General features: G+C 63.7%; 92 protein-coding genes and 1 tRNA gene (2 of these 93 running past the window's edge). 55 read left to right on the top strand and 38 right to left on the bottom strand.

Annotation, left to right across the window (positions count from 1 at the left end):
* The 3 genes from B6V75_RS02585 to B6V75_RS02575 form a co-directional block, all read right to left on the bottom strand.
* Positions 1-1319, bottom strand: partial view of a class I adenylate-forming enzyme family protein gene (locus tag B6V75_RS02585; RefSeq protein ID WP_088718626.1) — the 5' portion only. The gene continues 202 nt to the left of window position 1, outside the view; only the first 1319 of its 1521 coding nucleotides appear in the window; the start codon lies at positions 1317-1319; its stop codon lies beyond the left edge, outside the window.
* Positions 1320-1579: 260 nt separating this feature from the next.
* Positions 1580-1909 (bottom strand): hypothetical protein, encoded by a 330-nt coding sequence (locus B6V75_RS02580; RefSeq protein WP_075774785.1) that lies wholly within the window; start codon positions 1907-1909, stop codon positions 1580-1582.
* Positions 1910-2157: 248 nt separating this feature from the next.
* A complete protein-coding gene (locus B6V75_RS02575) occupies positions 2158-3984 on the bottom strand; it encodes an extracellular solute-binding protein (RefSeq protein ID WP_088718625.1) in 1827 nt (608 codons plus the stop codon).
* A gap of 317 nt (positions 3985-4301) precedes the next feature.
* Here B6V75_RS02575 and B6V75_RS02570 point away from each other — a divergent pair, with 317 nt between their 5' ends.
* Complete coding sequence (locus tag B6V75_RS02570) at positions 4302-5075, top strand: 3-hydroxybutyrate dehydrogenase (protein ID WP_088719373.1); 774 nt, start codon at positions 4302-4304, stop codon at positions 5073-5075.
* 36 nt (positions 5076-5111) lie between these two features.
* On the opposite strand, the gene B6V75_RS02565 is transcribed toward B6V75_RS02570, so the two are convergent.
* On the bottom strand, positions 5112-5774 hold the full coding sequence (locus B6V75_RS02565; RefSeq protein ID WP_088718624.1) for a response regulator transcription factor: 663 nt from the start codon (positions 5772-5774) through the stop codon (positions 5112-5114).
* A 198-nt stretch (positions 5775-5972) separates the two neighbouring features.
* Positions 5973-7457 carry an ATP-binding protein gene (locus tag B6V75_RS02560; RefSeq protein WP_168174424.1) on the bottom strand — a complete coding sequence of 495 codons (1485 nt, stop codon included), beginning with the start codon at positions 7455-7457 and terminating at the stop codon, positions 5973-5975.
* Between the two features lie 251 nt (positions 7458-7708).
* Here B6V75_RS02560 and B6V75_RS02555 point away from each other — a divergent pair, with 251 nt between their 5' ends.
* The 4 genes from B6V75_RS02555 to B6V75_RS02540 all read left to right on the top strand — a co-directional run bounded on the left by B6V75_RS02555 (position 7709) and on the right by B6V75_RS02540 (position 19633).
* On the top strand, positions 7709-14560 hold the full coding sequence (locus B6V75_RS02555; protein WP_088718622.1) for a peroxidase family protein: 6852 nt from the start codon (positions 7709-7711) through the stop codon (positions 14558-14560).
* A gap of 72 nt (positions 14561-14632) precedes the next feature.
* Positions 14633-16405: a type I secretion system permease/ATPase gene (locus tag B6V75_RS02550; protein ID WP_075774791.1), complete on the top strand. Its 1773-nt coding sequence runs from the start codon at positions 14633-14635 to the stop codon at positions 16403-16405.
* 3 nt (positions 16406-16408) lie between these two features.
* Positions 16409-18304, top strand: coding sequence for a cadherin-like domain-containing protein (locus B6V75_RS02545; RefSeq protein WP_088718621.1), 1896 nt, complete (start codon positions 16409-16411; stop codon positions 18302-18304).
* Between the two features lie 36 nt (positions 18305-18340).
* Positions 18341-19633, top strand: coding sequence for an HlyD family type I secretion periplasmic adaptor subunit (locus B6V75_RS02540; protein WP_088718620.1), 1293 nt, complete (start codon positions 18341-18343; stop codon positions 19631-19633).
* Positions 19634-19694: 61 nt separating this feature from the next.
* Here the strand turns inward: B6V75_RS02540 and B6V75_RS02535 are convergent, their stop codons facing one another.
* Positions 19695-22178, bottom strand: coding sequence for a penicillin acylase family protein (locus B6V75_RS02535; RefSeq protein WP_088718619.1), 2484 nt, complete (start codon positions 22176-22178; stop codon positions 19695-19697).
* Between the two features lie 48 nt (positions 22179-22226).
* Between B6V75_RS02535 and B6V75_RS02530 the strand changes: the two genes are divergently transcribed.
* Complete coding sequence (locus B6V75_RS02530) at positions 22227-23201, top strand: NAD(P)-dependent oxidoreductase (RefSeq protein ID WP_341865708.1); 975 nt, start codon at positions 22227-22229, stop codon at positions 23199-23201.
* A gap of 74 nt (positions 23202-23275) precedes the next feature.
* On the top strand, positions 23276-23632 hold the full coding sequence (locus tag B6V75_RS02525; RefSeq protein WP_088718618.1) for a YigZ family protein: 357 nt from the start codon (positions 23276-23278) through the stop codon (positions 23630-23632).
* Between the two features lie 9 nt (positions 23633-23641).
* Here B6V75_RS02525 and B6V75_RS02520 read toward each other — a convergent pair whose 3' ends face one another.
* From B6V75_RS02520 to B6V75_RS02510, 3 genes are all read right to left on the bottom strand, one after another.
* On the bottom strand, positions 23642-25678 hold the full coding sequence (locus B6V75_RS02520) for a bifunctional DedA family/phosphatase PAP2 family protein (RefSeq protein ID WP_088718617.1): 2037 nt from the start codon (positions 25676-25678) through the stop codon (positions 23642-23644).
* A 1-nt stretch (position 25679) separates the two neighbouring features.
* The gene (gene mprF, locus B6V75_RS02515; protein WP_088718616.1) at positions 25680-28286 is read right to left on the bottom strand and encodes a bifunctional lysylphosphatidylglycerol flippase/synthetase MprF; all 2607 of its coding nucleotides are present in this window, start codon (positions 28284-28286) and stop codon (positions 25680-25682) included.
* A 244-nt stretch (positions 28287-28530) separates the two neighbouring features.
* Positions 28531-30117, bottom strand: a complete 1587-nt coding sequence (locus B6V75_RS02510; RefSeq protein WP_088718615.1) for an alpha-amylase family glycosyl hydrolase — start codon at positions 30115-30117, stop codon at positions 28531-28533.
* 166 nt (positions 30118-30283) lie between these two features.
* Between B6V75_RS02510 and B6V75_RS02505 the strand changes: the two genes are divergently transcribed.
* The 6 genes from B6V75_RS02505 to B6V75_RS02480 are packed head-to-tail and all read left to right on the top strand — an operon-like array spanning position 30284 to position 41253.
* Positions 30284-32680 (top strand): glycogen/starch/alpha-glucan phosphorylase, encoded by a 2397-nt coding sequence (locus tag B6V75_RS02505; RefSeq protein ID WP_206198463.1) that lies wholly within the window; start codon positions 30284-30286, stop codon positions 32678-32680.
* A gap of 13 nt (positions 32681-32693) precedes the next feature.
* A complete protein-coding gene (glgB, locus tag B6V75_RS02500; RefSeq protein WP_088718613.1) occupies positions 32694-34838 on the top strand; it encodes a 1,4-alpha-glucan branching protein GlgB in 2145 nt (714 codons plus the stop codon).
* Between the two features lie 26 nt (positions 34839-34864).
* Positions 34865-36136: a glucose-1-phosphate adenylyltransferase gene (glgC, locus tag B6V75_RS02495; RefSeq protein WP_088718612.1), complete on the top strand. Its 1272-nt coding sequence runs from the start codon at positions 34865-34867 to the stop codon at positions 36134-36136.
* A 58-nt stretch (positions 36137-36194) separates the two neighbouring features.
* Positions 36195-37616: a glycogen synthase GlgA gene (glgA, locus tag B6V75_RS02490; RefSeq protein WP_088718611.1), complete on the top strand. Its 1422-nt coding sequence runs from the start codon at positions 36195-36197 to the stop codon at positions 37614-37616.
* Positions 37613-39631, top strand: a complete 2019-nt coding sequence (gene glgX / locus B6V75_RS02485; protein WP_088718610.1) for a glycogen debranching protein GlgX — start codon at positions 37613-37615, stop codon at positions 39629-39631. The genes glgA and glgX overlap by 4 nt, the downstream gene beginning before the upstream one ends.
* Entirely contained in the window at positions 39628-41253 is a 1626-nt protein-coding gene (locus B6V75_RS02480; RefSeq protein WP_088718609.1) for an alpha-D-glucose phosphate-specific phosphoglucomutase, read from the top strand. Before glgX ends, B6V75_RS02480 begins: the two co-directional genes overlap by 4 nt.
* A gap of 123 nt (positions 41254-41376) precedes the next feature.
* Here the strand turns inward: B6V75_RS02480 and B6V75_RS02475 are convergent, their stop codons facing one another.
* Both B6V75_RS02475 and B6V75_RS02470 read right to left on the bottom strand, forming a co-directional pair.
* On the bottom strand, positions 41377-42348 hold the full coding sequence (locus tag B6V75_RS02475) for a quinone oxidoreductase (protein ID WP_088718608.1): 972 nt from the start codon (positions 42346-42348) through the stop codon (positions 41377-41379).
* A 47-nt stretch (positions 42349-42395) separates the two neighbouring features.
* The gene (locus tag B6V75_RS02470; RefSeq protein ID WP_088718607.1) at positions 42396-43325 is read right to left on the bottom strand and encodes a LysR substrate-binding domain-containing protein; all 930 of its coding nucleotides are present in this window, start codon (positions 43323-43325) and stop codon (positions 42396-42398) included.
* A gap of 107 nt (positions 43326-43432) precedes the next feature.
* On the opposite strand from B6V75_RS02470, the gene B6V75_RS02465 reads away from it, so the two are divergent.
* The 19 genes from B6V75_RS02465 to B6V75_RS02375 all read left to right on the top strand — a co-directional run bounded on the left by B6V75_RS02465 (position 43433) and on the right by B6V75_RS02375 (position 63337).
* Positions 43433-44428: a class 1 fructose-bisphosphatase gene (locus B6V75_RS02465; RefSeq protein WP_088718606.1), complete on the top strand. Its 996-nt coding sequence runs from the start codon at positions 43433-43435 to the stop codon at positions 44426-44428.
* A gap of 3 nt (positions 44429-44431) precedes the next feature.
* Positions 44432-45304, top strand: a complete 873-nt coding sequence (locus B6V75_RS02460) for a phosphoribulokinase (protein WP_088718605.1) — start codon at positions 44432-44434, stop codon at positions 45302-45304.
* A gap of 17 nt (positions 45305-45321) precedes the next feature.
* The gene (gene tkt / locus B6V75_RS02455; RefSeq protein WP_088719372.1) at positions 45322-47295 is read left to right on the top strand and encodes a transketolase; all 1974 of its coding nucleotides are present in this window, start codon (positions 45322-45324) and stop codon (positions 47293-47295) included.
* A 13-nt stretch (positions 47296-47308) separates the two neighbouring features.
* Positions 47309-48310, top strand: coding sequence for a type I glyceraldehyde-3-phosphate dehydrogenase (gene gap / locus B6V75_RS02450; protein WP_088718604.1), 1002 nt, complete (start codon positions 47309-47311; stop codon positions 48308-48310).
* A gap of 58 nt (positions 48311-48368) precedes the next feature.
* Positions 48369-49448, top strand: coding sequence for a class II fructose-bisphosphate aldolase (gene fba, locus B6V75_RS02445; protein WP_088718603.1), 1080 nt, complete (start codon positions 48369-48371; stop codon positions 49446-49448).
* A gap of 71 nt (positions 49449-49519) precedes the next feature.
* Positions 49520-50953, top strand: coding sequence for a form I ribulose bisphosphate carboxylase large subunit (locus tag B6V75_RS02440; protein WP_075774813.1), 1434 nt, complete (start codon positions 49520-49522; stop codon positions 50951-50953).
* A 41-nt stretch (positions 50954-50994) separates the two neighbouring features.
* The gene (locus tag B6V75_RS02435) at positions 50995-51360 is read left to right on the top strand and encodes a ribulose bisphosphate carboxylase small subunit (RefSeq protein ID WP_075774814.1); all 366 of its coding nucleotides are present in this window, start codon (positions 50995-50997) and stop codon (positions 51358-51360) included.
* A gap of 83 nt (positions 51361-51443) precedes the next feature.
* Positions 51444-52280: a CbbQ/NirQ/NorQ/GpvN family protein gene (locus tag B6V75_RS02430; RefSeq protein ID WP_088718602.1), complete on the top strand. Its 837-nt coding sequence runs from the start codon at positions 51444-51446 to the stop codon at positions 52278-52280.
* Between the two features lie 12 nt (positions 52281-52292).
* Positions 52293-54620, top strand: coding sequence for a VWA domain-containing protein (locus tag B6V75_RS02425; RefSeq protein ID WP_088718601.1), 2328 nt, complete (start codon positions 52293-52295; stop codon positions 54618-54620).
* An 18-nt stretch (positions 54621-54638) separates the two neighbouring features.
* The gene (gene rpe / locus B6V75_RS02420; RefSeq protein WP_088718600.1) at positions 54639-55340 is read left to right on the top strand and encodes a ribulose-phosphate 3-epimerase; all 702 of its coding nucleotides are present in this window, start codon (positions 54639-54641) and stop codon (positions 55338-55340) included.
* Between the two features lie 112 nt (positions 55341-55452).
* Positions 55453-56361 carry an MBL fold metallo-hydrolase gene (locus tag B6V75_RS02415; protein WP_088718599.1) on the top strand — a complete coding sequence of 303 codons (909 nt, stop codon included), beginning with the start codon at positions 55453-55455 and terminating at the stop codon, positions 56359-56361.
* Between the two features lie 83 nt (positions 56362-56444).
* Positions 56445-57320: an MBL fold metallo-hydrolase gene (locus tag B6V75_RS02410; RefSeq protein WP_077701221.1), complete on the top strand. Its 876-nt coding sequence runs from the start codon at positions 56445-56447 to the stop codon at positions 57318-57320.
* Positions 57321-57328: 8 nt separating this feature from the next.
* Positions 57329-57883: a thioredoxin family protein gene (locus tag B6V75_RS02405; RefSeq protein ID WP_088718598.1), complete on the top strand. Its 555-nt coding sequence runs from the start codon at positions 57329-57331 to the stop codon at positions 57881-57883.
* Positions 57880-58542: a phosphoglycolate phosphatase gene (locus tag B6V75_RS02400; protein WP_088718597.1), complete on the top strand. Its 663-nt coding sequence runs from the start codon at positions 57880-57882 to the stop codon at positions 58540-58542. Before B6V75_RS02405 ends, B6V75_RS02400 begins: the two co-directional genes overlap by 4 nt.
* Positions 58536-59237 carry an HAD family hydrolase gene (locus B6V75_RS02395; RefSeq protein WP_088718596.1) on the top strand — a complete coding sequence of 234 codons (702 nt, stop codon included), beginning with the start codon at positions 58536-58538 and terminating at the stop codon, positions 59235-59237. Before B6V75_RS02400 ends, B6V75_RS02395 begins: the two co-directional genes overlap by 7 nt.
* A 48-nt stretch (positions 59238-59285) precedes the next feature.
* Complete coding sequence (locus B6V75_RS02390) at positions 59286-60149, top strand: MBL fold metallo-hydrolase (protein ID WP_166504549.1); 864 nt, start codon at positions 59286-59288, stop codon at positions 60147-60149.
* A 68-nt stretch (positions 60150-60217) separates the two neighbouring features.
* Complete coding sequence (locus tag B6V75_RS02385) at positions 60218-60658, top strand: TIGR01244 family sulfur transferase (protein ID WP_088718594.1); 441 nt, start codon at positions 60218-60220, stop codon at positions 60656-60658.
* Positions 60659-60681: 23 nt separating this feature from the next.
* A complete protein-coding gene (sulP, locus tag B6V75_RS02380) occupies positions 60682-62433 on the top strand; it encodes a sulfate permease (protein WP_075774824.1) in 1752 nt (583 codons plus the stop codon).
* Between the two features lie 178 nt (positions 62434-62611).
* Positions 62612-63337: a LuxR family transcriptional regulator gene (locus tag B6V75_RS02375; RefSeq protein WP_240496891.1), complete on the top strand. Its 726-nt coding sequence runs from the start codon at positions 62612-62614 to the stop codon at positions 63335-63337.
* A gap of 85 nt (positions 63338-63422) precedes the next feature.
* Here the strand turns inward: B6V75_RS02375 and tsf are convergent, their stop codons facing one another.
* The 6 genes from tsf to trkA form a co-directional block, all read right to left on the bottom strand.
* The gene (tsf, locus tag B6V75_RS02370; protein WP_075774826.1) at positions 63423-64304 is read right to left on the bottom strand and encodes a translation elongation factor Ts; all 882 of its coding nucleotides are present in this window, start codon (positions 64302-64304) and stop codon (positions 63423-63425) included.
* Positions 64305-64378: 74 nt separating this feature from the next.
* A complete protein-coding gene (gene rpsB / locus B6V75_RS02365; protein ID WP_075774827.1) occupies positions 64379-65146 on the bottom strand; it encodes a 30S ribosomal protein S2 in 768 nt (255 codons plus the stop codon).
* Between the two features lie 273 nt (positions 65147-65419).
* Complete coding sequence (gene hflX / locus B6V75_RS02360) at positions 65420-66706, bottom strand: GTPase HflX (protein WP_240496890.1); 1287 nt, start codon at positions 66704-66706, stop codon at positions 65420-65422.
* A 33-nt stretch (positions 66707-66739) separates the two neighbouring features.
* Positions 66740-66973: an RNA chaperone Hfq gene (gene hfq, locus B6V75_RS02355; RefSeq protein WP_038060695.1), complete on the bottom strand. Its 234-nt coding sequence runs from the start codon at positions 66971-66973 to the stop codon at positions 66740-66742.
* 160 nt (positions 66974-67133) lie between these two features.
* Entirely contained in the window at positions 67134-68657 is a 1524-nt protein-coding gene (locus B6V75_RS02350) for a potassium transporter TrkG (RefSeq protein ID WP_088718592.1), read from the bottom strand.
* A 12-nt stretch (positions 68658-68669) separates the two neighbouring features.
* Positions 68670-70046 carry a Trk system potassium transporter TrkA gene (gene trkA, locus B6V75_RS02345; RefSeq protein ID WP_075774830.1) on the bottom strand — a complete coding sequence of 459 codons (1377 nt, stop codon included), beginning with the start codon at positions 70044-70046 and terminating at the stop codon, positions 68670-68672.
* A 438-nt stretch (positions 70047-70484) separates the two neighbouring features.
* Between trkA and B6V75_RS02340 the strand changes: the two genes are divergently transcribed.
* Positions 70485-72113 (top strand): alkaline phosphatase family protein, encoded by a 1629-nt coding sequence (locus B6V75_RS02340; protein ID WP_088718591.1) that lies wholly within the window; start codon positions 70485-70487, stop codon positions 72111-72113.
* A 4-nt stretch (positions 72114-72117) separates the two neighbouring features.
* Complete coding sequence (locus B6V75_RS02335; RefSeq protein ID WP_088718590.1) at positions 72118-73497, top strand: cytochrome c peroxidase; 1380 nt, start codon at positions 72118-72120, stop codon at positions 73495-73497.
* 141 nt (positions 73498-73638) lie between these two features.
* Here the strand turns inward: B6V75_RS02335 and B6V75_RS02330 are convergent, their stop codons facing one another.
* From B6V75_RS02330 to B6V75_RS02315, 4 genes are all read right to left on the bottom strand, one after another.
* Entirely contained in the window at positions 73639-74715 is a 1077-nt protein-coding gene (locus tag B6V75_RS02330; protein ID WP_088719370.1) for an ABC transporter ATP-binding protein, read from the bottom strand.
* A gap of 11 nt (positions 74716-74726) precedes the next feature.
* Positions 74727-75536, bottom strand: coding sequence for an ABC transporter permease (locus B6V75_RS02325; protein WP_075774834.1), 810 nt, complete (start codon positions 75534-75536; stop codon positions 74727-74729).
* A 7-nt stretch (positions 75537-75543) separates the two neighbouring features.
* Positions 75544-76440: an ABC transporter permease gene (locus tag B6V75_RS02320; RefSeq protein ID WP_075774835.1), complete on the bottom strand. Its 897-nt coding sequence runs from the start codon at positions 76438-76440 to the stop codon at positions 75544-75546.
* A 163-nt stretch (positions 76441-76603) separates the two neighbouring features.
* Positions 76604-78022, bottom strand: coding sequence for a PLP-dependent aminotransferase family protein (locus tag B6V75_RS02315; protein ID WP_088718589.1), 1419 nt, complete (start codon positions 78020-78022; stop codon positions 76604-76606).
* Between the two features lie 87 nt (positions 78023-78109).
* Between B6V75_RS02315 and B6V75_RS18405 the strand changes: the two genes are divergently transcribed.
* The gene (locus tag B6V75_RS18405) at positions 78110-78298 is read left to right on the top strand and encodes a DUF1127 domain-containing protein (protein ID WP_109171954.1); all 189 of its coding nucleotides are present in this window, start codon (positions 78110-78112) and stop codon (positions 78296-78298) included.
* An 85-nt stretch (positions 78299-78383) separates the two neighbouring features.
* Here B6V75_RS18405 and B6V75_RS02305 read toward each other — a convergent pair whose 3' ends face one another.
* From B6V75_RS02305 to B6V75_RS02290, 4 genes are all read right to left on the bottom strand, one after another.
* Complete coding sequence (locus B6V75_RS02305; protein WP_075774838.1) at positions 78384-79121, bottom strand: Hint domain-containing protein; 738 nt, start codon at positions 79119-79121, stop codon at positions 78384-78386.
* Between the two features lie 214 nt (positions 79122-79335).
* Positions 79336-81612: a Hint domain-containing protein gene (locus B6V75_RS02300; RefSeq protein ID WP_168174423.1), complete on the bottom strand. Its 2277-nt coding sequence runs from the start codon at positions 81610-81612 to the stop codon at positions 79336-79338.
* Between the two features lie 879 nt (positions 81613-82491).
* Positions 82492-82575, bottom strand: a tRNA-Leu gene (locus tag B6V75_RS02295).
* Between the two features lie 46 nt (positions 82576-82621).
* A complete protein-coding gene (locus B6V75_RS02290; RefSeq protein WP_088718588.1) occupies positions 82622-83485 on the bottom strand; it encodes a neutral zinc metallopeptidase in 864 nt (287 codons plus the stop codon).
* Between the two features lie 135 nt (positions 83486-83620).
* Between B6V75_RS02290 and B6V75_RS02285 the strand changes: the two genes are divergently transcribed.
* The 5 genes from B6V75_RS02285 (at position 83621) to B6V75_RS02265 (ending at position 87362) form a co-directional block, all read left to right on the top strand.
* A complete protein-coding gene (locus tag B6V75_RS02285) occupies positions 83621-84199 on the top strand; it encodes a YqaA family protein (RefSeq protein ID WP_088718587.1) in 579 nt (192 codons plus the stop codon).
* 8 nt (positions 84200-84207) lie between these two features.
* Positions 84208-84702 carry a disulfide bond formation protein B gene (locus tag B6V75_RS02280; protein ID WP_199224636.1) on the top strand — a complete coding sequence of 165 codons (495 nt, stop codon included), beginning with the start codon at positions 84208-84210 and terminating at the stop codon, positions 84700-84702.
* A 61-nt stretch (positions 84703-84763) separates the two neighbouring features.
* On the top strand, positions 84764-85666 hold the full coding sequence (locus B6V75_RS02275) for a PfkB family carbohydrate kinase (protein ID WP_088718586.1): 903 nt from the start codon (positions 84764-84766) through the stop codon (positions 85664-85666).
* Positions 85663-86583 carry a pseudouridine-5'-phosphate glycosidase gene (locus tag B6V75_RS02270; protein ID WP_088718585.1) on the top strand — a complete coding sequence of 307 codons (921 nt, stop codon included), beginning with the start codon at positions 85663-85665 and terminating at the stop codon, positions 86581-86583. Before B6V75_RS02275 ends, B6V75_RS02270 begins: the two co-directional genes overlap by 4 nt.
* A gap of 77 nt (positions 86584-86660) precedes the next feature.
* On the top strand, positions 86661-87362 hold the full coding sequence (locus B6V75_RS02265; RefSeq protein WP_075774844.1) for a DUF502 domain-containing protein: 702 nt from the start codon (positions 86661-86663) through the stop codon (positions 87360-87362).
* Here B6V75_RS02265 and B6V75_RS02260 read toward each other — a convergent pair.
* The 11 genes from B6V75_RS02260 to B6V75_RS02210 form a co-directional block, all read right to left on the bottom strand.
* Positions 87344-88381 carry a patatin-like phospholipase family protein gene (locus B6V75_RS02260; protein WP_088718584.1) on the bottom strand — a complete coding sequence of 346 codons (1038 nt, stop codon included), beginning with the start codon at positions 88379-88381 and terminating at the stop codon, positions 87344-87346. The genes B6V75_RS02265 and B6V75_RS02260 overlap by 19 nt on opposite strands.
* Before the next feature lie 86 nt (positions 88382-88467).
* On the bottom strand, positions 88468-89688 hold the full coding sequence (locus B6V75_RS02255) for a cysteine desulfurase (RefSeq protein ID WP_075774846.1): 1221 nt from the start codon (positions 89686-89688) through the stop codon (positions 88468-88470).
* A gap of 8 nt (positions 89689-89696) precedes the next feature.
* Positions 89697-90290, bottom strand: a complete 594-nt coding sequence (locus B6V75_RS02250; protein ID WP_075774847.1) for a YIP1 family protein — start codon at positions 90288-90290, stop codon at positions 89697-89699.
* Positions 90290-90781, bottom strand: coding sequence for a Yip1 family protein (locus B6V75_RS02245; protein ID WP_075774848.1), 492 nt, complete (start codon positions 90779-90781; stop codon positions 90290-90292). Before B6V75_RS02245 ends, B6V75_RS02250 begins: the two co-directional genes overlap by 1 nt.
* A 9-nt stretch (positions 90782-90790) precedes the next feature.
* Complete coding sequence (gene sufD / locus B6V75_RS02240; protein ID WP_088718583.1) at positions 90791-92068, bottom strand: Fe-S cluster assembly protein SufD; 1278 nt, start codon at positions 92066-92068, stop codon at positions 90791-90793.
* Positions 92068-92841 (bottom strand): Fe-S cluster assembly ATPase SufC, encoded by a 774-nt coding sequence (gene sufC, locus B6V75_RS02235; RefSeq protein ID WP_075774850.1) that lies wholly within the window; start codon positions 92839-92841, stop codon positions 92068-92070. Before sufC ends, sufD begins: the two co-directional genes overlap by 1 nt.
* Before the next feature lie 9 nt (positions 92842-92850).
* Positions 92851-93165: a heavy metal-binding domain-containing protein gene (locus tag B6V75_RS02230; RefSeq protein ID WP_075774851.1), complete on the bottom strand. Its 315-nt coding sequence runs from the start codon at positions 93163-93165 to the stop codon at positions 92851-92853.
* Between the two features lie 52 nt (positions 93166-93217).
* Positions 93218-93751 (bottom strand): hypothetical protein, encoded by a 534-nt coding sequence (locus B6V75_RS02225; RefSeq protein WP_075774852.1) that lies wholly within the window; start codon positions 93749-93751, stop codon positions 93218-93220.
* Positions 93752-93850: 99 nt separating this feature from the next.
* Positions 93851-95371, bottom strand: a complete 1521-nt coding sequence (sufB, locus tag B6V75_RS02220) for a Fe-S cluster assembly protein SufB (protein WP_075774853.1) — start codon at positions 95369-95371, stop codon at positions 93851-93853.
* Between the two features lie 18 nt (positions 95372-95389).
* Positions 95390-96433: a cysteine desulfurase family protein gene (locus B6V75_RS02215; RefSeq protein WP_088718582.1), complete on the bottom strand. Its 1044-nt coding sequence runs from the start codon at positions 96431-96433 to the stop codon at positions 95390-95392.
* A 144-nt stretch (positions 96434-96577) separates the two neighbouring features.
* Positions 96578-97036 carry an Rrf2 family transcriptional regulator gene (locus tag B6V75_RS02210; RefSeq protein ID WP_075774855.1) on the bottom strand — a complete coding sequence of 153 codons (459 nt, stop codon included), beginning with the start codon at positions 97034-97036 and terminating at the stop codon, positions 96578-96580.
* Between the two features lie 255 nt (positions 97037-97291).
* Between B6V75_RS02210 and B6V75_RS02205 the strand changes: the two genes are divergently transcribed.
* The 6 genes from B6V75_RS02205 to B6V75_RS02180 all read left to right on the top strand — a co-directional run bounded on the left by B6V75_RS02205 (position 97292) and on the right by B6V75_RS02180 (position 102908).
* Entirely contained in the window at positions 97292-97969 is a 678-nt protein-coding gene (locus B6V75_RS02205) for an alpha/beta hydrolase (protein ID WP_075774856.1), read from the top strand.
* Positions 97969-98232, top strand: a complete 264-nt coding sequence (locus B6V75_RS02200) for a hypothetical protein (RefSeq protein WP_075774857.1) — start codon at positions 97969-97971, stop codon at positions 98230-98232. The genes B6V75_RS02205 and B6V75_RS02200 overlap by 1 nt, the downstream gene beginning before the upstream one ends.
* Positions 98229-98666: a hypothetical protein gene (locus B6V75_RS02195; protein WP_088718581.1), complete on the top strand. Its 438-nt coding sequence runs from the start codon at positions 98229-98231 to the stop codon at positions 98664-98666. Before B6V75_RS02200 ends, B6V75_RS02195 begins: the two co-directional genes overlap by 4 nt.
* The gene (locus tag B6V75_RS02190; protein ID WP_075774859.1) at positions 98663-99253 is read left to right on the top strand and encodes an HD domain-containing protein; all 591 of its coding nucleotides are present in this window, start codon (positions 98663-98665) and stop codon (positions 99251-99253) included. The genes B6V75_RS02195 and B6V75_RS02190 overlap by 4 nt, the downstream gene beginning before the upstream one ends.
* A 135-nt stretch (positions 99254-99388) precedes the next feature.
* The gene (locus tag B6V75_RS02185) at positions 99389-101593 is read left to right on the top strand and encodes an NADP-dependent isocitrate dehydrogenase (RefSeq protein WP_088718580.1); all 2205 of its coding nucleotides are present in this window, start codon (positions 99389-99391) and stop codon (positions 101591-101593) included.
* A gap of 100 nt (positions 101594-101693) precedes the next feature.
* Positions 101694-102908 carry an NADP-dependent isocitrate dehydrogenase gene (locus tag B6V75_RS02180; protein ID WP_075774861.1) on the top strand — a complete coding sequence of 405 codons (1215 nt, stop codon included), beginning with the start codon at positions 101694-101696 and terminating at the stop codon, positions 102906-102908.
* Positions 102909-103218: 310 nt separating this feature from the next.
* On the opposite strand, the gene B6V75_RS02175 is transcribed toward B6V75_RS02180, so the two are convergent.
* Positions 103219-103440: a hypothetical protein gene (locus B6V75_RS02175; RefSeq protein ID WP_088718579.1), complete on the bottom strand. Its 222-nt coding sequence runs from the start codon at positions 103438-103440 to the stop codon at positions 103219-103221.
* 426 nt (positions 103441-103866) lie between these two features.
* On the opposite strand from B6V75_RS02175, the gene B6V75_RS02170 reads away from it, so the two are divergent.
* The 9 genes from B6V75_RS02170 (at position 103867) to gluQRS (ending at position 114963) form a co-directional block, all read left to right on the top strand.
* Entirely contained in the window at positions 103867-104484 is a 618-nt protein-coding gene (locus B6V75_RS02170) for a YitT family protein (protein ID WP_088718578.1), read from the top strand.
* 118 nt (positions 104485-104602) lie between these two features.
* Entirely contained in the window at positions 104603-105250 is a 648-nt protein-coding gene (locus B6V75_RS02165; protein WP_077701228.1) for a YitT family protein, read from the top strand.
* Positions 105251-105268: 18 nt separating this feature from the next.
* Positions 105269-105604: an SMR family transporter gene (locus B6V75_RS02160; RefSeq protein ID WP_075774864.1), complete on the top strand. Its 336-nt coding sequence runs from the start codon at positions 105269-105271 to the stop codon at positions 105602-105604.
* A 98-nt stretch (positions 105605-105702) separates the two neighbouring features.
* A complete protein-coding gene (gene typA / locus B6V75_RS02155; RefSeq protein WP_075774865.1) occupies positions 105703-107520 on the top strand; it encodes a translational GTPase TypA in 1818 nt (605 codons plus the stop codon).
* Positions 107521-107669: 149 nt separating this feature from the next.
* A complete protein-coding gene (gyrA, locus tag B6V75_RS02150) occupies positions 107670-110495 on the top strand; it encodes a DNA gyrase subunit A (RefSeq protein WP_088718577.1) in 2826 nt (941 codons plus the stop codon).
* 349 nt (positions 110496-110844) lie between these two features.
* The gene (locus B6V75_RS02145) at positions 110845-112455 is read left to right on the top strand and encodes a BCCT family transporter (protein WP_088718576.1); all 1611 of its coding nucleotides are present in this window, start codon (positions 110845-110847) and stop codon (positions 112453-112455) included.
* Positions 112456-112552: 97 nt separating this feature from the next.
* On the top strand, positions 112553-113902 hold the full coding sequence (gene trmFO, locus B6V75_RS02140) for a methylenetetrahydrofolate--tRNA-(uracil(54)-C(5))-methyltransferase (FADH(2)-oxidizing) TrmFO (protein WP_075774867.1): 1350 nt from the start codon (positions 112553-112555) through the stop codon (positions 113900-113902).
* Complete coding sequence (locus B6V75_RS02135; protein ID WP_075774868.1) at positions 113899-114093, top strand: hypothetical protein; 195 nt, start codon at positions 113899-113901, stop codon at positions 114091-114093. Before trmFO ends, B6V75_RS02135 begins: the two co-directional genes overlap by 4 nt.
* 21 nt (positions 114094-114114) lie before the next feature.
* Positions 114115-114963: a tRNA glutamyl-Q(34) synthetase GluQRS gene (gluQRS, locus tag B6V75_RS02130; RefSeq protein WP_088718575.1), complete on the top strand. Its 849-nt coding sequence runs from the start codon at positions 114115-114117 to the stop codon at positions 114961-114963.
* Positions 114964-114991: 28 nt separating this feature from the next.
* Here the strand turns inward: gluQRS and hisI are convergent, their stop codons facing one another.
* Positions 114992-115343, bottom strand: the 3' portion of a protein-coding gene (hisI, locus tag B6V75_RS02125; RefSeq protein WP_088718574.1) for a phosphoribosyl-AMP cyclohydrolase. It continues 11 nt past the right edge of the window; 352 of the gene's 363 nt are visible here — the last part of the coding sequence; its start codon lies beyond the right edge, outside the window — the gene reads right to left on this strand; its stop codon occupies positions 114992-114994.

Genomic DNA, 115343 nt, shown 5'->3' with positions numbered 1-115343 from the left:
ACCGCGATTTCGACCGCGGCCACGTCGCCCGCGCCGGGGCAGTCATGCATGACCTCTTCGACCTCGATCGGCGAGACCCGGAAGCCGCCCGCATTCATCATATCATAGCCGCGTCCGAGATAGGTGATCGCACCATCTTCGCCCATCGAGACCGTGTCGCCGGTGACGAACCACGGGCCGATCCGGCGCGCCGCAGTCTCTTCGGACGCATTCCAATAGCCCAGATAGAGCCCAGGATCGCTTTCATGGATCGCCAGCTGCCCCGGCTCGCCGCGCGGCACCGGTTGCCCGTCTTCGCCCAACACGGCGACATGACGGCCCGCCTGCGGATAGCCGCAGGTGCCGGGCGGCGCGGGATGGTCCGGACTGCCCGAGATGAAGGTCGAGCATTCGGACATGCCGAGCGCCTCATAGACCCTGGTGCCCGTCGCCGCGATCCAGGCCGCGCGCGTGGGCTCCGGCAGCGCCTCGCCCGCGCTCAGCCCATGGCGTAGCTTCGGCAGCGATAGCGCCTCATGATGTTTCAGGATTTGCCGGTAGACTCCGGGAGCGGCGGCGAAGATCGTCGCGTCGAAGCGCTTGAGCAGCAGGGGCAGGCTGCGCGGCTCTACCCTGTCCGCCGGGATCAGCGCGGTGGCCCCTAGTGTCCACGGGTCCATCAACCCGGTGTCGAGCGTATAGGTCCAGTTGAAGGCGCCTGCATGCATCAGACGGTCGTCGGGCCCCATGCCATACCAGCCGCGATACATCATCTGCCGCGCCCAGATCGCGCGATGCGCATGCATCACGGCGCGCGCCGAGCCGCCCGTGCCGGAGGTGAAGATCATATAGGCGAGGCGGTTCGGATCGCCCATTGCGTAGTCGCAGGGGGCGGCGTCCCCGGCCTTGCGCAGAATATCGGCGGGGATTGCGCGCGCCGGATGATCGGGCAGGGCTATCCCATCGCCCGCCACGACAGCCGCCGGATCGAGATCGCCCGCCAGTTTGGTAATCTCCGCCTCGGTCAGCTGCGCCGATGTCGGCACCGGCACCAGCCCGGCTGCGATGGCGCCAAGGAAAGCGATGGGAAATTCCGGACCGTTGCCCAGCCGCAGCATCACGCGATCTCCGGGTGTCAGCCCCGCGTCGAGCAACAGCGTTCCCGCACCGCGCACCGCCGCGGTCAGCCGCCCATAGGACCAGCGCTGCGCGCCCGAAGGCTTCACGATCTGCATCGCCAGCTTGTCCGGGGTCGCCGCGCCTGCCGCCAGAACATGCGCGGCCATGTTGAAGGCGCTCGGCGGGGCGGGGATCGGGTCTGTGCGGTAAACGGAATCCATGCCGCCTAGCTAGGACGCGGCGCGCGCCCGAGCAAGCCCGAACGCGCGCCCTTCACTCTGACTTCGCCTTGGCGAAATTATCTTGGCGTAGGACGAGCTGCCTTCCAGTGGAAGGACGCCCCGCCGAACGCCCGGAGCGCAGAGGAAGGGCCACGATGCAGCGGGGGCAGAGCCCCCTGCAACTTTAGCCATGTGCGACCGTGCGCGGGAGCAAAGCGCCCATGTGACGTGAAGTTTGCGCGCCTATGCGCGGGCTAAGCTTACTCGTCCTCTTCCTCGTCGTCGCCGAAGCGCGCGTCGTCGTCATATTCGTCTTCGCCTTCGGGGACGTATTTCGAGGAGGCCGCGATCGAGTGACCGTCATGAGTCGGGTCCATGATCACGTCGGAGGGCAATTCGCCTCGCATCCAGTCGCGAATTTCGTCGCGCGCGTCGGCGGGCTCCTGTTCGGTCAGCTCGGCGATATAGCGGATGAAGGCTTTCTGATCGCCGTCGATCTCGTCAAGCTCGGCCTCGTCGGCATCCGGCCACCGATCCACGATAGCCTCGTAAAATGCCGCCCAGTTTTCCTCGATATGGTGCCATTTCATCGCTTTTGATCCTTTTCTTCACGGCTCGTGTCGCGGGTGACCCTCATACTGAGAAAGGGACGCGCGCGGGGCTTTGCAAGGCACAAGGCCGAGATAGCTCGCGCGGTTCCATATCGCGTTGAATTCCGGGAGTTACCTGAACCAGCCCTGCACCGAACGGGCACCGCCCGAGATGTCGTCGCCGACACCGGCCACCGTGTTGCAGCCCGCCATTGCCGCAGCGATCGCTGCCAGAAGGATGAGTTTCTTCATTGTCCTGCCTCTTCGTACCACCAGACATCGGGCTCGAAGCCCGGCCATGCCCCGTATAGCGGGGTCTTCTCAGGGTAGTGAAGCTGCTTGATATGGGCGATCCGGTCAACCGGTGCGTACCAGATCGGAATGACATAGCGGCCCGCAGTCAACACCCGGTCGAGCGCACGGGTCGCGGCGACGAAATCCTCGTGGTTTTTCGCATCGAGCATGGCTTTCACCATCGCCTCGGCGGCTGGGGAATTCATGCCCATCCAGTTGCGCGAGCCGGGCTCGTTCACGCCTTTCGAGCCCCAGTAGAGGTTCTGCTCGTTGCCGGGCGACAGTGACAGAGCGCGCCAGTACCACGCCATGTCGAAATCATAGGAATTGGTGCGCTGTGTGTATTGCGCATCGTCGATCACGGTCACTTTCGGGAAGATACCCAGCTTCTTGAGCGCCTCGGTGTAGATATCGACGATGCTTTGCGTCTCGGCCGCGCCCTGTTGCAGCACGATCTCGAAGGTGAAGGGCTTGCCGTCCTTCTTGAGCACGCCATCGCTGTCGACCTGCCAGCCGGCCTCTTCCAGCAGCTTCGCGGCGGCGCGCATGTTCTTGCGGTTGCGCACGCCGCCGTCGGACGTAGGCAGGCTGTAGCCGTCGATCGTGCCGGGCGGGAGCTGATCGGCGAAGGGCTCCAGCAGGGCCTTCACCTTGCCCGCAGCGGCGCCGTGCTCCATCCCCAGCTCGGAATTCGAGAAGTAGGACGAGATCCGCGGCTCCGCGCCGCCATTGATGGTCTTGTTGATGAATTCGAAGTTGAACGCGTCGATCATCGCCTGGCGCATCCGCCAATCCGCGAAAACCGGGTTGCGGGTGTTCATCACAAGCCCCTTGATCCCCGAGGGACGCCCGTTCGGAATCTCGGATTTGATCACGTCGCCCGATTGCACCGCCGGGAAGTCGTAGTTCCGGCCCCAGTCGGCCGCGTTCCATTCGGTGTAGCTGTCGGTCTCGCCGCCCTTGAAGGCCTCGAAGACGACGCCGCCATCGCCGAAATAATCATAGCGGATCGTGTCGAAATTGTTCCGGCCCTTGTTGAAGCCCAGATCCTTCCCCCAGTAATCGGGGTTGCGTTTCAGCTCGATATATTTGCCCGGATCGACGCGGCCCACGACGTAGGGGCCGGAGCCGATCGGAGCCATATTCGTGGTGGAGGCGAAGTCGTGCCCCTCCCATTGCGACTTCTCGAGAACCGGGCGCATCCCCATGATCAGCGCCATTTCGCGGTCCTTCACCTCGGGTTTGAAGGTGATGCGGACCTTGCGATCGCCGGTCTTCTCGATCTTTTCGACCTTCGACCAGGCGTTCTGATAGCGCGGATGGCCTTCGGTCCCGAGCGTCTTGTAGGACCAGATGACATCCTCGACCGTCACCGGGTTGCCGTCCGAGAACTTGGCCTCCGGGCGCAGGGTGAATTCCACCCAAGTGCGGTCCGGGTCGGTCTCGACCGATTCGGCGAGAAGTCCGTAGAGCGTGAAAGGCTCGTCCATCGAGCGGCCCATCAGCGATTCGGCGACATAGCGGCTGATTCCTTCCGCCGGTCTCCCGTTCAGGATCCACGGGTTGAGCGAATCGAACATGCCGGCCACGCCAAATCTGATCTCGCCGCCCTTTGGGGCATCGGGATTGGCGTAGGGCAGATGGGTAAAGCCGGCGGGAAGTGCAGGCTCGCCGTACATTGCAATCGCAGGTTGTGGCTCCGCGGCGGCGATCCCTGTAAATACAGGGGCGAGCCCGAAAAGAGCCCCGCCGAGTAAATGGAAAAACACCGATCTCGTCATGTTAACAATCCCTGCCTTGCCTGCATTTATTGGCGCCAAGCTAGCGAGAGGTTTGAAACTGCGCAAACTTTTCCCTTGGAGAGCGGCGCAGGATTGCTTATAAGGGATGCACTGCTCGATAGGTTTCTTGCCTGTATGAAACCTGCCTCATGACTTGACGCCCGCCCTAGCGCGGGCGTCTTTTTTTACCTCTTTACCCAAGAAAACAAGGCCCTCACCGCGATCTCACGCGGTATTGCGCTTGCAGCATGGCGTTCGCACGCGCGGCGCGGCATGATCCCGGCGAATCCGTCACTTACGTCACCGAAGGAGAGAACATGTCGCTTCAGGGAAAAACCGCCGTCATTACCGGGTCGAATTCCGGGATCGGTCTCGGGGTCGCGCGCGAACTCGCGCGCGCGGGCGCCGATATTGTCATCAACTCCTTCACCGACCGCGACGAGGATCATAAGCTCGCCGCCGATATCGCATCGGAATTCGGTGTCACCGCGCGCTACATCAAGGCCGATCTCTCGAAAGGTGCCGAAGCGCGCGCCCTGATCGAGCAGGCGGGCAAATGCGATATTCTCGTGAACAATGCTGGCATCCAGCACGTCTCGCCGATCGAGGAATTCCCGGTCGAGAAGTGGGACGCGATCATTGCGATCATGCTGACCTCGGCCTTCCACACCACCGCCGTCGCGCTGCCGATGATGCGCAAGGCGGGTTGGGGCCGGGTCGTCAATATCGCCTCCGCGCACGGTCTGACCGCGTCGCCCTATAAATCGGCCTATGTCTCGGCCAAGCACGGCGTCGTGGGCCTGACCAAGGTCACCGCGCTCGAGACCGCGAAGGAAGACATCACCGTCAACGCGATCTGCCCGGGCTATGTGAAGACCCCGCTCGTCGAGGCGCAGATCCCCGTCACGGCGAAGGAATACAACATGACCGAGGAAGAGGTAATCGAGAAGGTCATCCTCGCGCGCCAGCCGTCGAAGGAATTCGCGACGGTCGAGCAGATCGGCGGCACCGCCGTGTTCCTGTGCTCGGACGCGGCGGCGCAGATCACCGGGACCACGATCTCGGTCGATGGCGGCTGGACCGCGCTGTAACCTGAAAGACTGGCGGAGCGGTTTCGCTCCGCCTCTTCAATAGGGGCGCGACGAGAGCGTACGCTCATGCGCCTGACGATGCGCGATCACGGCCTCCAGCCGGTTCTTCACCCCGTATTTCTGCATGATATTGGTCATGTAGAACTTCACCGTCTTCTCGCTGATCGCGAGGCGCTTGGCGATTTCGCGGTTGGTCTTGCCGCGCTCCAACTCGCGCAGCACCTGCATCTCGCGGTGGGTCAGGCTCTCGCTCTCGGATTTTTCCTGCCCCGAAAGCGCCGCCTGCAGCAGCGCCGCCGCGAAGCTCGGCGACACGAATGTGCCGCCGTGCAGGATCGCGTCGATTGCCGCCTGGAGTTCCGAGACGCCGACCCCTTTGAGAATGTAGCCCTTCGCCCCCGCGCTCATCGCTTCGATCGCGGTGGCGGGCTCGTCGCAGGCGGTCAGCAGGATGCATTGCATGGACGGGTCGTGATCGATGATCTTGCGAAGCGCGTTCAACCCGCCGCCGGGCATGCTGAGATCGAGGATCATCACGTCGGGCCGTCGCGCCCGGGCAAGCTCGATCGCGTCGATGGCGGAACTGCCTTGATCGAGCACGTCGATATCGAGCGCGTCCTGCAGCACGGCGCACAGCCCCTGCCGGAAAATTGGATGGTCGTCTACAATACAAGCCGTCGTCGGCACAAAATCGGACATCGAAATACCCCTTGAACGATCCCGCGACCGCGTTCCCCAACGCGTGAAGGCCAAGCCATCCGGACTGTCGCGAAATCCGTCTTCCCCCCGGACGTCCAGAATGAAGAGGTCTTGAAGAAACACAATAAAGAAAGACGCTTATCATCTAGCCCCATCGGTGTATGGGCGTAGCTCCAAAGATTTACCTTTGCGTCACTTTCAGGGGCGTTCCGGTTCGAGCGGGATACGGCAGATCACCTCCGATCCCTGCGGCTCAAGCAAGCGGAACTCGAGCGTGCCTCCCAGCGATTGCGCCCGGAATTGCATCCCCGGCAGACCAAGCCCGCCCTCGCGGTATTCGCGCTCCTGCGGGGCGGTGTGGCCGGGGGCCGCGCCGCTGTCGCTTATGCGCAGAACGAAATCGCCATCCTCTTGATAGGTTTCGATTTTCTGCGTCGAGCCTGGAGCGTGTCGCGCGGCATTGGCCAGCGCTTCCTGCACGATCCGGCCCAAGGTCCGCCGCGTCGTCTCGGACAGTTCCGGAGCGTCAGGTGCGAGCGAAAGCGTGACCTCCAAACCGGTGCGTCGGCGGTGATCGGTGGCGAGCGTTTCGACCAGCGCGGCCAGCGTCGGCGCAGCGTCGAACTGCGGCGCGACCAATCCGCCCGAGATGGCACGGATTTCCTCCATCGTCTTGCGCGCAACTTTTTTGATTTCCGAGACAATCCCGGCCGCTTTCGCTTCATCGGTCGCCCCGGGCGAACGAATCAGATGCTCCAGCCGGTCGATCTCCAGCACCAGGTAGGAGAGAAGCTGGCAGGCGCCGTCATGCAGGTCCGCGCCGATCCGACGTTTCGCGCGCTCGTCGATATCGGCGGCATTCCGCGCGGCTTCGGCGATCGAGCGGTGCAGTTGCGAATTGCCGAGCAACAGCCGCTCGCGCTCGGCGAACTGGCGGCGGAGCTCGACGGTCTGGCGCTCGATCGTCAGGCTGCCGCGCTGCACGATCAGGAACAGCATGGTGAAGACGATGATCGCCACTGGCCCGACAAAGAGCCATGTCGTCTTGGCGGAGGTCAGCAGCGCGCCCCGGACCACATCGGCGTTCTGATAAAATTCTCCGACGGCAAGAATGGTGCCGGTCTCCAGGTCGCGCAGCGGCGCATAGATTTCATAGAGATGCACGCCCAGCGCGCGCTCGGCATCATGGGCCGCGTCCTCGAGATCGGGAAACCTTCCGAAGACATTCCCCTTGAGAGCCTCGAAGATCTCGTCGTCGGGCAGCACATGGCCAAGCCCTGCATCGGGCGCGAAGATCAGCTTGCCCTCGCGGCTCCAGATCTTGATGGCGAGGAAGTTGCCCTGTTTGCGAAACCCTTCCGCGAGCGCGTGCAGCGCGGCGAGATCTTCGGCGCGCAACGCGTCTGATCGGCCCAGCGCCTGAACATGCGGCTGCAGAAGGTTCTGCATGTAGAAGGCGGCAGTGTCGGCAGAGGCGTCGAGAAGCCGGGTCGTCGCGCGGTTGTTGATCCAATAGGCGAGGGAAGCCAGCAAGAGGCTCAGCACCAGGCCCAGACCCACCAGAAACTGCAGGGATAACGAAAATCCCAGAAACCAGCGCAGCGGGTTGCGCACCGGCTGCACCCGGTCCGGGGCCCCCACATTCCCGACCTTGGTCGCATAGCTCTTAGACCTTCGTCCCATGTTCCCTTGCGTCCTTTGGCGAGGAGCGTTCCCGACCATAGGGGAAAATCGCGTTGGACCTAAGACAATTTTCGTCGTCCCGATTCGATGGCCTCATGGAAACAGGAAAAGCGCCGAGCTTGTGGGGGTGTCGGCGAGAGATGCGGCGCAGGGGTGTTTGCCGTCTCGCACAGCCTCCTATGAACCGAGCTTCGGCAATGGGTGTGACACGGACCGCGATGCGCGGGCCGAATTGGTCTTAGGGGGCTACCATGACGATCAAACTGGCCGGAGCCGATCTCGATTATCTGCTGCAACAGGCAAATATCCTGAACGATTATTCGCGACTGACGAGCGCGCTCGACCCGAACGGGGTGCGCGAAGTGTCGGGCCACAACAACAACCTCGCGGGCGGCTATACCGTCGATGAGAACGGCAACGTCGTCTGGACCGGCGGTGGCAACGTGCATCCCGATTGGGGGCAGGCCGATACCGAGTTCCTGCGTATGTTCATGACAAACCACCCGACCGAGCCGGAATACGGCACCTCATATGCGACCGTGCAGAAGATGTGGGTGACGCTGGTGCTGCCCGACAGCGAGGGCCGTCTGCCCGGCGATCTCGATTATGTCCCGACCTCGAAGCAGGTGCTGGTCGACAACCCGATGTCGATGTCGCCCTCGATGTTCGTGGCCGACTCGAACGGCGTGGCACCGGGTGCAACGGGCTACCTGCCAACCGTCAATGCGACGTCGATGATGACCGCGATGTCGGACGCGCAGCCGGAATACCAGTTCACAAGCGATGGCTCGACGCTGGATATCCTCAACAGCTCTGTCGTGGTGGATTCGACGCCGCGCCTGATCTCGCAGCTGATCAGCAGCTCGAATGTCGACATGACCGATCCGAACTACAACCCGGCTGCGGTCGCGGCGATGAACGCGCTTGGCGGCTCGGCAGTGGATGTGTCGAACTCCGTGGTGGGCGATATCACCACCGCATTCATCCCGAATCCCGGCGTGCTGGGCGGGGTGAGCTATAACGAATGGTTCGTGGCCTTCGGTCAGTTCTTCGATCACGGGCTGGATTTCATCCAGAAGACCGGCGGCGTGGTGATGATCCCGCTGAGCCCGAACGATCCGCTTTGGATCGATCCGATCTATCAGCCGAACCCGGATTACGTGGATGCGGCGACCACGCCGAACGTTCCCGAGATGATCGCGACGAACCCGTCTTACATTCCCGGCGTCTCGAACATGATGATGCTGAGCCGCGGGAAACTGTCGAACCCCGATACGGATTTCGACGATCAGGGCAACCTGCTGCCGGGTGTCACGCCGCTCTACAACAACAATACCGGCCTGATGATCGATCAGAGCCAGACCTACGGCTCGCACGAGTCGGTCAACGCGCTGCTGCGGCACTACGATGCGAATGGCGTCGTCACTGGCAGGCTGATCACCGGATCCGAGGACGGGATCGTCCATCGCCAGGATGCGAATGGAAATCTCGTGGCGCTCGACGTTTCGGACGGCTCGGCAATCGCGCCCGATGGCACGGAGGTCACGGGTAAGGACGAGCTTGCGACCTGGGCCGACATGAAGGTCAACGCGATGCGGATCGGCGTCGAACTGATCGACACGGATGTGCTCGATTGCCCGTGGATCAACGCCGATGCGATCGGTCGGCTGAACTTCACGCCGCAGCAGGATTTCCACTTCCGTTCGGATCAGAGCATCGCCGATATCGACGAGATCGCTTCCACGATCGGGATCGATATCAACGGCATGACCTACCACTCCTACGCGCAACTGGAAGCCGAGGGCTACGATCCCTTCGTGCGTTGGACGCTGCAGGATGCAATGGACGGCCATTGCGCGGCGGCTGATATCGGCGAAGTGCGCACGACGAACCAGCCGATCCTGATCGATATCGCGCATGGCGCGACGCCGGGCCTCGACTTCCAGGGCAACGAGCTGAACCCGGCCTCGGATCCGAATTCGGGCGCTTTCACCTATGACGACGCGCTTCTGGCCCGTCACAAGGTCTCGGGCGACGGCCGTGTGAACGAGAACATCACGCTCACCTCGGTCCACCACGTTTTCCACGAAGAGCACAACATCCAGGCGCATAACATCATGATGTCGGCGGTCCGCGATGCGATCGAGACCGGTGACCTCAGTGGCCTGAACGGGACCGACGCGGCCAACGAGGGCTGGCTCGCGGTGGATGTCGATCAGGCGACCTTCGACAGCTGGGCCGGGACCGACCTGACCGACGACGTGGCTGTGCAGGCCATCGTGGACAGCCTCACCTGGGATGGCGAACGCGTCTACCAGGCCGCACGTCTGATCACCGAGAGCGAGTACAACCACGTCGCGGTCGATCAATACATGACGACGCTCTACCCGGCGCTGCCGGAATTCGTGTCCTACTCTGCCGATATCAACCTCAATATCAGCCTTGAATTCGCGCAGGCGGTGTTCCGTCTAGGCCACTCGCAACTGCGCGAGACCGTGCAGATCGCGGTGACTGACGACGCCGGCGTCCATCCGGGCGAGCCGGGCTACGTGCCGACCTATGTCGAAAGGGGTCTCTTCGACGTCTTCCTCAATCCCGATCAGTTCGACGCCTACGGCGCATCCGGGATCGCTGCGGGTCTGCTGTCCCAGCAAGGCAACGAGATGGACGAATTCGTCACCGCGGCCCTGCAGCAATCGCTGGTCGGCGTGCCGCTCGACCTGGCCGCGCTGAATATCGCGCGCGGTCGCGATGTCGGGCTGCCGACGCTGAACGAGCTGCGCCAGCAGGTCTTCGACGGGCTGATGCAGAATACCTCGAACAACGCCAATGGCGCGGGCATCGCGCCCTATCACAGCTGGGAAGATTTCGGCGCGCATCTGCGCACCCCGGAATCGCTGGTGAACTTCATCGCGGCCTATGGCCGGGACGAAGCGGGCACGTTCAAGCTGCAAGAGGCGCGCGACGCCTATCAGGCGGGCACGGGCGAGCTGTGGCAGATCCGCGAGAAGGCGCAGGCGATCATCGATGCGGCGGCGGATGCGTCCGATCCGCGGCATGACGCGGCGCTGATGTTCATGCGCGGCTCGGGCGAGCCCACTTACACTCCGGGCGAGGGCTGGACGCTCTCGGGCGGTTCGGGCGATCAGGGCTTCTGGGATATCGACCTCTGGGTCGGCGGCTTGGCCGAACAGCCGATGTTCGATGGCCCGCTCGGCACGACGTTCAGCTTCATCATGCTGGACTTCACGCAGCGCCTGCAGGATGGCGACCGGTTCTATTACCTCTACCGGATGCCGGTTGGTCACCATCTGGGCGACCAGATCATAGGCGAGCAATTCGCCCACCTGATCATGCGCACCACCGGGCTGGAGCATATCCCGGATGCCTTCGCGACGCCCTCGGCCACCTATGTGCTCGACGGCGAGACCTCGGCGGGCACATTCAACGACAATGCCCGCGATGGTCTGGTGGCGGATGGCACCGACGCCTACCAATACAACGATTACTTCAACGCCACGCTGGAGCGGCTGCCCGACGAGGTGCGCGACGTGGCCCTCGCAAATGGTGGCTTCGAGGCGCAGGATCTGGTCGCGGCGGGAGCCCCGACCAATGCGCGCGGCACCTATCTCAACGGGGCGATCGAGGGTTGGACCCTCAACGGCACCGGCGGCACCTGGGCTCCCACCGAAGCTGCGGTGCCCTTCCTGCCCGAAGGCACGCAGGTCGCCCAGCTTGGCCGCAATGCGTCGATGACGGCCGACACCGGCACGGAGCTCGTCGAGGGAAATGTCTACACCCTGACGCTCAAAGTGGGCGACAAGATCGGCTATGTCGCGACCGGCGGCACGGTCAAACTGGTGGCCTCGGATGGCACCGTGTTGGCCAGCGCCGTTTTCGCGCCGCCGCTCGATGACGACGACGTCACAACGGACGACGCCTGGGACATGGTGACCCTGAGCACCGATGCCGTGCCCGCGAATCTCGCAGGCCTGGGCCTGAGCATCGTGGTCGAGACCGACGGCACCGGCCAATACACGCTCTTCGACAACGTCCAGCTGACAGAGAGCATCCCCGGCGGTCCGGCCAATGACGGCCATATCACGGTGATCGGCCTCTCGGGCGACGACTTCATCGTCGGGGCTCTGGGCGATGACGTGCTCTATGGCGACGAGGGCAACGACCGCATCGAAGGCGCGCAGGGCAACGACCATATCTATGGCGGCGACGGCGACGACTACATCACCGATTACGAGAACGACGATTTCATTCTCGGCGGGCTCGGCAACGACACGATCTTCGCCGGTCCCGGCGTGCTCGATACGGCGCATGGCAACGAGGGCGATGACGAAGTTCATGGCGGCGACGGCATCGACGAGGTCTTCGGCGACGACGGCGATGACCGGCTCTATGGCGAGGGCGACACCGACCTGATGATGGGCGGTGACGGCAACGACTACATGGATGGCGGCGACAGCGTCGACGAGATGTTCGGCGGCAACGGCGCGGACTGGATGGTCGGCGGCGTCGGCGACGACAACATCAACGGCGGCTCGGGCAACGACCTGCTCGAAGGCGGCCTCGGCCCGACCGCGAACGATGGCGACCGCCTCAACGGCGACAGCCCCGCGCAGCTCAACCCGGTGATCGAGTTCAACGGCGACGGCACAGAGGGCGACATGGATATCGGCTCCTACGAGGACGCCTATATCAACGTGATCGCGAACCTGCAGACCTCGAACAACGCAGGCACCGGGTCGGTCCTGATGGACCAGTACGCCTTCCTCGAAGGGCTCGTGGGCTCGCAATACAATGACGAGCTGACCGGCGCGGACGAGAACGGCATCGGCTCCAACGGGATGAACAACTATCTCGTGGGCGGCGGCGGCGATGACAAGCTGACCGGTCTGGGCGATGGGGGCGACGAGACCACGGGTCAGGCCGATTTCATCTTCGGCGACAGCGTGGTCGTGGACTCGAACCTCTACTGGATCGGCGACAACCGTCACGACCAGTCGGTGTTCGAGGTCAACCGGATCGAGAACTGGTACGGCACCGGCGACACCCGTGTGGTGTTCTCGGACGGCTCGCTGGGCCACATCCTCGGCGACACCGGGGCGGAGGGCACCGACACCGCGCTCTATACCGGCAACCGCGACGACTACCGCATCGAGCTGATCGCGATGAACGACCAGCAGGCGGTTCGGATCACCGATCTTCGCAGCGGCACCGACAACCAGGGGAACCCGGTCGCGACCGATGGCGTGGATATCCTCGTCGGCGTCGAATTCGCCAAGTTCGCGAATGGCGAGATGCTCTCGCTCGCGGCCGACCCGATGTCCGATATCATGATGAACGCCACCGGGAACCGTGGCGGCGGAACTATCGCGACGCTAAGCGCGGATGTACCTTTCGACGGGCAGGCGACCTACGAACTGGTCGGAGGCTCGCCGGAGATGCGACTTCGCGGCGCCAATAACGATGAGCTTCGCGTCGCGGGCGGGCTTGGCGACAACGAGACGCTGAGCGCGACGATCCGTGCCACCGACCTCACCGGGACGCAGGTCACCGAGACCCTCAACATCGTCACCGGCGATGCCGGAGACAATACGATCGATCTGAGCGGCTCGACCAACGACACCTTGGTCTATGGTCGCGAGGGTAATGACACGATCACCGGCGGGGCGGGCGACGACTCCTTCGTCTGGACGGTAACGAACCAGCGTCCCAATCAGCCAGAGCGCCCGGACGGTCGCGATTTCGTGGATGGAGGCGCCAATGGGGCGGCGGGAGATCGCTTCGTCGTGTCGGGCAACAACACCCGCGAGACCTTTGCGATCTACACGCTCGCTGCTGCGCTTGACGCGGGGATAGCGGTTCAGAATTTCGCGAACGCCGAGATCATCATCACACGCGACGGTGTCGTGATCGCGGAACTTGCCAATATCGAGGAAATCACGATCAACACGCTCGATGTGACCGCGGACAACGGCAATGGCGTGCCCGACGGCGCGAATCCGCGGCGCGGCGACACGGTCCAGATCGTGGGCGATTTCTCGGGCACGAGCCTCGCCTATTCCACGATCACCATCAATGGCGACGCGGGCGACGACACGGTCGACATCTCGGGGCTCACCTCGGATCACCGCATCGTCTTTAACGGCGGCGGCGGAGATGACATGGTGGTCGGCGGCGAACGTCCGCAGGATGAAGTTCACGGTGCCCGCTATGGCACGCGCTCGGAGAGTTCCGATCAGGACGGCTCGAACAGCGGCAGCGATGGCGGCGCCGACGACAGTTCCGACGACGCGATGTCCGACGGGCTGGTGCTGGTCGGCGACGACACCGCCGAGACCTTCATCGGAATGGAGGGCAATGACGTCATCTTCGCAGGCGGCGGCGCGGACAATGCGCTTGGCAACGGCGGCGACGACATGATCTTCGGCGACGGCGGGGCGGATCGCCTCTTCGGCGGCGACGGTGACGACGTGATCGAAGCCGGCAAGGGGCATGACATGGTCTTCGCCGATGATGGCGACGACACGGTCATCGCGACCGAGGACGACGGGGCCGACAGCTACTGGGGCGGAGAGGGCTCGGATACGCTCGACTACGCCGCGATCCAGGCCTCGGTCGAGGTCGATCTGGGCCACGGCACCAACGGCCACGGCCAGGTGATGATCGGCGAGACCGCCGACCAGATCTACAGCTTCGAGAACGTCATCACCGGCAGCGGCGACGACACGATCATCGCCAACGGTGCGGTCAACGTGATGGATGGCGGCGGCGGCCACGACACCTTCGTGTTCAACTCCGCAGCCGATGCCGACGGCGACCGGATCAACGGCTTCGCACCGGGCGACAAGATCGACCTGAGCGGGATCGACGCAGATCAGGGCGCGGCCGGTTCGCAATCCTTCGTCTTGTTCGCGGCTGGCGATTTCAGCGCCGCGGGCGAACTGCGGGTCTCCTTCGAGATGCGCGACGATGGCGAGCACACCATCATCGCCGGCAATGTCGACGACGATCTGGATGCCGATTTCGAGATCGACCTCACGGGTCATCACATGCTCGACGCCTCTGATTTCAACGGAGTGAACTAAGGGTTGGCGCCCGGCGGAGGGGTCCGTCGGGCGCTTTGTACATAAGTCTCAAGATCTTGGTGGGAGGATCACATGAGCAACGCACGTCGTCGTTTTCAAGCCAGCGAAGAACTCGTTTCCGAGCGTCTGGGCCGTTATCGCGGTCTGATCGTCTTTCTCCTCGGACTGTCCTTCGTGATCAGCCTGCTCGCGCTGACGGGCTCGTTCTACATGCTGCAGATCTATGACCGGGCGCTGACCAGCGGCTCGGTTCCGACGCTGCTTGCACTCTCTGTTCTGGCCATCGCGCTGTATCTGTTTCAGGGGCTGTTCGATGTGCTGCGCAACCAGATACTCGTGCGGGTCGGTGCGCGGATCGACAACCGCCTCGCGCCGCTCGCGCATCGGGTGGCAATCGAAATGCCCCGCTTCGGCTATTCCACGTCCGAGGCGTTGGAGCGCGGCCGCGACGTCGACACGATCCGCAGCTTCGTCTCGGGGGCGGGGGCCATCGCGCTCCTCGACCTGCCGTGGATGCCGCTGTTTCTGGGCTTCGTCTACATGCTGCATCCGCTATTGGGGCTGCTGACAATCGGCGGTGCCTGCGTGCTGATCACGCTGACCGTCATCACCGAGATGCTGTCGCGCCGTTCGGGCCGGGAGTTGCAGAAGGCCTCCATCGCCCGCGCGATGATCGCCGATACCAATACGCGCAATGCCGACGTGCTGCACGCGATGGGCTTCGGCCGCCGCGCGGTGGAGCGGTTCGGCACCGCCAATGCGGAGCACCTGCGCCTGCATGCGCGCACCAGCGACATCACCGGCACACTGAGCGGGCTGTCGAAGGTCACGCGGATGATGCTGCAATCGGCGCTTCTGGGCCTCGGCGCGTATCTGACCATCGTGGGCGAGCTGTCGCCCGGTGCGATCATCGCCTGTTCGGTCGCAGCCTCGCGCGCACTCGCGCCGGTGGAAATGGCGATCGGCAACTGGAAGGGCTTCACTGCCGCGCGCCGCAGCCATGCGCGTCTGCGCGACACGCTGGCGACGCTCGAGGATGACGACAGCCTGATCGCTCTGCCCGCGCCGACCGAGAGCTTCACGGTCGAGGGGATGACGGTCGTTGCGCCAGGCTCCGGCGCGGTTCTGCTGGGCGATGTCAGTTTCGATCTCAAAGCCGGCGATGCGCTCGGCCTGATCGGGCCGTCGGGCTCAGGCAAGACGACGCTCGCCAAGGGCATCGTCGGAATCTGGCCGCTGCTGCGCGGGCATGTCCGTTTCGACGGGGCCGCGCTCGACCAGTGGCGCGTGGATCTGCTGGGCGATCATATCGGCTACCTGCCGCAGGAGGTTTCGCTGATGGAAGGTACGGTCGCCGAGAATATCGCGCGCTTTGCGCCGGACGCGACGGATGCCGATGTGGTGGCCGCGGCGAAGGCCGCGGGTGCGCATCAGACGATCATCCATCTGCCCGATGGCTACCAGACGCAGCTGGGCCCCTTCGGCACCTCGCTCTCGGCGGGGCAGCGTCAGCGGGTCGGTCTGGCGCGTGCGCTCTACGGCGCGCCGTTCCTTGTGGTACTGGACGAGCCGAACTCGAACCTCGACGCCGATGGCGAAGCGGCACTCAGCGCGGCCATCGCCTCGGTCCGCGCGCGTGGCGGCATCGTGGTGGTGATCGCGCATCGCCCGAAGGCGCTCGAATCCGTGAATCTCGTGGGCTTCGTCCAGGGCGGCAAGCTGGTGGCCTTCGGCCCCAAAGACGAGATCGTGAACCGCTCCGTCGGGCTCAAACCGCTGCCCAAGGGAAAACCCGCGGCACCGGCGGCGGAGCTGGGAGACAGTATCGAGCAGGCGGTGGGCTGAGCCATGGAACAGGACAAGCTCAAGCTCGGTATCCCGGACGACGAAGCGGCCATCGCGCCGATGCAGAAATACCGTGCGCCGGAACGGCGCTCGGTCTGGCCCGGCCGCGCAGCGGTGGGGCTGGTCGCCATTGCCTGGGCTGCGCTCGCGCGCAAGCTCTTCGGCACGGATGCGGCGCAGGCGGAAGGCGTTCAGGATGGACCGGCCCACCCCCCGGCAGATCCCGACGCCCCCGCCGGCCCGCAGACGCCGAACGCGCATCACATCCCCGAAATGGGGCCGAGTGACGTGCTTACGGAGGAAAACACGCCGCCCGATCCGTTGCCCGACAACGTGATCCTGTTCCCGGGCGCCAATCCCGCGCCCTTCACGCTCTCGCCGCAGCGATGGCACGCTAAGCACAAGGCGACGGTGGAGGCGCAGGGCGATACGCTGTTCTTCCCGGACGCGATCGAGGTCAAGGAACTCGATCTTCCGAAAGTGCCGGTCTTTACCTCGACCCGTGCCGCTGCACGCAAGGCGCGTGAAAGCCGGGGCGCTTCCGATGAAGCCCGTCCTCCGGACGCGGCGACCGAAGCCCCCCGCAACCGTGCGCCGGAGACGAAGGGTCCGGTTCGGCTGTCGCCCGGACGGCGGGATGAGAGCTTCTTCATCGTGGCGGCGGTCCTGCTGACCGGGGCGAGCGATCCCGATGGCGACCCGCTCTCGATCCTGTCGATGCAAGCGCAAGGCGGCGAAGTGATCGCCCATGGCGCGGGCGAATGGCTGATCAAGCCCGATCAGGGCTTCGAGGGCGAGTTGGTGATCACCTACGATCTCAGCGACGGCGAGTTGTCGATCGGCCAGACCGCGACCGCGCTGATCCTGCCACCCGAGTATCACGACGTGATCGGCACCGCCGAAGACGATCTGCTGCTCGGCACGCCCGACCGCGACGCGATGCGGGGCGAGGGGGGCGACGACATCCTCTATGGCCGCGAGGGCGACGACATGCTCGACGGCGGAGAGGGCTGCGACGTGCTGATCGGCGGCGCGGGCGCGGACGTGATCTATGGCGGCGCCGGCAACGACACGGTCTTCGCGGGCGCGGGTGACGACATTGTCTTCGGCGAGGCCGGGGCGGACCTGCTGCATGGCGAGGACGGCAATGACTATCTCGACGGTGGCTCCGGCGCGGACAGCCTAGATGGCGGGGCGGGCAACGACACGTTGGTCGGCGGCGAGGGCTCCGATCTGCTCGACGGTGGCGCGGGCGAGGACCTCGTGACCGGCGGCGCGGGCGAGGACCGCATCGTGGTTTCGCAAATCGCGGAGGCTACGGGCGACCGCTACGATGGCGGCGCGGGCTCGGACACGCTCGATCTGCACCGCATCGCGGAGTCGGTCACCGTCGATCTGTCTTCAGGGACAATGACTAGCGAGACCGGCGAAGCGACGCTCGTCAGTATAGAGAACGTCGCTTCCGGCGCCGGAGATGACCAGCTGATCGCAAGTGATGCCTGCAACCTGTTCAGCGGCGGCGAAGGCGAGGACGTGTTCGTCTTCACCTCGGTCTCTGCGATCCGCAACGCGGGCGCGGGCCATGACCGCATCACCGATTTCGAGCCCGGCGACCGGATAGACTTCTCGCATATCGACCCGATGGGCGAAGGCTATGGTGAAATGCGGCTGTTCTACGCCGGTGCCAATGGCGAGGTCGCCGAGGCGCGCGGAGGCGTTTTCGTGGCTTACGAGATTGAAGACGGCGACGAGGGGCACGAATTCACCATCGTGAAAGCCAAGCTCAGCGCGCAGCACGAGGATGGCAGCGTCGAGGATTACGACTTCGAGATCGAACTCGACGGCCATCACACGCTGGAAGAAACCAATTTTCTGTTTGACTGCGACGCGACCGTCTGACGGGCGCTCGCGAGTTTTTGGTGGGGGGAACCGAAAATGACCAAGACTTACCATGATCCGGCCCTGTTCTCGATCCGTGCGCGGATCCTGTTCGCGACGGCCTTTCTGGGCGCGCTGATCCTCGTCTTCGGCGGATGGGCGGCGCAGGCGAAACTCTCCGGCGCGGTGATTGCGCAGGGGCAGGTTGCGGTGAAATCGCAGCTGAAGGTCGTGCAGCACCCGGACGGCGGCGTGATCCGCGAGATCCGCGTGGAGAACGGCGATCTCGTGCAGGCGGGCGATGTCGTGCTGAGCCTCGACGACACGCAGCTGCGCTCGGAACTGGGGATCGTCGAGACCCAGATCCGCGAGCTTACCGGCCGCCGCGCGCGGCTCCTTGCAGTGCGCGACAGCGCCGTCGAGATCGTGTTCCCGGAGGGGTTCGATACCGCCGAGGAAACCGCCGCGATCGCGGATGGCGAGCGCCAGCTTCTGGCCCATGACCGGGCGATGCAGGACTTGCGCCGCGACCAGCTTTTGTCTCAGGTCGACCAGTTCGACGAGGAGATCCGCGCGCTCGAAGCGCAGCGCCACTCGAACGAGATCGAACGGCGTCTGCGCGGCGAAGATCATGCCCGGCTTGAGACGCTCCTGAAGAAGGGGTTGACCGAGAAAGGCGCGATCACCGAGATCGAGCGCGACATGGCGCGGCTCGACGGGGTCTCCGGAGAGATAGAGGCAAATATCGCGCGGGTGCGGGGCCAGATCAGCGAGTCGAACCTGCGCATCTTGGAACTGGATCATCAGGCGCGAACCGCCGCGCAGAAGGAGCTGCGCGACATCGACGCGCAGATGGCCGAACTGCATGAGCGCGCCGTGGCCGCGCGCGACCGGCTCTCGCGCACCGAGATCCGCGCGCCGATCGCAGGGGTGGTGAACGAGTTGGGCGTGCATACGGTGAACGGCGTGATCGCGCCCGGGGAGCGGGTGATGGCGATCGTCCCCGATGGCGAGCTGATCGTGGAGGCGCGGCTGCGCACCACCGATATCGACCAGGTCATGCCGGGGCAGCCGGTGCGGCTGCGCTTCACCGCGTTCAACCAGCGGACGACGCCGGAAGTGGCAGGCGAGGTGCGCGTCGTCGCGGCCTCGGCCACGAAGGACGAGAGCGGCGGTAACTACTATCTCTGCACCGTCGCACTGACCGAGGCGCCGGTGCTGCCTGACGGACGGGGCCTGCGTCCGGGGATGCCGGTGGAGGTGTTCTTCCAGACGGGGGAGCGCACCGCGATCTCCTACTTGCTCAAGCCGGTCGCGGATCAGGTGCAGCGCACGATGCGCGAGGACTGAGGGCGCTAGGACTGAGATTTGATCCGGGGCGGGCAAAGGTCCGTCCCCGTTTCATTATGGATCAGTTGGCCGCTTGCGCCGCGCCCTTCGGCACCAGATGGGTGATCCCCGTCGCCGCTGCCCGCGCCAGTGCCGGATCGAGCGACATCGGGATATATTCGCCCGAGCGCCACAGCTCTGACAGGTCGTCGTAATGGCGGCTCAGCGGATGGCCCGATTGCCCGGTCGAGATGATGAAGACCGAGCTGTCCGGATCGGCGAAATCGAGTACTTCGCGATAGCCCGCCGCATGGACATTGGCGAAGCGATCGGGCCCGTCGCCGCCCTTGGTCCGCCCGCGCATCAGGGTGAAATCGCCACCCGACGTCGATTGCCGGATATTCACGAACCATTTCAGCCCCGGCACCTTGCCCAGCACCGGATTGTCCTGCTCGGCGACATGCGCGTCGCCCCAGCGCCAGCTTTCGATATTCGGCCCGTATTTCTTCGACAGGTCCAAGAGCGCCGCGTCGAGCGATTGCCGCGCGATGTCGCTGCAGGTCTCCTTGGGCGCGGATTGGATGATGTCGCACCAATGGCTCGCGCCTTGGGTGTCGCGGAAGACGCGCTCGATGAACAGCGGCTCCAGGTGGTCGAATTTCTTCGCCAGCGGACCCAGCTCGTCGCGGATCAGCCGGTTTTGCAATTCGCGCATCCAGGCGGCGTAGATCAGCGGCTCGGGCAGATGCTCGGACATCTCGCCATCCCAACTCGCCAGCATCTCCAGCGCGCGCTGACGCATCCGCTCGGGCGTGCCGTCAGGCGCGGGATCGCCGGTATACCACAGGTTCGCACCGACCAGCGGCAGCAGGCCGCGCGCGGCGGGCGAGACGGTATCGAGCTGCGCCGAGATGAAGCTGTCGCGCGAATGCACCTCGCGCTCGCCCATCAGTTTCGACAGGCGCTGGATGCGCTGCGTGTCGCCCCAGTGGAACGAGACGTTATAGGGGAAGGGCCGGTCCACCGTCTTGTTGTTGGTGTTCACGACGATGCCACTTTTGGGCTCGACGAATTGCGGATTGTCCTTGAAGGGCAGGGCGCCTTTCCAGCGATTTTCGGGTTTCCAGCCCGCGTTGGGCATCCGACCCTGCGTGTCATTCGCCCGGTCGCGCAGCGGGATTCTCCCGGCGGTGACCAGCGCCACACCATCCTTGTCGGCCAACGTGATATTCTGTGCAGGCGCCACGATCTCTTTTGCGGCGTCGAGCGCCTGCGGGATCGATTTCGCCCGCATCAGGTCCATCGCGCCGGTCATCGTGGTGTCTTTCGGATCGAAGGCCGTCCAGCTGAGCGACATCACCGAATGGGGCGGCGTCACCGTCGCCAGATCGAAATGGCTGCCGGGCAGAACCGGGCCGTTATCGGTCCAGCGCAGGGTGAGTGTCACGGGTTTCGCGTCCTTCACCTCGACGATCACCCGCTTGGTCTTGAAATGCTTCCAGCCATCGGGCGTGCGGTATTTCGTCGGATCGTCGGGGTCAATTTCCTCGATATGCAGGTCCTGATCGTCGACATAGGCCGTGGTCAGCCCCCAGCCCAGATCCTTGTTGCGGCCCGACAGCACGAGCGGCATTCCCGGGATCGTGCCGCCGATCACGCCGCCCGATTGCAGTTGCAGCCGCGCGAGATACCAGATCGAGGGCGCGGTGAGCCCAAGATGCGGATCGTTGGCCAGAAGTGCGCCGCCCGCGGCCGAGCGGTCAGGCCCCGCGGCCCATGCGTTGGACGCCCCGGCAGAGCCGCGCTCGGGGAAGGGCGAGAACGCGCCGGGCGCGCCGTTCTCTGCCGTCTGGATGCCTTTTTGCATTGTCGGGAACAGGCTGGCGTAATCGGGCAGCGCGGCGGTCGCCTGTTGCGGATCGTCGGGCATGATGTCGCGCACGAGATCCTTTCCGGCGAGCGAGACGCGGGCGCGCAGCACCTCGTCCTGCAGCTGGTTCGACAGCTGCACCGCCATCAGCTTCATGATCGCGAGCGAATCCGCGGGCGTCCAGTAGGAGATCTTGCTGTCAAAAAGGAAAAACTCCGGCGCACCGCGCCCCATCGCGCCCTCGTTGACGATCTGGATCCACTGGTTGACGCCGCGCGCATAAGCCTGAAGCGCGGCCTTGGTGTAATCGTCCTGCGATGCCACCGAGTCGACCGCGGCCTGATAGAGGCCCAGTCGCCGCATCAGCTCGTCGGTCTTCAGCGTCTCCTGCCCGAATACCTCCGACAGCCGCCCCTGCACCGTGCGGCGCATCAGCGTCATCTGCCAGAGCCGGTCCTGCGCATGCGCCAGACCGAGGGCGAAGAACACGTCCGGGTCATTCCTGCCGAAGATATGCGGCACGTCCTCGGTGGAGCGCACGATCTCGACCGGGGCGGTGAGGCCAGTGACCTTGTAGGTCGCGTCGTAATCGGGCAGCGAGCGCGAGGCGAAGAAATAGATCAGACCCCCGATGAGCACCACGCCCACGATCGCGGCCATGATCAGCCGAACGCCCCATCGAAATGCCTTGTACATCGAGCCCTCTGCGCGCCTCACCCGGAATCCCTCCGACCGGCGCATGAGTTGACGCGCCGGGATGGCGCGTTACTAGTTGAGCCCGACGCTACAATCAACGCGCTCGCGCTTCACGGGGCGCGGTTTCGTATTCACGCAAGGGAGAGGTCGATGGCGAAAGTTGCATTTCTGGGGCTTGGGGTGATGGGTTATCCGATGGCGGGGCATCTCGCATCGGCGGGCCACGAGGTCACGGTCTATAACCGCACGGTCTCCAAGGCCGAGAAATGGGTGTCCGAACATGGCGGTTCCGCCGCGCCCACGCCCCGCGAAGCGGCCAAGGGCGCCGATTTCGTGATGTCCTGTGTCGGCAACGACGACGATCTGCGCGAGGTCTGCCTTGGTAAGGACGGCGCGTTCAAGGGGATGAAAACCGGCGCGGTCTTCGTCGACCACACCACGGTTTCGGCTGCCGTGACCCGCGAATTGGCGGGCGAGGCGGCTGGCCACGGCGTGGCCTTCATCGACGCGCCGATCTCGGGCGGGCAGGCGGGGGCCGAGAACGGTCAGCTGTCGGTGATGTGCGGTGGCGATGCGGCGGCCTATGACAAGGCCGAGCCGGTGATCGACGCCTATGCCAAGATTTGCCGCCGTCTGGGCGAAAGCGGCGCCGGGCAGGTGACCAAGATGTGCAACCAGATCGCGATCGCGGGTCTGGTGCAGGGCCTCGCGGAAAGCCTCCACTTCGCCGAGAAGGCCGATCTCGACATCGCCGCCGTGGTCGAAGTGATCTCTCAGGGCGCGGCCGGCTCGTGGCAGATGGCGAACCGCTACGAGACCATGGCGAAGGACGAATTCGACTTCGGCTTCGCGGTGGACTGGATGCGCAAGGATCTGGGCATCTGCCTGAAGACCGGCGACGAGATCGGGGCCTCGCTGCCCGTCACCGCGCTGGTCGACCAGTTCTACAAGGACGTACAGGCGATGGGCGGCAACCGCTGGGACACGTCCTCGCTGATCGCCCGTCTGCGCAAACTGGGCTGAGCGGGCAGGGCGGCGGGCCATCGGGTCCGCTGCCCGCCCTTGCCGCTTCGGCGCTTGGCCCATAAACCTGCGCCATGCGCATCCTCGAGAACATCATCAGCGACCGCGGCTCGAAATACGCGGTTTCGGGCGGGCCTTGCACCTCCGAGGAGGAGGCCAAGGCCTTCGTCAAGGAACTCTGCCGGAAAAAGAAATATGCCAAGGCGACGCATAACACCTGGGCGCTTCTGACGGCAGACGCTCCGGTTAAAAACGACGACGGTGAGGCAGGCGCCGGCATGGTGATCCTGCGGATGCTCGAGCGCGAAGAGCTCTATGACCACATCATCGTCGTCACCCGCTGGTTCGGCGGCAAGCATCTGGGCGGCGACCGATTCCGTCATGTGCAGGAAGCGGTTCGCATTTATCTCGAGGATCTGCGCGCAGGCTGACATGCGCGCTTATCGCAGCGCCAGAACCGGGATCGCCGACGCGTCAGTGCCGGAGATATGGCCGACCGTCTTGGCCCCGCCGCTCTGGCTCAGCGCCTTCACAACGTCAGAGGCCAGCGGCCCCGCCGCCGACCCGTCGCTCGGCACCAGCCCGTCATCGCGAGTGATCGCCCCCATCCAGAGCCGCGCGCCGGACGCATCGGTATAGCGCGTCTGCCACATTCGCAGCCGCGGCAGCTCGTCGGTCGCGTCACCCTCCGGAACGCGGGTGAAGCCAAGCTCGCTCGGCTTGTTGTTCCAGAAAAGCGGTGCGAGGGCTGCTCCGGGGCGTATCGTGTCGCGCACCGCTCCGAAGGCCGCGCCCGCCAGCGTCTTCAGCGTCACCGGATCGGCGCGCTGCCAGCCGATGGATGTCAGCGCCGCGGTAATCTGATCGGTGTTCGCCGCCCACATCCCGAGCGAAAGCGGGAACTGTTGCTCCGCATCGAGCGTCTGCGCCATCAGCGGCGCGTCGCTCAACGCCTGCGGCTCGGCCCCTTGGGCGATCACGATCAGCGGCTGCGCGACGGGCGGCGGGTTCAGCGCCTTGGAGTAGTCGCGCACCCGAACCATCGTGAAGCCCATAAGCGCGAGCGTCACCACCCCGATCACGCCGATCTGCCAGCGCGGTCGCGTGCGCGGCGCCCCCGCCCAACGCGGATAAAGCCACTCGGCCACGGCGATGCCCACGAGAAGGCATAGCGCGCCGAGAAGCCAGCCGCCCATCACGTCGCTCAGGTAATGCTCGACAAGGTAGAGACGGCTCAGCCCGATCAGCCCGGCGAACAGGAACGCCAGGAAGCTCGCGCTGAGTGCTCCGATCCGGGATAGCCGCCAGAGGAGGAAGACCAGCATCCCGTAAAAGGCGACAGAGAGTGTCGCGTGGCCGGAGGGAAAACTGCCCGAGGTTTCGTGGAAATAGCCGAGGATCGAACGCGGCCGCCCGAAGCCGGCCTTCAGGATTATCACCGAAACCAAATCGAGTCCGAGCGAGACCACGAGCCCCGTGGCGAGATCGAAGCGGCGCAGCCACGCGAGCCAGACGAGGGCCAGCACGAGCAGCGCGGCCACGAGCTGCGTATCGCCGAGCGCGGTGATCCAGGTGAAGACCTGTATGAGACCCGGCGTCCAGAACAGCCGCATCAGAGCCGCCAGCCGTGCGTCGATCTGCACGATCGGGTCGCTTTGCAGGAAATCGAGCGACAGCCCGACCAGCACGGAGGCGAGGTAGAGGAAGGCCAGTGCGAGAAGGCTCAGCGGCAATCCGGAGAATTTCGTCCGGTCGAGCCTGCGCGCGATCCAGGCCGCCGTTTTCGGATGGCGCCCGCCCCAGCTGTCGATGCGGGGGTGGCGCGCGATGTCGTCCATCAGACCGCCCGCCATCGCAAGGAGATAGGGCACCGCTCGGTCGAGTCGGCGCAGAATCCAGAAAAGCACCGCGGCGATCACGACAATGCCAAGCACGAACAAGGTGTTGCGCGTCATCATCGGGCTGAGCTGGGCGAAACCCGCGCCAAGCGCATAACCGAAGCCGACATGGAAGACAGCGTAGGGCAAGCCGCTCAGCAGGTTCCAGATCCGGAAGCGTCGCGTCTCCATCCCGGCGACGGCGGCGGCGAAGGGAACGAAGCCCGCGACGGGACCGAGGAAACGCCCCATGACGATCGCCAAGCCGCCATGGCGGGCAAATAGCTTCTCCGCGCGTCGATAGGCGGCCATGCCTTCGACATTCCAACGCCCAAGCATGCCGCGCCGTGCATGACGACCGAGCCAGAAGGTCGCCTCGCCGCCGAGCACCGAGCCGATCGCGACGAACCACAGCAGGTCGAGCAGGTCGAGCATCCCCCGCTGAACCATCACCCCGCCGGCGTCGACGAGAAGCGTTCCCGGCAGGAACAACCCGGTTGGCAGGAAGGCCTCCAGCCCCGCCGCGGCCCCGATCACCCAGTAGCCGAAGATCCCCAGAGCGGCGAGATTCGGGAGCACTTGGTGGATGGAGTCTAGCATGTCAGTCCTTTGTCAGCAGGTTGCGCGCACCGCCGGAGATCAAGAGCGCGATCTCGGTCAGCGCGAGATAGGGCGAGGTGCCGGGCGGCAGCGCCACGTAATGCGGCCGCCATTCGGGGCGGAATTTCTGTTTGAACCGGCGCAGCCCCTCGAAATTGTAGAAGCTTCCGCCGTGACGATAAATCAGGTTTCCCACCCGGCTCGTGAGCCGCGCGGAGGCGCGATCGGGCAGCCCCGCCAGCGGTGCGAGGCCGAGGCTCAGCTCGGTCGCGCCGCGATCGCGCAGTGCCTCGATCAGGCCGAGGAACAGGAATTGCATGACGCCGTCGGCGGCTTCCGGGCGATATCGCATCAGGTCGATCGCGAAATGTTGCGCTCCGTTGCCGCCCAGAAGGTTCGCGAAGCCTAGGATCTCTCCCTCGCAGCGGATCAGGGCGATCTCGCAGTGGTTGAGGTAGCGCGGATCGAAGCGTCCGATCGAGAAGCCTTTCTCGCGGCCTTTCTGACCGGCGAGCCACGCATTGGAGATTTCCTGCAGCGTCGACAGCAGCTCGGGCGCATGCGGCGGGGCGGCGAGTTCGAGCGTGTATCCTTCGCGCAGGGCGCGGTTCTGCTCGGCCCGCATCGTTTTGAATTTCGACCCCGAAAGCGAGAACTTCTGCAGGTCGATCACGGCCTCTTCGCCGATCTTGTGCAGCGCGTAGCCCATCTCGATCCAGAGTGGCAGATTGCGCGTCGAGACCTCGTAGAAGACGGGGGTGAGCCCCTCGCTCACGGCGCGTTCATGAAACTCCCATGCCAGTTGCCGCGCAACCTCCGGCGGGCCGACGGGATCACCAAGGACGACCCGCATCCCGCCGCGCTGCGCATACATCAGGAAAGCGGAGCGGTCGGGGGAGAACATCACGCATTTGTCGCCCGTCAGCGCGAACCAGCCCTGCGGCACGTCCTGCGCGGCGAGGATCGCGGCGACCGAGGCATCCTGCTCGGGATCCACGGAGAAGGCGAAGTGGCGTATCGGGCGCAGCATCAGCCAAAGCAGGAAGCCCAACAGCAGTGCGCTGATCAGAAGACCTGCGCGAAGCGCCCGCGGTGTCGGCGAACGTGCGGTGAAATCGAGCCAGAGCGCGTTCGAATAAGGATGCGCGGCATAGGCGAGGAAGAAGAAAACCGCCGCCGAGGCCACCATCCCAACGATCACAGCCAGCCAGAGCGGGCCGTAGCCCCCTTCGGTGAGCGCGACCTGCCGGTGGAATGCGCGGCGAAACGGCAGAAGCACCAGCGCGGCAAGTGACAGGACGATGGCGTTGTCGATGTCGAGATCGGCCGCCAGCACCGAGATCACACCGAGCACGAGCCCGGCGAGCGCCAGCCAATAGGCGAGCCGCACCCGGCGAACCAGACCATGCGAGAGGACGATCAACAGCACGCCCGCCAAGGCGCAAAGCTGGGTGCCGCCCTCGGCCAGAACCGCCGTGATCAGCCCCGGCTCGCCGCCTTGCTGTCCCAGTACGGGCATCAGCGCGACGATAACCATCCAGAAACCGAGGCCAAGCACCGCGACCCCGGCGATCCTTGGCGCGATACCCTCGATGCCGCTGATCACCGGGCGCATCGGCTCGGATATCTCGCCGAAGACACGGGTGGCCCAGCCGCCTGCGAGACGCGCCTCGTTCAGCGAGACCACCACGAAGGCGATCACGAAGGGCAGCAGGAAATAGATCATCCGGAAGGCCAGCAGGCCCGCCGCGGCATCGCCGAGGGGCACGCCCGCGGGCAGGGCGGCGATCACCACCGTCTCGAACACGCCGACCCCGCCGGGCACGTGACTGAGAATGCCGACCATGCTGGCCGCAGCGTAAATCGCGACGAAGCTCGCGAAAGGCGGCGTGCCTGCGGGCATCAGCACCCAAAGCGCGCCCGCCGCCATCGTCGAGTCGAAGAGCGCCACGCCGAGTTGCCCGACAAGGATACGCGGGGCCGGCATCGCGATCTCGCGGTCGCGGATGCGCAGGGCGCGCCCCGTATAGGACAGGTAGAAGGCGCCGCCCAGGATCAAGGCCGTCGCGGCCAGCGCGCCGACGCGGATCAAGGACTCGGGCGCCGAGATGACCCCGGCGAGCGCAGCAGGATGCACGGAAAGCGCCAAAACGCCCACCATCGTCAGCCCGAGCCCCATCGCGATCGCGATATAGGAGGACAGCGCCGCGACCTCGAACGCGTTCAGCCCGGCGGCGGAATAGATGCGGTAGCGCACGGCGCCGCCCGAGATCACGCTGATCCCGACCGTGTTGCCGAAGGCGTAGCCAAGGAACCCGCCAAGCGCGACGGTGCGCAGGGGCAGCTTTTTGCCGAGGTAATGCAGCGCCCAGAAATCATAGCCGACAAGCGCCACGTAGCCCAGCGAGGTCGCCCCCACGGCCGCGCCGAGCGTGGGCCACGGCGTCGCCCTGATCTGCGCGATTACCTGGCGCACGTCGATGCTGGCGAGCAGATGATGCAGCGCCCAGAGCCCCATCAGGAACAGCAGCAGCCCCAGCGCGATCGGCCAGAGTATCTTGACGCGCGACGAGGCAGGGGCGGCTTGCGCCGGATCAACGTGAACCATCTTGTATTTCCAAGTTTTTCCAATCTCTGGCGGAACGATCGCAGAAGGAATTTATGTCCTTCTTAAAATTCCGTAAGAAATCGCTTCCGATGGCATCTTATCGACCGAGACGGCGCGGCTGACCAGAGGCAGAACACCGGAATGCGAACGGCGTCGAGAGCAAACGCTCCCGACGCCGTCGCGGGTCCGAGACGTGGCGGCAGGCTGCAATTCGGGGCCCGCGCGCCGCGTTTTTCCGGTTTGGTTAGATCTTCAGCCAGGCGGCGCCGTTCGGGCCGAGCGACAGGGTGCCGTCCTCCAGCGTCGCGGCGAGGCAGGGGCCGACAAGCTCCCCGTCCGCTTTGAGCGTCACCGGATCCGGGCCGAGGTTGAAGTAGCAGGCGAATTTCGTCTCGCCATCGTCGCGGATGAAGCCGAGGATCGGGTCCGGCAGGTCGAGGAAGGTCGACGCGCCTTTGCGCAGCACCGGGTTTTCCTTCCGGAAGGCCAGCACGCGACGGTAATAGGCCAGCACCGAGTGCGCGTCGGCCTCCTGCACCGAGACCGCCCGGGCGGCTTGCGGCGGTTTCACCGGCAGCCACGGCTTGGCCTTGGAGAAGCCCGCATTCGTGCTTTCGTCCCAGACCATCGGCGTGCGGCAGCCGTCGCGGCCCTTGTTCTCGGGCCAGAAGCGCAGACCGGGCGGGTCGGTGAGCTCGTGATATTCCATCTCGGTCTCGGTCTGGCCGAGTTCCTCGCCCTGATAGATGCCGATCGTGCCCTGGAACGACGCGAGCATCGCGATGGCCAGCCGTGCGATGCCGTCCTCGGTGCCGTATTTCGCCCAGCGGGTCACATGGCGCTGCACGTCATGGTTCGAGAAGGACCAGCTCGGCCAGCCATCGGGGGCATTCTCGAAGAAGCCTTCGATCTTGCCGCGGAAATGCGCGGGCGAGAATTTCGGCCCCAGCATGTCGAAGCTGTAGGCCATGTGGAGGCGATCGACGCCGCGCGTGTATTCCTCCATGAGCCCGAGCGCGCGATGCGGCGCTTCGCCGACTTCGCCGATCAGAGTCCGGTCTTCGTATTCGTCCATCACCACGCGCATCTTCTTGAGGAAGGTGATGTTCTCGGGGCGGTTCTTGTCGAACTCGTGATCCTGCATGTCGTAGGTCGAGACCGGCGGCCAACGCTCCGGGTCGGGTTCCATCGCCGGGTTGTCGCGCAGCTTGGGGTCGTGGAAGTAGTAATTCACCGTATCGAGCCTGAAGCCATCGACGCCGCGATCGAGCCAGAAACGGAAAATGTCGAGCAATTCCGCCTGCACCTCGGGATTGTGCAGGTTCAGGTCGGGCTGTTCGATGAGGAAATTGTGCAGGTAATACTGGCCGCGCTCGGGGGCGTATTCCCAGGACGAGCCGCCGAACACCGCCTGCCAGTTGTTGGGCGGGCTGCCGTCGGGCTTGGGATCGGCCCAGACATACCAGTCCTTCTTCGTACCGCCTTTCTTGGAGTCCTTGAACCACGGGTGCTGATCGGAGCTGTGCGAGATCACCTGATCGATCACGACCTTCAAGCCCAGTTCATGCGCCCGCGCGACCAGCGCGTCGAAATCCTCCAGCGTGCCGAATTGCGGATCGATACCGCGATAATCGGACACGTCATAACCCATATCGGCCATTGGCGAGGTGAAGATCGGCGACAGCCAGATCGCATCGACGCCCAGCGAGGCGACATGATCGAGCCTGCGCGTGATCCCCTTGAGATCGCCGATCCCGTCGCCCGAGTCGTCTTGAAAGCTACGCGGATAAATCTGGTAGATAACCGCTCCGCGCCACCAATCCTTCGCCATGAATCGCTCCTCTTTCAGTTTCCTGTTGCCCGTTAACGCGGCAAGGGTAGACTTGTTAGCGCAAACGGCAACAGCTGCTCAGATGGTTTCTACGCCGTCGCTTGACCTTGAACAGGGGGCGGCTCATCAATCAATTGCTATCTGAAGAGATCCGGAGACCTCCCCCTTGAAAGACACCCAATTGCCCAGTGCCGAGACGGTTCGCGAAGAAATTTTGCACCACATCACATTTTCGATGGGCAAGGATCCCGATCACGCCTCGGTCTATGACTGGCGCATGGCACTCAGCCTCGCGATACGCGACCGGGTCGTCGCGCCGTGGTTCGCGGCCACCCGTCGCACTTGGGAGGAAAAGCGCAAGCGGGTCTACTATCTCTCGATGGAATTCCTGATCGGACGGATGCTGGAAGATGCCGCGATCAATCTCGGGCTGCGCGCGATCTGCCGCGAGGCGATCGAAGGGTTGGGGCAGGACTGGGAGACGGTGGTCGAGAACGAACCGGACGCCGCGCTTGGCAATGGTGGGCTGGGGCGGCTGGCGGCGTGCTACATGGAGAGCATGGCGACGCTGGGCTGCCCGGGCTACGGCTACGGCATCCGCTACGAGCACGGCCTCTTCAAGCAGCGCTTCGAGGGCGGGCGTCAGGTCGAGACGCCGGAGGATTGGCTCAAGCAGCGTCATCCCTGGGAATTCGAGCGTCCAGAGGCGGCCTACGAGATCGGCTTCAAGGGCCATGTCGAGACGCTAGACGGCAAGCCGCATTGGATCCCCGGCGAGACGGTGCTGGCCGAGGCCTATGACATGCCGATCATCGGCTGGGACGGCAAATGGGCGAACACGCTGCGGCTGTGGTCGGCCAAGCCCACCGAGCTCTTCGACCTCGCGCGGTTCAATCACGGCGATTACGCCGCCGCGGCCGAGCCCGAGGCTCTGGCGCGGACGTTGAGCCGCGTGCTTTACCCGGATGACACGACCTATGCGGGTAAGGAGCTGCGGCTCAAACAGGAGTATTTCCTGACCTCCGCCGCGCTGCAGGACATCATGCGCCGGCATCTGGCTTCGGGCTATACGCTCGAAGAGCTGCCGGACTATGTCGCGATCCAGATGAACGACACGCATCCGGCGATCGCCGGGCCGGAACTGATCCGCATCCTCGTCGATCTGCATGACATGGAGTTCGAGACCGCGCTCGAGATCACGATGCAATGTCTGGGCTATACCAACCACACGCTGCTGCCCGAGGCACTGGAGCGTTGGGCGACCTATCTGATGGGCACGGTGCTGCCGCGCCATATGCAGATCATCGAGAAGATCGACAGTTGGCACCGCCGCACCTATCCGAAACGCGCGCATTTCGTGGGGATCGTGAAGCATCAGGAAGTGCGGATGGGCGAGCTGGCCTTCATCACCTCGCACAAGGTGAACGGCGTCTCGGCGCTGCATACCGAGCTGATCAAGCGCAACCTCTTTCCCGAGCTCGACGCGTTGCATCCGGGGCGGATCATCAACCAGACCAACGGGATCACGCCGCGCCGCTGGCTGCGGATGGCGAACCCGGCGTTGTCCCACCTCATCATCGACACGATCGGCGAGGGCTGGGAGGCCGATCTCGACAAGCTGCGCACGCTGGAGCCTTACGCCGATGACGCGGGCTTCCGCGAGGCCTTCATGGGCGCGAAACGCCATAACAAGGTGCATCTCGCGGAGTGGGTGCATGAAAGCCAAGGGATCACCATTGACCCCGACGCGATCTTCGACATTCAGGTCAAGCGCATCCACGAATACAAGCGCCAGCTGCTGAACATCCTGCAGACCATCGCGGACTGGCATGCGATCCGCGAGAACCCGCAGGCCGATTTCCAGCCGCGCGTGAAATTCTTCGGCGGTAAGGCCGCGCCGGGCTATCACACCGCGAAACAGATCATACGGCTGATCAACGACGTGGCGCGGGTGGTGAACAATGACCCTTACGTCGATGGGCGCCTAAAGATCGTCTATCCGCCGAACTACAACGTCTCCATGGCCGAAAGACTGATCCCGGCCGCCGATCTGTCAGAACAGATCTCGACTGCGGGCAAGGAAGCATCCGGCACCGGCAACATGAAGTTCGCATTGAACGGTGCGCTGACCATCGGCACGCTCGATGGCGCGAATGTGGAAATCCGTGAACAGGTCGGCGCGGAGAACTTCTTCCTCTTCGGCATGACCGCCGACGAGGTGATGGAGCGCCGCCGCGATCCCGAACATGCGCGCAACGCGATCCTTGAAAGCCAGCCTTTGCAGGACGTTTTGCAGATGATCGCCGAGGGACGTTTCTCTCCGGAGGAACCAGAACGCTATCACGATCTTGTTCATAACATGTGGCACAGCGATTATTTCCTCGTTGCCTCCGATTTCGAGGCCTACCGGACCGCCCAGAAAGAGGTGGACACGGCCTTCGCCGATCGCGCAGGCTGGGCGAAGATGGCTGTTTTGAACACCGCGCGGATGGGGTTCTTCTCTTCCGACCGGGCAATCAAGGGCTACATGGACGAGATTTGGACCACGCGATCTGCCCTGTGAACCAAGGAGCGATATGACACTTTCCCGCGACGAGGCCGAAGCGCTGATCGAAGCGCATCATCCCGACCCGTTTTCCGTGCTGGGTCTTCATGACGGGAAAATCGTGGCACTCGTGCCCGGGGCGGACGAGGTCTGGGCGCTCGGGAAAAAGGACGTCGCGCTGGAGCCTGTGGTGCCCGGGGTCTTCGCCGGAAATTGGAGCGAGAAAACCTATTGTCTGCGCGCGCGACGCGACCAGACGACATGGGATTTCGACGACCCTTACAGCTTCGCGCCGGTGCTTGGACCGATCGACGAGTATCTGATCGGGGAGGGGACGCATAAGCGTCTCTGGGAGAAGCTCGGCGCCCATGCGATCACCCATCAAGGCGTCGAAGGCGTCCATTTCGCGGTCTGGGCGCCCAATGCGCGCCGGGTCTCGGTCGTGGGCGAGTTCAATTTCTGGGACGGGCGGCGTCACCAGCTGCGCCGGATCGGTGCGTCCGGCGTGTGGGAGATCTTCGTCCCCGGCATCCATGAAGGCGCGCTCTACAAGTACGAATTGCTCGACGCCGAGGGCACGGTGCTGCCGCTGAAGGCGGACCCGGTCGGCTTCGGCGCGGAGCATCCGCCTGCGCAGGCCTCGGTCGTGCGCAAGCTGGGGCTGCACCGCTTCGGTGACAGCGCATGGTGCCAGACCCGGGCCGAGGCGCAGGAACGTCACGCGCCGATCTCGGTCTACGAGGTACATCTGGGTTCGTGGATTCGGATCTGGGACGATGGGGGCAGGCCGCTCTCGTACCACGAGTTGGCCGAGAAGCTGGTCGATTACGTCTGCGACATGGGTTTCACCCATATCGAGTTGCTTCCCATTACCGAACACCCGTTCGACGGCTCCTGGGGCTATCAGCCGATCGGGCTTTACGCCCCGACGATCCGCCACGGCCGTCCCGAAGAATTCGCGGAGTTCGTCGATGCCGCACACCGGAAAGGGCTCGGCGTCATCCTCGACTGGGTGCCGGGCCATTTCCCGACCGACGATCACGGGTTGAGACATTTCGACGGCACGGCGCTTTACGAGCATGCCGACCCGAAAGAGGGCTTCCATCAGGACTGGAATACGCTGATCTACAATTACGGGCGGCGGGAAGTGTCCAACTACCTGCTTGCCAACGCATTGTTCTGGCTGGAGGAATATCACCTCGACGGGCTGCGCGTCGATGCGGTGGCCTCGATGCTCTACCGCGATTACTCCCGGGCGGCGGGCGAATGGGTGCCCAACAAATATGGCGGGCGCGAGAATCTCGAGGCGATCGAATTCCTGCAGAACATGAACGCGGCCTCTTACGGCGGCGCGGAAGGCATCATGACGGTGGCCGAGGAAAGCACCGCCTATCCCGGGGTCACGCGGCCCGTGCATGAGGGCGGGCTCGGTTTCGGTTACAAGTGGAACATGGGCTGGATGAATGACAGCCTGCGCTACTTCGCGCGCGATCCGCTTTATCGCAAATTTCACCATAACGAGCTGACCTTCGCGAGCTCGTACGTTTACAGCGAGAATTTCATTCTGCCGATCAGCCATGACGAGGTCGTGCACGGCAAAGGCTCGATGCTGGGCAAGATGCCGGGAAGCGAGCCCGAGAAATACGCCAACCTTCGGGCCTTCTACGCCTTCCAATGGGCGCATCCGGGCAAGAAGCTTCTCTTCATGGGGCAGGAATTTGGCCAGTGGTCGGAATGGAGCCACGAGCGCGAACTGGACTGGTATCTTCTGAACGATCCGCGCCACGAGGGGCTGCGCGCGCTGGTGCGCGACCTCAACCGGCTCTACCGCGACACGCCCGCGCTGCATTGGGGCGATTGCGAGCCGCAGGGTTTCGAGTGGATCGCGGCCAACGATTCCGAGGCCTCGGTCTTCATCTTCGAACGCCGCGCGCCCGGCTCCGATCCGGTCGTGGTCGTCGCGAACCTGACCCCGGTCGAACGCAGCTACCGCATCGGTCTGCCCCAGAGCGGCGAATGGTGCGAGATTTTGAACACGGATTCCGAATTCTATGGCGGTGGCAACCGCGGCAATCTCGGCGCGATCGCCGCTGAAGAGCACGCCCATGGCCGCTGCGCCCATAGCGCGGAGGTATATTTGCCGCCGCTATCAGTCGTGATGTTCACGCCCGCATAAGCGGTGCCCAGAGGAGGGGGAGGATTATGAAACCACAGCCCAACACGCGCCTGAGCGCACAGGCCATGGCCTTCGTACTTGCGGGCGGCCGCGGGAGTCGCCTCAAGGAGCTCACCGACAGGCGCGCGAAACCCGCGGTCTATTTCGGCGGCAAGACCCGGATCATCGATTTCGCTCTGTCGAACGCGCTCAATTCCGGCATCCGCAAGATGGCCATCGCCACGCAATACAAGGCGCATTCGCTGATCCGCCACATCCAGCGCGGCTGGGATTTCTTCCGCGCCGAGCGGAACGAATATCTCGACATCCTGCCCGCAAGCCAGCGCGTAGCCGATAGCCGCTGGTATGCGGGCACCGCCGATGCGGTCGCTCAGAACATTGATATCGTTGAAGATTACGGCGTGAAATACGTCATCATCCTTGCCGGCGACCATATCTACAAGATGGATTACGAGGTGATGCTGCGCCAGCATGTCGAGACCAAGGCCGATGTCACCATCGGCTGCCTGACGGTGCCGCGCATGGAAGCGACCGCCTTTGGCGTGATGGCCATCGACAAGACCGGACAGATCACCGATTTCCTCGAAAAGCCCGCCGATCCGCCCGGAATGCCCGGCGATCCCGATCACGCGCTGGCCTCGATGGGGATCTATGTCTTCGATTGGGAATTCCTGCGCGAATTGTTGATCCGCGACATGGAGGATCCGAATTCAAGCCACGATTTCGGTCATGACCTGATCCCGCAGATCGTCAAGCACGGCAAGGCTATGGCGCATAAGTTCTCGGATAGCTGCGTGACGACGGGACTGGAGACCGAGCCTTACTGGCGCGACGTCGGTACGGTCGACGCGTTCTGGCAGGCCAATATCGACCTCACGGATTTTACGCCGAAGCTAGACCTCTATGACACCGAATGGCCGATCTGGACCTATGCCGAGATCGTGCCGCCCGCGAAATTTATCCACGATGAGGACGGACGACGGGGCTCTGCGATCTCCTCGCTGGTTTCTGGCGATTGCATCGTCTCGGGTGCGGAGGTGCGCAATTCACTGCTTCATACGGGCGTGCGTGCGCATAGTTTCGCAAGCCTCGAGGAGGCGGTGGTGCTGCCTTACGTCGATATCGGGCGACATGCGCGGCTCAGCCAATGCGTGATCGACCGCGGCGTGCAAATCCCCGCGGGCCTTGTCGTGGGCGAGGATCCGGAAGAAGACGAGAAGTGGTTCCGCCGGTCGGAAGGCGGGGTCGTGCTGATTACGCAGGCGATGCTCGACAAACGCGCGGCGGCATTGGACTAACTGGGGTAGATAGCGGGGCGCTGCCCCGCACCCCGGGATATTTGGAAAGAGCGAAGACATGAAACGCGTGCTCTCGGTTGCGTCAGAAGCGGTTCCACTGATCAAGACGGGCGGTCTGGCCGATGTGGCAGGTGCGTTGCCCGCCGCTCTCAAAGGGCAGGGCTGGGAGATGCGGGTGATGATCCCGGCCTATCGCGGAATCCTGAAAAAGCTGAAATCGCCGAAACCAGTATGGGAAAGCGAGAGCCTCTATGGCGGTCCGGCGCGGCTGGTGCTGGGCAAGGCGGGCGGCATGGAGGTTCTGGCGCTGCAGGCCGACCATTTGTTTGACCGTGACGGGGGCCCGTATTCCGAAGACGGGCGCGACTATCCCGACAATGCCGAACGCTTCGCAGCCCTCAGTTTCGTCGCCGCCGAGATCGCGCGCGAGGGCGCGGGCAAATGGCAGCCCGATCTGGTGCATTGCCACGATTGGCAAACCGGGCTCGTGCCATGGTATCTGCGCGGCACCGGGATCCCGACCGTGATGACAATCCACAACATCGCGTTTCAGGGCCGGTTCGGCCGCGACAAGCTGGCAGCCCTCGGGCTGCAGGCGTGGGATTTCACCCGCGAAGGCGTGGAGTTCTGGGGCGACATCTCGACGCTCAAGGCTGGGTTGGTTGCGGCGAGCGCAATCACCACGGTCAGCCCGCGTTATGCCGACGAGTTGATGCGCGGCGAGTTCGGCATGGGTTTGGAAGGTGTCATTCAGGCCCGCGCGGGCGATCTGCACGGTATCCTCAACGGCATCGATCTGGAGGTCTGGAATCCTGAGGCCGATCCGGAGGCGACGTCTTTCTCGGCTACGAAGCTCGGTGGGAAATCTAATAATCGCAAGGCCTTGGAAGCCGAGTTTGAACTGGATGCGCCGGGGCCGCTTGCGATTCTGATTTCGCGCCTGACAGCGCAGAAGGGGATGGATCTGATCGCCCCGGCTCTCGAGCCCTATCTCGAAGCGGGCGGTGGCCTTGCCGTGCTTGGATCGGGCGATGGCTGGGCCGAGGATGCGATGCGCGAGCTTGCTGCGCGCCATCCCGGTCGGGTTGGCGTGAAGATCGGCTATGACGAGGCGCTGAGCCACCGGATGTATGCGGGCGGCGACGCGGTGCTGGTGCCCTCGCGGTTCGAGCCCTGCGGGCTGACGCAGCTTTACGGGCTGCGTTATGGCTGTATCCCGGTGGTCTCTGCCGTCGGCGGTCTGGCCGATACGGTGGTGGGCGCAACGCCCGCGACAGAAGCCGCGGGCGCATCGACCGGCATCGTATTCCATCCCGTCGACGATCTGGCGCTGCGGCAGGCGCTGATGAAGTTGATCGCGCTTTACGGCGATCGAAAAGGCTGGTCCGCGATGCAGCGCCGCGCGATGAAAACCGACTGGGGCTGGGAGCGGTCAGCCGCGCGCTATGCCGCGCTGTATGACGACCTTGTCGCTCGATGAAGATCACCCCAGGGAAACCGGACCCGCTGGGCGCGACGCCCTGCGAAGGTGGCGTGAATTTCGCGCTTGCCTCGGCCCATGCCGAGAGGGTGGAGATATGCCTGTTCAACGGCGAGAAGGAAGAACGCATAGACTTGCCGGGACGGTCGGGGCCGATCTGGCATGGCCTCGTCGCGGGGCTCAATCCGGGCGCACGCTATGGCTACCGCGTGCATGGGCCCTGGGCCCCCGAAGCTGGACATCGCTTCAACCCGGCGAAGCTGCTGATCGACCCTTACGCGCGGCAGATCGACTCGAAGATCAGCTGGCAAGCACCTATGCAATATGGAAAATCCAGGCCAGACCGACGAAACAGTGCGAGCGTTGTGCCGAAGTCGGTCGTGACCGATATCGAGCGGCCCAAATGGGATCGCCCGCGCCACAGCTGGTCGGAAACAGTGATCTACGAGGCCCATCCCAAGGGGCTGACGATGACCCATCCGGACGTGCCCGTGGCGCTGCGCGGCACATGGGCAGGGCTCGCCTCTGATCCGATCCTGTCGCATCTCGCCGATCTTGGGATCACCGCGATCGAGCTGCTGCCGAGCTGCGCCTATCTCGACGACCGCTTCCTGGTCGAGAAGGGGTTGAGCAACTACTGGGGCTACCAGCCGATCGCCAATTTCGCGCCCGAGCCGCGCTATTCCGGGCCAGATCCGCGCGGCGAATTCCGCGACATGGTGCGGCGCTTCCATGGCGCCGGGATCGAGGTGATCCTTGATGTCGTCTACAACCATACGGGTGAGGGCAACGCGGTCGGGCCGATGCTCAGCCTTCGCGGCCTCGACAATGCGAGCTATTACCGCCTGACACGAGACGGCACCTATATCGACGAGACCGGAACGGGCAATACGCTGGACCTGTCGAACCCGCTTTGCCTGCGTCTGGTGATGGATTGCCTGCGCCATTGGGTCGAGGAGATGGGCGTCGATGGCTTCCGCTTTGATCTGGCCGCGACGCTCGCGCGCGGATCGTCGGGGGCGGTCGAGGCGCATTCGCAATTTCTCACCGCGATCGAGCAGGATCCCGTCCTGCGGAGCGTGAAGCTGATCGCGGAGCCGTGGGATATCGGGCCGGGCGGCTATTACCTCGGCGGCTTCCCGCATCCGTTCACCGAATGGAACGACCGTTTCCGTGACGACGCGCGGCGCTTCTGGCGCGGCGATCGTGGGATGGCGGGCGATCTGGCGCGACGCGTCGCGGGCTCGGCGGAGATCTTCGACCAGATGGGGCGGCCCGCGACGGCATCGGTGAATTTCATCACCGCGCATGACGGATTTACGCTGCAAGACCTCGTCTCCTATGGCGAAAAGCAGAACCTCGCGAATGGCGAGGAAAACCGCGATGGCCATGATGCGAACTTCTCGGAGGCGCTCGAGGACCCTGAGGCGCAGGCTTTGCGCAAACGCGCGTTGCTCGCGACGCTGCTGATGAGCCAAGGCGTTCCGATGCTGCTGGCGGGCGACGAGATCGGCAATTCTCAGGGCGGCAACAACAATGCCTATGCGCAGGATAACGAGGTCGGTTGGATCGATTGGAGTGGACCTGACGAGACTTTAACAACATTCGTCAAACGCTTGATAGAGATACGAAAAAATCACCGCGTCTTGCGGCAGAACCGCTATCTGCATTCGCTGATCCGCAAGCAGGACGGGATGCGCGATCTGATCTGGCGGCTCGCCTCGGGGCAAGAACCCGAGCCGCATGATTGGAACGATCCCGAGCTGCGCTGCATCGGTGTCGAGATCCGTGGCGCCGCCGAGGGGCCGGCAGGCGAGGCCGGGAGCGAAGCGGTCTATGTGATCCTCAACGCAGGGCCCAAACAACAGGTGCAGTTACCTCCCGGTCGCTGGACCTGCTTGATCGATTCCGCGTTTCCTGAACGGGAGGCGGAACAATTGGGCGCCCCTGAGGCTTGCCTTGCCGCACAATCCGTTCAAGTCTTTACCCGCGCAACAGTGCAGGAGAAATCATGACCCGCCACGCGACCCAGCCCATCGACGGCCAGAAACCCGGAACCTCGGGGCTGCGCAAGAAAACCCGCGTTTTCATGCAGCCGAACTATCTCGAGAACTTCGTGCAATCGACCTTCGACGCGATCGGCGGCGTGCGGGGCAAGACTTTGGTTCTTGGCGGTGACGGGCGCTATTTCGGGCGTGAAGCTGCGAGTACGATCCTGAAAATGGCGGCTGCCAATGGGGCCGCGCGGATGATCGTGGGGCAGGGTGCGTGGCTCTCGACGCCCGCCGCCTCGAACCTGATCCGGCAGCGTCAGGCGAACGGCGGCATCATCCTCTCGGCCAGCCACAATCCGGGTGGCCCAGACGAGGATTTTGGCGTCAAATACAATAGCTCCAATGGCGGTCCAGCGCCGGAATCGATCACCTCGGCGATCCACAAACGCACGCAGGAGATCACCGAATATCATCTGCTCGACGCGGCAGACCCGGATCTGGACAGCGTCGGTGAGACGAAACTGGGAGAGATGACCGTCGAAGTCGTCGACCCCGTGACCGCCTATGCCGACCTGATGGAAACGATATTCGATTTCAACGCTTTGCGCGATGTCTTTAAGGCGGGCTTCCGGATGCGGATGGACTCGATGTGCGCCATCACCGGACCTTACGCGGTCGAGATCTTCGAGAACCGTCTCGGTGCGCCGGCGGGGACCGTGACCCATGGCACGCCGCTGCCGGATTTCGGCGGTATGCATCCCGATCCGAACCCGACCTGGGCGCATGAGTTGATGGACGAGATGATGGGCGCAAACGCCCCGGATTTCGGCGCCGCCTCGGATGGCGATGGCGACAGGAACATGATCCTTGGCGCGGGCACTTATGTCTCGCCGTCGGACAGTCTTGCTGTGCTGGCCGCAAATGCGCATCTCGTGCCCGGCTACAAGGACGGGCTGAAGGGCGTCGCGCGCTCGATGCCGACCTCTGCGGCGGCGGATCGGGTGGCCGAGGCGCTTGGCCTCGATTGCTACGAGACGCCGACGGGCTGGAAGTTCTTCGGCAATCTGATGGACGCAGGGCGCGTGTCGCTCTGTGGCGAGGAGAGCTTCGGCACGGGCTCCGACCATGTGCGCGAGAAGGACGGGCTCTGGGCGGTGCTGATGTGGCTCAACATCCTTGCCGCGCGGAAGATGTCGGTGGCCGAGATCATGGCCGATCATTTCGCGCGCTATGGCCGCAACTACTATTCGCGCCACGATTACGAGGCGCTGCCGACCGAGCAGGCAGAGGCGATGCTGGACGATCTGCGCGCTCGTCTCGGAGAGCTGAAAGGGACGCAGGTCGAAGGGCTTACGGTCGAAAGCTCAGACCAGTTTTCCTATACCGATCCGGTCGATGGCTCGGTCGCGGAAGGTCAGGGTTTCCGAATTCTGTTCGAAGGCGGTTCGCGCGTCGTGCTGCGTCTGTCGGGCACGGGCACCGAGGGCGCGACGCTGCGCGTGTATCTCGAGCGCTATGCGCCGGGACCGGATGGGCTGGACCATGATCCGCAAGAGGCGCTGGCACCGATCATCCGGGCGACCGAGACGTTGGTGGGGATTCGAGAGCGCACGGGGCGCGAGAAACCCGACGTCATCACCTGATCCCGTCAGGCGGTAAATCCAGCCGCAAAACAAAGTCGGGGGGCTGAAATCACCCCCCGCTTTTTTATCACCGTAATACCTATAATCGGTATTATGTAAATTATGATTGCGATTTGACGCCCATTATGGGGTCAAAACCGTGCTACCCACCGTTTTCCGGCCCTCCAGCGCCTCATGGGCTGCAGCAACATCCTCCAGAGAAAAGCTCTGCGGCACGTCGATCTTGATGTCGCCTTTTCCAATCATCTCAAAGAGTTCTGCGGCGGAGTTTCGTAGCCAGCCCGGTTGATCCGTGTGTTGGAACAAGGTCGGACGCGTCAGGAACAGCGAGTTACGCGCAAGATCGCCGATCTTGAACTGATCCGCCGGTCCCGAGCTTTGTCCGAAGCACACCAGCGTGCCGAAGCGCTTGAGCACATCGAGCGACGTCATCACCGTGTCGGCGCCCACCGAGTCATAGACCGCCGCGACGCCTGCGCCGTCGGTGAGCCGTTTGACCTCTGCGCCGAAATCCTCAGTCCGGTAATCGATCACTGCGTCATAGCCGTGCTCGCGCGCACGCGCGCATTTCTCAGGCCCGCCAGCCGTACCGATCGCGCGTACGCCCTTGGCCTTGAGCCATTGACCCGCGATCGAGCCGACGCCACCTGCAGCCGCGTGGAAAAGCACGGTGTCACCGGACTTTACCGGATACGAGTGATGGATCAGGTAATGCACGGTCAGCCCCTTGAGCATCACCGCCGCCGCGACTTCGTCGGAAATCTCGTCCGGGATCGGCACCACGTTTTTCGCCGCGATCACCCGGTGGCTCGCGTAAGCGCCGTTGGGCTGCGTATAGGCCACGCGCTGCCCGACCTGCAGATCGACGCCGTCGCCGACCGCCTCGATGACGCCCGCCGCTTCACCGCCGGTGATCAGGTCGCTCTCGACCGGCCACGGATAAAGACCCGTACGGAAGTAAACATCGATGAAATTCAGACCGATAGCGGTATGTCTTAAGGTGATTTCACCGGGTCCGGGCTTGGGAACCTCTATTTCGATCTTGTGGAATTGGTCGCGCCCGCCGGGGCGCGCGATTGCCATCGCATAGGCCATGATATCCTCCCTGTTGCCGCGCAAAGGTACTCCGCGCGGCCCCGGCGTCAATCCGGGATCGGATGCGGAAGGAACGCGCCGTTCATCTCGACGATCTCATCCCAGACGCGCAGCGCCAGTTCGCGCGGGCGTTCGCTCTCGCGGCGCACGAGGAACCAATGACGCATCAGCGGCAAACCAGGCGCCGGAATCAGCGCCAGGCGTCCGGTCTCCAGCTCGTCCGTCACCGTGTGGAGGCTGAGAAACGCGATGCCGAGACCCGCCATCACCGCCTGCTTGATCGTCTCGTTGCTGTCCATCTCCAGCGTGTCATAGAGCCGCCCGTCACCGACCCGGTCGAGCCAGCGCGACATCAGGATCCGCGTCCCCGACCCTTCCTCGCGCGAGATGAAGGTCTCGCCGAAAAGCCGCTCGACATCGTCTGCCTTGGCGACAAGCGGATGGTCCGGCGGCGCGACCAACGCATGCGGATGCTGGCCGATCGGCTGCGCCACGACCGGCGGATGGCGCGGCGGTCGGCCCATCACGGCGATGTCGAAACTGCCGCGCTCGATCCCCTCGATAATGGCCGAACGGTTGCCCACGCGCAGCGCGACCTCGATCTCGGGATGTGCGTCTTGCAGCATCTTCACCAGCCGCGGCGCGAAATACTTGCCGGTGGAGACGACGCCGAGCGTGATCCGACCCACCTGCCCCCGTGCGATGGCGCTCAGCGTCGCTTCGGCCTGCGACAAGTTGTCCTCGATCCGCAGCGCGCTCTCGCGCAGCGCTTTGCCTGCTTCGGTCAGCTCGGATCCGGCGCCATCAGCGGCACGCTGGATCAGCTTCATCCCGATCGCGTCCTCTAGTCCCCTGATTTGCGTATGAATTGCTGGGGTTGTGAGGTTCAGGCTCTCTCCGGCAGCCGTCAGCGAACCGCCGCGAGCCACCGCATCGAGCGCGCGCAATTGCTTCAGCGTCACAGCATTCATCCGCATTGGGTTTCAAATTTCCTTAACGCACATTCCCTTTATTTAAATTTCATAAAAAACCGATCCGGGCAATGGTCTGGCTCACAAGAACATCGTCTTTGGAGGAGGAGAAGATGTCCGTGAGTTTCGACGGCCTCGGTATTTCTGCCGATCTTGCCGACACCATGACCCGCTTGACCAGCGTCGGCGCCCAGCTTGCCCGCATGATCGCGCGCAACGGGCTGGACGGAAATCTGGCGGAGGCGGCTGGCACCAATGCCGGTGGCGACGGGCAGAAAGCGCTCGACGTGATCGCGGACGAGGCCTTCATGGCCGCGCTGCGCGGTGGTGCGGTGCGCCATTACGCCTCGGAAGAGCAGGACGAGGTGGTCGATTTCGGGACCGGCACGCTCGCGCTCGCCATCGATCCGCTCGACGGGTCATCCAATATCGACGTGAATGTCTCGATCGGCACGATCTTCTCGATCTTCGAGGCAGCCGACGACACGGGGGCCAGCTTCCTGCGTCCGGCGAACGAGCAGATCGCGGGCGGCTACATTATCTTCGGACCGCAGACCGCCCTGGTCGTGACCTTCGGGAAGGGTGTGCAGCAATGGGTTCTCGAGCCCGGCAGCGACATCTGGCGCCGCGTGGCCGATCCGAAGCCCCTGCCCTCCGAGACCTCGGAATACGCGATCAACGCCTCGAACTACCGCCACTGGCCGCAGCCGATCCGCGCCTTCATCGACGATCTCGTCGCCGGCGCCGAAGGCCCGCGCGGGCGCAATTTCAACATGCGCTGGATCGCGTCGCTGGTGGCCGAGACCCACCGCATCATCTCGCGCGGCGGCGTGTTCCTCTATCCCGGTGACGACCGCGAAGGCTACCAGCGCGGACGCCTGCGGCACGTCTATGAATGCGCGCCAATCGCGATGCTGATCGAGCAGCTCGGCGGCGAGGCCACCGACGGCGCCGATCCCATCATGTCCGCGACGCCCGACCGGCTGCATGCCCGCACGCCATTCGTATTCGGCTCGGCCAGCAAGGTCGCCCGCGTCGCCGCCTATCACGACTTGCCGCAGGATGAAGCCCACGCGCTCTTCAATACCCGCGGCCTCTTCCGGAGCTGATACATGTCCAAGAAACACCCCATCATTTCCGTCGTCGGTTCCTCCGGTGCAGGTACCTCGACGGTGAAATCGACCTTCGACCAGATCTTCCGCCGCGAAGGGATTTCCGCAGTCTCAATCGAGGGAGACGCCTTCCACCGCTACAACCGCGCCGACATGAAGAAAGAGCTGCAGAAGCGCTATGACGCGGGCGATCAGGGCTTCTCCCACTTCTCCTACGAAGCCAATGAACTCAAAGAGTTGGAGCGCGTCTTTCGCGAATATGGCGAGACCGGCAAGGGCAAGACCCGGCATTACGTCCATGACGATGCCGAGGCCGAGAAATGGGGCACGCCACCCGGTCATTTCACCGACTGGCGCGATTTCGCCGACGAGTCCGATCTGCTTTTCTACGAAGGTCTGCACGGCTGCGTGGTCAATGACGAGGTGAACCTCTCGGCGCTGGCAGATCTGAAGATCGGCGTGGTGCCAGTGATCAACCTCGAATGGATCCAGAAGATCCATCGCGACCGGGCCTCCCGCGGCTATTCGACCGAAGCCGTCACCGACGTGATCCTGCGCCGCATGCACGCCTATGTGCATTGCATCACGCCGCAATTCACCGAGACGGATATCAATTTCCAGCGCGTGCCGGTCGTCGACACTTCGAACCCGTTCATCGCGCGCTGGATTCCGACCGCGGATGAGAGCCTCGTGGTGATCCGCTTCAAGAACCCGCGCGGGATCGATTTCCCTTATCTCACCTCGATGATCAACGGCTCGTGGATGAGCCGCGCCAACTCGATCGTCATTCCCGGCAACCGTCAGGATCTGGCCATGCAGCTGATCCTCACCCCCCTCATCGAGCGCCTCGTGCGCGAAGCGAAGCGGGCTTGAGAAGGATGAACAAGGCGATGAAAGATATTCAAATTACGCAAGAAACCCGGATGGCGAATGCGATCCGCGCGCTCGCGATGGATGCGGTGCAAAAGGCCAATTCTGGCCATCCCGGCATGCCGATGGGCATCGCCGATGTGGCGACGGTTCTGTTCAACCGCTTCATCAATATCGATCCCACCGCGCCGAAATGGCCCGATCGTGACCGCTTCGTGCTGTCGGCCGGGCACGGTTCGATGCTGCTCTACGCGATTAACCATCTGCTGGGCTATGAAGACATGGGCATGGACCAAATCAAGGCGTTCCGCCAGCTGGGTTCGCGCACCGCTGGTCACCCGGAATACGGCCATGCCGACGGGATCGAAGTGACCACCGGGCCGCTTGGTCAGGGTGTCGCGACCGCCGTGGGTATGGCGATTGCCGAGAAGATGAAGAACGCGCGCTATGGCGCCGATCTGGTTGATCATTTTACCTATGTCATCGCGGGCGACGGCTGCCTGATGGAAGGGATCAGCCACGAGGCGATCGACCTCGCGGGTCATCTGGCGCTCGGCAAGTTGATCGTGCTGTGGGACGATAATTCGATCACCATCGACGGCGACACCGATCTTTCCACCTCGATGGATCAGAAGGCGCGTTTCGCCGCCGCCGGCTGGCATGTCGTCGACTGCGACGGCCACAGCCCGACCGAGATCGCCGCTGCGATCGAGGCCGCGCGTCAGGATCCGCGCCCGTCGATGATCGCCTGCCGCACCATCATCGGCTTCGGTGCGCCCAACAAGCAAGGTGGCCACGATGTCCACGGCGCGCCGCTGGGTGACGCCGAGATCGCTGCCGCGCGCAAGCAACTGCATTGGGACCATCCGCCGTTCGAAATTCCGGCCGCGATCTACGAGGAATGGGGCCGGATCGCCTCGCGCGGCGCGCGGGCGCGGGCGGAATGGGAGACGAGGCTGAACGCCGCGACCGCTCGCGCCGACTTCCTCGCCGCAGAGGAGGCAGACACCAGCGCCCTGCCCGCCGCGATCGCCCTCTACAAGCGCAAGCTGTCGCAGGACAGGCCCAAGGTAGCGACCCGCAAGGCGAGCCAGATGGCGCTGGAAGTGGTCAACGCCACCCTGCCCTTCACCGTGGGCGGCTCGGCCGATCTGACCGGCTCGAACCTCACGAAATCCTCGGGCATGAAATCGATCACGCCTACCGATTTCACCGGCGATTACATCCACTACGGCATTCGCGAGCACGGCATGGCCGCTGCGATGAACGGTATCGTGCTCCATGGCGGGCTGCGGCCCTATGGGGGCACCTTCCTGGCCTTCGCCGATTACTGCCGCCCCGCAATTCGTTTGTCGGCACTGATGGGCGTGCCGACCTGCTATGTCATGACCCATGACTCGATCGGCCTCGGCGAGGACGGTCCCACCCATCAGCCGGTAGAGCATCTGGCCTCGCTCCGGGCCATACCTAACCTGCTCGTGCTCCGACCAGCCGATGCGGTGGAGACCGCCGAGGCCTGGGAAATCGCCATGACCTCGACGGCCACGCCGACGATGATCGTGGCCTCGCGTCAGGGTTTGCCGACGGTTCGCATCGAACATACGGACGAGAACCTCACCGCACGCGGCGCCTATCTGCTGCGCGCACCCGAGGCCCGCGACGTGACGCTGATCGCCACCGGGTCCGAAGTTGAGATCGCAATGGCCGCTGCCGAACAACTGGCCGAGCAAGGGATCAAGGCCGCGGTCGTCTCCGCGCCGTGTTTCGAGCTTTTCGAGAAACAGGACGCGGCCTATCGCGCCGAGGTTCTCGGCGATGCCCCGCGCGTCGGCTGCGAAGCCGCGATCCGTCAGGGCTGGGATCTCTTCCTGCGCCCCGATGACCGCTTCGTGGGCATGACCGGTTTCGGGGCCTCGGCCCCTGCCCCGGCGCTCTACGAACACTTCAACATCACGTCCGAAGCGATTGTTTCGGATGCAAAAGAACTGATCTGAGGGACTGACGAGAATGACGGTTAAAGTTGCCATCAACGGGTTTGGACGTATCGGCCGCAACGTGCTGCGCGGGATCATCGAGTCGGGTCGCACCGATATCGAGGTGATTGCGATCAACGATCTGGGCCCGGTCGAAACCAACGCCCATCTGCTGCAATTCGACAGCGTCCACGGCCGCTTCCCGCAGGAGGTCACCACCGGCGAGGACTGGATCGACGCAGGCCGCGGCAAGATCAAGGTCACCGCGATCCGCGACCCGAAGGAGCTGCCCTGGGGTGATGTCGATATCGCGATGGAATGCACGGGCATCTTCACCGCGCGGGAGAAAGCTGCCTTCCACCTGGAGAACGGCTCGAAGCGCGTGCTCGTCTCGGCCCCGGCGGCCGGTGCTGACAAGACCATCGTTTACGGCGTGAACCACGGTGCGCTGACCAAGGACGATCTGGTCGTGTCGAACGCGTCCTGCACGACGAACTGCCTTTCGCCGGTCGCCAAGGCGCTCAACGACGCAATCGGCATCTCGAAAGGCTTCATGACGACGATCCACAGCTATACCGGCGACCAGCCGACGCTCGATACGATGCATTCCGACATGTATCGCGCCCGCGCCGCCGCGCTGTCGATGATCCCGACCTCGACCGGGGCTGCGAAGGCCGTGGGTCTGGTGCTGCCGGAGCTCAACGGCAAGCTGGACGGAGTCGCGATCCGCGTGCCGACGCCGAATGTCTCGGTCGTCGATCTGGTCTTCGAGGCCGCGAAAGAGACCACTGTGGAAGAGGTCAACGCGGCTATCCGCACAGCCGCCGATGGTCCGATGAAAGGCATCCTCGGCTATACCGACAAACCCAATGTTTCCAGCGACTTCAACCACGATCCTCACTCCTCGGTCTTCCACATGGATCAGACCAAGGTGATGGATGGCCGGATGGTGCGCATCCTCAGCTGGTACGACAACGAATGGGGCTTCTCCAACCGCATGGCCGACACCGCCGTCGCGATGGGAAAGCTCCTCTGACCGCGGCGCGACCGGTTAGGCCCGCAACGTAAGGCCCACAACGTAAGGAACACCTGATATGGCACTGATTACGCTCAGACAATTGCTCGATCACGCCGCGGAATACGGCTACGGCGTGCCGGCGTTCAACATCAACAACATGGAACAGGGTATCGCCATCATGAAGGCGGCGGCGAAATGCGACGCGCCCGTCATCATGCAGGCCTCGCGCGGTGCGCGCAGCTATGCCGGTGACATCATGCTGCGCCACATGATCCAGGCGCTGTCGGAGATGTATCCCGATATCCCGCTGTGCATGCATCAGGACCACGGCAATAACGAGGCCACCTGCCTCACCGCGATCCGCCACGGCTTCACCTCGGTGATGATGGACGGCTCGCTGAAAGAGGACATGAAGACCCCCGCCGATTGGGACTACAATGTCAGCATCACCAAGCGCGTGGCCGATATGGCTCATTGGGTGGGCGCTTCGGTCGAGGGCGAACTGGGCGTGCTCGGCAATCTCGAGACTGGAGAAGCAGCGGAGGAAGACGGCTCGGGCGCGGTTGGCAAACTCAGCCACGATCAGCTGCTGACCGATCCCGACGAGGCGCTGGATTTCGTCAAGCTCACCAAGGTCGATGCGCTGGCGATCGCCTGCGGCACCAGCCACGGCGCCTACAAATTCTCGCGCAAGCCCACGGGCGACATCCTCGCGATCAGCCAGATCGAGAAGATCCATGCGAAGATTCCGAACGTCCATCTGGTCATGCACGGCTCGTCCAGCGTGCCGCAATATCTGCAGGACCTGATCAACGAGTCCGGCGGCGAGATGCCCCAGACCTACGGCGTGCCGGTCGAAGAGATCGAGCGCGGCATCAAGTCGGGCGTGCGCAAGGTGAATATCGACACCGACAACCGAATGGCCCTGACGGCTCAGTTCCGCAAGGTCGCGCAAAGCAAGCCGACGGAATTCGACCCGCGCAAATTCATGATCCCCGCGATGGAAGAGATGGAGAAGCTCTGCCTCGACCGCTTCCAGCGCTTCGGCACCGCCGGGAATGCCAGCAAGATCAAGGTGATCGACCTCGACGACATGGCCAAGCGCTATGCCGAGGGATCGCTCGACCCGGTGATTTCCGCGGCCAAGGCCGCCTGACACACCCGCGATCCCGGCAGTCGAGCGCCCGGGGCCGCAGTTATCGGATTTAGGGAGACAAGGAGACCCCGATGAACCAGCATGCAAATCCCGGTAAATACAGCGCCGGCGTCAAGGAATACCGTGAAACCTATTGGGAGCCGAACTACACCCCCAAGGACAGCGACGTGCTCGCCGTCTTCAAGATCACGCCGCAGCCCGGCGTCCCGCGAGAGGAAGCCGCAGCCGCCGTCGCCGCAGAAAGCTCGACCGGCACCTGGACCACCGTCTGGACCGACCTGCTGACCGATCTCGACTACTACAAGGGTCGTGCCTACGCGATCGAGGACGTGCCGGGAGATGACGAGAGCTACTACGCTTTCATCGCTTACCCGATGGGTCTGTTCGAAGAGGGCTCGGTCGTCAACGTCTTCACCTCGCTCGTGGGCAACGTCTTCGGCTTCAAGGCCGTGCGGGCCCTGCGTCTGGAAGACGTGCGCTTCCCGCTGTGGTTCGTGACGACCTGTGACGGCCCGCCCCACGGCATTCAGGTCGAGCGCGACAAGCTCGACAAATACGGCCGTCCCTTCCTGGGGTGCACGATCAAGCCGAAGCTGGGTCTCTCGGCAAAGAACTACGGCCGCGCGGTCTACGAGGCGCTGCGTGGCGGTCTCGACTTCACCAAGGATGACGAGAACATCAACTCGCAGCCCTTCATGCGCTGGCGCGACCGTTTCGAGTTCTGTCAGGAAGCGATCGACAAGGCCGAGCGCGAAACCGGCGAGCGCAAGGGCCACTACCTGAACGTCACCGCGCCGAACATCGAAGAGATGTACAAGCGCGCCGAGTTCGCCAAGGAGATCGGCTCGCCGATCATCATGTCGGACTACCTGACGATGGGCTGGGCCGCGCAGGCCTCGCTGAGCCGCTGGTGCCGCGATAACGGCATGCTGCTGCACGTGCACCGCGCGATGCATGGCGTGATCGACCGCCACCCCAAGCACGGCATCAACTTCCGCGTTCTCGCGAAGATGCTGCGCCTTCTGGGCGGCGACCACCTGCACTCGGGCACCGTCGTCGGCAAGCTCGAAGGCGACCGCGAGGCGACGCTGGGCTGGATCGACCTGATGCGCGACAAATACGTCAAGGAAGACCGTTCGCGGGGCATCTTCTTCGATCAGGACTGGGGGCAGATGCCGGGCGTGCTCCCGGTGGCTTCGGGCGGCATCCACGTCTGGCACATGCCCGCGCTGGTCAACATCTTCGGCGATGACAGCTGCCTTCAGTTCGGCGGCGGCACGCTGGGCCACCCCTGGGGCAACGCCGCGGGCGCAGCGGCCAACCGCGTCGCGGTCGAGGCCTGCGTCAAGGCACGCAACGAGGGCCGCGATCTCGAGAAGGAGTCGAAAGACATCATGACCTCGGCCGCCAAGCACTCGCCCGAACTCAAGATCGCCATGGAGACGTGGAAAGAGATCAAGTTCGAGTTCGACACCGTGGACAAGCTGGATGTGGCGCACCGCTAAGGCGCGCCCCTCCCACCAACGCCTGAGAAAGGACTGACACCATGAGTGAAATGCAAGATTACGGCTCCCGCATCTCGGACCCGAACAGCCGCAAGATGGGCACCTTCTCCTATCTGCCCCAGCTCAGCGATGACGAGCTGCGCAAGCAGGTGGAATACATCGTCTCAAAGGGCTGGAACCCGGCCATCGAGCATACCGAGCCCGAGAATATGCGCTCGAACTTCTGGTACATGTGGAAGCTGCCGATGTTCGGGGAAACCGATGTCGATGCGATCTTTCGCGAGATCGAGATGTGCAAGAAGGCCAACCCGGGCAACCATGTTCGCCTCGTGGGCTACGACAACTTCAAGCAGACGCAGGGCACCTCGATGGTGGTGCACCGCGCCGACATGTCGGCCTCTGCGTGATCTGATACCGGGGCGGGCTGCCGATCGCGGCGGCCCGCCCTGCCCCATTTTTCCGGATTTTCCAGCGCGACGGAGAGCCACCCATGAGCGATATCGACCCAGACCAGTTCCGCGTGAAGACCGAGCCCTACTACCGGCCTGTCGGCAACGAGATCGAACAATACGCCGCCGCCTATGACGTGCGGATGCCGGTGATGCTCAAGGGCCCCACGGGCTGCGGCAAGTCGCGTTTCGTCGAATATATGGCGTGGAAGTTGCAGCGCCCGTTGATCACCGTGGCCTGTAACGAGGACATGACCGCGTCCGACCTGATCGGGCGGTTCCTCCTCGATATCAACGGCACGAAATGGCAGGACGGCCCGCTGACCGTTGCCGCGCGGATCGGCGCGATCTGCTATCTCGACGAGGTCGTCGAGGCCCGTCAGGACACCACCGTCGTCATCCACCCGCTGACCGATCACCGCCGCCAGCTGCCGCTGGAGAAGAAGGGCGAGCTAGTCGACGCGCATCCCGATTTTCAGGTCGTGATCTCGTATAACCCCGGCTACCAGTCGATGATGAAGGACCTCAAGCAATCGACCAAGCAGCGTTTCGGCGCGATGAGCTTCGACTACCCCCAGGCCGCGACCGAGGCCGAGATCGTCAGCCACGAGGCCGGGATTGACCTCAAGACCGCCGAAAAGCTCGTGCAGGTCGCCCAACGCTCGCGCAATCTCAAGGGCCACGGGCTCGATGAGGGCATGTCGACGCGCCTTCTGGTCTATGCAGGCCAGTTGATCTCGCAGGACATCCCCGCGCCTGCCGCCTGCCAGATGGCGCTGGTGGAGCCGCTGACCGATGACGCGGATATGCGCGACACGTTGCAGGCGGCCGTCCAGACCTTCTTCCCCGAGATCACCGATACTTCGAAGGTGGCGTAAGGAGCGCGTCCGATGAAGGTCGATCTCGACGATTACGCCGCCGATCTGATCAAATCCGCGCCGGAGCTGGAGGAGACCCTCGACGGGCTCTTCCACGAGGCGGCGCGGATGATGTCGCCCGCCGGGCTGAAGGATTACATGGACGGTGCGAAGGCCATGACCTCGCTCGGCAAGGGCCCCCGCCTGCTGATCTCCTATCTCGACGAGATGCCGCAGGTCGCCAAGGAATGCGGTGAGGACGTCATTCGGGACGTGGTGGGCGCGGTGCTGAAGCTGGCCTCGATGGTGTCGGGCGAAATCCTGGGGCTGATGCTCGACACGCTGCCCGGCGCCGCCAACCGCTTCGGCGATCCGGAACTGCTGCGCGGCTATCTGGCGCTGCTGCACCGGCTGGCAGCCCGTGCGCCAAGGGGACTGCGTCCGATGTTCGGCGTGCTCGAAGAACTGCTGGCGAAACTCACGCTGTCGGGTCTGCGCCGCTGGGTGGATTTCGGCGCCGAGGCCTATCGGCGCGACCTGCCGAAACAGGCGGATTACTTCGGGCTTGTCTCTGAAGACAGCCGCGCAGTCCTGAAACAGGAACGCCGCGGAACGCTCTTCATCGACAGCCAGCGCCGATTGAACTTCTACCTCCGCGCCTTCTGGGCCCGCGATTTCTTCCTGCGTCCCTCTGCCGCCGACTTCGAAGGCTTCCGCCCCTTCATCGAGGAGGGCGCGCTGCATCTGCCCGATGCGGTGGACGGGTTCAACGGCGCCTCCGGCCTCGATCTCTACCGCGCGATGTGCGCCCATATGGCGGCCCATATCGTCTATTCCGATCACGGGCTCGGGCAGGAAGCGCTCAATCCGGCGCAGATTTTCCTGATCGGCATGATCGAGGATGCCCGCGTCGAATATTGCGCGACGCGGGCCTTTCCGGGGCTGCGCGCGATGTTCGACCGGCTGATGCCGGACACGCCACCCGGCGCTTACGAGCACGAGACGATGTATCTGCTGGAAAAGGTCGCCCGCGCGCTCAACACGCCCGGCACCCGCACCGGCGATCTGGAAATCGACAATCTCGTCGAGACCTTCCACGGCGAGATCGCGGACAATGCGCGTGAGACGATGTTCTCCTGGTCGCTGGGCGTCGAACTTTACAACCTGCTGGCGCAGCGCCGCGCGGTGCCGTCCCTTCGCATTCTCGAATCTCTGAAAATTCCGTATCGCGACGACAACCGCTTCATCTGGTCGCTCTCGGATTACGACTGGTCGAACCAGAACGCCTATCAGCCCGCGCAGGGTCAGGTGCGCAAGCGCGTGGGCCTGATGGAATTCGTCAACGAGGTGGATGTCGAGACCGCGGGCGACGATGCGCAGGAGGTCTGGGTGCTGTCGTCAGAGCTGTTCCCCTACGAGGATGAGGGCGTCAGCTATAACGAGATGGAGGGCAAGGCCCCGATCTCCGACCCGTTTCATTACGGCGAATGGGATTACAAGGTGCAGTTGATGCGCCCGTCGTGGTCGACTGTCTACGAACACCGCCCGCCGATGGGCGACCCGGACGAGATCGACACGATCCTGACCGCGCATCGCGGCATCCGTCACCGCATCAAGCAGATCGTGGACCGGCTGCGCCCGCAGGGCATCTCGCGCCAGCGGCGGCTGGAGGATGGCGACGAGCTGGATATCAACGCCGCCGTCGATGCGATGGTGATGCAGCGCATCGGCATGCAGCCCGACATGCGGATCACCATGCGCAACGTCATCAACCGGCGCGATCTGGCGGTCTGCATCCTGCTCGACCTGTCGGAAAGCACCAACGAGACCGTGCGCGGCTCGGACAAGACCGTGCTGGAGCTGACGCGCGAAGCCTCGGCGCTGGTGGCCTCGGCGATCGAAGGGATCGGCGACCCGTTCGCGATCCACGGCTTCTCCTCGGATGGCCGCCACGACGTGCAATATCAGCGCTTCAAGGATTTCGAGCAGAAGCTCGATTCCGAGGTCAAAGGCCGCCTTGCGGGCATGAAGGGCGGGCTCTCGACCCGGATGGGGGCCGCGATGCGCCATGCCGCCCATCATTTGTCGCTGCGCCCGGAAGCCCATAAACTGTTGCTGATCGTCACCGATGGCGAACCGGCCGATATCGACGAGCGCGACCCGCAATATCTGCGCATGGATGCCAAGAAGGCGGTTGCGGAACTCCAGCAGATCGGCATTAACAGCTATTGTCTGACGCTGGACCCCGAAGCCGATGCCTATGTGTCGCGCATCTTCGGGGCCAACAATTACACCGTGATCGATCAGGTCGAGCGCCTGCCCGAGAAACTGCCGACCCTGTTCGCGCAACTGACGAAATGAGCCGCCAAGGAGGCCCCCATGAGCTTTGACCGTTCCATCAAGATCGCGCCCTCGATCCTGTCGGCCGATTTCGCAAATTTCGGCGCCGAGATCCGCGCCATCGAAGATCAGGGGGCCGATTGGGTCCATGTCGACGTGATGGACGGGCATTTCGTGCCGAACCTCACCTTCGGCCCACCCGCCGTGAAAGCGTTCCGCCCGCATGTGAAGACCTTCATGGACGTCCACCTGATGATCGCGCCGGTCGACCCTTACATCGAGGCCTATGCCGAAGCGGGTGCCGACATGATCGTGGCGCATTGGGAGGCCGGCCCGCACCCGCACCGCACGCTGCAGGCGATCAAGGCGCAGGGCGTGAAATGCGGCATCTCGCTGAACCCCGGCACGCCCGCCAACGTGATCTCGGAACTGCTAGACCTCGTCGATATGGTTCTCGTGATGAGCGTTAATCCCGGTTTCGGCGGCCAGAAATTCATCCCCTCCAGCATAAACAAGGTCCGCCAAGTGCGCGAAATGATTGGCGATCGGGAGATTCACATTCAGGTGGATGGCGGCGTCGATCCGACCACGGTCGGCCCGCTGGTCGAGGCTGGTGCGGATTGCTTCGTCGCGGGCTCCGCCGTCTTCAAGGGCGGCTCGGTCGATAGGCCGGAGGCGTATGGCCAGAATATGCGCGCGATCCGCGAAGCGGCGGAGGGTGCTCTCAAAGCCGCGCAGTGAGAAACTGCCAAGCTGCAAGGAGATCGGTCGCGATCTCGTGATCTGACCGCTTGCCCTGCCGCTGCCTCTCGTTCATATTCGTGGAATTGAATACCAGCTAGGGAGGACTGGCATGACATTCACGCGACGCACCATTCTGCGCGGAGGGCTGGCCATGGGCGCCATGACAGCCCTTCCCCGGCTCAGCTTCGCCGCCCAGACCCTCGAGATGGGTTCGGCCCGGCTCGACACGCTGTCCGATGGCAATCTCGTGCTGCCGATCGGCTTTGTGACCGACAATCCGGAGGCCAAGCCGATCCTCGAGAGCTACGGCATCACCGGAGACTCGGTCGAACCGCCCTGCAACGTCACGCTCTATCGCGACGGCACCAACACCGTGCTGTTCGACGTGGGGTCGGGCAATGACTTCATGCCGTCTGCGGGTAAGCTGATGGAGGCGATGGACGCGCTCGAAGTCGCCCCCGAGGACGTGACCCATGTCGTCTTCACCCATGGCCACCCGGATCACCTCTGGGGCGTGCTCGACGATTTCGACGAGCCGTTCTTCGCCAACGCCGAGCACATGATGGGCAAGGACGAATTCGAATATTGGCTCAACCCGGAGACGCTCGACACGATCGATCAGGGCCGCAAGACCTTCGCGGCAGGCGCGCTGCGTCGCCTCCAGATCCTTGAAGACCAGATTGCAACCTTTGGAGATGGCGAGGAAATCCTCCCCGGCATCATGGCGCAGATGACGCCCGGCCACACGCCCGGTCACATGTCCTTCCACGTCAAGAACGGCGAGACGCAGGCCTTCATCATCGGCGATGCGATCGTGAACCACTACCTCGCCTTCGCCGCGCCGGGCATGGCGGCAGGCTCCGACCAAAACCCCGATCTGGGCGCGGAGACGCGTGTCGCGTTGCTCGATCAGCTGGCGACCGACAAGCTGCCGATCATCGGCTATCACCTGCCCGAAGGCGGCCTGGGCCGGGTCGAGCGCGACGGCGACGCCTATCGCTACGTGCCGGAGGTCTGAGGGTGAAAAAACTCCTTTTGACCAGCGTCTTGGCTGGGCTTCTTCATGTGAGCCCCGTACTCGCCTCTGAAGACGTGCCGGATATGTATCCCGGTTCGGTTCTCTACTCTAAGCCCTACGAGGTGATCCCCGGCGTCTGGACCGCGATCGGGGCTACCGCGCCGCCGACCTATGAGAATTCGGGTCATAACAACAATCTCAGCTTCATCGTCACCGGCGATGGCGTGGTCGTGGTGAATTCCGGCGCGTCCTATCAACTCGCCAAGGCGCTGCATGACGAGATCAAGGCGGTCACCGATCAGCCGGTGAAGCTGGTGATCAACGAGAACGGTCAGGGCCATTCGATGCTCGGCAACAATTACTGGATCGAACAGGGCGTGCCGGTGCTCGCCCATGTCGATGCGGCGGCCGAGTTCGAACATGACGCCGGCGGCGCCTTCGAGGCGCTCAAGAGCTACGGTAAGGAAACCGCCGAAGGTACCGATCCGAAGCTGCCCACCGAGACTTTCGAGGACAAGCGCGTCATCGAGATGGGCGACATGACCATCGAAGTGATGCATCTGGGCCCCGCGCACAGCCCCGGCGACACGCAGGTCTGGCTGCCGGAACAGAAATTCATGATCGCGGGCGATATCGCCTTTTCGGAAAGGATGCCGCCGATCTTCTCGGGCACCTGCACGAGCTGCTGGATCGAGACCTTCGAGACCAAATTCGCGCCGCTGGAGCCTGCCTTCATCATCCCCGGCCATGGCCATCCGACCAATCTCGAGAAGGTCACGCGCGGCACGACGGGCTACCTGAAATATCTGCGCGGAAAGATCGCCGAACATCTCGACAATGGTGGCGATCTGGCCGAGGCCTACTACGTGGATCAGAGCCCCTACAAAAACCTCGACACGTTCGAGGAACTGGCGACGAAAAACGCGGGCGTCGTCTACGAGGAAATGGAATTCGAATAGGAGGCCGCATGGCTGTCACTCCCCCCGTCTGCGATTTCGGCTGGAAGGCTCCGGGCTTCACCCTGCCCGGCACCGATGGCAAGCAATACAGCTTTGACGACATCCGTGGTCCCAAGGGCACGCTCGTGATGTTCATTTGCAACCATTGCCCCTATGTCCAGTCAATCCTCGACCGCATCCTGCGCGATACGGCGGAGTTGCAGAAGGCGGGGATCGGCGTCGTTGCGATCTCGGCCAACGATGTCGACGAATATCCGCAGGACAGCTTCGAGAACATGGCCAAGCTGGCCGAGGAGAAGGGCTTCCCCTTCCCCTATCTCTATGACGAAACTCAGGCGGTCGCGAAGGCATACGGGGCCGCCTGCACCCCGGACTTCTTCGGTTTCAACGCCGAGGACGGGCTGCAATATCGCGGCCGTCTCGATGCCTCGACCAAGCAGGCCGCCGCGGTCGACGCCAAGCGAGAACTCTACGAAGGCATGATGTTGGTCGCCGAGACCGGCGAAGGCCCGCGCGACCAGATTCCGTCGATGGGCTGCTCCATCAAATGGAAATCGGCATGAGCGACGCGCCTTCCGTCATCTTCGATCTCGACGGAACGCTGATCGATTCCGTGCCCGCGATCCATGCCGTTTCGAACGCCGTTCTGACCGATATGGGCTTCGAGCCGCTCTCGCTTCCGACGGTCCGAAGCTTCGTCGGCAAGGGCGTGCCCAACCTCGTGCGCCAGTTGCTGATCACCTCGGGCGAAGACCCGGACGGGCCGCTCTTCAATCGGGTGGAGCACGCCCTCGTCGCGCGCTACGAGACCGATGTGGAGGGCAACGTGCCCTACCCCAACGTGATCGCCGCGCTTGACCGGCTCACGGAGATGGGCTGCCGGATGGCGGTCTGCACGAACAAACCGGTCCGCCCAGCTGAAGCCGCGCTGCGCCATGTCGGTTTATGGGACTATTTCGAGCTGACGCTGGGCGGGGACTCCATGCCCACCCGCAAGCCCGAGCCGGAAATGCTGCATCATTGCCATCGGGCCCTGGGCGGCGGACAGATGATCTATGTCGGCGACAGCGAGGTCGATGCGGAAACGGCGGCGAATGCGCAGGTCCCGTTCGCGATCTATTCCGAGGGCTATCGCAAGACGCCCTTGACCGACGTGCCCCATGACGTCGCCTTCTCCGATTGGGCGATGCTGCCCGGTCTGGTGGAGGGCTGGAAATGGTAAGCGCGCTGATCTTCGACGTCGACGGAACGCTGGCCGAAACCGAAGAAGCCCATCGCCGTGCATTCAACGAGACCTTTGCCGCACGGCGAGTGGACTGGAACTGGTCGCAGGAGACCTATCGCGAACTGCTGAAAACCGCCGGCGGCAAGGAGCGCATGGCGCGCCACCGCGAGGTCATGGGCTTCGGACCGACCGACGACGAGATCGCCATGCTGCACGAGATCAAGACCCGCCGCTATGTCGAGATCATCACCGGCGGGCAGGTCCCGCTGCGCCCGGGCGTAGCGCGGCTGATCGCAAATGCGCGTGCCGCCGGGATGAAGCTCGCCATCGCCACGACGACGAACCGTCCCAATGTCGATGCGCTGATCCGCGCGCAGCTGGGTGCCGACCCCGATCACCTGTTCGATGCGATCGCGGCAGGCGACGAGGTCGCCGCCAAGAAACCCGCGCCCGACGTGTTCGAACTCGCGCTGAACCGGCTGCATCTGCCGCCCGAGGCCTGCATCGCCTTCGAGGATAGCGAGGTGGGCCTGCGCTCTGCACAAGCGGCCGGGCTGCGCGTGGTCGTGACGCCCTCGGCCTATACCGATGGCGGCGATTTCTCGAGCGCGGAGTGGGTGCTCCCCGATCTCTCGCACCCCTTACCGCCCGAGATCACGGAAGGGCTGGGACAGAGTGCCGCAATTTCATAAGATCGGACTCGGCTACATATGCTGGGCAGGTTAACGGAGGCCGCCATGATCAAACCGGACGTCAAAGCTTTTTTCGACACCGCGACTTTCACCGTCTCCTATGTGGTGAAAGATCCCGGCAGCAAAGCCTGCGCCGTTGTCGATAGCGTGCTCGATTTCGACTATTCCTCGGGCCGGACGGATACCAAATCCGCCGACGAGGTGATCGCCTATGTGAAGGAGAACGGGCTTGAGGTGGAGTGGATCCTCGAGAGCCACGTCCATGCCGACCACCTTTCCGCCGCGCCCTACATTCAGGAGCGCGTCGGCGGCAAGATCGGCATCGGCGACCGCATTCAGGTCGTGCAGGACACCTTCGGCAAGATCTTCAACGAAGGCACCGAATTCCAGCGCGACGGTTCGCAGTTCGACAGGCTCTTCAAGGAAGGCGACACTTTCAGCGTCGGCGCGCTGGAGGGTCGCGTTCTGCACACGCCGGGCCATACGCCCGCTTGCCTTACCTACGTCATCGGCGATGCGGCCTTCGTGGGCGATACGCTCTTCATGCCCGATTTCGGCACCGCGCGCTGCGACTTCCCCGGCGGCTCGGCGGAGACGCTCTACGCCTCGATCCAGAAAATCTTGTCGCTGCCCGACGAGACCCGCATTTTCGTGGGCCACGACTACAAGGCACCGGGCCGCGACGAATTTGCGTGGGAGACGAGCGTGGCCGAGGAAAAGGCCCGCAACATCCATATCGGCGGCGGCAAGTCCGAGGCCGAATTCGTCAAGATGCGCACCGAGCGCGATGCGACTCTGGCGATGCCGAAGCTCATCATCCCGTCGCTTCAGGTAAACATGCGCGCGGGCCAGATGCCTCCGAAGGACGAGGACGGCAAGACCTACCTCAAAGTGCCGGTCAACGGGCTCTGAGACGATAAACCGAGAGGGCGGGAAACCCCGCCCATCTCCACCTAGAAGGCAGGATAACAGGACAGATCATGGAATTGCGCAAACTTTCCGACGAGTTCTCCGTCGCCCCGCAGATCGAACCCGAAGACGTGCCGAAGCTTGCCGAGATGGGCTTTCGCACGCTGATCATCAATCGTCCCGACGAGGAGATCGAGGACGCAGATCAGCGCTCGGACGCGATCGCCGCGCTTTGCTCGACGCATGGCCTCACGCCTTACTACCTGCCCTACTATCCCGGCGAACTGAGCCTCGAACTGGTCGACAATTTCGCGACGATCATGGACGCGGCAGAGAAACCCGCCTTGGGCTATTGCCGTTCGGGCACGCGCTCGTCGCATCTGTGGGGCGTCAGCCAGGCGGGCGAGATGGAAATCGACAAGATCGTCGCGACCGCCGCCGAAGCGGGCTATGACCATTCCACGCTGGTGCCGGTGATGCAGTATTACGCCAGCCGCCGCGATCAGGCCTGATCCAGCCCTTTCGCGACGTGCCAATGCTCAAACGCTACCTGCCGATCCTAAGCTGGGGGCGCGACTACGATCGCCCGACCTTCGAGGCCGATCTGATCGCGGCGGTGATCGTCACGATCATGCTGATCCCGCAGTCGCTGGCCTATTCTCTGCTGGCCGGGATGCCGCCGGAATACGGGCTCTACGCTTCGGTACTGCCGCTGCTGATCTACGCAGTCTTCGGCACCTCGCGCCCGCTGGCCGTCGGCCCGGTCGCGGTGATCTCGCTGATGACGGCCGCCGCGGTCGGCAGGGTGGCGGCGCAGGGTACGCCCGAATATATCGCCGCCGCAGTGGCGCTGGCGTTTCTCTCGGGCGTGATGCTGGTGGTGATGGGCTTCCTGCGCATGGGCTTCATCACCGCCTTCCTCAGCCACCCGGTGCTGTCGGGCTTCACATCGGCTGTCGGTATCCTGATCGCCGCGGGCCAGATGAAGCATTTCTTCGGCATTCCGGCAGAGAGCGGCGGGATTCTCGATATTCTCGGCGGACTCTGGGCGCATCTCGGCCAGACCAATCCCTACACGGTCGTCATCTCGATCCTGTCGCTGGTCTTCCTGTTCTGGGCGCGACGTGGGCTTAAGCCGCGCCTGCTAAAGGCTGGGCTGTCCGAGCGGCTTGCGGCCATCCTCACCCGCGCCGCGCCGGTTTACGCAGTCGCCGCGACGATCCTGATCACCTGGCTGTTCGGGCTCGAGGGGCGCGGGGTCCGCGTCGTCGGCACCGTGCCGCTCGGCTTCCCGACCCCGAGCCTGCCGCCCGCCGATCTCGCGCTCTGGAAAGAACTCTTCGTCCCGGCGCTCCTGATCGCGATCATCGGCTATGTCGAGACGATCTCGGTCGCCCAGACATTGGCCGCTAAGAAACGCCAGCGCATCGATCCGGACCAAGAATTCATAGCCCTCGGCGGCGCCTCCATCGGCTCCGCGATCTCTGGATCCTTTCCGATTACCGGGGGGTTCGCGCGCTCTGTCGTCAGCTTCGAGGCCGGCGCTACGACGCCCGCCGCTGGCGCCTTCACCGCGATCGGGGTGGCGCTCGCGACCTTCACCCTGACCCCGGCCCTCTATTACCTGCCGCAAGCGACGCTCGCGGCCACGATCTTCGTCTCGGTGCTGACGCTGGTCGACATCAAGGCGCTCAAGCGCACGTTCAAATACGCCCCCCGCGAAGGTGTCGGCATGGCGCTGACGGTGCTCGTCACCCTGATCTGGGGCGTCGAGGACGGCATCGCCTTCGGTGTCATCCTCTCGATCGCGCTGCGGTTGTGGCAAAGCTCGCGCCCGCATGTGGCCGAATTGGGCCAGGTTCCCGGCACCGAGCATTTCCGCAATATCCGGCGCCACCGGGTGAACTGCGCGCCGGGCATCCTCAGCCTGCGCATCGACGAGAGCCTGTGGTTCCCGAATGCCCGCTTCGTCGAGGAGATGATCTACGACCGGATCGCGAGCGACGAGTCCATCAAGCATGTCGTGCTGAATTGCCCCGCGATCAACCATATCGACATGTCCGCGCTTGAGGCGCTGGAAGAGGTGAACGACCAGCTCAACGACGCGGGCGTGCGATTGCACCTGTCCGAGGTTAAAGGCCCGGTGATGGACCGCCTGACGCGCTCGGACCTGATCACCCAACTAACCGGGCAGATCTACCTTACCCATTACGACGCGCTGGCGACGCTCGCCCCCGAGACCACCCAAGGTTGCGCACACGAGAGCCGTGTCGAGACCCACCGCTAAGCGTCTTCGTGCCCCACGTGGGTTGCCATGGCGCGCGAAACATAAGACATTTGAACAGGGTCTCCGGCGCGGGGAAACATACGCCTCCGGAGTAGTGTTAATGAGCTACGCGAACTAACCGATTGTGGGGTGAAACGCGATGTTATCCTTCTGTGAGGCGGTCTTACGCGCAAAATCCGTGCAGGAAATTTGGACCCGCCATTGCCGCGAAATGGAGCGGTTCGGCTTCGACCGTTTGATCTATGGGTTCACGAGTTTCCGAAAGGGAAACAACTTCGGCCACGAAGACGATTTGTTGATCCTCTCGAACCACCAGAAGGAATATCTCGACCTCTTCATCGGAGAGGGAAAATATCGCCACGCGCCGATGGTGCAATGGGCGGCGAAGAATGACGGGCCCTGCTCGTGGCGCATCGTCGCGGACCGCGCAATGCGGGGAGAGCTGACCCCGGCAGAGATCGACGTGATCGACATCAACCACCGTTTCGGCATCCGCGCGGGCTATTCGATCGGTTTCTCCGACCCGCTCTCCTACGCGCGCGGCGCGATCGGACTCGTGGGGCGGCCGGGGCTGAGCCAGGACGACGTCGACCGCATCTGGCGCGAGAACGAACGCGAATTGATGGTGATGAACAGCCTCGTTCATCTGCGCATCTCGACCATGCCCTATTCCACCGGGCGACGCCCACTGACGGATCGGCAGCGCGAAGTCCTCGAATGGGTGGCGGAGGGCAAGACGACCGCCGATATCGCGATCATCATGGGGCTGACCCCTTCGACGGTGGAGAAACACCTGCGACTGGCGCGCGAGGCGCTGGACGTGGACACCACCGCGCAGGCGGTCATGAAAGCCTCGGTGCAAAAGCAGATTTTCCTGAACGCCTCACACGCGGCGGCGCGTTAGGTTCGCATCCCAAACCCCTGCCCCACAATGAAAAACGCCGCCCCGATCAGGGCGGCGTTTCCTATTTCAAAGAAGAGGCGCGGGCTTAGTTGCCAGCTGCGGTCTTCGCCACTTCAGCGGCGAAATCTTCTTCTTTCTTCTCGATGCCTTCGCCGACTTCCATCCGGACGAAGCCGGTGATCTCGACGCCAGCTTCTTTCGCGGCCTGACCGACGGTGAGGTCGGGATTGACGACGAATTGCTGGTTCAGCAGCGTGACTTCCGCGGTGAATTTCTTCATGCGGCCTTCGATCATCTTCTCGATCACCTGCTCGGGCTTGCCCGATTCACGTGCGATGTCGATCTGAACCTGCTTTTCCTTCTCGACGACAGCCGGGTCGAGATCGGATTCGGACAGCGCGGCCGGGTTGGTCGCGGCGATGTGCATCGCGATCTGCTTGCCGATGCCGTTGTCTTCGCCCTTCAGCGCAACGAGCACACCGATCTTGCCCATGCCGTCGGCGGCAGCGTTGTGCACGTAATGCACCAGCGTGTCGCCTTCGAGGATGTGCATGCGGCGCAGGTTCATGTTCTCACCGATACGCGCGATGGCGTCGGTGATCACGTCTTCGACCTTCTTGCCGTTGAGATGCGCAGCCTTGACGACTTCGACATCTTCACCGGTTTCCAGCGCGACTTCCGCGATGTCGGAGACGAGCTTCTGGAAATCGGCGTTCTTCGCGACGAAGTCGGTTTCCGAGTTCATCTCGATCGCGACGCCCTTGCCGTTGTTGACGGCGAGCGCGACGAGACCTTCGGCAGCCACGCGGCCCGATTTCTTCGCAGCCTTCGCAAGGCCCTTGGTGCGCAGCCAGTCAACGGCGGCGTCCATGTCGCCATCGGTCTCGGTCAGCGCTTTTTTCGCGTCCATCATGCCTGCGCCGGTAGCTTCGCGCAGTTCCTTCACCTGAGCGGCGGTAATCGCCATGGTCGGATCTCCTTCAAGAACTCTGCGAGGGCGGGATACCCCGCCCTCATGTCATCTGGGTGACGGTCGCGGCCTTACTTGGCCTCGGCCTCGGCCAGCGCCTCTTCAACCGGGGTCTCGGTGAGGGCACCGACATCGACGCCCGCCGCGCCCATCTGGGCCGACATGCCGTCGAGAGCTGCGCGCGAAGCGAGGTCGCAGTAGAGCGCAATCGCACGGGCCGCGTCGTCGTTGCCCGGGATCACGTAATCCACGCCGTTCGGCGAGCAGTTGGTGTCGACCACCGCCACGACCGGGATGCCGAGCTTCTTGGCTTCCGCGATGGCGAGGTCTTCCTTGTTCACGTCGATCACGAACAGGAGGTCCGGCAGACCGCCCATTTCGCGGATACCGCCGAGCGACGCCTGCAGCTTGGCCTGGTCACGCTCCATGCCGAGACGCTCTTTCTTGGTCAGGCCTTCAGCGCCCTGCTCGAGCTTCTCGTCGATCTCGTTGAGACGCTTGATCGACTGGGAGACGGTCTTCCAGTTGGTCAGCGTGCCGCCGAGCCAGCGGTGGTTCATGTAATACTGTGCGCATTTCTCGGCGGCTTCGGCGATCGGGCGCGCAGCCTGACGCTTGGTGCCGACGAAGAGAACGCGGCCGTTTTTAGCAACGGTGTCGCGGATGACCTGCAGAGCCTGGTCGAGCAGCGGAACGGTCTGCGTCAGGTCGACGATGTGGATGCCGTTACGCTCGCCATAGATGTACTGACCCATACGGGGGTTCCAACGCTGGGTCTGGTGGCCGAAGTGAACGCCAGCTTCCAAGAGCTGACGCAGGGAGAATTCAGGAAGCGCCATGTCCAATTCCTTTTCCGGTTTGCGCCTGAGCGGAGGGTCTCAGGGCATATGCCCCAACCGGTGGACTTTTGGGGATGTCTCCCCCATCGGCCCGCCTCCGCCTGTGAAGTGCGCGCGATATAGACCCATCGCGCCGCCTTGGCAACCCCTACCGGTCATGGGCGTCCCCGGGAAAACCAAGGCGCGCGCGCCCGCTTCGGCTTGGTGTAAATATCCCGGGTGAATTCGCGTCAGCGAAGAGGGGCAGCGCCCCTGCTCCGTCTCCGGCCCGGCTTACAGCGCGCGGAACCGGTTGCGCTGACTGCCGGTCCATTCGACCTCGAAGGTCCACCCATCTTCGGTCTGCGTCTCGCCGCGGATCACGTTCTGCTCGTGCAGCCAGGCGCGTTTGCGGCCATCCGCAAAGCCCAGCGTGATCTCTTCCTGATAGCGTTCTTCCGAAAGCTTCTCGTCGATCGCCGTCAGAAGCGCGTCGAGACCCTCTCCGGTCAGCGCCGAGATCGCCTGCAGATCGGGCTCGCGTGCCTCCTGTACCAGCAGAGCGCGGCGCGGCTCGGGCGGTACGGCGTCCATCTTGTTCCAGACCTCGATCAGCGGCACTTCCTTGGCGACGCCGAGTTTGGTGAGAATGTCGTTCACATCCTCCGCCTGCTCCTCGGTCTCGGGATGCGAGATGTCGCGGACATGCAGGATCAGATCGGCTTCGAGCACCTCTTCCAGCGTCGCGCGGAAGGCGGCGACAAGCTGCGTCGGCAGGTCCGAGATGAAGCCCACCGTGTCGGACAGGATCACCTTGCGGCCCGTCGGCAGCTCCAGCCCGCGCATCGTCGGGTCGAGCGTGGCGAACAGCATGTCCTTGGCCAGCACTTCGGCCCCGGTCACGCGGTTGAACAGGGTGGATTTCCCCGCGTTGGTATAGCCCACCAGCGCCACGATCGGGAACGGCACCTTTCGGCGTGCGGCGCGGTGCAGCTCGCGGGTCTTCACGACCTTCGCAAGCTGGCGGCGCAGACGCACGATCTGCTCGTCGATGGCGCGGCGGTCGGCCTCGATCTGGGTTTCCCCCGGGCCGCCGACGAAGCCGAGCCCGCCTCGCTGACGCTCGAGGTGGGTCCAGGCGCGCACCAGCCGCGTACGCTGATAGCTCAGCGCGGCCAGTTCCACCTGCAACACACCTTCACGGGTGCGCGCACGGTCGGCAAAGATTTCGAGGATCAGCCCGGTCCGGTCGAGGAGCTTCACCCCCCATTCCTTCTCGAGGTTGCGCTGCTGCACCGGGGTCACCGGCCCGTCGATGAAGACGAGATCGACCTCGTTCTCCTCCAGCCGCGCCTTGATCTCGGCCAGCTTGCCCTGGCCGAACAGCTTGCCCGGCTCGGGCTTGCGCAGCTTCACGATCTCCTCGCCCACCACCTGCAGATGCGGCAGGGCGGCGGCGAGCGAAACCGCTTCGGCCAGCGCAAATTCGGGCAAGTGTCGCTGGCCCTCTCGCGACGGAATGTCGGGATGGATCACGTAGGCCCGCGTATCGGGCGTCTCGGTAGAGGTCGTTTCGCTCAAGATATGTATCGCTAAAGCCGCGCGCGGCGCCGCTTAGTCGTCGCCTTCGTAAAGCGAGATAGGTTGTCCCGGCATGATCGTCGAGATCGCGTGCTTGTAAACAAGCTGAGATTGCCCGTCGCGGCGCAGAAGCACACAGAAGTTGTCAAACCAGGTGATGACGCCCTGCAGCTTCACCCCGTTGATCAGGAAGATCGTGACAGGAACCTTTGTCTTGCGCACATGATTGAGAAATGCGTCTTGCAGGTTCTGTTTGTCGCCAGCCATATTATTCTTGCCCTTGTTTTTCGTATCGCGTTTCGCATCGCGCGTGATCGGACGGGCCTGATTTGCCCTTTCTTCAAGTATGCAGCGCATAGCGGGAGATTCCAGCCCAAAAAACAGTTTGTTAGGCCCTGAGCCAGAAATTGCGTATCGAATCCGGGATTCAGGCGCGCCAGAATTCCGGGTTGAACAGGGCGATGATCGCCAATGTCTCGAGCCGGCCAAGCACCATGGCGAAGGCGAAAACGGCCTTGATTGGCTCGCTCAGATGGGCCCAGCTCAGTGGCACATCGGCCGCGATCCCCGCCAGCGGTCCGGTATTCGACAGCGCCGCGATGGTCAGGATCGTCGCGGGCTCGAACGACAGACCGAACAGCGACGCCGCCATCATCACCCCGGCGATGGAAATCGCGAACAGCATGAACACGATCCAGCTGATATAGGCGCCTTCGCGGCGCAGCCGCCTTGCCATCATGCCGCCGCCCGCGATGGAGTTCGGATAGATCAGCTTGTCGAGTTCGCGCTCGCCGTGACGCAGCAGCGCGTAAACCCGCAGCAGGCGCACCCCGCCCGCGGTCGTTGCGACGCCGCCCCCGATGATCGCAAGCCCCGCGAGGATCAGGCCCGGTGTGCCCAGGCCCGACCAGTCGCGCGCGTCGTGCCAGCCGTTCGATTCGAAGCCGGTCGTGGTCAGGAAGGACAGCGAGGTGAACAGCGACCCCCAGATCGAGCGGAAGATCGCGCCGAAATCGCCCGGCGTGCGCACTTCCAGCGCCGCGATCCAGTGACGCAGGAACAGAAACAGCGGCACGAGGATCACCAGCCCCGCAGCCAGACGCAGCTCTGGGTCGTCGATCAGCTTCGGCGAGGCGCGCAGCTCGCCGCCCCCCGGCCAGAGCCTGCGCGACAGCGCGGGCAGGAAGAACACGAAGATCACCATCTCGCCCGCCACCCCAGAGCGCGCATTGGCCATCCCGCCCACTGGCGAGATGCCGGAGGTCGAGAGAGTGGACATCGCATGGATCAGCGCCGTCAGCGACCGGTCCCCCGCCATCAGCAGGCAGACCCACAGCAGCACCGTCAGCCCGGTATAGATAGGAGCCAGCGAGACCGCGTAATGGGCGATGCGCTCGGACATCTCCGCGCCACCATCTGCGGCCGGGGCCGCGGCGGCCGGGGCGCCGGAGGGGCCACCCGAGAAGAACACTTCGAAGCCGCCAAGCCGCATCGGCGCCAGCACCGCGATTGCCATCACGAGGATGAAGAAGCCGCCCATCCACGCCACCAGCCCACGCCAAAGATGCACCGAGCCGACCAACCGGTCGGGCTCGTAAAGCGTGCCGCCCGTGGTGGTGAAGGCGGAGACCATCTCCCACCAGCTATTGAAAAACGATGTGTCGCGCACCGCGATATAGAACGGCACTGCGAGCAGCACGGGCAGCACGGTGAAAGCGGCCAGCATGATCAGAAGGCTCGCCCGCCCCGCCCGCGCAGGCCGCGGGTTCGACCCGTTGGCCAAGCCGATCAGGGCGGTCGCGAAGAGAAACAGCGTCGCCGAATAGAAGAACGATCGCGCGGTATGGTGATGATGCGTCAGGAGCGCGTGGATCGCCGGCACATACATCGCCAGCGCCGAAACTCCCATCAGGAGTATCGGCAGCGGCAAGGCCTTGATCATGCGTTCCATGCGGACCGGCCCTTAGAAGAAGTCGATGGAGACCTGCAACAGGCGCTCCACTTCGGGCACGTCGGAGGTCAGAGCGAAGAGAACCACGATATCGCCCTCCTCGATCCGGGTATTGCCGGTCGGCTTGACGATCTTGTCGCCCTTGCGGATCGCGCCGATCAGAACCCCTTCGGGGAAATCGACATCGCGCACCGCCTTGCCCGACATCGGCGAGGTTCCCATGACCTGCGCCTCGATCGCCTCGCCCTCGGCATCCCCGATCGAGTAGATCGCGCGCACCCGGCCATGGCGGATATGGCGCAGGATCGACGACACGGTGGTTGCCCGGGGGTTGATATAGGCATCAATATCGAGCGCGCTCAGCAAGGGCGCCAGCGTCGGATCGTTGATCAGGCAGATCGCCATCCGGCAGCCCGCCTGTTTCGCGCGCACCGAAACGAGAATGTTCGTCTTGTCGTCATCCGTGATCGCCAGAACCGCGTCGGCGGTGGCGATATTCGCCTCCTCCAGCAGTTCCGAGCTCATCCCGTCTCCGTTGAGAACGATCGTACGGTCCAGCGCATCGGCGGCCTTCTCGGCCTGCGCGCGCGAGCGCTCGATGATCTTGGCACGCACGCGCTCGGTCCGCGCTTCGAGGGACTTGGCCACGCTGAGACCGACGTTGCCGCCGCCGATGATGACGATGCGTTCCTGCTTCTGCGTGGATTTGCCGAAGATATCGAGCGTGCGGTTCACGTCCTCGACATGGGCGAAGACATAGATCTGGTCGCCCGCGAAAAGCTGATCGCCCGGCTCGGGCGCGAATAGCCGCCCCTCGCGGCGAATGCCCACCACGACAGCGCGCAGCGTCGAGAACAGATCGGTCAGCTGCCGCAGCGGCGTGTCGAGCACAGGGCAATCAGCGTCCAGCTCGATCCCCAGCAACTGCAACTGCTCGTCGAGGAAGCTTTCGGTGTCGAAGGTCGAGGGCGCCGCCAGACGGCGCAGCGCAGCCTCGGCCACCTCGCGCTCGGGCGAGATGATGACGTCGATCGGCAGATGATCGCGGCGGTAGAGATCGGAATATTCCGGCTGCAGATAGCTTTGCGCCCGGATGCGGGCGATCTTGCGCGTGATCCCGAAGACCGACATCGCGACCTGGCAGGTCACCATGTTGACCTCGTCGGAATGGGTTGCGGCGATCATCAGGTCGCAATCGCGCGCCCCGGCCTGCTCGAGAATGTCCGGATGCGAGGCGAAGCCCACCACGCCCTGGACGTCGAGCGTATCGGCCGCGCGCCGCACCAGTTCGGGATTGGAATCCACGACCGTGACGTCGTTGCGCTCGCCCGCCAGATGGCGCGCGATCTGCCAACCGACCTGACCCGCACCGCAGATGATGACCTTCATGGCAAATGCCTCCGCGCCTTACTTGGCCCCTATCTAGGCCGCGTTGCCGGGGGTGGTCAAATGGCAAACACGCAAGCCGCATGTCAGCCGCGTAAACCTAAGCCCGTTCCTCTTGCCGAGAATATCCTTGGGGGTGAGGCAGGATAAACGAACTTCAAGCGGAAGGACGCCCCGCCGCACGCCCCGTAGCGCCGGAGAACGGCCGTGGCGAGCGGAGGCCGCCCCCTGCTCAGCCCCCCTCGCAAAACCTAGCCGGTGCGCTCGCGCCGCGATCACCGGTTGCTCACGCAACATCCCATCCGCGTGTATCCGCGCCGGTCTCACCGAGGGGTGATGGCGCGTGAGCGGAACCGTCACCGAAGTGTCAAATGACGCCCCTAGCCAGAGGCCACGCCCCGTAACGCACGGGAAAGCTGCCATCTCAACGAGGGACTTCACATGATCGACACGCTCCGCCCGACCGGTGCCGTCAGCGCGCTCGCGCTGGCTTGCGCCGCCGCGACCGCCCAGGCTGGCACCGCCGCCGATACCCAGACCGCCACCCCGATCAAGCATCTCGTGGTGATTTTCCAGGAGAACGTCTCCTTCGACCATTATTTCGCGACCTATCCGAAGGCCGCCAACCCTAAGGGCGAGCCGCAATTCACCGCCGCGAAAGACACGCCCAAGGCCAATACGCTCGCAAGCGCCGGTCTGCTGAAGAACAACCCCAACAAGAGCAATGCCGTCAATGGCGCGAATGCCGCCGCCCCGTTCCGGCTCGACCGGACGCAGGCCGCGTCCGCCGACCAGAACCACGGCTACACCGCCGAGCAGGCCGCTTTCCACGGCGGCAAGATGGATGCCTTCCCGGCCAATACCGGCAAGGGCACGAAGGGCGGCACGGGCGCATTCGGCACCAAGGGCCAGGTGATGGGCTATTACGACGGCAATACCGTCACCGCACTGTGGAACTACGCGCAGGCCTACGCGATGAACGACAATGCCTTCTCGAGCACTTTCGGCCCCTCGACGCCGGGCGCGATCAACCTCGTCTCGGGCCAGACCAATGGCGCGGTGCTGCCCAAGGGCTACAAACTCGAAGCCGACGGCACCTATGACAAGGGGCGCGTCGTACCCGACGGCAATGGCGGCTGGACCATGATCTCGGATCTCGACCCGACCGGCGATGTCTGCTCGAACCCGAAATACCCGACGACGCTTATGGGCGGCAAGAATATCGGCGATCTGCTGAACGCCAAGAACGTTACCTGGGGCTGGTTCGAGGGCGGCTTCGATCTGACCGCGGTGAACGGCAACGGCACCACCGGCTGCGACCGCTCGTCGCTCTCGCAGGTGACCGGCGAGACCTCGAAGGACTACATCCCCCACCACGAACCCTTCCAGTATTACAAATCGACCCGGAACGTCGATCACACCCGTCCCGCCTCGGTCGATGTGATCGGCACGTCGGACGATGGCGGCGCGAACCACCAATATGACAGCAAGGATTTCTACGCGGCCCTGAAGAACGGCAACCTGCCGGCGGTGAGCTTCCTGAAAGCGCCCGCCTATCAGGACGGCCATGCGGGCTATTCCGACCCGCTCGATGGGCAGGAGTTCATCGTCAACGCGGTCAACGCGCTGCAGAAATCGAACGACTGGAAGGACACAGCGATCGTCGTGACCTACGACGACTCCGATGGCTGGTATGACCACGCGATGGCAGTGGTGAACGGCTCGAACATCCCGGTCGCGGGCTACGACGTGCTCAATGGCAGCAACTGCGCCAGCGACAAGACGCTGCCCGGGCTCGACGGCAAGCCCGCGCAGGGCCGTTGCGGCTACGGCACCCGCATCCCGATGCTGGTGATCTCGCCCTATGCGAAGAAGAACGCGGTGGATCACACACTGGTCGATCAGTCCTCGGTCACCAAGTTTATCGAGGATAACTGGCTGAACGGTCAGCGCATCGGTCAGGGCTCCTTCGACGCCCAGGCGGGCGAGCTGAACGGCATGTTCGACTTCTCGAAAGCGGCCAATGGCAAGCTGATCCTCGACCCGGCCACCGGCAACCCGAAAGGCTGAGGCGATGAGACTGCCGAACCTGAGATTGATCACTCCCAGAACGATCCGTTCGGCACAGGGGGCCGCGAGCATCACGCTCGCGGCTTTCCTTTCGGCCACCCCCGTCGGGGCCGCGTCCGACGCCGGTTCGAAAACGACCGCACCCGGAGATGCCGATCTGAGCGCCGTGGCCACGATCGGCAAGGCGCTGTTTTCTGACCCCACGCTGTCAGCCAGTGGCCAAATGAGCTGCGCGAGCTGCCACGACCCGGGCAATCACTTCGCGCCCTCCAATGCCCGCCCGGTGCAGCTTGGCGGGGCGTATCTCGACCAGCCGGGACTGCGCGCGGTGCCATCGCTCACATACAAGCGCCAGACGCCACCCTTCACCTTCGGGATGCTCGACCCGACCTCGGAGGCGGGCGAAGCCGCGCCGCAGGCGGTCGCACAGCAAGGGGCGGGCGCGAAAGGAGCCGCAGGAGCAAGCGCATCTACGCAGCCCGCGTCGCAAAAAACCGCCGGCACGCCCGCCGCCGCGAGCGCGGTGCCGCGGGGCGGTCTGTTCTGGGACGGGCGCGCGGATACGCTGCAAGAGCAGGCGCTGGCCGTCCTCTTCACTCATTTCGAGATGGCAGAGCCCGACCGCGCAACCCTCGCCGCGACCCTGCGAGCGCGCTATGGCGACCGCTTAGCGCGGCTCTTCGGCGAGGCGGTGCGTGACGACGACAAGATGCTGATCGACGAGGCCGCCTTCGCTTTGTCGCGCTACCAGACCGAGGCGGTGGAATTTCATCCCTATACCAGCAAATACGATGCCTTTCTCGCGGGCGAGGCGCAGCTTTCGCCGGCAGAGGCGCGGGGCCGTGCGCTCTTCGACGATCCGAAGAAGGGCAATTGCGCGGCCTGTCATCTCGACACCCGGTCCGCCGATGGTCGCCCGCCGCAATTCACCGATTACGAATACGAGGCGCTCGGCGTGCCCCGTAACCCGGCGATCCCGGCCAATGCCGATCCGCATTATATCGATCTCGGTCTGTGCGGCCCGCTGCGCCACGACACGATTTCGACGCAGCCCGGCAATTGCGGGATGTTCAAGACCCCGAGCCTGCGCAACGTCGCGACCCGGCACGTGTTTTTCCACAACGGTGTCTACACCAGCCTGCAACAGGTCCTGCGCTTTTACGCCAAGCGCGACAGCGATCCCCGCGCGATTTACCCCACGCGCAACGGAAAAGTGGCGCGGTTCGACGACCTGCCCACTCGCTATCAGGGAAATATCGACCGCACCGATGCGCCTTTCGGACGCAAGCCCGGAGAAGGCGACGCGCTGACCAAGGCCGAGCAAGCAGATATCATCGCCTTTCTCGAGACCCTGACAGATGGCTACGCACCGCCGGAGGAGTGATCAGAGCCGCTGGCGAGGGACCTCTTGCGAGGCCGCGCCCTTCCGCCTTTGAGCCATGCCGCCCTCCCGCGACAGGGCAGCGCCCTGTGCCTCTTAAGTTTTGTCGCCATCCGGCGACGGGGTCAGCGCCCCCTGCCCCGGTCACCGGAACAAAACGAGCGCTCCGGGCGACCATGCGACGCGGGTGCGGGTGCCGACTTCCAGCACGGGGCGGCCGAACACGTTGCGCATCGAGATACGGACCGGTTTTTCGGTGCCGTCGAGGCGCACGTCGTAATAGGTCATGTCGCCGTAATAGACGACCTCGTCGATCGTGCCGGGCGCTTCGCGGTCGGAGGCCTGTTGACCTTCGTAAAGAAGCGTCAAGGTTTCCGGGCGGAAACCCACCGCGGCGCCATCGCCCGCAGGTGCGATCGAGATCTGGCTCGGCGCGACCTCGAGCCGTCCGAGACCTGCGACCTCTGCGGTGACCGCTTCGCCGGGCCCATCCGTGACCGTCGCGGGCAAGAAATTCATCACCCCGATGAAATCGGCCACGCGGCGCGAATTGGGGTGACCATAGAGCACTTCCGGATCGGCGAGCTGGGCGATCTCGCCCTCGAACATCACCGCGATCCGGTCCGACATGACCAGCGCCTCTTCCTGATCGTGGGTGACCAGAACGAAGGTGATGCCGACCTCGCGCTGCAGCTTGATCAGCTCGACCTGCATCTGCTCGCGGATCTTGCGGTCGAGCGCGGAGAGCGGCTCGTCGAGCAGCAAAACCTTAGGCTTGAGGATCAGCGCGCGGGCCAGCGCCACACGCTGCCGTTGCCCGCCCGAGAGCGCATGGGCCGCGCGAGTGCCGTAGCCCTTGAGCCCGACCATCTCGAGCGATTCCTCGACCAGCTTGGCCTTCTCCGATTTCGAACGCGGATCGCGGCGCAGGCCGAAGCCGACATTCTCGGCCACGCTCAGATGCGGGAAGATCGCGTAGGACTGGAACACCATATTGGTGGGCCGCTTGTTCGGCGGAACGCCCACCATCGTCTTGCCGTCGATCAGCACCGCGCCTTCCGAGATCTCCTCGAATCCCGCGATGGTGCGCAGCAGCGTGGTCTTGCCGCAGCCCGACGGACCGAGCAGCGAGAAGAACTCGCCTGCGCGGATCTCCGCGGTGATGCCGCGCAGCGCGTGATAATCGCCGTAATATTTATGAACGTCCTGAAAGGCGATCATCGGTTTATCGGTCACAGGAAACCTCCGGTATCCTTGGCGCCGGTCCGTTTGACCCCGCGCCGGCGGAAGAATTCGGCCACGCTCAGAAGCAGGATCGAGGCCGCGACGAGGCAGGTGCCAAGCGCCATGATGACCGGGATCGCTGACGGGAAACGCAGCTGGGAAAAGATATAGGTGGGCAGCGTGGGCTGATTGCCCGCGAGGAAGAAGGCCACGATGAACTCGTCGAGCGAGATCGTGAAGGAGATCAGGAAGGCCGAGATGATACCGGGCATCACCAGCGGCAGAACGATCAGGCGGAAGGTCGACATTCGCGTCTCACCCAGATCGACCGCCGCCTCTTCCAGCGACTGATCCAGCGTCGCGAAAGCCGTCTGCAGCACCGCGATGGCATAGGGCAGCGAAATGATCACATGGCCGAGGATCACCGTCGCGATCGACAGGTTCACCTTCAGCACTTCGAGCATCACCAAGAGCAGCGACATCCCCATCAGGATATCGGGCAGGACCATCGGCAGCAGGATCAGCCCCATGATCCCGCCCTTGCCCTTGAAACGGTAGCGCGTCGAGGCGCGGGCGGCGAAAACCGCGAGGATCGTGGCGCCCGCCGAGGACGTCAGCGCGATGATCAGCGAATTCGACAGCGCGTGGCGCAGCGTGTCGTTCTCGGCCATTTTCGCGAACCAGTCGGTCGTGAAACCCTTCAGCGGAAAGGCGATGATCGTGCCGTCGTTGAAAGCGAACAGCGGCAGCAGGAAGATCGGCGCGTAGAGGAAGATCAGGTAGGCGATCGCGTAAATCTTTAGGGACGGTATTTTCATGCGCGGCTCACTTTCCGACCTTCAGGAAGCGGCGGTTGAGCCACAGGAAGACCAGCGACAGAGCCGCGACCACGAGCAGCGAACTGACCGCAATGGCCGAGCCCAGCGGGCGGTTGTCCAGGGGTAGCATCTGCGCCTGAATGAGGTTCGCGACCATCGGCATCTTGCCGCCTCCGATCAGCTCGGGCGTGACGTAATCGCCGACCGTCGGGATGAACACGATCAGCGTCGCGGCTACGACACCGGGCATCGCCAAGGGCAGTGTCACGCGCAGGAAGGTGCGCCAGCGACTTTCGCCCAGATCCTGCCCCGCCTCCAGCAACGAGCGGTCGATCTTCTCGAGGCTCACGAAAATCGGCAGGATCGCGAAGGGCGCATAGGCATGGGCCAGCGTCAGCGCGATCGCCCCCACCGAATTGAGCATCTGCAGCGGATCGGCGATTAACCCGTTCGGCCCGATGATCCCGATCCCCTCCAACGCGGAATTGATCACGCCATTATAGCCAAGGATCACCTTCCACAGAAACACGCGGATCAGATACGACGTCCAGAACGGGATGGTGATCAGAAAGATCCAGCGCGCCTTGCGGTTCGGCGCCAGACCGAAGCTCAGATAATAGGCAATCGGGAAGGCCAGCGCGACCGTGACCAGCGTCACCAGCCCCGCCACCAGCAGCGAGCGAACCAGAATCACGCGAAAGATCGGATCGGTCCATGTGGCGATGTAATTCTGTACGGTGAATTCATGCACCACCGTCAGATAGCCATCCTTGAAGAAGGAATAGGCGAGGATCGTGACCAGCGGCGCGGCCAGCAAAAGAACGGCATAGAGGAAGGGGGGCGAAATCAGCGCATAGCCCTGCGCGGACTCGCTGCGCAGCCAGCTCTCCCCTTTACCCGCCATCCATCTCTCCCGATTTGCACCCGTCTCGGGCGTCGTTGGCTGTCACGAAAGCACAAGGGCGCGGGCGTGAAAAGAGGGCAAGCGCCCCTACTCGCGCAAGGGCAAGGCAGATGCCGTAATTTTGTGCAGCGCGCTTCGGCGGCGCGGCGTCAGGCCTCAGCCCTCAGACCGGCAGATCGTCGGGCATCCGCTCCAGCAGCCCCGTCAGCGTTCGCAGCGCGGTACGGAAGCGCTCTTCGGGGACCGAGCCCGCCATCGCGATGCGCACCGCGTTGGGCGCCTGCCCGTCCTGCACGACATATTCATCGGCCGAGCGCAGCAGCACGCCTTCCATCTCCGCCATGCGCGCGAAGGTGGAGCCACGCCAGCCCATCGGCAGCTTCAGCCAAAGGAAGCTCAGCCCCGGCAGCCAGTTGAAATCCTGTCCCGCCAGCGATTGCACCGTCATCTGCAACCGCCGACCCATTTCCTCCTGCGCGGCATAGCGAAGACGCATCGCCTCGCCGCTCTCGAAGAGCCGGGCGACCATGTCGGTGATCGGCCGTGCGAGGCCGAAGAAGCTGTGCTGGGCGGCTAGCCGCCCCACTTCGCCCATGCCTTCGGGGGCTGCGACGATGCCGAAGCGCATGCCCGCCGAGATCGTCTTCGACAGAGATGTGATATGCCAGCTGCGCTCGGGCGCGATCACCCGGAAGCTCGGCAGGCCGGTGACCGGCGCGGTGTAGCAATCGTCCTCTATGATCTGCAGGTCATGGCGGCGCGCGACCTCGACCAGCGCCTCGCGGCGCGCGACATCCATCCGCCCCGCCGTGGGGTTCTGTGCGTCGGGCGTGATGCAAACGATCTGACCGCCATGTTTGCGGCAGGCCGCGTCGAGCGCATCGGGCATCATTCCCTGTTCGTCGATGGCGACGGGATGGACCTCTGCGCGGTTGAGCCGTGCGGCGTGACGGAAGCCGGGATAGGCCAGCTCCTCGATATAAACGCCGGGCCGATCGCCACGCAGGCAGGTCTGCATCACGAGGTTGATCCCGTTCTGCCCGCCATGCGTCAGCACAAGGTCATCCGCGTTCAGGATAGAGGCGAGCGAGCAATCTTTCGGAAACCAGTCGAGCACCGCCTCGCGGCAATAGGCGTCGCGGCGCAGACCGGGATATTGCAGGTAGGTCTTGCCGATCGAGCGCGCAGCTTCCTCCATCGCCCATTGTAACGCTTTTGTCTGGCCGACATCGGGCAATTGTGGCGATCGGAGGTTGACCAGATCGTCAGGGGTTGCGTCGATCTCCTCCCCGGTATGGCGGTAAAGCGGCTCGCGCGGGCCGAGTCGCTGCGTTTGTGTCGATACAAAGGTGCCGCGTCCCACCTTGGCCTCCAGCAGCCCCTCCTGCGTGGCGATTTGGTAGCCCCGCGCGACCGTGCCGGGGGTCACCCCCAGTGACCAGGCCAAGTCCCTGACCGTAGGGAGTTTTGCGCCCGGTTTCAGGTCTCCGCGACGGATCCCTTCGCGCAGCGCGCGCACCAGCGCGAGATATTTCGGTCCGGCGATATGGGCGAGTTGGGGAGACCAGCTTGTATCAGTCACAATATTTCTCTGGTTGCTTATTTTGAGGTATTGTATCCCTCTTATAGCAACAAACGCCACATTGTATCAATACAGAAAGGCATCGCAATGTTTACCCTGTCGCGGACCCGTCCCGTTCCCGCTCGTCATGGCCGTCTGAGCCTGATCGCGCGCGTTGCGCGCGTCCTCGAAGCGCGCCGTTCGCGGATGGCGCTGGAGAAACTCGATGACCATCTGCTCAAAGATATCGGAATCAGCCGGGAGATTGCCCGGCAAGAAGTGCGCCGCTTCCTGTGACGCGAACGATCCGGGCAATTCCCCTGACCGGAATCGTCTATTGGCCGGGCCTCAGTGCCCGGCTCTTTTTTGCGGTTGATGAAAATCACTCGGTGGGGTGCGTCTCGGGCAAGGCGGCCTCGGCGTCGCGCCGGGACAGATCGGGGCGCAGCGCCAGAAGCTCCGCCCGCTGCGCCGCATCGAAGCCCGCCAGCATCGCCAACTCCGGTCGGAAACTCTCAACCCATAGTCCGTCGCAGAGCAACATTTCCGGCGCGTCGAGTAGCAGTTGCAGATAGCGCACGCCGCCCGCCGCCCGCTCGGCCTCGACCCCGTCCAGCCCGACAAGCTCTTGCGCGGAAACGAGATTCCCCCGTAGCGGCGACATCAGACGGTGATTGGGTGATACGCGCATATCCTGCACCGGATGCCCCTCGCCAAGCGCGCCCGCGCGGATACGCACCGGGCTCAGCAGAGGATTGAGCGCGAGATCGGCAGCCGTGAACACTCGTGAACCGATCCAGCGCAGCGTCTGAACGCCGGACTCGCGCGTCACCAGCCGCGCACCGGGGCGCAAATCGCCCGCAGGAACACCGCCAGCCTCGGTTGCGACCCGCGTCTCGGGCGTCACGCAGGGAATGGCCGCGCGAAACGCAGCGATGGAGCCGGAAAAAACCGTATCTCCGGATGCGTCAAAGCCACTGATATGGCCGTCCGTCTCGTCATGGCTGTCGAATTCCAGGCGCAGCGACTCGGTGCGCGCCATCGCGGTACATCGCAGCCCCTGAGCCGGCGATTGCGCCAAAATCTCCGCGATATCCGTTGCGCGCATGCTCCGCGTCATCCGATCCTCCTGCCTCCCAGCAGTCGAGGCCCCCTTCCTTCACACGATAGCGACAAAACCCTGAGGCGAAAACGCGTGATGGCGTCTCTACGTGCGGATTAGCGGAAACGAATTGTTCGAGTTGCGGAAACAACACGGCAGCGCCGCGCCCCGGAAACATCCCGGACGCGGTCGCAGTTATTGGGCTGGCGGGGCCTCTGACGAGGCCTGCGCGTCAACTCATGCGCAGGACGTTGGCTTCATGCTTCTTGAGCGTCTTGCGCGCCGCCTGATAGGCCTCGCGGCCCTTCGCGGTCTGCAGTTCCGGGAAGATCTCGAAGATTTCCTGACGCTGCGAATTGCCCATCCCGCCCAGCGTCTGGTCGCCGGGCTGGAAGCTCTCGGTCCAGGCACCATTGGCGAGCAGGACCTCGTGGCGGTCGAACATGAAGTGCAGGTAGCTGGTGCCCAGCGTCTCCACCGTGTCCACGCCCTGATTACCGACGAGATGCTTGGCCGCGACGAGAACCTCGTGCTCTTCGAAATAGAGCGCAGTCTTGTCATTGGCGACGAGCATTCGGTGGTTCGGCGAGACCATCATGTCGCGCTCGGGCAGGTCGTTGCCGAGCGAGCCCTTGCGGATCAGCACCGGCTTGAGATGCGGTGCGCGCGCGAGCTGCTCATGCGTCATGTCGGCGCGGCCGGCCCAGCGGACCTCCTGAATGCCGTTATCGCGGGTCAGGACCTTGTCGCCTTCGCGCAGCGTCTCCACCGGAACCTCGCCACGCGGCGTCGCGATCAGAGTACCCGGCGTGAAGCAGGGGATGACCTCTTCCATGTTGGAGAATTCGAGCGTACCGGTGACATTGCCCGAGCCGTCGAGGAAGTCGACCGTCCCGGCATAGGTGCTGACACCCGAGACCGGATCGTAATCGGTGACCGTGGAATGAACACGCAGCGGCCCCGCGCCCTGCAGGTCGAGCGTGTCGTAATCGTCGCCGCCTTCGCCGCCGTCGAGCGTGTCTCCGATGCCATCGGTCGAGGACCCCACTATGAACAGATCGCGATCGTCGCCACCGGAGACGGTGTCCGCATCCGCGCCGCCATCGAGCGTATCGTTACCCTGGCCGCCATCGAGATTGTCCGATCCGTGACCGCCCTCCAGCGTGTCGTTGCCTTGCTGACCGTAGAGCACGTCATCGCCCAGACCGCCCATCAGGCTGTCGTCGCCGGGCTCGCCCGGATCATTTTCCACCGGGCAGGTGTCATAGGTCATGTCGGTGATCGAGATCGCCTGATCCGTCGCCCCGCCATTCGAATAGGCGATGCTCAGCTTTGCGGTCGGATCATTGATGGTGACCTTGACCGAACCGATCTTGTCGTCCTGATGCAGGCTGCCGTCGTCCTGATCGCCACCGGTGATGGTGTAGGTGCCGTCGCCATTGTCGGTGACCGTCTGGTTGCCCTCGGGATCGATCGTGATCGCGACCGGGTTGCCATCGGCATCGACGGCCGAGAGCGTCACGACATCGACATGGTCATCATAGCTGTCCGAACGATCGAGATCGTTGATCCGGAAGCTCAGCCCCTGAACCTCACCGGTGTAATCGCTATTGTCCGAAGAGAAAGTCAGGACGGTCGTCGAGGTCGGCGACACACCGCCTTCGCAATCGCCGCCCGCACCGTAGAGCTGCAGTGCCGAGCAGCTGTCGAAGTTCTCGCCCGCTTCGGTATATTGCGCAGAGGTCGTCAGCGTCGCCTTCGCCCCGTAATCCTGCGACTGGAAGTCGAAATGGACCTTGGTCTCGCCCAGATCGACAGTCTGGTCCTTCACCTCGCCGCAATCGGTCTGGAAATGGCTCCAGTCCACGGTTTCCGAGACCGGATCGGCCGCGGGGCCACCGGCCGGATCGTTGTCGCCGTAGATCGTGTCGTTCCCGGCGTCGCCCGAGATCGTGTCGTTGCCGCCCTCGCCATAGATCAGATCGTCGCCCTGGCCGCCCTCGACGGAGTCGTCGCCCTGACCGGCATAGACCGTGTCATTGCCGTCGCCCGCGATGATGTAGTCGTCATTCGGCGCGGCGCCCGGAAGGATCGCGTCGTTATTGTCGACCATGTCGCCTTCGGGATCGCCGGTGTAATGATCGTCTATCAGGTCGCCGCCGGAGGTGCCTTCGACGATACCGTCGGGCGCGCTCACGTTGATCGTAACGGTCGCGGTGTCGTAGCCGCCCTGCCCGTCATAGATCTTGTAGGTAAAGCTGTCGGTGCCGGAATAGTTGGGATCGGGCGTGTAGGTGATCGTGCCATCGGCATTCACCGTGACCGAGCCATGCGCCGGGTCGCTCGCCCACTGCACCTTGAGCGGGTCGCCATCGGGGTCGCTGTCATTCGCGAGAACGGCGATCGTCTGCGCGGTATTGTACTTAACGCTCGCGCTGTCGTTGGTAGCATTCGGATCGGAATTCTTGTCGCAATCATCGTCGTCGTGATGATAGTAGAAATAAGTCATCCCCAACTCTCCTTTGCCGTCCGCTTGGCTCCCTGGCCCCGCGCCGTGGCGTATCTTCCCTAGGGCGCAAAGCGGCGGCGCCGTGACGTGTCCGGATCCGAAGTCCGAACGTGTTTTTTGAGAAGAATTGGCCAGCGTCGGCGCGCGCGGGCGCTGCCGGCAAAGTCGCCGCAGATCGCTCTGCGTCTCCTTTGCCCTCATGGTCGAGGCCGTTATGGATCGGTCCCCTTGGCAGCGCCGGGCGAGCTCTCTTTCGACAACTCTTCTCTTTGGCCACCCCCATGGCCAATCGCCCCCCAGCAGGGCTTGGCCTCAATCTGCCCTCGCGACCGCCACAAAGAAAAGGGGAATTTGCCGCTTTCTTGCCTCATTTCGAGGAAATGCCCGGGAAACGGTCATCAATAATCCGAATCGCGAAGTGACTGTTTTTAAACACCGTTTCCGTTTACCAAAAGATCGACCTATCTTTTTAGACAGGAACCATGCCTAAGTTTCGCCACATTTAAACCGGTGGTTGAAAGGTATTTGTCGGACCCGTTGCGAAAGGCGAAAAACTGTTTTCGATTTAGCGACAATAACCGGGCGAGTTTGTTTCCTGGGATGACCCCAATCGCAGCGATATTTCTCCCACGGATAAGTCTTAATTGTCCTCGACCGCGCAGCAATCCGGTATCTCGCGCCCGTTTGTTCTGAGAACGAAACGAGATTACTTCGAATCATCTTTTGCTAACCACGTTCCAAGACGCCGCTTTTCACGATGACGCCAAATTTGGACAAAGTCTTGCGAGCCCGGAAAATGCGGCCCCGACAAGACATAGGAACAAAGATGCGCCGGCCGGGTCACCATCGGCGCGCGGATCTGTCATTTTGCGGAAGGTCTGGTGCCCGAGGTCGGACTCGAACCGACACGCCTTGCAGCGGCGGATTTTGAATCCGCTGCGTCTACCATTCCGCCACTCGGGCCCAGTCCGAATCCTCTAGCGCGCAGCCGCGCCCGAGGCAAGTACGCTTAGAGGTTACGCGTTGAAAACGTGTCGCATTGTTTGAGCTCACCGCTCAGATAGCCCCGCTCGAACCAGCGTTGCCGTTGAGCGGAACTGCCATGGGTGAAGCTGTCGGGCATCGGCACCCGGCCAGCCTCGCGTTGCAGCGTATCGTCCCCGATCCGTGCCGCGGCGTTCATGGCCTCCGCGATGTCGCCCGGCTCGATCGCGCCGATCTGATCTTCGGCGCGGCGCGCCCAGATCCCTGAGAAGCAATCGGCCTGCAACTCGATGCGCACCGAGAGCGCATTAGCCTGCGCCTCGGAGCTTTGCGCGCGCACTTCGTTAACCTTACCGAGAATCCCCAGCTCGTCCTGAACGTGGTGGGCCACCTCATGCGCCACGACATAGGCGGCGGCGAAATCGCCCCGCGCGCCGAGCTGCTGGCTCAGCGTGTCGAAAAACGCCGTATCGAGATAGATTTTCTGATCGCCCGGACAGTAGAACGGCCCCGTCGCGCCGCTCGCATTGCCGCAGGGCGATTGCGTGACCCCGCTAAAGAGTACCAGCACCGCCGGATCGTATTGCCGTCCCAGGTCGGATTGGAACACGCCCTGCCAGACCTCCTCGGTATCGGCCAGCGTCACCGAGACGAAATCACCCATCGCCTTCTCGCGTTCGCTCAGCTCGCCCGATTGCGTGATCACCGGCCCCGAGCCCGCACCGCCATCGAGCAGCGGCGTCAGATCGATCCCGAGGAAATAGGCCACCACGATGATCGCGACCACACCGAGGCCGCCGCCGCCCAGACGGATTGCGCCGCCCCCTGCCCTGCGCTGGCCGCGCCGGTCCTCGATATTGCGGCTGCCGCGCCGTCCACGCCATTGCATTTGCGAATGCCTCCCTCGCTTTTTCGTGAAGTCTAGCGCGAGGCCCGCAAAAGCAAAGGTGCGACGCGCGTGACTTGACCTTGCGGCCCGCGCGGGAGATGAAGCGATCCGAGCAGCAAGGAAAAGGATGCCGCCATGATCCGCCGCATCTACGACTGGACGATGGCCCGCGCGAGCCACCCGCATGCGATGTGGTATCTCGCCGCCGTCGCCTTCATCGAGGCCTCGGTCTTCCCGATCCCTCCGGATGTCCTGATGATCCCGATGATCCTCGCCCGGCCCTGGGCGGCTTGGCGCATCGCGCTGGTGGCGACGCTGTCGTCGGTCGCGGGCGGCTGTCTGGGCTACCTGATCGGTTATGGTTTCATGGACGCGATCGGCAGGCCGGTGCTGGACTTCTACGGCAAGGCGGACGATTTCAACACACTCGCCGCCCGGTTCAACCAGATGGGCGGCTGGGCCGTGCTGATCGCAGGTGTCACGCCTTTCCCCTATAAGGTGATCACGATCTTCGCGGGCGCCACGAACCTGAGCCCGGTTCTCTTCCTTTGCGTCTCCTTCATCGCCCGCGCGCTGCGCTTCTTCGTGGTCGCTGGCCTCCTTTGGAAATTCGGCGAGCCGATCAAGACCTTCATCGAACGTTGGCTCGGCCCGCTCTTCACTATCTTCGTCATCCTGCTGATCGGCGGGTTCTATCTCCTGAAATATCTCTGAGGCCTCCGATGCAAGATCGCCTGCAAACCCTGACCTCTTTCCGCGGCCTCGTCGGCCTCGCCGCCGCTGGTTCCGCCGTCGTGCTGGCCGGGGCCTTCGTGTTTCAGGCCTTGGGCTATGCGCCCTGCCACCTGTGCCTGCTGCAACGCTGGCCGCATCTGGTCGCAATCCTGATCGGACTTGCGATCCTCGCCTTCCGCCTGCCGGGCTGGACTGCGCTTCTGGGCATGCTGGCGGCGCTGACGACCTCGGTGCTGGGCTTCTATCATTCGGGCGTCGAGCGGAAGATCTTCCAAGGTCCGACCGATTGCACCTCGAATGGCGTCGACACCACCGTCTCCGCCGCCGACCTGCTCAAGCAGATAAACGAGGCCCCGCTGGTGCGCTGCGACGAGATTCCGTGGGACATCTTCGGCATCACCATGGCGAACCTCAACGCAATCGGCTCGCTCGTTCTTGCGGGCATCTGGCTCTGGGCGTTCCTCAAGTCGCGCCGCGCCTGAGCCACCCGAGCGGGGGCCAAGCCCCCTTGCCCCGCTCCCGAAACCGCGCCAAGAACCGCGCATGAGCGAATCCAGACCTGATATTCTGTGCATCGGTTCGGTCCTGTGGGACATCATCGGCCGCGCCTCGGTGCATATGCACGAGGGCTCCGACGTGCCGGGGCGGATCGAGCGGCTGCCCGGCGGCGTTGCGATGAACATCGCGATGACGCTCCATCGGTTCGGGCTGAAACCGGCCGTACTCACCGCGCTTGGGCGCGACAGCCAGGGCAACGACCTGATCCGGACCGCCGAGGTGCTGGGCGTCGATTGCAGCTATCTCTACCGCTCCGACGATCTGCCGACCGACCGCTACATGGCGATCGAAGGGGCGAACGGGCTGATCGCGGCGATCGCGGATGCGCATTCGCTCGAGGCTGCGGGCGAGAAGATCCTCGCACCGCTTTCCGACGGGCGGCTCGGCACCGAAAACGAGCCGTGGACCGGCGCCATCGCACTCGACGGCAACCTGACCGAGGCTCTGCTCAGCCAGATCGCGCATTCGCCTCTGTTCGCCAAGGCCGACCTGCGCGTGGCGCCTGCCAGCCCCGGCAAGGCGGAAAGGTTGATGCCACTTCTGACGCATCCGGCGGCGACGCTTTACGTCAATCTCGAAGAGGCGGGCATCCTGTGCCAGGGCCGCTTCGACAGCGCCCAGCACGCCGCCGAAACGCTACTGGAGCGCGGGGCGCAGCGCGTGCTCGTGACGGATGGCGGCAAGGCGGCCGCCGACGGAAGTGCTGTCGCGGGCAACGTGATCGCCTCGGCACCGCCCCCCGTCCTCGTGACCCGCGTGACCGGCGCGGGTGATACTTTCATGGCCGCGCATCTCGTGGCCGAACAGCGCGGCGCGGGTCGTGAGGAGGCGCTGGAGCGCGCTCTGACCGCCGCCGCGCGCTACGTTTCCGGAGAACTGGCCACATGACCGCCCCCCTCACCTTCGCCGCCGAAGTCGCTGATGCGAAAGCACTAAACCGTCCCATCGTCGCGCTGGAGTCGACGATCATTACCCACGGGATGCCCTATCCGCAGAATCTTGAAACCGCGCAGGCGGTCGAGGCCGAGATCCGCAAGGCGGGCGCGGTACCGGCCACGATCGCGGTGATGGGCGGCAAGATCCATATCGGGCTGGAGCCGGAGGAACTGGAGCAGCTCGCGCAGACCAAGGACGCGATGAAGGTGAGCCGCGCCGATCTGGCGGTGTGCCTCGCGAAGGGCGCGACCGGGGCCACCACCGTCGCCGCGACGATGATCTGCGCGAACCTCGCGGACATCGACGTCTTCGCCACCGGCGGGATCGGCGGCGTCCATCGCGGTGCCGAAGACAGCTTCGACATCTCCGCGGACCTTCTGGAACTGGCACAGACTCCGGTCAGCGTGGTGGCGGCCGGTGCGAAGGCGATCCTCGATCTGCCGAAGACGCTCGAAGTGCTGGAGACCCACGGCGTCCCGGTCATCGCCTACGGGCAAGACGCCTTCCCCGCTTTCTGGTCGCGCAATTCCGGCCTTCCCGCGCCGCTGCGCGCCGATAGCGCCGCCGAGATCGCCAAGTCGCAACTCGCGCGCGCGTCGCTCGGTCTGCCAGGCGGCCAGCTGATCGCGAACCCGATCCCCGAAGAAGCCGAGATTGCCCGCGAAGAGATCGTGCCGGTGATCGAACAGGCGCTGAGCGAGGCCGAGGCGCAGGGCATCGCGGCGAAGGCCGTCACGCCTTTCCTGCTGTCGCGCATCTTCGAACTGACCGAAGGCCGCTCGCTCGAGGCCAATATCGCCCTCGTTCTGAACAATGCCCGTCTGGCTGCCGCAATCGCGGGCGAAATCATCACAGCTCGCGGCGCCTGATACGCGGACCATTGCTCATCGTGGCGGCGCTGCCTAGATAGCAGGCAACGCATCGCCACGAGAGGGCGCATCCTGACATGACCAAAGACGATTCCCATCCGCGCCGCCGCTCGCGTTTCGGCGCGCTGCGCGCCTCCTTCTTTACCGGGTTGATCGTCGTCGCGCCGATCGGCCTGACGATCTGGCTGATGTGGACGATGGCCGGTTGGGTCGACGGCTGGGTGCTGCCGCTGGTGCCGCCCGAGCTGCGCCCCGAACGCTATATCGGCATCAATGTACGCGGGCTCGGCGTCATCATCTTCCTGGTATTCACGGTCATCGTCGGCTGGCTCGCGAAGGGCTTTTTCGGCCGCACGATGATCCGCTTCGGCGAAAGCATCGTCGACCGGCTGCCCTTCGTGCGCACGGTCTATAACGGTCTCAAGCAGATCGCGGAAACGGTGCTCAGCCAGTCCGAGGGCAAGTTCGACCGCGCCTGCATCATCGAGTATCCGAGCGAGGGCCTGAAGGCGATCGCCTTCGTGTCGTCGACCGCGAAGGGCGAGATCGCGGCACAGGCCGAGGACGGCGACCCGCTGATCTCGGTGTTCCTGCCGACGACGCCGAACCCGACCTCGGGCTTCCTGCTCTTCGTGCCGGAATCGAAGGTCACCTATCTCCAGATGTCGGTCGAGGATGCGGCGAAGCTGATCATCTCGGCGGGTCTCGTCTATCCGCAGCCCAAACCGGTGAAGGAGCCGCGCAAGTCGAAGGCGAAGATTCAGTCGAACAACGCCTGAAGGTCGGTCGACGCCTCTTTGCCGATCTTGTCGGCGTGAGCTTCGAGCCAGCGATCCGCCGCCGCCCGGCCTGCCAGTTTCAGCTTTGCCAGCATCCCCCATTCGGGAAGGATTTTGGACTTCGCACCCAGCTCGGTCATGACGTCGTCATCGGCGATCATGTGGATCAGCACATCCTTCATCGACCCCTCCGGCAGCCGGTCTTCGCGGATCAGCCGATGCACGAAATTGATCGCGCGCAATTCCCGTAGCAGCGAGGTGTTGAAGCTGATTTCGTTGATCCGCTCGTCGATCTGCGCGGGCGTCCGGGGGATCTCGTCGCGCCAGAGGGGGTTGATCGAAATCACCACAACGTCGCGCGGATAGGCGGGTTCGAACAGCGGGAAAAGCGGCGGATTGCCGGTATAGCCGCCATCCCAATACGCCTCTGTCCGACCCGTCTTCGGTTCGTCGATCTCGACCGCCTGGAAAATCTCGGGCAGGCAGGCCGAGGCGAGGATGGCATCCGCTGTAATTTCTTCGCCGGTGAAGACACGGACCTTGCCGGTGCGCACATTGGTCGCCGAGACATGCAGCCGTGGCCCCTCTTCCGCGCAGACATCGCGATATCGGAACCGTTCGACCACCGAGCTCAGCGGATTGACGTAGAACGGCCCTGCATCATAGGGCGAAAAGACGCGCGATATGCCGTCGATGAAGGCTGCAGGGGTGAAAGCGTCGAACCAGCGTTTCAGCGCCTCGGAGCCGGGCACTTGCGCGGGCATCAACCGCTCGAGCCGCAGATCGACGCTTTCTGCCACCTGGCTCCAAAGTTCGTCGAGCGACTCGCGCGCGCCTTGGCGACCGCTCCGCGCATAGCCCGCCTTGAACGCGGCCCCGTTCAGCGCCCCGGCAGAGGTGCCGGAGATCGCCGCGTAGTCCAGCCACTCTTCATCCAGAAATCGGTCGAGAACGCCCCAGGTGAACGCGCCATGTGCGCCCCCGCCCTGCAATGCGAGATTGATGCTCTTGCGGTTCATCGGCTCGGCCCTTTCGCTGCCCGCCTCCCTGCCGCAGAGTTATGCTGCGTCGCAGCAAAAGCAAGTCTCTCGCCCGGGCGGTCGCCTCAGCCTAGCAGATCGTGGCAGAGTTCCAGCGCGGAAATCAGCGCATCGGCCTCTTCGCGGGTGTTGTACATCCCGAAAGACGCGCGCGCCGTGGCGGAAACGCCCAGCCATTCCATCAGCGGCCCGGTGCAATGTTGCCCCGCGCGCACCGCGACGCCCCGCTTGTCGAGGATGGTCGAGATGTCATGCGGATGCGCCGGCCCGTTCAGCGTGAGCGAGAAGATCGCGCCCTTGTCGGGCGCGGTGCCCTGCTGGTTGAGCCAGTTCAGCCCGCTCAGTTTCTCGGCCGTGTAGTCGCGCAGGTCGCGCTCATGCTCGGCGATGTTCTCCATCCCGATCCCCATCAGGTAATCGAGGGCGACGCCCATGCCGATCTGTTGCACGATGCCGGGCGTGCCCGCCTCGAATTTCATCGGCGGCGTGTTGTAGATCACCGTATCGCGGGTAACGGTGTCGATCATGTCGCCGCCGCCAAGGAATGGGCGCATCTCGAGCATCCGGTCGCGGTGAATGAAGAGCGCCCCGGAACCGCTTGGCCCGTATAGCTTATGTCCGGTAATGACATAGAAATCGCAGCCCAGATCGTCGATGTCGACGGGGCCATGCACTGCCGCCTGCGAGCCATCGACCAACGTGGCGATCCCGCGGGCGCGCGCTGCCTGCGCGATCGGTTTCACATCGACCCGGGTGCCCAGCACGTTCGACATATGCGTGATCGCGATCAGCTTGGTGCGCGGCGTGATCGCCTCCAGCACCTTTTCGGGCGGCAGCGAGCCATCGGCCTCGGGCTCCACCCAGACCAGCTTCACGCCCTGCCGCTCGCGCAGGAAATGCCACGGCACGATATTGGCGTGGTGCTCCATCACCGACAGGATGATCTCGTCGCCCGGCTCGAGGTTCGGCGCCCCCCAGGCGTAGCTCACGAGGTTGATCCCCTCGGTCGAGCCGGTGGTGAACACGATCTGCTCTTCATCTGCGACATGCAGGAAGCGCGCGACGATCCCGCGCACGCTCTCGTATTTCTCGGTCGCGATATTGGACAGCGTATGCAGCCCGCGATGCACATTGGAATAGTCGTGCTCGTACATCTGCGTCATCGCGTCGATCACGACGCGCGGCTTCTGCGCCGAGGCCCCGTTATCGAGGTAAACCAACGGCTTGCCGTTCACTTCTCGCGTCAGGATCGGGAAATCCGCGCGGATTTTTTCGATATCATACATGGAGCACCTCAGAGTGACGCGGGGTCTGCGGGCATTTGCACGAGGCCGGTCGAGACCAGCACGATCCCCGCGATCATCGCCGAGCCCAGAAAGGTCAAGATAACCCCGAAGCCGGTCGCCAAGGGGTTTTCGAACCCGTGCAGAACCATCGTGAACTGCACCAGCAAGTAGAACATCAGCGCCACCAGCAGCACCGACATCAGAGTGGCCGAGATCGGGAAGAACACCATAAGCACGACCTGGATCATCTGACCTATCATCAGAACGAATTCAATCCAGGTCAGAAGCAGCAGCGCATCCGAGAATTTCCCATTCCCGCCAAAGCGTTGGCCGACGAAAGACATGGCGAAGGCGCCATAGACCAGAAGGGCTGCCTGCAGCCCCACGACGGTCAGCGGCGGCGTCACCGTGCCGATATCGACCTTGGTGATGAACGAGAACACCAGCTGCGCGAGCGTGCCGAGGATCGCCGTCATCACGACAACCAGCACCATCGCCATGAACCGCGCATTGCCGCTCAGATTCAGCCCGATCAAATCGCGCGCAACCGATTTGGGATCGGTGAAGCTGCGGATAAGCCATTCTTTAAGGTCGGGCTGCATCAGTTTGTTTTTCCTTCGAATTCCACCACCCGCAACGCTGCGCCCCATAGCAGGACGAAGGCTACGGTCACAAGCGCGGAGACGAGCGAAAGTTCCGCGCCGCGTCCGATGAACCCCGCGACCAGCCCTTGCAGCAGCATCAGCGGCGAGACCACCAGAAGCGACCAGAACAGCGCGACGCGCGCACCATACCAGCTTCCCTGCCCGCCAAGGAGGCGCAGCACAAGGTGGCTCAATGCCGCAATCGCGTAGAAAACGGGCACGGTGGCCAGCAGCGCCAGCACCGTGCCCATCATCAGCCCGACCATCGGCTGGTCGGGCATCTCATGGGCGATCCGCGACAACCGCGGCCATTGCGCGATGAAGATCACGGTCAGCGCCGCAAGCAGGAAGACCAGCGCGCGCGGCTCAGAAGCCGGGCGCGCGAGATGCTCGCGCATCACCACGCGCGGACGCCGGTAGCTGCGCCGGATATCGTCGGTCGCGGACATCGCGGCGCCTCAGCCGCGATGGCGCGAAAGCCACCCTTCCAACCGGGTGAGGATCGCATCGCGGAACCGCTCTTCCTCAATCTCTTCAATGGCATCGGCCACGAAGCTCAGAACCAGAAGCGCGGTGGCTTCCTCTTCCGGCACGCCGCGCGAGCGCAGGTAGAAAAGCGCCGTCTCGTCGATCGCGCCGGTGGTCGAGCCGTGCGAACACTGCACGTCATCGGCGTAGATTTCGAGTTCCGGCTTCGCGAGGAACTGGCTGTTCTCGTCGAGCAGCAGCGACTGGCTGATCTGGTAGCCATCGGTCTTCTGCGCGCCCGGCTTCACGAGGATCTTGCCCTGGAAGATGCCCTCGGCGCCGTTCTTCAGCACTTTCTTGAAGACCTGACGGCTCTCGCCGCGCTCGGCCCCGTGGGTGATGAAGACGGTGTCGTCGTGGTGGAACTTGCCGGTCTTGCCATCGCCAAGAGCCGCGCCCGCGACATGGGCGTTCGCGTCGTCGCCCACGATGTCGATCACGCATTCATTGCGCGTCAGCACCCCGTTCGAGGTCAGCGTGAAGCTCTTGAACAGGCCCTCTTCCGCGACGCGGGTGAAGATCGAGGTGATCGCACGACGCTCATGGTCGCGGCCCTGCACGCGGATGTGGTGGAATTTCGCGTGTTTCGCGACATCCACTTCCATCAGCTGGTTGAAGCGCGCCCCGGCCGGGCCGTTCTCCAGAACCGTGATCTCCGCGCCCTCTTCCAGCTTCACGAGGTGATGAAGGATCGGGTCGGAACTCTCTGACTCATGGGTATAAATCAGGCTCACGGGTTTCTCGGCGGCACCGGTCACGCGGATCAGAACGCCATCGGTCGCCGACGCGGTGTTGAGCGCCGCGAAGGGACGCTTCACCGGATCCTGACCGTTGGCTTCCAGCGTGCCGTAAAGGCTGCTGGCCCAGTTCACGTCGGGCGCATCGGCCAGACGCAGGATTTCGACACCGGACATCGCCAGATCGTCGGAGGCCTCGGCATCGAAAACACCGTCGCGGAATACGATCTTCAGCCGATCGATTTCCCCGAAAATTTCGGGCTCGTCATCCGCGAAGGGCGCGGCGGGCACCGGATCGGGCGCGATGAAATCGGTCGGGTTGGTCCAGCGCCAGTATTCGTCGCGACGGCCCGGCAGGCCCATCGCGTTCAGACGGTCCAGCGCGGCGCGACGTTGCGGCCCGAAGCCCTCGGGCAGAGAAACGCGCGCCAGCCGCGTCTCGGCGGGGGTCATTTTCTCGACTGCCGACATTACGCCATCACCTCCGAGATCCCGTGTTTCGCGAGCAGGTCGGCATAGCCGTTCTTCTCGACCTCGAGAGCCAGTTCCGGCCCGCCGGTCTCGATGATGCGGCCATCCGCCATGATGTGGACGACATCGGGTTTGATATGGTCGAGCAGGCGCTGGTAGTGCGTGATGACGAGGAAGGAACGGCCCTCGTCGCGCAGCGCGTTCACGCCTTCGGCCACGAGACGCATCGCGTCGACGTCGAGGCCGGAGTCGGTCTCGTCGAGGATGCACATTTTCGGCTCGAGGATCGCCATCTGAAGGATTTCGTTACGCTTCTTCTCACCGCCCGAGAAGCCGACATTGACCGGGCGCTTCAGCATATCGGCGTCGATCTTGAGCGATTTCGCCTTGCCGCGCACCAGTTTCAGGAAGTCGCCAGCGGAGATTTCCTCCTCGCCGCGGGCCTTGCGCTGTGCGTTGAGCGCGGTACGCAGGAAGGTCATGTTGCCGACGCCGGGAATTTCCACCGGGTATTGGAACGCGAGGAACAGGCCTGCCGCCGCGCGCTCTTCGGGCTCGGAATCGAGCAGGTCGGTGTCGTTGAGATGCGCCTCGCCTTCGGTGACCTCGTAGCCATCGCGGCCCGAGAGCACGTAGGACAGCGTGGACTTACCGGACCCGTTCGGACCCATGATCGCATGGACCTTGCCGGACTCGACGCTCAGGTTGACGCCCTTGAGGATCTGCTTGTCCTCTTCTTCCAGTTTGACGTGCAGGTTCTTGATATCAAGCATGGTTCTTCCTCAGGATACGGTTACAGCGGTGCCGGAGGCCGACACCATTAGCATGGATTGGCCGACGACCTCGTAGTCGAGATCGACGCCGACAACGGCATTCGCGCCCAGCTCGCGGGCGCGGTCTTCAAGCTCGCCGAGCGCCGTGGCGCGCGCGTCTTGCAATTTGGATTCGTAAGCGCCGGAGCGGCCACCGATGATGTCGGTGACCTGCGCGAAGATATCGCGGACGACATTGGCGCCCATGATGGCCTCGCCCACGACGATGCCATGATAGGTCGCGATCGGGCGACCCTCGATGGTGGGTGTGGTGGTGACGATCATGCGCGCTCTCCCCCTTGGCGACCCTTACGGGCCGCGGCGGGCGCGCATGGGGTCAGAAGCGGATGGTTGTCTCGGCGTAGCGCAGTGTGCGCGGCTCGAATTGCGCGGTCTGCTGCTCCACCCAGTCGGGCGTGAAGGCGAGCGCCGCCATATCCGGTTCCCAGAACGCGATATTGTGCAGCCCCACGAAGGCCAGCGCGACGCCCAGCAGCTGCACCGCCATCAGTTTCACCGAGGCGAGCCGCAGCACCATGCCCAGCCCGAAGGCCGTCAGCACTGCCGCGACCACGAGGACCAGATCCGGGTTGGAGCCGACCTTCTCGGCGAGTTCCGGCGTCAGAAAGCGCATCTTGAGCGCCGTCACGATCATCATCCCGATCGCGCCGACCATCAGCGCGGGCAGGACCTTGAACACGGCCAGCCGCGAGTGACGCGGCTTGGCGATGACCCGACGCAGCATCGCGGAATCGTTGGTCACCCAGGCTTCCTGATCGCCGATATGCAGCTGAATCCGGCCCTTCGCCGATTTCCGCGTTTTCTCGATCCGCGCGAGGCGATCGTTGAAGCTGGCGCTCGATATCGTCATGGTCCTCACCTATCCATTTGGACAGGTTAAGACATGCATAAGGATTATGCCCGAAATGGGGCAGATCCTCGGCAATTTCGATATTTGCGCGCCTGAAGATCACCCGACGCTCCCCTCCAGCGAGATCGCCACAAGGCTTTGAGCTTCCATCGCGAATTCCATCGGCAGCGCCTGAAGGACTTCGCGGCAGAACCCGTTGACGACGAGCGCCACGGCCTCTTCCTCGTCCATCCCGCGGGCGCGGCAATAGAACAGCTGGTCATCATCGACCTTCGAGGTGGTGGCCTCGTGCTCGACCCGGCTCGAGTTGTTCTTCACCTCGATATAGGGAACCGTGTGCGCGCCGCATTTGTCGCCGATCAGCAACGAGTCACATTGCGTATAGTTGCGCGAGTCGGTCGCTTTCGGGTGCATCGAGACGAGACCGCGATAGGTGTTCTGCGCCTGACCGGCCGAGATCCCCTTGGACACGATCCGCGAGCGGGTGTCCTTGCCGAGATGGATCATCTTGGTGCCGGTATCGGCCTGCTGCCAGTTATTCGCGATGGCGATAGAGTAGAACTCGCCCTGGCTTTCGTTGCCGCGCAGAATGCAGGACGGGTATTTCCATGTGATCGCGGAGCCGGTCTCGACCTGCGTCCACATCACCTTGGCGCGGTCGCCGCGGCAATCGGCGCGCTTGGTGACGAAGTTGTAGATGCCGCCCTTGCCGTCTTCATCGCCCGGGAACCAGTTCTGCACCGTGGAATATTTCACCTCGGCGTCTTCCTCGACGATGATCTCGACCACGGCCGCGTGCAGCTGCGCGGTGTCGCGCTTGGGCGCGGTGCAGCCTTCGAGATAGGACACGTAGGAGCCCTTGTCTGCGATGATCAGGGTGCGCTCGAACTGCCCGGTATTCTCCGCGTTGATGCGGAAATAGGTCGACAGTTCCATCGGGCAGCGCACGCCCGGCGGCACGTAGACGAAGGAGCCGTCCGAGAACACGGCGGAGTTCAGCGCTGCGTAGAAGTTGTCACCCTGCGGCACGACAGAGCCGAGATATTTCTTCACCAGCTCCGGGTGTTCCTGGATCGCTTCCGAGATCGAGCAGAAGATCACGCCCGCTTCGGCCAGCTTGTCCTTGAAGGTCGTGCCTACGGAGACGCTGTCGAACACCGCATCGACCGCGATCTGGCGATCTTCGAGGTTGATGTCCTCCGCCCCTTCGACGCCCGCGAGGATCATCTGTTCCTTCAGCGGAATGCCGAGCTTTTCATAGGTCGCGAGCAGCTTGGGGTCGACCTCGTCGAGCGACTTGGGCTTCTCGACCATGCTTTTCGGGCGCGCGTAGTAGTACTGGTCCTGGAAGTCGATTTCCGGAACCTTCAGCAGCGCCCAGTTCGGCTTGGGCATATCTTCCCAGCGCGAGAAAGCCTGCAGACGCCATTCGGTCATCCACTCGGGCTCTTTGTTCTTGTCCGAGATCAGGCGGACGATATCCGTGTTCACGCCTTTCGGCGCGTATTCCATCTCGATATCGGTGTTCCAGCCGTATTTGTAGGTGCCCATATTCTGGACGGTCTCGACCGTCTCGCGATCGACGCCTTCACGTACTTCCACCTGATCAACGCCCGCCATATCCGGCTCTCCCATCTCTTACCCGCGCCGTGCGCGGTGTTTCGCTTCGCATTTCAGCCAGTGTTCGGCGAAACGCATGACATCTTCTTCGCGGCTCTGCGGCCCCAGCGAGACCCGCAATGCCGATCCCGCCTCGGTTTCCGAAAAGCCCATCGCGACCAGCGCGGCGGAGCTTTTGACCTTTCCGCTCGAACACGCGGAGCCTGCGGAGACCGCGAACCCGCCCAGGTCCATTTGCATCACCTGCGTCTCGCCCTTCCAGCCGGGCGTGATGAAGCAGGACGTGTTCGGAAGCCTGCGCGATTCATTCCCGACAAAAATAGTCTCGCTTGCCCGATCCGCAATGGCGTTTTCTAGAATGTTTCTAAGTTTTTCGATCTCGCGCCAGATTCCGCCCTCAAGATCACGCGAGGCGGCCTCGGCTGCCGCACCGAAGCCCGCGATACCGATCAGGTTCTCGGTGCCGGCGCGGCGCCCCATCTCCTGACCGCCGCCCTTGAGTTGCGCCGCGATATCCGTGCCGCGCTTCACGATCAGCGCGCCGACGCCTTTCGGCCCGCCCAGCTTATGCGCCGAAACGATGCCGCAGGTGGTGCCGAGCCAGTTGAACGCAAACGGGATCTTGCCAAACCCTTGGGTGAGATCGCTCAGATACAGGCCTTCGGGCAACTCCTGCACCACGCCGGTCTCGGAATTGGCCAGCTGCAGCGCCGAATTTGCGGGATCGGTGACGGTGATCCGCCCTGCCCGGTCCACAGGCAGGTCCTCCACGCACCAGCTGCGCACCGCGTCATGCTCGACGCCCGCACAATGGACTTCGCGCCCGGCCAGCGCCAAGGCGGCGGCTTCCGTGGCGCCGGAGGTGAAGATCACGTCCTGTCCCTCTGCGCCCAAGGCGGCCGCCACCTGATTGCGCGCCCGCTCCATCAGTGCCTTCGCGGCACGCCCCTCGGAATGCACGGAGGATGGGTTGCCGACCACGTCCATCGCCTCGATCATCGCCGCACGGGCCTCGGGCCTCAGCGGCGTTGTCGCGTTCCAGTCGAGATAGCTGCGCGCCATGATACGCTCCGCGTGAATGAAATGTCGGATGCCTCCGGCGGGGATATTTGACCCAAGCCGAAGAAGAAAGGGCGTGCCTTCGCCTCGGCGAAAATATCCCCCGCGGAGCGCCCGCGAGCGACCATCATGCCCGGGCGGACGGGATCACTCGTCGACGACCGAAAACAGGCTCGGCACCGCCGGACAGGGTTTGAGCTGGTTCTTCACCACGTCTTCGAGCGTCGTCTGATGCAGGAAGACGAAGACCTGCGCCGAGAGGCTCTCCCACAGCCGGTTCGCCATCGACTGCGCCCGCGAGCCCGAAATCGCGCCCGAGGCGCCGGCGCCGACATGCATCGCCGAGACGGTCTCGTCCACGGCCTCGAAGATCTCCGAGATGCGGATTTCCGCGGGCGTGCGCGCAAGACGGTAGCCCCCGCCGGGGCCGCGGACCGAATTCACCAGCCCCGCCCGGCGCAGCCGCACGAAGAGCTGCTCCAGATAAGGCAGCGAGATATCCTGACGCTCGGACAGCGCCGCCAGCGAGGTCCGGCTGCCTTCGCCCGCCAGCGCCAGATCGACCAGCGCGACCATCGCGTAACGGCCTTTCGTCGACAGTTTCATGCACCCTCCCCGGTCCGAGACCCATCCGAACCCGTATTTGACCGCAAATCGGCCCGAAAACTCTGCCCGCGCAGGAGTGAATCATTGCTAAAGCATTGACGCAAGCGCGAGGGCCGATTACCTCCACCAATGCCCGATCTCCCGGCATGGCGCCGGGGGTGGCTTTCTCCTAGGCCAGCCGCGCCGACCCGTCAAGAAAGGCGGATGCGCTGGCGGCCCCGGAACCCAGAGCTGGCGCAATAAAAACGAGAGACGATGCCCGAAGTCATTTTTCCCGGTCCCGAAGGTCGCCTCGAGGGGCGCTACCACCCGCAGCCCGCACCCGACGCGCCGATCGCGATCATCCTGCATCCCGATCCGCAGTTCGGCGGCACGATGAACAACCGCGTCGTCTACAACCTGCACTACGCCTTTTTCAAAATGGGCTTCACGGTTCTGCGCTTCAACTTCCGGGGCGTGGGCCGCAGCCAAGGCGAATACGATCAAGGCGTGGGCGAATTGTCCGATGCCGCCTCGGCGCTGGACTACCTGCAGGCGATGAACCCGAACTCGAAGCATTGCTGGGTCGCGGGCCATTCCTTCGGCGCGTGGATCGGCATGCAGCTGCTGATGCGCCGCCCCGAGATTACCGGCTTCATCTCCGTTGCCCCGCCTGGCCCGTCTTCGCCCGGCCCCGGCAATTACGATTATTCCTTCCTTGCGCCCTGCCCGTCCTCGGGTCTGATCATCAACGGCACGAACGACCGGATCGCGCAGCCGAAAGAGACCGAGCAGCTGGTCTCCAAGCTGCAGGAGCAGAAGGGCATCACGATCACCCATGAGGTCATCGAGGGCGCGGACCACTTCTTCAAGAACGAAGAAGCCCATATGCAGCCGATGATCGAGACCGTTCAGACCTATGTGCGCCGCCGGCTGACGGAGGGCACGCGCTGATGGCGCTGATCGACGAACTGGCCGAAAAGCTCGCCACCGACACGATGGAGGCGATGCGCAAATACGACGACGATCGCCTCTTCATGGAGGTGAGCAACTATATCGGCACGTCGTCGCCCTCCCTGCAGGAGGCCTACATGACCGCCTGTCGCCTGCACATGGCCGAGCAACGCGGCCGCGAATTCTTCGAGCGCAAGCTGGTGGAGTTGGAAAAACGCGCACAGGCGGCGGCGAAAACACCGGATTCCGGGACCGGGGCATGAGCCCGGGGGCCGCGCGCGTCCTCTTCGCGGCAGCCCTCTCCCTCGCCTTGTCGCTGATCATCGCGACGGCCTTTCATGCAGGCCAGATGCTCTGCGACGGCGACTGGGCCGGATCGCATTCGCGTGGCGAAGCGTTGCGCCTCGGGCTTGCAGACCTGCTTGCGCGGCCGCTGCACCTGATCGTCGTGGCGGTACCGCTCTGGCTTGGCTGGACCGGGCTCCTGCTCGCCGCCGCGAACCGCGCGATACCGCCGGTTCTGGGCATGGGAATCGTCGTTTTCTCGATCTTCGGCACGGTTCTGTTCTACGCTTTCGCGGCGCCGAACCTCGACTGTGCTGCCTATACCGATCGCGCGATGAGCTGGCGCGTGGGCGGTCTGTTCGCCTTCGTGGCGCTTCTTCTGCTTCTGCCCCGGCTCTGGAGACGTTCATGACCCGGCTCGATCAGCAATTCACCTTCCTCGCCGAAGCCGAGAAACTTAAATCGGTGACCCGCGCGACGCCGATCCACGACGCATCGCGCCCTGAGAATTCCGGCGAGCATAGCTGGTCGCTCGCGCTTTATGCGCTGACACTGGCCGAGCAGGCGCCCGAAGGTGTTTCGATCGACCGGGTGATCCGCATGCTCCTGCTGCACGATCTGGTCGAGATCGACGTGGGCGACGTGCCGATCCACAGCCAAGGCGGCACGGCGCATGGCGCGGAAGACATCCAGAAGGCCGAAGCCGCCGCCGCCGAGCGCATCTTCGGACTGCTGCCTGAGGACCAGGGGGCAGCGATGCTGGCGCTGTGGCAGGAATTCGAGGCCAACGAGACCCCCGACGCGATCTTCGCGAAATCGCTCGACCGGGTGCAACCGGTCCTGCTGAACCACCAGTCAGGCGGCGGATCGTGGATCGATTACGATGTCAGCTTCACCCAACTCGAAGAGCGCATCGGCACCAAGATCGCCCGTGGCGCGCCCGCGGTGTGGGACTGGGTGCGCGATCGGGTAGAAGGCTGGTTCGCGGCGCGCAGCTGATGCGTGCAGCCCCTCAGCGCCCGTTGCATGGGGATTTCGGGCAACCTCCGTATACAATCGCATACCGTCTAGCCAAGCGCATCTGAATCGGGTAAGAGGCAGCAAACCGAGGCTTCAACCGAAGAGGGCTGTGCCATGAGCGACAAGAACACTCCTGACATCATTTACACCAAGGTCGACGAGGCCCCGGAACTGGCAAGCGCATCGCTGCTGCCGATCGTGCGCAAATTCGCGCAAGCGGCCGGGATTTCGGTGGGCACCAAGGATATCTCGCTCGCGGGCCGCATCCTCGCCACCTTCCCCGAAGCGCTTACCGAAGAGCAACGCCAGTCGGACGATCTGGCCTGGCTCGGCGATTACGTGAAAACGCCGCAGGCCAACGTCATCAAGCTGCCGAACATCTCGGCCTCGGTGCCGCAGCTGGTCGCTGCCGTCCGTGAATTGCAAGGCCAAGGCTACGCCCTGCCCGATTACCCGGAAGAGCCGAAGACCGATGAGGAAAAAGCCGTCCGCGCGAAATACGACTCGATCAAGGGCTCGGCCGTGAACCCGGTGCTGCGCGAGGGCAACTCGGATCGTCGCGCCGCCGCTGCCGTGAAGAAATTCGCGCAGAACAACCCGCACCGCATGGGCGAGTGGACCGCCGACAGCAAGACCCGCGTCGCCTCGATGTCAGAAGGCGATTTCTTCTCGAACGAAGTCTCGGCCACCCTGCCGAAGGCGGCCACCGCGAAAATCGTGCTGGAAGGCGCCGATGGCGAGACCGTTCTCAAGGACGGCGTGAGCTATCCCGAAGGCACCGTGGTCGACGCGACCTACATGTCGGCTGACAAGCTCGACGCCTTCCTTGCCGAGGAAATCAAGAAGACCAAGGACGAAGGCGTCCTGTTCTCGCTGCACATGAAGGCGACGATGATGAAGGTCTCCGACCCGATCATCTTCGGTCATGCGGTGAAGGAATGGCTCAAGCCGGTCTTCGAGAAATACGGTGACAAGATGAAGTCGCTCGGCGTCGATCCGGCCTCGGGCATGGGCGACCTGCTGGAGCGCGTGAAGGGCGAGCCGGAAATCCTGGCTGCGATCGAGGAAGTCCGCGACCAGCGTCCGCCGATGTATATGGTGAACTCGGACAAGGGCATCACCAACCTGCACGTGCCCTCCGATGTCATCATCGACGCCTCGATGCCCGCTCTGATCCGCGCCGGCGGCAAGGGCTGGGGCCCGGACAACAAGGAACACGACTGCGTCTGCGTGATCCCGGACAGCTCCTACGCGCCGGTCTATGACGCGACGATCGAGTATTTCAAAGCCAACGGCAAACTGAACCCCGCCACCGCAGGCACCGTTCAGAACATCGGCCTGATGGCGCAGAAAGCCGAGGAATACGGCTCGCACCCGACCACCTTCGAGATTCCGAACGACGGCACCGTGAAGATGGTTCTGGACGACGGCACGGTCCTGCATTCGCATGACGTGAAGAAGGGCGACATCTGGCGTTCGGCCTCGGCCCGCAAGGCGCCGATCGAAGACTGGGTGAACCTCGCCATCGACCGTCAGAAGGCGACCGGCTACCGCGCGATCTTCTGGCTCGACGAGACCCGCGCCCACGATGCGGAGCTAATCTCCTACGTGAAGCCGATCCTGGAAGCCAAGGGCGTGGCCGACAAGTTCGAGATCATGGCCCCGCGTGAGGCGACCATCGCCTCGCTCGAGACCATCACCAAGGGCGAGAACACTATCGCGATCACCGGCAACGTGCTGCGCGACTACCTGACGGACCTGTTCCCGATCCTGGAGCTGGCCACCTCGGCCAAGATGCTCTCGATCGTGAAGCTGATGCAGGGCGGCGGTCTGTTCGAGACCGGCGCTGGCGGCTCGGCCCCCAAGCACGTTCAGCAGCTGGTTGAGGAAAATCACCTGCGTTGGGACAGCCTCGGCGAATTCTGCGCCCTCGGCGAGAGCTTCAAGTTCTTCGCGGACCAGACCGACAACGCGAAAGCGCGCGTGCTGGGCGAGACGGTCGAGACCGCGACGCAGGGCATTCTCGACAACGACCGGTCGCCCTCGCGCAAGGTCGGCGAGCCCGACAACCGCGCCAGCCACTACTGGTTCGCCCGCTACTGGGCCGAGGCTCTCGCCGCGCAAGGCGACGATGCCGAACTGGCCGCCGAATTCGCCCCGATCGCCAAGGCGCTGGCCGAAGGCGAAGCGAAGATCGTGGCCGAACTGGCAGAGGTTCAGGGCAAGCCCGCCGATATCGGCGGCTACTACCACGCCGATCCGAAAAAGCTCGCCGCGGTGATGCGCCCGAGCGAGACGCTCAACGCCATCATCGGCTGAGAGCACTGAGACCAGGGGGCGGCGCGGGCCGCCCCTTTCAATTCCCGGCCTCCCCGGCACACGAACCCGTGAATTAAGCCCGATCTGAAAAGGAACGCGCATGACCAAGATCAAGGTAGAGAACCCCGTCGTCGAACTCGACGGCGACGAGATGACCCGCATCATCTGGGACTTCATCAAGCAGAAACTGATCCTGCCCTATCTCGATATCGACCTGAAATATTACGACCTCGGCATCGAGAGCCGCGACGCGACCGACGACCAGATCACCGTCGATGCGGCCGAGGCGATCAAGCAATACGGCGTCGGCGTCAAATGTGCGACGATCACCCCCGACGAGGCGCGCATGGAGGAATTCAACCTCAAGCGCATGTATCGCTCGCCCAACGGCACGATCCGAAACATCCTCGGCGGCGTCATCTTCCGCGAGCCGATCATCTGCAAGAACGTCCCGCGCCTCGTGCCCGGCTGGACCAAGCCGATCGTCGTGGGCCGTCACGCCTATGGCGACCAGTACAAGGCCACCGATTTCCGCTTCCCCGGCAAGGGCACGATCACGCTGAAATTCGTGGGCGACGATGGTGAAGTGATCGAGAAGGAAGTGTTCCAGGCGCCTGACGCAGGCGTCGTGATGGGCATGTACAACCTCGACAAGTCGATCATCGACTTCGCGCGGGCCTCGCTGAACTACGGCTTGATGAAGGGCTGGCCGGTTTATCTGTCGACCAAGAACACGATCCTCAAAGCCTATGACGGCCGCTTCAAGGATCTGTTCCAGCAGGTCTTCGAGGAAGAATTCGCCGAGAAGTTCAAGGAAGCCGGCATCTGGTACGAGCATCGCCTGATCGACGACATGGTGGCGAGCTCGCTGAAATGGTCGGGCGGCTATGTCTGGGCCTGCAAGAACTACGACGGCGACGTGCAGTCGGATACGGTCGCGCAGGGCTTCGGTTCGCTGGGTCTGATGACCTCGATCCTGATGACGCCCGATGGCAAGACGGTCGAAGCCGAGGCCGCCCACGGTACGGTCACACGGCACTACCGCCAGCACCAGCAGGGCAAGGAGACCTCGACGAATTCCATCGCCTCGATCTTCGCCTGGACCGGTGGCCTGAAGCACCGTGCCAAGCTGGACGGCAACGCGCAGCTTCAGACCTTCGCGGAAACGCTCGAGAAGGTCTGCGTGCAGGCGGTCGAGGATGGTCACATGACCAAGGACCTCGCGCTGCTTGTCGGTCCGGACCAGAAATGGCTGACCACGATGGGCTTCCTCGAGAAGATCGACGAATACCTGAACAAGTCGCTGTCGCTCTAAAGCGCGCGAAACGGGTTGAGGAAGGCGGGGTTCTCCCCGCCTTTTTCGTTTGGCGAGCGACGCCCGACTGGCACGGGGCGACCAGCCCCGGGCCGCGCCCATTCGTCAGGCTTACGCCGCGCCACAGGCGCGACGGTCCCTCCTCATTCCCCCCGGGAGGGCGCATCGGCGGTGTCTCCGCAAGCACGCAGTCATTCGGGCTTGCGAGAAAAACACCCACACGCAGGCGGATCAAAGCGCCCACCCCAGGTCGGGCGCGCCCCTCATGTCCTTGCATGGGCCGGGCGCATCACACGCCCGACCCTTTCGTTTACCGCATCAAGCTCCACGGCTCTGGCGGAGGCTCAGCGGGCCCGAGCCCGATATCTCTGCGCAAGTGGTCGCTCAGCTGCCCGGCATCGACCGGACGCGGCTTGTTTCCGCGGGAAATAAGCGCGAGCAGCGCCGCGCGCAGCACTTTACCTGCGCCGAACTTGGCGATCGTGGCTTCAATGGTGAAGGCGTCGTTCGGACGCTTGAGAGTCTGGATCATGTGATGTCCCGGCGCGGGTCCAATCCCGCATCCGGCCTTTCTTCGATTGATGTGAAAGAAGACCCGACGGGAACCGCGAGAGCGCGGCCAGGATGCGTCGCGACAGGATCGGGACGCGGAAATCGGGTCAGTTTGCGGGAGTGGGGCCTAGGCCCCGGGTCGGATCGGGACGGTCAGGCGAGGCGTCGTGCGACGCGGGCGGTGACCGAAAAACCGATACGGGTTTCGCAATACGCTGCGAGGGCTTGGTGATATGACATCATGGCGGCCCTCCCTCTTGACTTGGGCGTTGCGAATGGCGCCACTTGGCCCGATCTCCGACAGCACGGCAACTCACGCGACGGTGTTTGGGAGGTATTGAGGCACCTCTGTTGCCGATGCGCCTCAGTTCTTGCGCTTGGCGTTGCCTCATGGCATCTGAGCGCCATGAGCCAGACCCGCATCCAAGACCCGCATCGCCATACCCTGCCCGAGGACACCCAAGGGCTTCTCTCCGGCACGCTGATGATGGCGCTCGCCGTAGCGCTGCTGCACGGCGCGGGCTTGTTTACCGGGCAGATCGCGGGGCTGTCGCTGGTGCTCTCCTACGTCACCGGATGGAGCTTCGGTGCGATCTTCTTCACGCTCAACCTGCCCTTCTATTGGCTTGCCTTGCGCCGGATGGGGAAGCGATTCACGGTGAAGACGGTGATCGCAGTGGCTATCCTGTCTGTCTTTACCGAGATCTTGCCGCATCTTCTCAGCTTCGCCACCCTTCACCCCGGTGCGGCGGCTGTCTTGGCGGGGGTCGTCTCGGGCGCAGGGCTTCTGGCGCTGTTTCGCCACGGCGCGAGCCTTGGCGGCGTGGGGATCGTGGCGCTTTATCTGCAGGACAAGACCGGGTTCAAAGCGGGCCGCACGCAGATCCTGTTCGATTGCGGCGTGTTCCTCTTCGCGCTGTTCGTGCTGCCGCTCGACAAGGTGCTGTGGTCGCTTCTGGGCGCGATGGTTCTGAACGTGATCATCCTGATCAACCACCGCCGCGACCGCTATATCGCTACCTGATCCGGACGCGATCGGCCGGCCAAGGGCCCGCGCGCCCTGCCCGACCCTTTCGAGTACTGCAAGGCGGACCTGCGCCCAGCGAGTTGGTAGGTCAGCGATTATGCCCTATTATTAGGTCATGACCACTGACGCACATATCACCGCCGACCAGATCGCCGCCAAAGACGCGACCCGTCCGCATTACTCGAAGCTCGAGGATCTGCAGGGCCTTGTCGTGGCCGCCGCTCAAGCCGCGCTGGGAATCCACCTGCTGCGCGCCGCGGGCCTCGTGACCGGGGGCACCGCAGGCGCCGCGCTGATCCTGTCCTATATCACGGGGGTCAGCTTCGGGGTCGTGTTCTTCGTGATCAACATCCCCTTCTACGCCTTCGCCTATTACGCGCGCGGCGCAGGCTTTGCGCTGAAAAGCCTCGTGACCGTGACGCTCGTGTCGCTGATGGCCGAGGCGCTCAAACCCGTTCTGCATGTCGCGGATATCCACCCTGCCGTGGCCGCCGTGCTGTTCGGGATCTCCGCAGGCGTCGGCCTTCTCGGCCTCTTCCGTCACAAAGGCTCGCTCGGTGGCGTCTCCATCGTCGCCGTGATCTTGCAGGACAAGTTCGGCTTTCGCGCCGGCTGGACGCAGCTGATCCACGACCTGTGCCTCTTCGTCATCGCGAGCTTCATCCTCGCACCGCCTTTGGTGCTCTACTCGCTTCTGGGTGCAATCGTGCTGAATTTCGTCATCGCGATGAACCACCGCCGGGACTGGTATATCGCCGAGTGATCCGGCAGAGTGCCGGCCATGCTCAAGACCTATGTCATCCTGCTCATCGCGGTCGCTTTCGAGACCTTCGGCTCGGCCTGCCTGCAGGCCAGCCAGCAATTCACGCGGCTCTGGCCGACGGTGGGCGTGGCGGTGGGCTTCATCGGCGGGCTCTATTTCTTCACGCTGGTGCTGAAGGTGCTGCCGCTCGGGATCACCTATGCGCTGTGGTCCGGGATCGGCATGGTCCTGATCGCGGGCGTGGGCTGGCTGATGTTCAATCAGCGGCTGGATTTGCCCGCCCTGATCGGGATCGCGCTGATTCTGACAGGCATCCTCGTGATCAACCTGTTCTCGAAATCGCATTTCCACTGACACGATGCCGCATCGCGGCGAGATCGCCATGCTGGGGGCTAGCCGAGAGGCGATCTTTCCTTTATGGGCGGGGCAACTCAAGAACAGGACGACCTCCCATGGACCTTCGCAACATTGCGATCATCGCTCACGTGGACCACGGCAAGACGACGCTCGTGGACCAGCTTCTGCGCCAATCGGGCGCTTTCCGTGAAAACCAGGCCGTCGCGGAACGCGCGATGGACAGCAACGACATCGAGCGCGAGCGCGGCATCACCATTCTCGCCAAGGCCACCTCGGTGGAATGGGGCGGCACCCGCATCAACATCGTCGACACCCCCGGCCACGCCGATTTCGGCGGCGAGGTCGAGCGTATCCTCTCGATGGTGGACGGTGTCGTGCTGCTGGTGGACGCAGCCGAAGGCCCGATGCCGCAGACCAAGTTCGTGACCTCGAAGGCGCTTGCACTTGGCCTGAAGCCGATCGTCGTGCTCAACAAGGTCGACAAGCCCGCGGCCGAGCCCGACCGCGCGCTGGACGAGGTGTTCGACCTCTTCGCGAATCTCGGCGCCGATGACGAGCAGCTCGACTTCCCGCATCTCTATGCCTCGGGCATCGGTGGCTGGGCGGATACCGAGCTGGACGGCCCGCGCGAGAACCTCGATGCGCTGTTCGAGCTGATCCTGAAGCATGTCGAGCCGCCGAAGCAGGAATTCCGCGCCGACGAGCCGTTCCAGATGCTGGCCACCACGCTCTCGGCCGACCCGTTCATCGGGCGCATCCTGACCGGCCGTATCGAGGCGGGCACGCTCAAGGTCGGCGATCAGCTCAAGGCGCTCTCGCGCAAGGGCGAGCGCATCGAAGCCTTCCGCTGCACCAAGATCCTCGCCTTCCGTGGCCTGTCGCAGCAGCCGATCGACGAAGCCGTCGCTGGCGACATCGTCACTGTCGCAGGCATGACCAAGGCCACCGTCGCCGACACGCTCTGCGCGCCGGAAGTCGATACCCCGATCGACGCCCAGCCGATCGACCCGCCGACGATCTCCGTGACCTTCGGCATCAACGACTCGCCGCTCGCCGGCAAGGACGGCTCGAAGGTGCAGTCGCGCGTCATTCGCGACCGCCTGATGAAAGAGGCCGAAACCAACGTCGCGATCCGCGTCGAGGACACCCCCGGCGGCGAGGCTTTCGTGGTCTCGGGCCGTGGCGAACTCCAGATGGGCGTGCTGATCGAGAATATGCGCCGCGAAGGGTTCGAACTGTCGATCTCGCGCCCGAAGGTGATCTTCCGCGAGGAAGACGGCCAGCGCATGGAGCCGATCGAGGAAGTCATCGTCGACGTGGACGACGAGTATTCCGGCGTCGTGATCGAGAAGCTGACCGGCTACCGCAAGGGCGAACTGGCCGAGATGCGCCCGGCCGAGGGTGGCAAGACCCGCATCGTGGCCCATGTCCCCTCGCGCGGCATGATCGGCTATCAGGGCGAGTTCCTGACCGACACGCGCGGCTCGGGCGTGCTGAACCGCCTGTTCCATAGCTGGGCACCCTACAAGGGCCAGATCGACGGGCGTCGTCAGGGCGTGCTGATCTCGATGGAGAATGGCGTCTCTGTCGCCTACGCGCTGTGGAACCTCGAGGAGCGCGGCAAGCTGTTCATCGGCTCGCAGGAGCAGGTCTATACCGGGATGATCATCGGCGAGCATTCGCGCGACAATGATCTCGAAGTGAACCCGCTCAAGGGCAAGAAGCTGACCAACGTCCGCGCCTCGGGCACGGATGAAGCGGTCCGCCTGACCCCGCCGGTGCGTCTGTCGCTCGAGGAGGCCATCGCCTATATCAACGACGACGAACTGGTCGAAGTCACGCCCAAGGCGATCCGCCTGCGCAAACTGCACCTCGATCCGCACGAGCGGAAGCGCGCAGCCCGCGAAGGCTGATCGGCTGCGGCACGGGCCGCGCCCCGATCGCCCAAACCTGACGTCACGAAGAAGGCCCCGCGCACCCGCCGGGGCCTTCTCCATGATTGCACCCGCCGCTTGCGGCCTTTATAAGGTTCCACAACAATATCTAGAATATCGAGGCGCGCGTGACCGACACTCCTGAACCGCCGGAAACCGAAGAAGAAGGCCCCGGGCGGCCCGCTTATCTCGGCCCCACCGTTTCCATCGCGGACGAGATGAAAACCGCCTATCTCGATTACGCGATGAGCGTGATCGTGAGCCGCGCGATCCCCGATCTGCGCGACGGTCTGAAGCCCGTTCACCGGCGCATCCTCTATGCGATGCACGAGACCGGGAACACTTTCGACAAGCCCTATCGCAAGTCGGCGCGTCCGGTCGGCGACGTCATGGGTCAGTATCACCCGCATGGCGACGCCGCGATCTACGACGCGTTGGTGCGGATGGCGCAGCCCTTCTCGATGTCGCTGCCTCTGCTCGACGGTCAGGGCAACTTCGGCTCGATGGACGGCGACAACGCGGCGGCGATGCGCTACACCGAAGTGCGCATGGCGAAACCGGCCAATTACATTCTCGCCGATATCGAGAAAGACACGGTCGATTTCCAGGACAACTACGACGGCAAGCAGGAAGAGCCGACGGTTCTGCCCGCACGCTTCCCGAACATGCTGGTCAACGGCGCGGGCGGTATCGCCGTCGGCATGGCGACCAACATTCCGCCGCACAACCTCGGAGAGGTCTGCGACGCGACGCTGGCGTTGATCGAGAACCCCGACATGTCGGACGAGGCGATCATGGAGATCGTCCCCGCCCCCGACTTTCCGACCGGCGGCCAGATCATGGGGCGCGGCGGTGCGCGCAAGGCTTACCTCGAGGGCCGTGGCTCGGTCATCATCCGGGCGAAGACCCGCGTGGAAGAGATCCGCAAGGACCGCTTCGCGATCATCCTCGACGAGATTCCCTATCAAGTGAACAAGGCGGCGATGATCGAGAAGATCGCCGATCTCGTGCGCGAGAAGAAACTCGAAGGAATCTCGAACATCGCCGACGAATCCGACCGCGTTGGCGTGCGTGTCGTGATCGAGCTGAAGCGCGACGCGACCCCCGATGTGGTGCTGAACCAGCTTTTCCGCTTCACGCAAATGCAGACCTCCTTCGGCTGCAACATGCTGGCGCTGAACGGCGGCCGCCCCGAGCAACTGACGCTGCGCCAGTTCCTCACCTATTTCATCAGCTTCCGCGAGGAAGTCGTCGCACGCCGCACCGCGTTCGAACTGCGCAAGGCGCGCGAGCGCAGCCACATCCTCTGCGGTCTGGCCGTGGCGGTGTCGAACGTGGACGAGGTCGTGGCGACCATCCGCTCCTCGGCCGACGCGGCAGAGGCCCGCACCCGCCTGATGGAGCGGCGCTGGCCCGCGCATGACATCGTCGAATATCTCAAGCTGATCGACGATCCGCTGCATCCGGTCAACGATGACGGCACCTATAACCTGTCGGAAACGCAGGCCCGCGCGATCCTCGATCTGCGCCTTCAGCGTCTGACCCAGATCGGGGTGAAGGAAGTCACGGACGAGCTCGCCCAGCTGGCCGAGAAGATCCGCGAATACCTCGCCATCCTCGCCTCGCGCGAGCGGATCATGGGCATCATCGCCGACGAGCTGCGCGAAGTGCGCGAGCTGTTTGCCGTGCCGCGCCGCACCGAGATCATCGACTGGGCCGGCGACATGGCCGACGAAGACCTGATCGAGCGCGAAGACATGGTCGTGACCGTCACTCAGGGCGGCTACATCAAGCGCACGCCTCTGGCCGATTTCCGCTCGCAGAAGCGCGGCGGCAAGGGGCTGTCGGGTGGCGCGCTGAAGGATGACGACACGGTCACCACGCTGTTCGTCGCCAACACCCACACGCAGCTTCTGTTCTTCACGACCGAAGGCATGGTCTACAAGATGAAGTGCTGGCAGCTGCCGCTCGGCTCTCGCCAGTCGAAGGGCAAGGCGATCGTCAACATCCTGCCGATCCCCACAGGCGTGTCGATCGCCGCGATCACCCCGGTCGATCGCGACGAGGCGGAATGGGACGACCTGCAGATGGTCTTCGCGACCTCCAAGGGCACCGTGCGCCGCAACCGCCTGTCGGATTTCACCAACGTCATGCGAAACGGCAAGATCGCGATGAAGTTCGAGGACGAGAACGCCGGAATGCGCCTGATCAATGCGCGCATCTGTTCCGAGGACGACGACGTGATGCTGGTCACCGCCAGCGGTCGCGCGATCCGCTTCCCGGTGCCGGAAGTGCGCGTGTTCAACTCGCGCAACTCGGTCGGCGTTCGCGGCATCAAGCTGAAGGGCGATGACGAGGTCGTCTCGATGTCGGTGATCCGCCACTTCGAAGCCAGCTCGGAAGAGCGCGCGGCCTATCTCAAGCAGCGTCGCCTGATGGCGGGCGTGACCGAGGACGAGGTCGAGCCCGACGAGGACGAGGAAACCGTGGCCGAGGGGCCGCTCTCGATGGAACGTTATGCCGAGATGTCCGCCGCCGAGGACCTGATCCTGACGATCACCTCGAAGGGGTCGGGCAAGATCTCGTCGAGCCATGACTACCCGACCCGCGGTCGCGGCGGTCAGGGCGTGACGGCGATCGACAAGGCGATGCGGGGCGGCCCGCTGGTGGCCTCCTTCCCGGTCGAGATGAGCGATCAGATCATGCTCGCCACCTCGACGGGTCAGTCGATCCGCTGCCCGGTGGAAGACATCTCCTTCCGCTCGCGCTCTGCCGGTGGCGTGCGTGTGTTCAACACCGCCAAGGGCGAAGTCGTGGTCTCGGTTGCACGGATCGCCGATCAGGGCGACGACGACGATCTGGATCCGGATTCCGATGGGTCGACCGATGCACCCGAAGCACCTTCCGCGCCGGACGCCTCCGGGAACGGCGGTGCGGAGGATAGCGAAAGCTGATCCCGCGCAGGTTGCTCGCAATTCGCAACGGCTTCGCAAAAAGCAATGAGATCAAGCCCCCGTTCCGCAAGGACCGGGGGCTTTCCCATTATGGCTTCCACGTTTGAAGAATAGTCGTGATGGCGAGTTCGATCTCTGGAACGTCGGCCTCCGCGTCACCCCTGGAAAAGGTTCGACCACGAACCTCTTCCGCCACAACCTCGTCATCTGATCGCACGGAGTTTCGATGTTGCGGCTCAGCCACGTGCCGCACCGTTTCGACTCTTTGTTGCTCTCAATTCGCCATTTGCCCGGAACCACCCCTGAAGCCACCCGTTGCGGTTGCACTATTCAAAAAAGGGAGAGTTTCATGAAAGCCTTGGCAGATAGGCTCCGCCTAAGAACCGACCCGACGATTTTCTTCGTATCGGCAGGCTTCACGATCGTCTTCGTGCTCGCCCTTGTGATCTTTCCCGGCCCGATTGGCGACGCGTTCGCCGCGGGCCGTTCCTGGATCGTCGCCAATCTCGGCTGGTTCTTCATTCTCGGCGTCAATATCTGGCTGGGCTTCCTGATCTGGGCCGCGCTGTCGCGCCATGGCCATATCCGGCTCGGGCCGAAGGACAGCCGCCCGGAATATGGCAATCTGTCATGGTTCACGATGCTGTTCGCGGGCGGTATCGGCACGGTGCTGATGTTCTGGGGCGTGGCCGAACCGATCAGCCATTTCTCCGAACCGCCGCTGCCGGGCGTCGAGCCTTTTTCCGACGAGGCCGCGAAAGACGCGATCTCAATCGCGATCTATCACCTCGGCCTGCACACCTGGACGATCTTCACGCTGCCGGGGCTGGGGTTTGCCTATTTCATCAACCGCTACGACCTGCCGGTGCGGGTCTCTTCGGTGTTCTACCCGCTCCTGAAAGAGGGCATCAACGGGCCGATCGGAAAGGCGATCGACATCGCTTCGATCCTCGGCACGCTGTTTGGCGTCGCCGTCTCGCTCGGCCTCGGCTCCAGCCAGATCGCCGCCGGCCTCGATGCGCTTCTCGGTACGGGCGACGGCACCTTCGTCAAGATCGCGATCCTCACCGCGCTGACCGCCGTTGCGATCACTTCCATCGTCGCTGGGCTCGACAAGGGCGTGAAGCTGCTGTCGAATATCAATATCGGCATGGCGGTCGGTCTGATGGTCTTCGTGCTCATCTTCGGCTCGACCCTGTTCCTGCTGCGCGGGATCGTCCAGACCTTCGGGCTCTATTTCTCCAACCTGCCGCATCTGGCCTTCTGGAACGACATGCTGGCCAACGAGAACCCCGACACGCCCGGCTGGGGCTGGCAGGGCTCGTGGACGGTGTTTTACTGGGCCTGGACGGTGACGTGGTCCCCCTTCATCGGGCTGTTCGTCGCGCGCATCTCGCGCGGTCGCACGGTGCGCGAATTCGTTTTCGGCGTGCTGCTGGCGCCCTCGCTCTTCACCCTGATCTGGTTCGCGATCTTCGGCTGGCAGGCGATGGAGTTCGACGGCATCGGACAGGCGGCGCGCGCCGCGATGGGCGATCAGGCGGGGCAATTGTCGAAAGCGGTCTCCGATAGCGTTCCGCTCGCGATGTTCGCCTTCTTCGAGCATTTCCCCTTCGTCCATATCGTTCAGGGCATCGCCGTCGTCGTGGTGGCGATCTTCTTCGCGACGTCGTCGGACTCGGCCTCGCTGGTGGTCGACATGCTCTGCACCGGCACGCCAACGCCCGGCCCCGTCCATCAGCGCGTTTTCTGGGGCGCGGCCGAAGGTCTGGTCGCGGCGATGCTGATCATACTCGCAGGCGATGCCGGGTTGACCGCGCTGCAACAGGTGATCACCGTCGTGGGCCTGCCGATCTTCATACTGGTGTCGATGATGATCCCTTCGATCATCAAGGGATTTGCGCTTGAAGACATCGACCATGTCTCGATCGGCAAGAGACCCAAGCTCGACGATTTCTGATCGCAAGAAACGGCCCGGGGATGCTCCGGGCCGTTTCGCGTTTTCCCTCCGCGGATCGGCCTTCCCTTTTGCCGCTTTGACCACTACATGAGCGGCCATGACAGAAGAACTCCATATCGTCGGCGGTGGCATGGCGGGCTCGGAAGCGGCCTGGCAGGCAGCGAATGCCGGCATTCGCGTGGTGCTGCACGAGATGCGGCCCAAGGTCGAAACCTTCGCGCACCAGACCGGCAATTATGCCGAGATGGTCTGCTCGAACTCGTTCCGCTCGGACGATCACGAACGCAACGCCGTGGGTCAACTCCATTGGGAGATGGGCGCCGCGAACGGGCTGATCATGGAGACCGCGCGCAAGCACCGTCTGCCCGCAGGCGGCGCGCTGGCTGTGGACCGCGAGGCGTTTTCGCAATCGGTGACCGAGGCGCTCCGCGCCCACGAGAATATTTCCTTTACGGAGGAAGAAGTTACGGAGCTTCCTTCAGAGGGAAAATGGATCTTTGCGACCGGGCCTCTGACGTCTGAGAGCCTCGGCAAAGCTATCCTGCAAGCCACCGGCGAAGAGCGACTGGCCTTCTTTGACGCCATCGCGCCCATCGTCTATGCCGACACGATCGACATGTCCGTCGCATGGCGTCAGTCGCGCTACGACAAGGGCGAGACCGAGGAAGAGCGCACGGCCTATATCAACTGCCCGATGACGAAGGACCAATACGAGGCCTTCATCGACGCCCTGCTCGAGGCCGACAAGACCGAGTTCCACGAGGGCGAGACCGCGGGCTATTTCGACGGCTGCCTGCCGATCGAGGTGATGGCTGAACGCGGCCGCGAGACCCTGCGCCACGGGCCGATGAAACCGGTCGGCCTGACCAACGAGCACGATCCGCAGACCAAGGCTTGGGCGGTGGTGCAGCTGCGCCGCGACAACGCGCTCGGCACGCTCTACAATATCGTGGGCTTCCAGACCAAGATGAAGTACGGCGCGCAAGCTGCTGTTTTCCGGATGATTCCGGGGCTTCAGGATGCCAAGTTTGCGCGTCTCGGCGGGATTCACCGCAACACCTTCATCAATTCGCCGACGCTGCTCGATGCTCAGATGCGGCTCAAATCGCACCCGAACCTGCGCTTCGCGGGCCAGATCACCGGCGTTGAAGGCTATGTCGAAAGCGCCGCGATGGGCCTTCTGGCGGGTCGCATGGCCGCTGCGGAGCTTCAGGGCCGCGAGCTGCCGCCGCCGGGACCCGAAACCGCGATGGGGGCGTTGATCACCCACATCACAGGCGGGGCCGAGGCGAAGACGTTCCAACCGATGAATGTCAATTTCGGGCTCTTCCCGCCGATCGACGCCAAGGGCGGGCGGCGTGGCCGCAAAGACCGCTACAAGGCCTATACCGATCGCGCCAAGACGGTCTTCGGCGACTGGCTGGCACATCAAGGAGAGACCGTGTGAACTACGTTCTGGCCCTGTTTCTGCCACCGCTTTCGATCCTGCTGATCGGGCGCATCTTCCTTGCGATCCTCGTCTTCGTGATCTGGGTTCCGGCGATCATCTTCTCGGGCGGCCTGACGCATCCGATGTTCATCGCGCTCGCCTGGATCCTGATCTATCAGGCGCATGCGGATCGCCGCGCGGGCGGCTGATTTGGCAGGGTGCGCGCGTCGATGATCACACGCTTCGCCCCCTCGCCAACGGGCCCGCTGCATCTGGGCCATGCCTATAGCGCGATCCTCGCGCATGACATGGCGCGCAAGGCCGGCGGGCAGTTCTTGCTGCGCATCGAAGACATCGACCAGAGCCGCGCGCGCCCGCACTGGGAACAGCAGATCTACGACGATCTACACTGGCTCGGGCTGTCTTGGGACGGGCCGGTTCTGCGCCAATCGGATCGCTTGAACCTCTATCGCGAAGTCCTTGAAAGACTTTGGGAAAGCGATCTTCTCTTTGCATGCTCCTGCACCCGCCGCGACATTGAGGCAGCCGCCTCCGCACCGCAGGAAGGCGCGCAATACGGGCCAGACGGCCTGATCTATCCCGGCACCTGCCGCGACAGCGGCGCGCGCCGACCCGGGGCTCCGCTGCCTGAAAGCGCCTTGCGTCTGAATATGACCCGCGCCGCCCGCGATATCCGCTTCGAGGAAATCTGCGCACTGCACAAAGGCACGCATCACATCTCTCGCGCCGATCTGATCGACAAGGTGGGCGATGTCGTGCTTGCACGCCGCGAGATGGGTACGTCCTATCACCTCGCCGTGGTGCTAGATGATGCCGCACAGGGCATTACCCATGTCACACGCGGCGCAGACCTGTTCGACGCCACGCAGATCCACGTGCTGCTTCAGAGACTACTCGAACTTCTCACGCCTACTTATTGCCATCACGAGCTTATCCGCGATGAGAACGGCAAGCGCCTCGCCAAGCGCGACGACGCCCGCGCGATTGCGAAATACCGCGAGGATGGGGTCACCCCGGACGAGATTCGCCGCATGGTCGGGCTACCCGCTTCCTCTTGACGGAAATATCCTTCCCGAAGAGTCGCTCTCAATCTTCCATCGGCGTGAGGATCTCGACCTCCTCGCCATCACGGATCGCGGTATAGAAGCACGACCGGCGATTGGTGTGGCAGGCCGGGCCTTCCTGCTCCACCAGCACCAGAAGCGTGTCGCGGTCGCAATCCACCCGCATCTCGCGCAGGCGCTGCACATGGCCCGAGGTCTCGCCCTTTACCCAGAACGATTGTCGCGAGCGCGACCAATAGGTTACGCGCCCTGTTTCGAGTGTCCTCGTAACGCTCTCAGCATTCATCCATGCCATCATCAGGATATCGCCGGACAGCGCATCCTGCGCGATGGCGGGGATCAAACCGTTGGCGTCATAGGTCAAGCTGGCGGGA

It is taken from the genome of Thioclava sp. F1Mire-8, from assembly GCF_002213165.1.
Taxonomy (GTDB): domain Bacteria; phylum Pseudomonadota; class Alphaproteobacteria; order Rhodobacterales; family Rhodobacteraceae; genus Thioclava; species Thioclava nitratireducens.
The sequence above is the reverse complement of the archived record's forward strand: the minus strand, read 5'-3'. Positions and strand labels throughout refer to the sequence as shown.

Coding starts and splice junctions, on each gene's coding strand:
- gap (WP_088718604.1), top strand. CDS start 47,309: ATGACGGTTAAAGTTGCCATCAACGGGTTTGGACGTATCGGCCGCAAC.
- B6V75_RS02525 (WP_088718618.1), top strand. CDS start 23,276: ATGCGCATCCTCGAGAACATCATCAGCGACCGCGGCTCGAAATACGCG.
- B6V75_RS02335 (WP_088718590.1), top strand. CDS start 72,118: ATGAGACTGCCGAACCTGAGATTGATCACTCCCAGAACGATCCGTTCG.
- B6V75_RS02265 (WP_075774844.1), top strand. CDS start 86,661: ATGACCAAAGACGATTCCCATCCGCGCCGCCGCTCGCGTTTCGGCGCG.
- B6V75_RS02550 (WP_075774791.1), top strand. CDS start 14,633: ATGAGCAACGCACGTCGTCGTTTTCAAGCCAGCGAAGAACTCGTTTCC.
- B6V75_RS02570 (WP_088719373.1), top strand. CDS start 4,302: ATGTCGCTTCAGGGAAAAACCGCCGTCATTACCGGGTCGAATTCCGGG.
- B6V75_RS02175 (WP_088718579.1), bottom strand. CDS start 103,440: ATGATCCAGACTCTCAAGCGTCCGAACGACGCCTTCACCATTGAAGCC.
- B6V75_RS02190 (WP_075774859.1), top strand. CDS start 98,663: ATGACCCGGCTCGATCAGCAATTCACCTTCCTCGCCGAAGCCGAGAAA.
- B6V75_RS02170 (WP_088718578.1), top strand. CDS start 103,867: ATGAGCCAGACCCGCATCCAAGACCCGCATCGCCATACCCTGCCCGAG.
- B6V75_RS02330 (WP_088719370.1), bottom strand. CDS start 74,715: ATGATCGCCTTTCAGGACGTTCATAAATATTACGGCGATTATCACGCG.
- gluQRS (WP_088718575.1), top strand. CDS start 114,115: ATGATCACACGCTTCGCCCCCTCGCCAACGGGCCCGCTGCATCTGGGC.
- B6V75_RS02205 (WP_075774856.1), top strand. CDS start 97,292: ATGCCCGAAGTCATTTTTCCCGGTCCCGAAGGTCGCCTCGAGGGGCGC.
- sulP (WP_075774824.1), top strand. CDS start 60,682: ATGCTCAAACGCTACCTGCCGATCCTAAGCTGGGGGCGCGACTACGAT.
- tkt (WP_088719372.1), top strand. CDS start 45,322: ATGAAAGATATTCAAATTACGCAAGAAACCCGGATGGCGAATGCGATC.
- trkA (WP_075774830.1), bottom strand. CDS start 70,046: ATGAAGGTCATCATCTGCGGTGCGGGTCAGGTCGGTTGGCAGATCGCG.
- B6V75_RS02440 (WP_075774813.1), top strand. CDS start 49,520: ATGAACCAGCATGCAAATCCCGGTAAATACAGCGCCGGCGTCAAGGAA.
- B6V75_RS02285 (WP_088718587.1), top strand. CDS start 83,621: ATGATCCGCCGCATCTACGACTGGACGATGGCCCGCGCGAGCCACCCG.
- B6V75_RS02395 (WP_088718596.1), top strand. CDS start 58,536: ATGGTAAGCGCGCTGATCTTCGACGTCGACGGAACGCTGGCCGAAACC.
- B6V75_RS02435 (WP_075774814.1), top strand. CDS start 50,995: ATGAGTGAAATGCAAGATTACGGCTCCCGCATCTCGGACCCGAACAGC.
- B6V75_RS18405 (WP_109171954.1), top strand. CDS start 78,110: ATGTTTACCCTGTCGCGGACCCGTCCCGTTCCCGCTCGTCATGGCCGT.
- B6V75_RS02430 (WP_088718602.1), top strand. CDS start 51,444: ATGAGCGATATCGACCCAGACCAGTTCCGCGTGAAGACCGAGCCCTAC.
- B6V75_RS02165 (WP_077701228.1), top strand. CDS start 104,603: ATGACCACTGACGCACATATCACCGCCGACCAGATCGCCGCCAAAGAC.
- B6V75_RS02280 (WP_199224636.1), top strand. CDS start 84,208: ATGCAAGATCGCCTGCAAACCCTGACCTCTTTCCGCGGCCTCGTCGGC.
- glgB (WP_088718613.1), top strand. CDS start 32,694: ATGACACTTTCCCGCGACGAGGCCGAAGCGCTGATCGAAGCGCATCAT.
- typA (WP_075774865.1), top strand. CDS start 105,703: ATGGACCTTCGCAACATTGCGATCATCGCTCACGTGGACCACGGCAAG.
- B6V75_RS02275 (WP_088718586.1), top strand. CDS start 84,764: ATGAGCGAATCCAGACCTGATATTCTGTGCATCGGTTCGGTCCTGTGG.
- rpe (WP_088718600.1), top strand. CDS start 54,639: ATGAGCTTTGACCGTTCCATCAAGATCGCGCCCTCGATCCTGTCGGCC.
- B6V75_RS02260 (WP_088718584.1), bottom strand. CDS start 88,381: ATGAACCGCAAGAGCATCAATCTCGCATTGCAGGGCGGGGGCGCACAT.
- B6V75_RS02540 (WP_088718620.1), top strand. CDS start 18,341: ATGACCAAGACTTACCATGATCCGGCCCTGTTCTCGATCCGTGCGCGG.
- B6V75_RS02300 (WP_168174423.1), bottom strand. CDS start 81,612: ATGACTTATTTCTACTATCATCACGACGACGATGATTGCGACAAGAAT.
- B6V75_RS02465 (WP_088718606.1), top strand. CDS start 43,433: ATGTCCGTGAGTTTCGACGGCCTCGGTATTTCTGCCGATCTTGCCGAC.
- fba (WP_088718603.1), top strand. CDS start 48,369: ATGGCACTGATTACGCTCAGACAATTGCTCGATCACGCCGCGGAATAC.
- B6V75_RS02195 (WP_088718581.1), top strand. CDS start 98,229: ATGAGCCCGGGGGCCGCGCGCGTCCTCTTCGCGGCAGCCCTCTCCCTC.
- B6V75_RS02415 (WP_088718599.1), top strand. CDS start 55,453: ATGACATTCACGCGACGCACCATTCTGCGCGGAGGGCTGGCCATGGGC.
- B6V75_RS02545 (WP_088718621.1), top strand. CDS start 16,409: ATGGAACAGGACAAGCTCAAGCTCGGTATCCCGGACGACGAAGCGGCC.
- B6V75_RS02340 (WP_088718591.1), top strand. CDS start 70,485: ATGATCGACACGCTCCGCCCGACCGGTGCCGTCAGCGCGCTCGCGCTG.
- B6V75_RS02425 (WP_088718601.1), top strand. CDS start 52,293: ATGAAGGTCGATCTCGACGATTACGCCGCCGATCTGATCAAATCCGCG.
- B6V75_RS02160 (WP_075774864.1), top strand. CDS start 105,269: ATGCTCAAGACCTATGTCATCCTGCTCATCGCGGTCGCTTTCGAGACC.
- mprF (WP_088718616.1), bottom strand. CDS start 28,286: ATGGTTCACGTTGATCCGGCGCAAGCCGCCCCTGCCTCGTCGCGCGTC.
- B6V75_RS02405 (WP_088718598.1), top strand. CDS start 57,329: ATGGCTGTCACTCCCCCCGTCTGCGATTTCGGCTGGAAGGCTCCGGGC.
- B6V75_RS02245 (WP_075774848.1), bottom strand. CDS start 90,781: ATGTCCGCGACCGACGATATCCGGCGCAGCTACCGGCGTCCGCGCGTG.
- B6V75_RS02400 (WP_088718597.1), top strand. CDS start 57,880: ATGAGCGACGCGCCTTCCGTCATCTTCGATCTCGACGGAACGCTGATC.
- B6V75_RS02250 (WP_075774847.1), bottom strand. CDS start 90,290: ATGCAGCCCGACCTTAAAGAATGGCTTATCCGCAGCTTCACCGATCCC.
- B6V75_RS02580 (WP_075774785.1), bottom strand. CDS start 1,909: ATGAAATGGCACCATATCGAGGAAAACTGGGCGGCATTTTACGAGGCT.
- B6V75_RS02350 (WP_088718592.1), bottom strand. CDS start 68,657: ATGGAACGCATGATCAAGGCCTTGCCGCTGCCGATACTCCTGATGGGA.
- B6V75_RS02225 (WP_075774852.1), bottom strand. CDS start 93,751: ATGACGATATCGAGCGCCAGCTTCAACGATCGCCTCGCGCGGATCGAG.
- hfq (WP_038060695.1), bottom strand. CDS start 66,973: ATGGCTGGCGACAAACAGAACCTGCAAGACGCATTTCTCAATCATGTG.
- B6V75_RS02270 (WP_088718585.1), top strand. CDS start 85,663: ATGACCGCCCCCCTCACCTTCGCCGCCGAAGTCGCTGATGCGAAAGCA.
- B6V75_RS02470 (WP_088718607.1), bottom strand. CDS start 43,325: ATGCGGATGAATGCTGTGACGCTGAAGCAATTGCGCGCGCTCGATGCG.
- B6V75_RS02230 (WP_075774851.1), bottom strand. CDS start 93,165: ATGATCGTCACCACCACACCCACCATCGAGGGTCGCCCGATCGCGACC.
- B6V75_RS02555 (WP_088718622.1), top strand. CDS start 7,709: ATGACGATCAAACTGGCCGGAGCCGATCTCGATTATCTGCTGCAACAG.
- B6V75_RS02460 (WP_088718605.1), top strand. CDS start 44,432: ATGTCCAAGAAACACCCCATCATTTCCGTCGTCGGTTCCTCCGGTGCA.
- B6V75_RS02320 (WP_075774835.1), bottom strand. CDS start 76,440: ATGGCGGGTAAAGGGGAGAGCTGGCTGCGCAGCGAGTCCGCGCAGGGC.
- B6V75_RS02180 (WP_075774861.1), top strand. CDS start 101,694: ATGACCAAGATCAAGGTAGAGAACCCCGTCGTCGAACTCGACGGCGAC.
- B6V75_RS02290 (WP_088718588.1), bottom strand. CDS start 83,485: ATGCAATGGCGTGGACGGCGCGGCAGCCGCAATATCGAGGACCGGCGC.
- rpsB (WP_075774827.1), bottom strand. CDS start 65,146: ATGGCGCTTCCTGAATTCTCCCTGCGTCAGCTCTTGGAAGCTGGCGTT.
- B6V75_RS02210 (WP_075774855.1), bottom strand. CDS start 97,036: ATGAAACTGTCGACGAAAGGCCGTTACGCGATGGTCGCGCTGGTCGAT.
- B6V75_RS02510 (WP_088718615.1), bottom strand. CDS start 30,117: ATGGCGAAGGATTGGTGGCGCGGAGCGGTTATCTACCAGATTTATCCG.
- B6V75_RS02145 (WP_088718576.1), top strand. CDS start 110,845: ATGAAAGCCTTGGCAGATAGGCTCCGCCTAAGAACCGACCCGACGATT.
- B6V75_RS02255 (WP_075774846.1), bottom strand. CDS start 89,688: ATGTATGATATCGAAAAAATCCGCGCGGATTTCCCGATCCTGACGCGA.
- B6V75_RS02475 (WP_088718608.1), bottom strand. CDS start 42,348: ATGGCCTATGCGATGGCAATCGCGCGCCCCGGCGGGCGCGACCAATTC.
- B6V75_RS02480 (WP_088718609.1), top strand. CDS start 39,628: ATGACCCGCCACGCGACCCAGCCCATCGACGGCCAGAAACCCGGAACC.
- trmFO (WP_075774867.1), top strand. CDS start 112,553: ATGACAGAAGAACTCCATATCGTCGGCGGTGGCATGGCGGGCTCGGAA.
- glgC (WP_088718612.1), top strand. CDS start 34,865: ATGAAACCACAGCCCAACACGCGCCTGAGCGCACAGGCCATGGCCTTC.
- B6V75_RS02535 (WP_088718619.1), bottom strand. CDS start 22,178: ATGTACAAGGCATTTCGATGGGGCGTTCGGCTGATCATGGCCGCGATC.
- B6V75_RS02185 (WP_088718580.1), top strand. CDS start 99,389: ATGAGCGACAAGAACACTCCTGACATCATTTACACCAAGGTCGACGAG.
- B6V75_RS02215 (WP_088718582.1), bottom strand. CDS start 96,433: ATGGCGCGCAGCTATCTCGACTGGAACGCGACAACGCCGCTGAGGCCC.
- B6V75_RS02200 (WP_075774857.1), top strand. CDS start 97,969: ATGGCGCTGATCGACGAACTGGCCGAAAAGCTCGCCACCGACACGATG.
- B6V75_RS02565 (WP_088718624.1), bottom strand. CDS start 5,774: ATGTCCGATTTTGTGCCGACGACGGCTTGTATTGTAGACGACCATCCA.
- B6V75_RS02325 (WP_075774834.1), bottom strand. CDS start 75,536: ATGAAAATACCGTCCCTAAAGATTTACGCGATCGCCTACCTGATCTTC.
- sufB (WP_075774853.1), bottom strand. CDS start 95,371: ATGGCGGGCGTTGATCAGGTGGAAGTACGTGAAGGCGTCGATCGCGAG.
- B6V75_RS02560 (WP_168174424.1), bottom strand. CDS start 7,457: ATGGGACGAAGGTCTAAGAGCTATGCGACCAAGGTCGGGAATGTGGGG.
- tsf (WP_075774826.1), bottom strand. CDS start 64,304: ATGGCGATTACCGCCGCTCAGGTGAAGGAACTGCGCGAAGCTACCGGC.
- B6V75_RS02305 (WP_075774838.1), bottom strand. CDS start 79,121: ATGACGCGGAGCATGCGCGCAACGGATATCGCGGAGATTTTGGCGCAA.
- B6V75_RS02410 (WP_077701221.1), top strand. CDS start 56,445: ATGTATCCCGGTTCGGTTCTCTACTCTAAGCCCTACGAGGTGATCCCC.
- sufC (WP_075774850.1), bottom strand. CDS start 92,841: ATGCTTGATATCAAGAACCTGCACGTCAAACTGGAAGAAGAGGACAAG.
- B6V75_RS02575 (WP_088718625.1), bottom strand. CDS start 3,984: ATGACGAGATCGGTGTTTTTCCATTTACTCGGCGGGGCTCTTTTCGGG.
- sufD (WP_088718583.1), bottom strand. CDS start 92,068: ATGTCGGCAGTCGAGAAAATGACCCCCGCCGAGACGCGGCTGGCGCGC.
- B6V75_RS02520 (WP_088718617.1), bottom strand. CDS start 25,678: ATGCTAGACTCCATCCACCAAGTGCTCCCGAATCTCGCCGCTCTGGGG.
- glgX (WP_088718610.1), top strand. CDS start 37,613: ATGAAGATCACCCCAGGGAAACCGGACCCGCTGGGCGCGACGCCCTGC.
- glgA (WP_088718611.1), top strand. CDS start 36,195: ATGAAACGCGTGCTCTCGGTTGCGTCAGAAGCGGTTCCACTGATCAAG.
- B6V75_RS02385 (WP_088718594.1), top strand. CDS start 60,218: ATGGAATTGCGCAAACTTTCCGACGAGTTCTCCGTCGCCCCGCAGATC.